Source organism: Desulfovibrio sp. JY, assembly GCA_021730285.1.
Classification (GTDB): Bacteria; Desulfobacterota; Desulfovibrionia; order Desulfovibrionales; family Desulfovibrionaceae; genus Solidesulfovibrio.
Genome location: CP082962.1, coordinates 3755700 through 3869411 on the forward strand (window position 1 = coordinate 3755700; position 113712 = coordinate 3869411).

The 113712-nt window shown below is 62.9% G+C and carries 112 protein-coding genes, 2 tRNA genes and 1 pseudogene (2 of these 115 running past the window's edge); 61 read left to right on the forward strand and 54 right to left on the reverse strand.

Annotated features, from left to right (window positions below):
* The 4 genes from K9F62_16775 to K9F62_16790 all read right to left on the reverse strand — a co-directional run.
* Positions 1 to 139 carry the 5' portion of an HprK-related kinase B gene (locus tag K9F62_16775; protein ID UJX40337.1) on the reverse strand. The gene continues 968 nt to the left of window position 1, outside the view, so 139 of the gene's 1107 nt are visible here — the first part of the coding sequence; its start codon is at positions 137 to 139; its stop codon lies beyond the left edge, outside the window.
* A 28-nt stretch (positions 140 to 167) separates the two neighbouring features.
* A complete protein-coding gene (gene phoU, locus K9F62_16780; protein UJX40338.1) occupies positions 168 to 833 on the reverse strand; it encodes a phosphate signaling complex protein PhoU in 666 nt (221 codons plus the stop codon).
* A gap of 91 nt (positions 834 to 924) precedes the next feature.
* Positions 925 to 1686 carry a phosphate ABC transporter ATP-binding protein PstB gene (gene pstB, locus K9F62_16785; GenBank protein UJX40339.1) on the reverse strand — a complete coding sequence of 254 codons (762 nt, stop codon included), beginning with the start codon at positions 1684 to 1686 and terminating at the stop codon, positions 925 to 927.
* A gap of 215 nt (positions 1687 to 1901) precedes the next feature.
* A complete protein-coding gene (locus K9F62_16790) occupies positions 1902 to 2120 on the reverse strand; it encodes a hypothetical protein (protein UJX40340.1) in 219 nt (72 codons plus the stop codon).
* A gap of 175 nt (positions 2121 to 2295) precedes the next feature.
* Between K9F62_16790 and K9F62_16795 the strand changes: the two genes are divergently transcribed.
* Together K9F62_16795 and K9F62_16800 are read left to right on the forward strand one after the other, a co-directional pair.
* Positions 2296 to 4764, forward strand: a complete 2469-nt coding sequence (locus K9F62_16795) for a glycosyltransferase (protein ID UJX40341.1) — start codon at positions 2296 to 2298, stop codon at positions 4762 to 4764.
* Between the two features lie 269 nt (positions 4765 to 5033).
* Positions 5034 to 5711, forward strand: a complete 678-nt coding sequence (locus K9F62_16800; protein ID UJX40342.1) for a class I SAM-dependent methyltransferase — start codon at positions 5034 to 5036, stop codon at positions 5709 to 5711.
* A gap of 148 nt (positions 5712 to 5859) precedes the next feature.
* Here K9F62_16800 and K9F62_16805 read toward each other — a convergent pair whose 3' ends face one another.
* On the reverse strand, positions 5860 to 7089 hold the full coding sequence (locus K9F62_16805) for a radical SAM protein (GenBank protein UJX40343.1): 1230 nt from the start codon (positions 7087 to 7089) through the stop codon (positions 5860 to 5862).
* Between the two features lie 193 nt (positions 7090 to 7282).
* Between K9F62_16805 and K9F62_16810 the strand changes: the two genes are divergently transcribed.
* The 3 genes from K9F62_16810 to K9F62_16820 are packed head-to-tail and all read left to right on the forward strand — an operon-like array spanning position 7283 to position 9294.
* Positions 7283 to 8086, forward strand: coding sequence for a ParA family protein (locus K9F62_16810; protein UJX40344.1), 804 nt, complete (start codon positions 7283 to 7285; stop codon positions 8084 to 8086).
* The gene (locus tag K9F62_16815; GenBank protein ID UJX40345.1) at positions 8083 to 9003 is read left to right on the forward strand and encodes a hypothetical protein; all 921 of its coding nucleotides are present in this window, start codon (positions 8083 to 8085) and stop codon (positions 9001 to 9003) included. Before K9F62_16810 ends, K9F62_16815 begins: the two co-directional genes overlap by 4 nt.
* 24 nt (positions 9004 to 9027) lie before the next feature.
* Positions 9028 to 9294 carry an amphi-Trp domain-containing protein gene (locus tag K9F62_16820; GenBank protein ID UJX40346.1) on the forward strand — a complete coding sequence of 89 codons (267 nt, stop codon included), beginning with the start codon at positions 9028 to 9030 and terminating at the stop codon, positions 9292 to 9294.
* Between the two features lie 88 nt (positions 9295 to 9382).
* Here K9F62_16820 and K9F62_16825 read toward each other — a convergent pair whose 3' ends face one another.
* The 10 genes from K9F62_16825 to K9F62_16870 form a co-directional block, all read right to left on the reverse strand.
* A complete protein-coding gene (locus K9F62_16825; protein ID UJX40347.1) occupies positions 9383 to 10087 on the reverse strand; it encodes an amino acid racemase in 705 nt (234 codons plus the stop codon).
* 169 nt (positions 10088 to 10256) lie between these two features.
* The gene (rpoD, locus tag K9F62_16830; GenBank protein UJX40348.1) at positions 10257 to 12023 is read right to left on the reverse strand and encodes an RNA polymerase sigma factor RpoD; all 1767 of its coding nucleotides are present in this window, start codon (positions 12021 to 12023) and stop codon (positions 10257 to 10259) included.
* Positions 12016 to 13740: a DNA primase gene (dnaG, locus tag K9F62_16835; GenBank protein ID UJX40349.1), complete on the reverse strand. Its 1725-nt coding sequence runs from the start codon at positions 13738 to 13740 to the stop codon at positions 12016 to 12018. Before dnaG ends, rpoD begins: the two co-directional genes overlap by 8 nt.
* 244 nt (positions 13741 to 13984) lie before the next feature.
* Positions 13985 to 16330, reverse strand: coding sequence for a Smr/MutS family protein (locus K9F62_16840; protein ID UJX40350.1), 2346 nt, complete (start codon positions 16328 to 16330; stop codon positions 13985 to 13987).
* Positions 16331 to 16350: 20 nt separating this feature from the next.
* Entirely contained in the window at positions 16351 to 16797 is a 447-nt protein-coding gene (locus K9F62_16845; GenBank protein UJX40351.1) for a GatB/YqeY domain-containing protein, read from the reverse strand.
* Positions 16797 to 16997 carry a 30S ribosomal protein S21 gene (rpsU, locus tag K9F62_16850; protein UJX40352.1) on the reverse strand — a complete coding sequence of 67 codons (201 nt, stop codon included), beginning with the start codon at positions 16995 to 16997 and terminating at the stop codon, positions 16797 to 16799. The genes K9F62_16845 and rpsU overlap by 1 nt, the downstream gene beginning before the upstream one ends.
* Before the next feature lie 150 nt (positions 16998 to 17147).
* Positions 17148 to 17333: a hypothetical protein gene (locus K9F62_16855; protein ID UJX40353.1), complete on the reverse strand. Its 186-nt coding sequence runs from the start codon at positions 17331 to 17333 to the stop codon at positions 17148 to 17150.
* Positions 17334 to 17354: 21 nt separating this feature from the next.
* On the reverse strand, positions 17355 to 17657 hold the full coding sequence (locus K9F62_16860) for an HU family DNA-binding protein (GenBank protein UJX40354.1): 303 nt from the start codon (positions 17655 to 17657) through the stop codon (positions 17355 to 17357).
* A gap of 187 nt (positions 17658 to 17844) precedes the next feature.
* A complete protein-coding gene (rsmA, locus tag K9F62_16865) occupies positions 17845 to 18696 on the reverse strand; it encodes a 16S rRNA (adenine(1518)-N(6)/adenine(1519)-N(6))-dimethyltransferase RsmA (GenBank protein ID UJX40355.1) in 852 nt (283 codons plus the stop codon).
* Positions 18693 to 20357: a glycosyltransferase family 4 protein gene (locus tag K9F62_16870; GenBank protein ID UJX40356.1), complete on the reverse strand. Its 1665-nt coding sequence runs from the start codon at positions 20355 to 20357 to the stop codon at positions 18693 to 18695. The genes rsmA and K9F62_16870 overlap by 4 nt, the downstream gene beginning before the upstream one ends.
* Before the next feature lie 128 nt (positions 20358 to 20485).
* On the opposite strand from K9F62_16870, the gene K9F62_16875 reads away from it, so the two are divergent.
* Entirely contained in the window at positions 20486 to 21988 is a 1503-nt protein-coding gene (locus K9F62_16875; protein UJX40357.1) for a GGDEF domain-containing protein, read from the forward strand.
* 92 nt (positions 21989 to 22080) lie between these two features.
* Here the strand turns inward: K9F62_16875 and K9F62_16880 are convergent, their stop codons facing one another.
* The 3 genes from K9F62_16880 to K9F62_16890 all read right to left on the reverse strand — a co-directional run bounded on the left by K9F62_16880 (position 22081) and on the right by K9F62_16890 (position 26357).
* A complete protein-coding gene (locus K9F62_16880) occupies positions 22081 to 24168 on the reverse strand; it encodes a S8 family serine peptidase (protein ID UJX40358.1) in 2088 nt (695 codons plus the stop codon).
* 94 nt (positions 24169 to 24262) lie between these two features.
* Positions 24263 to 24406, reverse strand: a complete 144-nt coding sequence (locus tag K9F62_16885) for a DUF4113 domain-containing protein (GenBank protein UJX40359.1) — start codon at positions 24404 to 24406, stop codon at positions 24263 to 24265.
* A gap of 190 nt (positions 24407 to 24596) precedes the next feature.
* Positions 24597 to 26357 carry a hypothetical protein gene (locus K9F62_16890; protein UJX40360.1) on the reverse strand — a complete coding sequence of 587 codons (1761 nt, stop codon included), beginning with the start codon at positions 26355 to 26357 and terminating at the stop codon, positions 24597 to 24599.
* 1198 nt (positions 26358 to 27555) lie between these two features.
* On the opposite strand from K9F62_16890, the gene K9F62_16895 reads away from it, so the two are divergent.
* The 36 genes and pseudogenes from K9F62_16895 (at position 27556) to K9F62_17070 (ending at position 61242) form a co-directional block, all read left to right on the forward strand.
* Positions 27556 to 29205 (forward strand): DNA primase, encoded by a 1650-nt coding sequence (locus tag K9F62_16895; protein UJX40361.1) that lies wholly within the window; start codon positions 27556 to 27558, stop codon positions 29203 to 29205.
* A gap of 256 nt (positions 29206 to 29461) precedes the next feature.
* Positions 29462 to 31132: a zinc-binding protein gene (locus K9F62_16900; protein UJX43234.1), complete on the forward strand. Its 1671-nt coding sequence runs from the start codon at positions 29462 to 29464 to the stop codon at positions 31130 to 31132.
* A 124-nt stretch (positions 31133 to 31256) separates the two neighbouring features.
* Positions 31257 to 32579 (forward strand): DNA modification methylase, encoded by a 1323-nt coding sequence (locus K9F62_16905; protein UJX40362.1) that lies wholly within the window; start codon positions 31257 to 31259, stop codon positions 32577 to 32579.
* Positions 32576 to 33298, forward strand: coding sequence for a hypothetical protein (locus K9F62_16910; protein UJX40363.1), 723 nt, complete (start codon positions 32576 to 32578; stop codon positions 33296 to 33298). Before K9F62_16905 ends, K9F62_16910 begins: the two co-directional genes overlap by 4 nt.
* A 25-nt stretch (positions 33299 to 33323) precedes the next feature.
* Entirely contained in the window at positions 33324 to 33890 is a 567-nt protein-coding gene (locus K9F62_16915; GenBank protein ID UJX40364.1) for a hypothetical protein, read from the forward strand.
* On the forward strand, positions 33880 to 34971 hold the full coding sequence (locus K9F62_16920; protein UJX40365.1) for a phage Gp37/Gp68 family protein: 1092 nt from the start codon (positions 33880 to 33882) through the stop codon (positions 34969 to 34971). Before K9F62_16915 ends, K9F62_16920 begins: the two co-directional genes overlap by 11 nt.
* A complete protein-coding gene (locus K9F62_16925; GenBank protein UJX40366.1) occupies positions 34968 to 35141 on the forward strand; it encodes a hypothetical protein in 174 nt (57 codons plus the stop codon). The genes K9F62_16920 and K9F62_16925 overlap by 4 nt, the downstream gene beginning before the upstream one ends.
* A gap of 11 nt (positions 35142 to 35152) precedes the next feature.
* Positions 35153 to 35848, forward strand: coding sequence for a hypothetical protein (locus K9F62_16930; protein UJX40367.1), 696 nt, complete (start codon positions 35153 to 35155; stop codon positions 35846 to 35848).
* A 2-nt stretch (positions 35849 to 35850) separates the two neighbouring features.
* Complete coding sequence (locus K9F62_16935) at positions 35851 to 36300, forward strand: ASCH domain-containing protein (GenBank protein UJX40368.1); 450 nt, start codon at positions 35851 to 35853, stop codon at positions 36298 to 36300.
* 627 nt (positions 36301 to 36927) lie between these two features.
* The gene (locus K9F62_16940) at positions 36928 to 37500 is read left to right on the forward strand and encodes a hypothetical protein (GenBank protein ID UJX40369.1); all 573 of its coding nucleotides are present in this window, start codon (positions 36928 to 36930) and stop codon (positions 37498 to 37500) included.
* The gene (locus K9F62_16945; GenBank protein ID UJX40370.1) at positions 37497 to 38603 is read left to right on the forward strand and encodes a phosphoadenosine phosphosulfate reductase family protein; all 1107 of its coding nucleotides are present in this window, start codon (positions 37497 to 37499) and stop codon (positions 38601 to 38603) included. The genes K9F62_16940 and K9F62_16945 overlap by 4 nt, the downstream gene beginning before the upstream one ends.
* Positions 38600 to 39079 carry a hypothetical protein gene (locus tag K9F62_16950; protein ID UJX40371.1) on the forward strand — a complete coding sequence of 160 codons (480 nt, stop codon included), beginning with the start codon at positions 38600 to 38602 and terminating at the stop codon, positions 39077 to 39079. Before K9F62_16945 ends, K9F62_16950 begins: the two co-directional genes overlap by 4 nt.
* Positions 39076 to 40869, forward strand: a pseudogene (locus tag K9F62_16955) (phage terminase large subunit family protein). Before K9F62_16950 ends, K9F62_16955 begins: the two are co-directional and overlap by 4 nt.
* A gap of 112 nt (positions 40870 to 40981) precedes the next feature.
* Positions 40982 to 41191 carry a helix-turn-helix domain-containing protein gene (locus K9F62_16960; GenBank protein ID UJX40372.1) on the forward strand — a complete coding sequence of 70 codons (210 nt, stop codon included), beginning with the start codon at positions 40982 to 40984 and terminating at the stop codon, positions 41189 to 41191.
* A 196-nt stretch (positions 41192 to 41387) separates the two neighbouring features.
* On the forward strand, positions 41388 to 41621 hold the full coding sequence (locus K9F62_16965) for a DUF6148 family protein (GenBank protein ID UJX40373.1): 234 nt from the start codon (positions 41388 to 41390) through the stop codon (positions 41619 to 41621).
* Positions 41621 to 43228: a phage portal protein gene (locus tag K9F62_16970; GenBank protein UJX40374.1), complete on the forward strand. Its 1608-nt coding sequence runs from the start codon at positions 41621 to 41623 to the stop codon at positions 43226 to 43228. The genes K9F62_16965 and K9F62_16970 overlap by 1 nt, the downstream gene beginning before the upstream one ends.
* A complete protein-coding gene (gene sppA / locus K9F62_16975; protein ID UJX40375.1) occupies positions 43225 to 44508 on the forward strand; it encodes a signal peptide peptidase SppA in 1284 nt (427 codons plus the stop codon). The genes K9F62_16970 and sppA overlap by 4 nt, the downstream gene beginning before the upstream one ends.
* Positions 44509 to 44886: a hypothetical protein gene (locus tag K9F62_16980; protein UJX40376.1), complete on the forward strand. Its 378-nt coding sequence runs from the start codon at positions 44509 to 44511 to the stop codon at positions 44884 to 44886. It begins immediately after the preceding gene.
* A 28-nt stretch (positions 44887 to 44914) separates the two neighbouring features.
* On the forward strand, positions 44915 to 45871 hold the full coding sequence (locus K9F62_16985; protein UJX40377.1) for a hypothetical protein: 957 nt from the start codon (positions 44915 to 44917) through the stop codon (positions 45869 to 45871).
* An 18-nt stretch (positions 45872 to 45889) separates the two neighbouring features.
* Entirely contained in the window at positions 45890 to 46189 is a 300-nt protein-coding gene (locus K9F62_16990; protein UJX40378.1) for a hypothetical protein, read from the forward strand.
* Between the two features lie 220 nt (positions 46190 to 46409).
* On the forward strand, positions 46410 to 46733 hold the full coding sequence (locus K9F62_16995; GenBank protein UJX43235.1) for a putative holin: 324 nt from the start codon (positions 46410 to 46412) through the stop codon (positions 46731 to 46733).
* Complete coding sequence (locus tag K9F62_17000; GenBank protein ID UJX40379.1) at positions 46733 to 47467, forward strand: transglycosylase SLT domain-containing protein; 735 nt, start codon at positions 46733 to 46735, stop codon at positions 47465 to 47467. The genes K9F62_16995 and K9F62_17000 overlap by 1 nt, the downstream gene beginning before the upstream one ends.
* Entirely contained in the window at positions 47460 to 47831 is a 372-nt protein-coding gene (locus K9F62_17005; protein UJX40380.1) for a hypothetical protein, read from the forward strand. The genes K9F62_17000 and K9F62_17005 overlap by 8 nt, the downstream gene beginning before the upstream one ends.
* On the forward strand, positions 47779 to 48060 hold the full coding sequence (locus K9F62_17010) for a hypothetical protein (GenBank protein ID UJX40381.1): 282 nt from the start codon (positions 47779 to 47781) through the stop codon (positions 48058 to 48060). The genes K9F62_17005 and K9F62_17010 overlap by 53 nt, the downstream gene beginning before the upstream one ends.
* On the forward strand, positions 48060 to 48206 hold the full coding sequence (locus K9F62_17015; protein ID UJX40382.1) for a hypothetical protein: 147 nt from the start codon (positions 48060 to 48062) through the stop codon (positions 48204 to 48206). Before K9F62_17010 ends, K9F62_17015 begins: the two co-directional genes overlap by 1 nt.
* 3 nt (positions 48207 to 48209) lie before the next feature.
* Positions 48210 to 48434, forward strand: coding sequence for a TraR/DksA C4-type zinc finger protein (locus tag K9F62_17020; protein ID UJX40383.1), 225 nt, complete (start codon positions 48210 to 48212; stop codon positions 48432 to 48434).
* Entirely contained in the window at positions 48428 to 49048 is a 621-nt protein-coding gene (locus K9F62_17025) for a hypothetical protein (protein UJX40384.1), read from the forward strand. The genes K9F62_17020 and K9F62_17025 overlap by 7 nt, the downstream gene beginning before the upstream one ends.
* Positions 49048 to 49365: an HK97 gp10 family phage protein gene (locus K9F62_17030; protein ID UJX40385.1), complete on the forward strand. Its 318-nt coding sequence runs from the start codon at positions 49048 to 49050 to the stop codon at positions 49363 to 49365. The genes K9F62_17025 and K9F62_17030 overlap by 1 nt, the downstream gene beginning before the upstream one ends.
* Positions 49362 to 49790 carry a hypothetical protein gene (locus K9F62_17035; protein UJX40386.1) on the forward strand — a complete coding sequence of 143 codons (429 nt, stop codon included), beginning with the start codon at positions 49362 to 49364 and terminating at the stop codon, positions 49788 to 49790. The genes K9F62_17030 and K9F62_17035 overlap by 4 nt, the downstream gene beginning before the upstream one ends.
* A gap of 9 nt (positions 49791 to 49799) precedes the next feature.
* Positions 49800 to 50492: a hypothetical protein gene (locus tag K9F62_17040; protein ID UJX40387.1), complete on the forward strand. Its 693-nt coding sequence runs from the start codon at positions 49800 to 49802 to the stop codon at positions 50490 to 50492.
* A 98-nt stretch (positions 50493 to 50590) separates the two neighbouring features.
* Positions 50591 to 51001, forward strand: coding sequence for a hypothetical protein (locus K9F62_17045; GenBank protein ID UJX40388.1), 411 nt, complete (start codon positions 50591 to 50593; stop codon positions 50999 to 51001).
* 56 nt (positions 51002 to 51057) lie between these two features.
* Positions 51058 to 51387, forward strand: a complete 330-nt coding sequence (locus K9F62_17050) for a DUF1799 domain-containing protein (protein UJX40389.1) — start codon at positions 51058 to 51060, stop codon at positions 51385 to 51387.
* Between the two features lie 3 nt (positions 51388 to 51390).
* Positions 51391 to 57450 carry a phage tail tape measure protein gene (locus K9F62_17055; protein UJX40390.1) on the forward strand — a complete coding sequence of 2020 codons (6060 nt, stop codon included), beginning with the start codon at positions 51391 to 51393 and terminating at the stop codon, positions 57448 to 57450.
* Positions 57447 to 58340, forward strand: a complete 894-nt coding sequence (locus tag K9F62_17060; protein UJX40391.1) for a hypothetical protein — start codon at positions 57447 to 57449, stop codon at positions 58338 to 58340. Before K9F62_17055 ends, K9F62_17060 begins: the two co-directional genes overlap by 4 nt.
* A gap of 8 nt (positions 58341 to 58348) precedes the next feature.
* Positions 58349 to 60649 (forward strand): carbohydrate binding domain-containing protein, encoded by a 2301-nt coding sequence (locus K9F62_17065; GenBank protein ID UJX40392.1) that lies wholly within the window; start codon positions 58349 to 58351, stop codon positions 60647 to 60649.
* Entirely contained in the window at positions 60649 to 61242 is a 594-nt protein-coding gene (locus tag K9F62_17070) for a hypothetical protein (protein UJX40393.1), read from the forward strand. The genes K9F62_17065 and K9F62_17070 overlap by 1 nt, the downstream gene beginning before the upstream one ends.
* 49 nt (positions 61243 to 61291) lie before the next feature.
* Here K9F62_17070 and K9F62_17075 read toward each other — a convergent pair whose 3' ends face one another.
* The 8 genes from K9F62_17075 to K9F62_17110 form a co-directional block, all read right to left on the reverse strand.
* The gene (locus tag K9F62_17075; protein UJX40394.1) at positions 61292 to 62575 is read right to left on the reverse strand and encodes a Y-family DNA polymerase; all 1284 of its coding nucleotides are present in this window, start codon (positions 62573 to 62575) and stop codon (positions 61292 to 61294) included.
* Between the two features lie 7 nt (positions 62576 to 62582).
* Positions 62583 to 63011 (reverse strand): translesion error-prone DNA polymerase V autoproteolytic subunit, encoded by a 429-nt coding sequence (gene umuD / locus K9F62_17080; GenBank protein UJX40395.1) that lies wholly within the window; start codon positions 63009 to 63011, stop codon positions 62583 to 62585.
* Positions 63012 to 63279: 268 nt separating this feature from the next.
* On the reverse strand, positions 63280 to 63591 hold the full coding sequence (locus K9F62_17085; protein ID UJX40396.1) for an HNH endonuclease: 312 nt from the start codon (positions 63589 to 63591) through the stop codon (positions 63280 to 63282).
* A gap of 153 nt (positions 63592 to 63744) precedes the next feature.
* On the reverse strand, positions 63745 to 64272 hold the full coding sequence (locus K9F62_17090; protein UJX40397.1) for a protein-export chaperone SecB: 528 nt from the start codon (positions 64270 to 64272) through the stop codon (positions 63745 to 63747).
* A gap of 11 nt (positions 64273 to 64283) precedes the next feature.
* Positions 64284 to 64706 carry a helix-turn-helix transcriptional regulator gene (locus K9F62_17095; GenBank protein UJX40398.1) on the reverse strand — a complete coding sequence of 141 codons (423 nt, stop codon included), beginning with the start codon at positions 64704 to 64706 and terminating at the stop codon, positions 64284 to 64286.
* The gene (locus tag K9F62_17100) at positions 64706 to 65089 is read right to left on the reverse strand and encodes a type II toxin-antitoxin system RelE/ParE family toxin (protein UJX40399.1); all 384 of its coding nucleotides are present in this window, start codon (positions 65087 to 65089) and stop codon (positions 64706 to 64708) included. Before K9F62_17100 ends, K9F62_17095 begins: the two co-directional genes overlap by 1 nt.
* A 402-nt stretch (positions 65090 to 65491) precedes the next feature.
* Positions 65492 to 66151, reverse strand: coding sequence for a hypothetical protein (locus tag K9F62_17105; GenBank protein ID UJX40400.1), 660 nt, complete (start codon positions 66149 to 66151; stop codon positions 65492 to 65494).
* Between the two features lie 12 nt (positions 66152 to 66163).
* Positions 66164 to 66655 carry a helix-turn-helix domain-containing protein gene (locus K9F62_17110; GenBank protein UJX40401.1) on the reverse strand — a complete coding sequence of 164 codons (492 nt, stop codon included), beginning with the start codon at positions 66653 to 66655 and terminating at the stop codon, positions 66164 to 66166.
* A 121-nt stretch (positions 66656 to 66776) separates the two neighbouring features.
* On the opposite strand from K9F62_17110, the gene K9F62_17115 reads away from it, so the two are divergent.
* From K9F62_17115 to K9F62_17130, 4 genes are all read left to right on the forward strand, one after another.
* Positions 66777 to 67049: a helix-turn-helix domain-containing protein gene (locus K9F62_17115; protein UJX40402.1), complete on the forward strand. Its 273-nt coding sequence runs from the start codon at positions 66777 to 66779 to the stop codon at positions 67047 to 67049.
* A gap of 68 nt (positions 67050 to 67117) precedes the next feature.
* Complete coding sequence (locus K9F62_17120; GenBank protein ID UJX40403.1) at positions 67118 to 67570, forward strand: transcriptional regulator; 453 nt, start codon at positions 67118 to 67120, stop codon at positions 67568 to 67570.
* Between the two features lie 71 nt (positions 67571 to 67641).
* Positions 67642 to 67896 carry a hypothetical protein gene (locus tag K9F62_17125; protein UJX40404.1) on the forward strand — a complete coding sequence of 85 codons (255 nt, stop codon included), beginning with the start codon at positions 67642 to 67644 and terminating at the stop codon, positions 67894 to 67896.
* Positions 67893 to 68282: a helix-turn-helix domain-containing protein gene (locus K9F62_17130; GenBank protein UJX40405.1), complete on the forward strand. Its 390-nt coding sequence runs from the start codon at positions 67893 to 67895 to the stop codon at positions 68280 to 68282. Before K9F62_17125 ends, K9F62_17130 begins: the two co-directional genes overlap by 4 nt.
* On the opposite strand, the gene K9F62_17135 is transcribed toward K9F62_17130, so the two are convergent.
* The 12 genes from K9F62_17135 to K9F62_17190 all read right to left on the reverse strand — a co-directional run bounded on the left by K9F62_17135 (position 68279) and on the right by K9F62_17190 (position 79150).
* Positions 68279 to 69175 carry a site-specific integrase gene (locus tag K9F62_17135; protein UJX40406.1) on the reverse strand — a complete coding sequence of 299 codons (897 nt, stop codon included), beginning with the start codon at positions 69173 to 69175 and terminating at the stop codon, positions 68279 to 68281. The two genes, K9F62_17130 and K9F62_17135, sit on opposite strands and share 4 nt — an antisense overlap.
* Before the next feature lie 365 nt (positions 69176 to 69540).
* A tRNA-Arg gene (locus K9F62_17140) sits at positions 69541 to 69617 on the reverse strand.
* Between the two features lie 305 nt (positions 69618 to 69922).
* Entirely contained in the window at positions 69923 to 70843 is a 921-nt protein-coding gene (locus tag K9F62_17145) for a manganese-dependent inorganic pyrophosphatase (protein UJX40407.1), read from the reverse strand.
* Positions 70844 to 71090: 247 nt separating this feature from the next.
* Positions 71091 to 71840 (reverse strand): PTS sugar transporter subunit IIC, encoded by a 750-nt coding sequence (locus K9F62_17150; protein UJX40408.1) that lies wholly within the window; start codon positions 71838 to 71840, stop codon positions 71091 to 71093.
* Between the two features lie 171 nt (positions 71841 to 72011).
* Positions 72012 to 72473 (reverse strand): PTS sugar transporter subunit IIB, encoded by a 462-nt coding sequence (locus tag K9F62_17155; protein ID UJX40409.1) that lies wholly within the window; start codon positions 72471 to 72473, stop codon positions 72012 to 72014.
* 4 nt (positions 72474 to 72477) lie between these two features.
* Positions 72478 to 72915 (reverse strand): PTS sugar transporter subunit IIA, encoded by a 438-nt coding sequence (locus tag K9F62_17160; GenBank protein UJX40410.1) that lies wholly within the window; start codon positions 72913 to 72915, stop codon positions 72478 to 72480.
* 219 nt (positions 72916 to 73134) lie between these two features.
* Complete coding sequence (rapZ, locus tag K9F62_17165) at positions 73135 to 74022, reverse strand: RNase adapter RapZ (GenBank protein UJX40411.1); 888 nt, start codon at positions 74020 to 74022, stop codon at positions 73135 to 73137.
* 88 nt (positions 74023 to 74110) lie between these two features.
* Positions 74111 to 74563 (reverse strand): PTS sugar transporter subunit IIA, encoded by a 453-nt coding sequence (locus K9F62_17170; GenBank protein UJX40412.1) that lies wholly within the window; start codon positions 74561 to 74563, stop codon positions 74111 to 74113.
* Complete coding sequence (raiA, locus tag K9F62_17175; GenBank protein UJX40413.1) at positions 74564 to 75112, reverse strand: ribosome-associated translation inhibitor RaiA; 549 nt, start codon at positions 75110 to 75112, stop codon at positions 74564 to 74566. It abuts the gene before it with no gap.
* Positions 75113 to 75161: 49 nt separating this feature from the next.
* The gene (rpoN, locus tag K9F62_17180) at positions 75162 to 76598 is read right to left on the reverse strand and encodes an RNA polymerase factor sigma-54 (GenBank protein ID UJX40414.1); all 1437 of its coding nucleotides are present in this window, start codon (positions 76596 to 76598) and stop codon (positions 75162 to 75164) included.
* A gap of 117 nt (positions 76599 to 76715) precedes the next feature.
* The gene (locus K9F62_17185) at positions 76716 to 77258 is read right to left on the reverse strand and encodes an HAD-IIIA family hydrolase (GenBank protein ID UJX40415.1); all 543 of its coding nucleotides are present in this window, start codon (positions 77256 to 77258) and stop codon (positions 76716 to 76718) included.
* Positions 77259 to 77515: 257 nt separating this feature from the next.
* Positions 77516 to 79150, reverse strand: coding sequence for a CTP synthase (locus K9F62_17190; GenBank protein UJX40416.1), 1635 nt, complete (start codon positions 79148 to 79150; stop codon positions 77516 to 77518).
* Positions 79151 to 79331: 181 nt separating this feature from the next.
* On the opposite strand from K9F62_17190, the gene K9F62_17195 reads away from it, so the two are divergent.
* From K9F62_17195 to K9F62_17230, 8 genes are all read left to right on the forward strand, one after another.
* A complete protein-coding gene (locus tag K9F62_17195) occupies positions 79332 to 80147 on the forward strand; it encodes a phosphoribosylformylglycinamidine synthase subunit PurQ (GenBank protein UJX40417.1) in 816 nt (271 codons plus the stop codon).
* Positions 80148 to 80204: 57 nt separating this feature from the next.
* Entirely contained in the window at positions 80205 to 80564 is a 360-nt protein-coding gene (locus tag K9F62_17200; protein ID UJX40418.1) for a cupin domain-containing protein, read from the forward strand.
* A gap of 60 nt (positions 80565 to 80624) precedes the next feature.
* Positions 80625 to 81170 (forward strand): tRNA adenosine(34) deaminase TadA, encoded by a 546-nt coding sequence (gene tadA / locus K9F62_17205; GenBank protein ID UJX40419.1) that lies wholly within the window; start codon positions 80625 to 80627, stop codon positions 81168 to 81170.
* Positions 81171 to 81236: 66 nt separating this feature from the next.
* Positions 81237 to 81330, forward strand: a tRNA-Ser gene (locus tag K9F62_17210).
* A gap of 301 nt (positions 81331 to 81631) precedes the next feature.
* Positions 81632 to 82468: a tRNA glutamyl-Q(34) synthetase GluQRS gene (gene gluQRS, locus K9F62_17215; protein UJX40420.1), complete on the forward strand. Its 837-nt coding sequence runs from the start codon at positions 81632 to 81634 to the stop codon at positions 82466 to 82468.
* 348 nt (positions 82469 to 82816) lie between these two features.
* Positions 82817 to 83902, forward strand: a complete 1086-nt coding sequence (locus K9F62_17220; GenBank protein ID UJX40421.1) for a nitronate monooxygenase — start codon at positions 82817 to 82819, stop codon at positions 83900 to 83902.
* Positions 83903 to 84183: 281 nt separating this feature from the next.
* Positions 84184 to 84693, forward strand: a complete 510-nt coding sequence (locus K9F62_17225; protein ID UJX40422.1) for a hypothetical protein — start codon at positions 84184 to 84186, stop codon at positions 84691 to 84693.
* 117 nt (positions 84694 to 84810) lie between these two features.
* Entirely contained in the window at positions 84811 to 85305 is a 495-nt protein-coding gene (locus K9F62_17230) for a hypothetical protein (protein UJX40423.1), read from the forward strand.
* Positions 85306 to 85522: 217 nt separating this feature from the next.
* Here the strand turns inward: K9F62_17230 and thiD are convergent, their stop codons facing one another.
* The 9 genes from thiD to K9F62_17275 all read right to left on the reverse strand — a co-directional run bounded on the left by thiD (position 85523) and on the right by K9F62_17275 (position 96625).
* Positions 85523 to 86347, reverse strand: a complete 825-nt coding sequence (thiD, locus tag K9F62_17235) for a bifunctional hydroxymethylpyrimidine kinase/phosphomethylpyrimidine kinase (GenBank protein ID UJX40424.1) — start codon at positions 86345 to 86347, stop codon at positions 85523 to 85525.
* A gap of 1 nt (position 86348) precedes the next feature.
* Positions 86349 to 87323: a flippase-like domain-containing protein gene (locus tag K9F62_17240; protein ID UJX40425.1), complete on the reverse strand. Its 975-nt coding sequence runs from the start codon at positions 87321 to 87323 to the stop codon at positions 86349 to 86351.
* A 48-nt stretch (positions 87324 to 87371) separates the two neighbouring features.
* Positions 87372 to 89564 (reverse strand): ATP-dependent RecD-like DNA helicase, encoded by a 2193-nt coding sequence (locus K9F62_17245; protein ID UJX40426.1) that lies wholly within the window; start codon positions 89562 to 89564, stop codon positions 87372 to 87374.
* A gap of 14 nt (positions 89565 to 89578) precedes the next feature.
* The gene (gene recR, locus K9F62_17250) at positions 89579 to 90193 is read right to left on the reverse strand and encodes a recombination mediator RecR (protein ID UJX40427.1); all 615 of its coding nucleotides are present in this window, start codon (positions 90191 to 90193) and stop codon (positions 89579 to 89581) included.
* A 412-nt stretch (positions 90194 to 90605) separates the two neighbouring features.
* Entirely contained in the window at positions 90606 to 90917 is a 312-nt protein-coding gene (locus K9F62_17255; GenBank protein ID UJX40428.1) for a YbaB/EbfC family nucleoid-associated protein, read from the reverse strand.
* A gap of 25 nt (positions 90918 to 90942) precedes the next feature.
* Positions 90943 to 92715, reverse strand: a complete 1773-nt coding sequence (gene dnaX / locus K9F62_17260; GenBank protein UJX40429.1) for a DNA polymerase III subunit gamma/tau — start codon at positions 92713 to 92715, stop codon at positions 90943 to 90945.
* Positions 92716 to 92763: 48 nt separating this feature from the next.
* Entirely contained in the window at positions 92764 to 93687 is a 924-nt protein-coding gene (locus K9F62_17265) for a branched-chain amino acid transaminase (protein ID UJX40430.1), read from the reverse strand.
* Positions 93688 to 93823: 136 nt separating this feature from the next.
* On the reverse strand, positions 93824 to 95602 hold the full coding sequence (locus K9F62_17270; protein ID UJX40431.1) for a HAMP domain-containing protein: 1779 nt from the start codon (positions 95600 to 95602) through the stop codon (positions 93824 to 93826).
* 249 nt (positions 95603 to 95851) lie between these two features.
* Positions 95852 to 96625 carry a tetratricopeptide repeat protein gene (locus K9F62_17275; protein ID UJX40432.1) on the reverse strand — a complete coding sequence of 258 codons (774 nt, stop codon included), beginning with the start codon at positions 96623 to 96625 and terminating at the stop codon, positions 95852 to 95854.
* A 179-nt stretch (positions 96626 to 96804) separates the two neighbouring features.
* On the opposite strand from K9F62_17275, the gene K9F62_17280 reads away from it, so the two are divergent.
* Both K9F62_17280 and K9F62_17285 read left to right on the forward strand, forming a co-directional pair.
* Positions 96805 to 98091, forward strand: coding sequence for a DUF3391 domain-containing protein (locus K9F62_17280; GenBank protein UJX40433.1), 1287 nt, complete (start codon positions 96805 to 96807; stop codon positions 98089 to 98091).
* 30 nt (positions 98092 to 98121) lie between these two features.
* Positions 98122 to 102009, forward strand: a complete 3888-nt coding sequence (locus tag K9F62_17285; GenBank protein ID UJX40434.1) for a class I adenylate cyclase — start codon at positions 98122 to 98124, stop codon at positions 102007 to 102009.
* A 65-nt stretch (positions 102010 to 102074) separates the two neighbouring features.
* Here K9F62_17285 and K9F62_17290 read toward each other — a convergent pair whose 3' ends face one another.
* The 7 genes from K9F62_17290 to rsfS all read right to left on the reverse strand — a co-directional run bounded on the left by K9F62_17290 (position 102075) and on the right by rsfS (position 108374).
* Entirely contained in the window at positions 102075 to 102545 is a 471-nt protein-coding gene (locus K9F62_17290; protein ID UJX40435.1) for a hypothetical protein, read from the reverse strand.
* Positions 102542 to 102793 carry a hypothetical protein gene (locus K9F62_17295; GenBank protein UJX40436.1) on the reverse strand — a complete coding sequence of 84 codons (252 nt, stop codon included), beginning with the start codon at positions 102791 to 102793 and terminating at the stop codon, positions 102542 to 102544. The genes K9F62_17290 and K9F62_17295 overlap by 4 nt, the downstream gene beginning before the upstream one ends.
* A gap of 572 nt (positions 102794 to 103365) precedes the next feature.
* Entirely contained in the window at positions 103366 to 105018 is a 1653-nt protein-coding gene (pgm, locus tag K9F62_17300) for a phosphoglucomutase (alpha-D-glucose-1,6-bisphosphate-dependent) (protein ID UJX40437.1), read from the reverse strand.
* Positions 105019 to 105437: 419 nt separating this feature from the next.
* The gene (locus K9F62_17305; protein ID UJX40438.1) at positions 105438 to 106151 is read right to left on the reverse strand and encodes a site-2 protease family protein; all 714 of its coding nucleotides are present in this window, start codon (positions 106149 to 106151) and stop codon (positions 105438 to 105440) included.
* Positions 106152 to 106201: 50 nt separating this feature from the next.
* Positions 106202 to 106447: a hypothetical protein gene (locus K9F62_17310; protein UJX40439.1), complete on the reverse strand. Its 246-nt coding sequence runs from the start codon at positions 106445 to 106447 to the stop codon at positions 106202 to 106204.
* The gene (gene gpmI, locus K9F62_17315; GenBank protein UJX40440.1) at positions 106444 to 107979 is read right to left on the reverse strand and encodes a 2,3-bisphosphoglycerate-independent phosphoglycerate mutase; all 1536 of its coding nucleotides are present in this window, start codon (positions 107977 to 107979) and stop codon (positions 106444 to 106446) included. Before gpmI ends, K9F62_17310 begins: the two co-directional genes overlap by 4 nt.
* A complete protein-coding gene (rsfS, locus tag K9F62_17320; GenBank protein ID UJX40441.1) occupies positions 107979 to 108374 on the reverse strand; it encodes a ribosome silencing factor in 396 nt (131 codons plus the stop codon). The genes gpmI and rsfS overlap by 1 nt, the downstream gene beginning before the upstream one ends.
* 219 nt (positions 108375 to 108593) lie before the next feature.
* Here rsfS and K9F62_17325 point away from each other — a divergent pair, with 219 nt between their 5' ends.
* The 5 genes from K9F62_17325 to K9F62_17345 all read left to right on the forward strand — a co-directional run.
* Positions 108594 to 109895: a phenylacetate--CoA ligase gene (locus K9F62_17325; protein ID UJX40442.1), complete on the forward strand. Its 1302-nt coding sequence runs from the start codon at positions 108594 to 108596 to the stop codon at positions 109893 to 109895.
* 36 nt (positions 109896 to 109931) lie between these two features.
* On the forward strand, positions 109932 to 110363 hold the full coding sequence (locus K9F62_17330; GenBank protein ID UJX43236.1) for an ACT domain-containing protein: 432 nt from the start codon (positions 109932 to 109934) through the stop codon (positions 110361 to 110363).
* A gap of 123 nt (positions 110364 to 110486) precedes the next feature.
* Positions 110487 to 111764, forward strand: coding sequence for a hypothetical protein (locus K9F62_17335; protein UJX43237.1), 1278 nt, complete (start codon positions 110487 to 110489; stop codon positions 111762 to 111764).
* Positions 111765 to 111834: 70 nt separating this feature from the next.
* On the forward strand, positions 111835 to 113265 hold the full coding sequence (locus K9F62_17340; protein UJX40443.1) for an RtcB family protein: 1431 nt from the start codon (positions 111835 to 111837) through the stop codon (positions 113263 to 113265).
* Between the two features lie 7 nt (positions 113266 to 113272).
* A protein-coding gene (locus K9F62_17345; GenBank protein ID UJX40444.1) for a response regulator crosses the window boundary here: on the forward strand, positions 113273 to 113712 show its 5' portion. Its footprint extends 1441 nt past the window's final position; the window shows 440 of its 1881 coding nt (coding positions 1–440); the start codon lies at positions 113273 to 113275; its stop codon lies off the right edge, out of view.

The following is a 113712-nucleotide window of genomic DNA, read 5'->3' on the forward strand; positions in this document are numbered from 1 at the left end:
GGGCGTCCATGAGCTCGCCGGAATTCGAGCGCACCGCGACACGCGTGTCGGCAAGACGCAAACCGAGCGCGAGGGTCGGCATCATGTCCCGCTGATAGGCCGCGACAATGCCGCGGCAGGTGACTCCACTGGCCCCCATGCGTTCTCCAAAGGCCCGCGATCGAGCGTTAGCGGGGCTGGCACTGCTGGCTCAGCGTGGCCCCCTTGAGAATGAAAACGACCGTCTCCGCGAGGTTGGCGGCATAGCCGCACATCCGCTCGAAGCAACGGGCGGCCAGGATGGCGCGCACCGAAGCCTCGGGCGCGGCGTGGCACTCGGAAAGCGCTTCGGTGATGGTGCGCATGGCCGTGATGACCAGTTCCCGGCCTTTCTCCTCAATATGGCAGACTTCCAGGGCGTCGTCGATATTGTCATCGACAAAGGCCTTGGTCGCCAGCCGAAACATGTGGGCGGCATGGTTAGCCAGCGCCTCCAGGGCCGTGTCGCAGTCCCCGGGAAGGCCGGCGCCCGTCAGCGCTCCTTCGGCCACCACCACGGCCTCGTCGGCCAGCCGCTCCAGATTGATGACCGCCCGGGCGTAGCCGACAATGCGGCGCAGGTCCAGGGCCACCGGCTGCTCCAGGGCCAGCATGTGCAGGCAGGCCTCGTCGATGTCGCAGGTCGCCTGGTTGATTTCCCGGTCGCCGTCGATGACCTGGCGGGCCACGCCCGTGTCGTGGCGCAACGCGGCATCCATGGCCCCCCGTCGCGACGCCTCGACCAGTTCGAACAGCGCGATGACGCGTCCCTTGAGGGCATCCAATTCGGCGTGAAAATGTGCTCTGGTTTCCATGGTGTCTCCCGCGCCCGGTTTCGGGCTCGTCGTTGCGTCTTTTTTGGTGTTGCGATCGAAACACATCTACGCACATTTGGCGAACATGACACTAGCCAAAGCGGCCGGTCACGTAATCCTCGGTCTGCTGGCTGGCGGGCCTTGTGAAGACGTCCTCGGTGGGACCGGTCTCCACCAGCCGCCCCATGAAGAAAAAGGCGGTCTGGTCCGAGACGCGGGCCGCCTGCTGCATGCTATGGGTGACGATGACGATGGTATAACTGCGCTTGAGGACGGCAATAAGCTCCTCGATCTTCTGCGTGGCGATGGGGTCGAGGGCCGAGGCCGGTTCGTCCATGAGCACCACTTCCGGCTCCAGGGCCACGGTGCGGGCGATGCACAGTCGCTGCTGCTGGCCGCCGGAAAGGCCCAGGGCCGAATCGTGCAGCCGGTCCTTCACCTCGTCGAAAAGCCCGGCCGCGATCAGGCTCTTTTCCACCCGGCTGGAGATGTAGTCCTTGTCGCGCACGCCCCCCACCCGCAGGCCGTAGGCCACGTTTTCAAAGACGCTTTTCGGGAAGGGGTTGGGTTTTTGAAAGACCATGCCCACCTTGCGCCGCAGCTCCACCACATCGAGCTGGGGCGTGTTGATCTTGACCCCGTCGAGGAGCACGTCGCCCGTGGTGCGCGCCCCCGGAATCAGGTCGTTCATGCGGTTGAGACAGCGCAGGAACGTGGACTTGCCGCACCCGGACGGGCCGATCAGCGCCGTGACCCGGTTTCCCGGGATTTCGAGGTTGATGCCATCCAGGGCCTTGAATTTTCCGTAGTAGAAATCGAGGTTGACGGCGGCCATCTTGAGGTCGTGTTTCATATCGCCTTCTTTGCCTGACGCAAGCGGCGGCAATTCTGCCGTCTTGCTGGCCGTTGCTGTGGCAAACCCCCATGACGATCGCGCCATGAAGACGTGGCGAACCCGTGACAAATCACGTTCGACCAGATGTAACCACTTTGAAAGCCTGCAAATCCCGAAAATGACGCCACCGCGGCGCGGTGGAAACTCTGGCGCGTTGCCGAGATGTCCGGCGCTTATCGGTCCCGGCGTCTGACGATGCAGTCCAGAAACGCCGCAATGAGGGCTTCACGATCCGGCGCGCTGCCGGCCCGGCGGCAAAACTCGCGAGCCAGCCGCCGCTCGCCCAGGGCGCGCAGCACGTCCCTGCCCTGGCGCAAGAGTCCGGCTTGACCGGGGTCCTCCGGCTGTCCGGCCGAAGGCACAGACGGTTTGGCAACCATGCCCCGTAACATGCTTGGCCGCCGCAGCGGAAACAAGCGACGTTTGCGTGACAATACCGCCAGTTGCGTCAACAAAAGTGTGGCCAAACGCAATCCGACCGCAACAGGGGCGGGGATAGAAGGCCCACAAGCCGTCCGACGCCAGGCCCATCCTTGCACCGCCTAGCCCTTCGCCGAAGGAGAGACCATGAAAATCGATATGCACGTGCACTCCAAGTATTCCACCAGGCCCTCCCAATGGGTGCTGCAAAAGCTCAACTGCCCCGAGAGCTTCACCGAGCCGATGCGCATCTACGAGGAAGCCAAGCGCAAGGGCATGGGGCTGGTCACCATCTCCGACCACAACCGTATTGAAGGGGCGCTTTCCATCGCTCATCTGCCGGACACCTTCATCAGCGAAGAGGTGACCTCGTATTTCCCCGAGGATCGGTGCAAGGTTCACGTGCTGGTCTACGACATCAACGAAGCCATCCACCGCGAGTTGCAGCGGATCCGGGAAAACATCTACGATCTGGTCGATTACCTGCGCCAGGAAAAACTCCACCACGCCGTGGCCCACCCGCTTTTCGGGGTCAACGACCGGATCACGGTGCCCAATTTCGAGAAAATGCTGCTGCTGTTTCGTAATTTCGAAATCAACGGCGCGCGCGACGCCTGGCAAAACGATTGCCTGCGCGAGATCATTCCCTCCCTCGGTGAAGAGACCATCTGGCGGCTGGCGGAAAGATACAAGATCGATCCCGGCTACGAACAGCCCTGGCGCAAGAACCTCATCGGCGGCTCCGACGACCACAGCGCGCTGTATATCGCCTGCACCCACACCCAGGTGGAAGGGGCGGGCAATCTCCAGGAGTTTCTCTCCGGCATGGAAAACGGCGCCTCCCGGGCGCTCGGCGTCTCTTCCACCCCGCGCACCATGGCCCGCACCCTCTACAGCATCGCCTACCAATTCTACAAACACCGCTTCAGCATCGACCGCTTCCTGGACAAGGACGTGACGCTCAAGGTCATCGACCGCTTCCTGGAGCCGGAACACCAGGGCAGCGCCGGGCTGGCCTTCAAGCTGCGCACGCGCCTCGTCCGCACGCTGACCCGCCGCCGCCCGCGCGCCAACACGCCGCTTAAGGACCTCATCCGCGCCGAAACCGAATCGCTTATCCGCGCCGACCCCATGCTCATGGAATTCGCCCAGGCGGGCGTCTTAAACGGCGAAAATCTGGAAACCGGCTGGTTCTCCTTCGTCAACCGGGCCACCAACCGGGTGGCCTCGCATTTCGCCCGCACCCTGCTCGACCATGTCAGCGGGGCCAACGTGTTCGACATCTTCGGCACCCTGGGTTCGGCCGGAGCCCTTTACACCATGCTCGCCCCCTACTTCGTGGCCTATTCCATCTTCACCAAGGAGCGCCAATTCAGCAGCGAGGCGCGCAAGGCCCTGACCGGTCAAAACGGCCATGGGCACGACATCAAAGTGGCCCACTTCACCGACACCTTCCATGAAATAAACGGCGTTTCCGGTACATTGCGCCAGCAGGCGGAACTGGCCATCCGCACCGGCAAGGGGCTTTCCATCGTCACCTGCGACCACGGCCAGCGGGTGTTCGAGCCGGGGGTACAAAACTTCAAGCCCATCGGCGTCTATCAGTTCGAGGAATATCCGGACCAGAAGCTCTTTTATCCGCCGCTTCTGGAAATGCTCCACTACGTCTACGCCGGGGGGTTCACCCGCATCCATTCGGCCACGCCCGGCCCCATCGGCCTGGCCGCGCTGTGCATCGCCAAGACGTTGCGCCTGCCCATCTACGGCACCTACCACACGGCCCTGCCCCAGTACGCCCAGATCCTGACCGGCGACGAGGCCATGGAAGACCTGACCTGGAAGTTCATCATCTGGTATTACAACCAGATGGACCTGGTTTACATCCCCTCCCGCGACACCGGCCGCGAGCTTGAGGAAAAGGGGCTCGATCCGGCCAAGCTGCGGCTGTTCCCGCGCGGGGTCGACGTCTCCCGCTTCCATCCCGGCAAGCGCTCCCGGGAGGTGGCCGCGAAATACAACATGGGCGACGGGGTGCGCCTGCTCTACGCCGGCCGGGTTTCCCGGGAAAAGGACCTGCATCTGCTGGCCCAGGCGTTTACGGAACTGTGCGTCAAGCACCCGGACGCCACCCTGACCGTGGTCGGCGACGGCCCCTACCTCGACGACCTGCGCGAAGCCCTTGCCGGCACGCCGACCACGTTTACCGGCTACCGCGAGGGCGAAGAGCTTTCCGCCCTGTTCGCCACCTGCGACCTGTTCGTCTTCCCGAGCGCCACCGACACCTTCGGCAATGTGGTGCTGGAGGCGCAAGCCTCGGGCCTGCCGATCATCGTCACCAACCAGGGCGGCCCTATGGAAAACATTCTGCCCGGCGAAACCGGGGTGGTGGTGCCGGCCGGGGATGTCGCGGCGCTCCTGGCCGCCATCGAGGGCATGCTGGCCGACCAGGAACTCATGCGGGCCATGGGCCGGGCCGGCCGGAGCTATGCCGAGGAGCGCACCATCGAAAAGGCCTTCGAAGCCTATTGGGACATGTACACGGACAGCACGCCGACCATCATGGAAGAACCCGCCGTCAAACCCGAAAAGCCCCAGCGCATGGTTTTCGCGGCCTAGCTTCTTCCCAGACACGCCTCACGCATCGCGCGCCAAGTCGTCTGCCAGCGACTTTGGCGCGCTTTTTTTGCCGTCCCCCACCGCCCCGCCAGGCAGAACGAACAACAGGGGACGCTGCCTTGCCCTTCGACCACGAGACGTCGTTGACCCTGTGGCAGGGCACGCTTATCTTCGCGACATCAGCCGGCTTTTCCAACAACAGCCAGGAACCGGAAACGACAACCGGCCGGCCCGCCAGGGCCGATAGGCCCCCAAGGAGCACTGCGGACATGACGCGACAAGGCGCCTACAAAAATCCCATCGCCAAGTACATCCACGAATACATGTTCTGGAAAAAGGAGCTGGCGGAAAAAGGATTTTTGCCGAACGCGCATTACGAAGCGCTTTTCACCACGCTTTTCGGCCTGGAAAAGGCTTTCTACGACGGCAAGCGCCTGCTCGATATCGGCTGCGGCCCCTGCGGGTCTCTGGAATGGGCGGATAACGCCGCCCAACGCGTCGGGCTCGATCCCCTGGCCGAGGCTTACGGATTTCTCGAACGAGCGCCGCAAGAAATGGAATACACGCCGGATTTCGTGGAGCACATCGCCTTTCCCGACGCCTCGTTCGACGTGGTGACCTCGATCAATTCCCTGGACCATGTGGACGATCTGGCCCAAGCCACAGCCGAGATGGCGCGCGTCGTGCGCCCGGGCGGCCACATTTTGATCGCCTGCGAGATCAGCCCCGCGCCCAAGCCCTGCGAACCGACCCTGGTCGGCTGGGACTTGGCCGCGCACTTTTCGGGCAAATGGCGCGTCCTCGACGCCTCACGCTTCCCCTTCAGCGAAAACGTGTCCACCTCCATCCTCCACAAACAGCCCCTCGACCCCTCCGCCCCCATCCCCCCACACGGCGTCCTGCGTTTGATATTGCAAAAGGGAGAGGAAGAGAAAACCTTGAAATAGAGTGCCGGGGTGAAACCTTTCTGAAGAAAGGTTCTCCCCCCGGGCCCCCCTTTCCAAAGACTTTTCATAAAAATGGGTTGTGCCCTGCGCCGGCCCTGCCCCGTTATATACTTTAGGAAGGGGAGAGCGCGAGAGGGGAGAACCCTTTTTAAAGGGTTTCCCCTCTCGCATGCTCTTTCCTCTTCTTCCACTCTCTTCTCCCATCAAACTGACCGCAAGCGGCGAAGTAGCGCAGGTCCTTGAGCCAGAGCAGGAGCTGGCGGTGGTCGGCCGTAAGGAGTCGCAGCCAGCCGGAGGGCATGGTCGTCAGGTCGCCGAGCGGTCCGAGCAGTTCGCTCGGGTCGCGGAAGCATTCCCAATCGCAGGCTTGGCAATGGGGCTTACCGTCGAGAGTTGCCTCGGAAAGCTTCCAGAACGGCCCCATGTTCTCCCCGGCCCGGTAGCCGCAGGGGAAACAGTCGCCATGCCGGTCCACGTAGAAAAAGCTCACCCCGCCGAGGCAGGGACGGGGCGGTTCGGATGGTTGGGCGTATTGCCGGACCAGGGCGTGGACCGCGCAAAGTGGCGTGAAAATCCGCAAGTCGCTCCGGTGGCGCGGCACAGTGTCGCGCAGCGCCCGGAAAAGCTCGTACTTTTCGGTGTTGGAAAAGGTCACCCGCGCATCGGAGGCCGTGGCCGCATACACGGCCTGAGCTCCCTTTTCCCGATCCGTATCGCTCATGGGGTAGCAGCAATTGGCCATGGTGAAGCCAAGGGCGGCGGCTTTTTCGAAAAATCGGCCGATCTGGGTGCAGGCGGCGCGGTAGAGCGCCTCGCCTTCGCCGCTTAAGGGTTGCGGGCCGCCCATGAAGCGGTTGAGCGCCACATTGGCCGTGGGAAACAGGCCATGGGCGTGGAAGATGGGGAGCGCCTTGGCAACCCCTTCCACCATGCCGGCATGGCCCCGGTTGGCTTCGTGGGTGGCGGGATCGGCGGAGTCAAGGCTGATCCAGAAATTGCGCACCGGGGTTCCGGCAAGATTCTCGGCCAAGCGCGTGACCCGGTCGATGAACCCGGGCGCGTCGGGACTGCCGAACTGGTAGCCGTTGGTGCCGGTGCGCAGATAGGTGATGCCGGCCCGGCCGGCGTAGTCGAGCAGGTCAAAAAGCGTCGATCCGGTCAGAAAGGGTTCGCCGCCGGTAAAAGACAAGGCGGCCACGTCCAGGGCGGCGCAACGGTCGATGATGCGCTTGGCCGTATCCGGGTCCATGTCGCCGCGTTCGCCGCCGGCCGTCACGCGCATGCCGCATTGGGCGCAGCGTGCGTTGCACCGGTTCGTGATCTGCATGACGACCTGTCGCGGCCTTCCCCGCCATCGCAAAACGCGCAGTATGGGCATGATGCTCCTTTTGTCGACCGGTCGGGCACGGCTAGCGTACTGCAACAACCGGCGGCATGGCTTCATACCCGGTGGTCCGGTCCGCCCGCTTTACGGAAGGGTTACGATCCGACGACAGGGGATCGCCAGGAAAACGCGTTACATTCCCGACCGCTGTCTTCAAATCGTAACACAACATGGGCATGTTTGATGGATGGACGCACTGGAACCCGGCGCGTTGCGCATCGCCTGCTGCAACCATAAGGGCGGCGTGGGCAAGACGACCTGCGCCGTGAATCTGGCGGCCGGGCTTTGTCGCGCGGGTTGGCGCGTTGTTGTGGTGGACGCCGATCCCCAGGCCCACCTGACCGCATCCCTTGGGCTGGGCGATCCCGGGGACGGAGGGCTGGCCGCCGTGCTCGAGAGCGACGTCCCGGTCTCCCGGTGCCTGATCGAAGCCGAGGGCCTGCGCGTGCTGCCGGCCGCCGCCCGGCTGGCTACTGTAGAGTCCGAACTTTCCAGGCGCGAAGCGCCGGATAGCCTTCTGGCCGCGGCCATGGCGGACCTGTCCGACAGCGACGTCGTCCTTTTCGACTGCCCGCCCCACCTGGGGCCGCTCACCCGGCAGGTACTCGGCGCGGCCACGCGGGTGATCGTGCCCATGACGCCCGATTACCTGTCCATGCAAAGCCTGGCCTGGCTCATGGGCACCCTGTCCGAACTGGCGTCGGCCGAAACATCCGGCCCGTCGGTGCTCGGCATCGTGCTCAACCGATTTACGGCGCGCAAACGCCTGCACCGCGAGGTCAGGCGCGCCGTGGCCGGACATTTTCCGGATATACCCTTCGAGACGCCCATTCGTGAAAACGTGTCCCTGGCCGAAGCGCCAAGCCACGGCCAGGATATCTTCCGCTACGCGCCAACCAGCGCCGGCGCCCGGGATTTTGCCGCCGTCTGTCGGGAACTCGCCCGACGCACGGGCGAACCGGCCAGGACGGCGAAACGAGGTGCAAAATGACCGCCCGCTCAAGACTCGGCCGCGACCCTTTAAGCGGCGTATCCCAACCCGAGACCAAAAAAACGGCCAAGAAAGCGACGAAAACCGCGACGAAAAAGGCCGCGCCTAAGAAATCCACCACGCCCAGGCCGACCAAGGCCGGGGCCGCAGTTCAACAGACCGTACCGGCAGCCGAGCCTATCCAGCCCATCCCGCAAAGCGCGCCGGTGGTCGAACCCAAGGCCCAGACCGATGCGCTGATGCCGGAAACCGTTGCCAGCCCCGCACCGGCAGCCGAGCCCATCCAGCCTATCCCGCAGAGTACGCCGGTGGTCGAACCACTGGCCGCCGCCACGGCCGGGGATGTGCCGGAAGCGCCCACGCCGGAACCGCTCGTCGAGACGGTGCCGACACGCGAGGCGGTCCAGCCGATTCCCCAAAGTACGCCGGTCATCGAACCGGCTCCCAAAGCCGTTTCGCCCGAATCATTATGCCCTTCGGCTCCGGCCGAGGCGCCGCATCCACACCCGGCCGAAGTCTTTTTGCGCGGGGTGCTCGAAGGATTGGCCCCGGCCGGCGCTCTCTTGACCGATGTGGAAGCGGACCCGGACACCTCCGCCCTGCCGGTCGAAAAACTTTTCTATTTCAGCCATGTTCTCCAACTGCTCGTCAATCCCCTGGAGCAGCCGGCTGCGGCCGGACGCAAACCGGGCGACAAGCGCGGCCCGGTCCCGGCCGTGTCCGTGCGGCTGCGCACCATCGGGCAAAACCGCCACAGCCTGCGCATCTACGACAACGGCCTGTTTTTCGGGCGCGCTCTTCCGGATCTTTCCCTGGAAATGGAAGCCTTGCGCCCGCTTCTGCTGTTCGTGATCAAACGCGACGGTTCGATTCTGCTCAAACGGGGCAAAAGCGTCGAATTCGAGATTATCGGCTAGCAACGCAAGCCAAAGGAGCGCGTCATGGAAAAAGAAAAAAACAAAATCAAGATCGAAGGGGTGATGCAGCTTTCCGAGGTCATCGCCAACCTGGAAAAGCTGGTCGCGGACATGCAGTGCGGCAAGGTCACCCTGGCCGCCGGGGATGAAAGCCTGACGCTTTCTCCCTCAGTGCTGGTCAATGTGGAGATGAAGGCTTCCCAGAAAAAGGACAAGGAGAAGTTCTCCCTGGAGATTTCCTGGAAGAAGCACAAGGAAATCGAGGGATTCGCGGACACCGTCGACGAATAGGCCTTTGGCGGGAACGAGGGGACACGAAAGACGGCCGGGGAGCGACCTCCGGCCGTCTTTCGTGTCCCGGACACCGGTACGCGGTGGCTCAGGCCTGGCGTCCCTCCCCGTCCAGGGCCCAATTGACGGCGTAGAGACTGTGTACGAGGCTGCTGCTTAAAAGCGGCAGGGACGATGCGGACAACAGCACGGGAAGCTCGGTGCAGCCGAGGATGACGCATTGGGCCCCGCGCCGGCCAAGCTCTCCGATGATGCGGTTGTGCTCGGCCCGATCCTCGTCGGTAAATTGATTACGGCACATCCGCTCGAAAATGGCAGTGTCGATATAGGCGCGATCCTTCTCGTCGGGCACGATGAGGCGCGCCCCGGACTTCGCCTCGATGCGTTCCCGGTAGAACCCCTCCTCCATGATCGGCCGCGTGCCGAGCAAGGCCGCGACGGAATAGCCGCCGGCCGTGATCGCGGCGGCCAGGGCGTCCCCGATATGCAAAAACGGCTCGGGAACGCGGGCGGCGACGGCATCGTGAACCTTGTGGATGAGGTTCGAGCACAGCATGATGCCGTCAACCCCGGCGCGATGCAGGCTCTCCGCCGCCCGGCCCAGGATGTCCCCGGCGGCGTCCCAGTCGCCGGCCTGCATCACCGCCGCCAGCTCGGCGAAATCGATGCTGGCCAAAACGAGCTTGGCCGAATGCAGCCCACCCAGGCGGCGGGCCGTCTCCTCGTTGATGAAGCGGTAATAGTCGACTGTGGACAGCCAGCTCGTGCCGCCAATGAGCCCGATGGTCTTCATGTACTTCCCCTTCTTGCTTCTCGAAAATGCCCGATTATTTTTCTCCAGCGCCCCGTTCGTGTCAATATTTCCCTCACCCAGCCTTCAAGGCAGGTTTTTCCCCCGCCTATCGCACAAAAAAAGGGCAGGCTCCGAGGAACCTGCCCGACAGTGCGTAACGAATGAAGCCTTAGCCTTCGTAGTAGGACCGCAGATGCTGGCTGCGCACCGGGTGGCGCAGTTTGCGCAGGGCCTTGGCCTCGATTTGGCGGATGCGCTCGCGGGTGACGTTGAAAAGCTTGCCCACTTCCTCGAGGGTGTGGTCGGACTTCTCGCCGAGCCCGAAGCGTTTTCTGAGCACCTGCTCCTCACGCGGGGTCAGGTCGGAAAGCACCTTGCCAATCTGCTCGCCAAGCTTGGTGTTGACCACTTCCTCGGCCGGAGCCAGGGCCTTTTTGTCCTCGATGAAATCGCCCAGGCTCGAATCCTCTTCGTCGCCGATGGGCGTCTCCAGGGAAATCGGCTCCTTGGCGATCTTGAGCACCTTCTTGACCTTATCCAACGGATAGTCCATGCGCTCGGCGATCTCCTCCGGGGTCGGATCGCGGCCCAGCTCCTGGACAAGGTAGCGCGAGGTGCGAATAAGCTTGTTTATGGTCTCGATCATGTGCACCGGGATGCGGATGGTGCGGGCCTGATCGGCGATGGCCCGGGTAATCGCCTGCCGAATCCACCAGGTGGCGTAGGTCGAGAACTTGTAGCCGCGCTGGTACTCGAACTTGTCCACGGCCTTCATAAGGCCGATGTTGCCTTCCTGGATAAGGTCGAGGAATTGCAGGCCGCGGTTGGTGTACTTCTTGGCGATGGACACGACCAGGCGCAGGTTGGCCCGGATCAGCTCCTGCTTGGCCCGCTGGGCCGCGGTGTTGCCTCGCTTGATGCGCCACAGCACTTCTTCCAGGTCGTGGACATGGTGGCAGCACTTATCCTGCAACCGATCGAGAATCTCCATCTTGGCCGTGAGCATTTCCTTGAAGGAAAAAAGCTCTTCGACCGTGAGCCCGAGCGATTCGGCCGCGACCACCGGGTTGACCTCCCGGGCGTCGAGCTGGGCGAAAAGCTCCTGGATTTCCGATTGGGACTTGCCGACCGACAGGATGTAGGCCGACAGGTCGCGCTGGCAGTTGTGCATCTGCCGCACATAGTCCCCGACGATCTCGATGATGCGGTCGATAAGCGTCTTTTCGAGCTTGATGTCGCGCAGCCGCACCACGATCTCTTCCTTGAAGACCATGATCTCCTTCTGGATGCCGGCCACGCGGCGATCCAGACAGGCGCATTGATCGAGCTTGCTGTAGATCTTGCGCTTCTTGCGAAAGGACGCCTTGACCTCGTCGAGCAGGAAGATGACCCGTTGGCGCTGGTTCATCTCGTCCTCGGACGGATCGTCCTCCTCGATGGTCTTGACCACGTCTTTCAGCTTGATGCGGCCGATTTTGAGGTCCTCGCCCACCTGGATAAGCTCTTCCACGGCCACCGGCACTTCGACCAGGGCGTAGAGCACGTCCATCTCGCCGTTTTCGATCTTTTTGGCGATGACCACCTCGCCCTCGCGGTCGAGCAGCGGCACGGCCCCCATCTCGCGCAAATACATGCGCACGGGGTCGGTGCTGCGCGAGGAATAATCGAGGGTGTCCTCGCTTTCGGTCAGCTCCAGATCGGCGTCAGGCGCATCATCCGGCTCGGCGCTGGACGCCTCGACCTTATGCCCGTCCTTGTCAGTGTCCACGAGGTTGATGTCGAGCTGATCGAAGATGGCGATGACCTCTTCGAGCTGCTCGGGATTGATGACCTCGGACGGCAGAGCCTTGTTGACTTCTTCAAAGGTGAGAAAGCCTTTCTGTTTGCCTTTGACGATAAGGCTCTTGATCTGCTGGATTTCCTTGAGATTACTCATCTCCCCTCCCGGAAAGGGCCTGTAGTTCCCCTAAAAGCCGCAAGACTTCCGCGTGCGCGCCCTGTTCCTGCGCCCGACGCAGGTCGTCCATCATGGCGCGCCGCCGGTCGCCTTCCCTGCACTCGTGGAGAAAAACGCAAATATCCTGGTAAAATGACGCAGCCTCCTCGTCAGTCATAGCCGGCTCCAACTGCGCATTGGTCCAAAACGCCGTCTGGGCCGTGTCCAGACGCGTGGCCAACTCGTCGGGGCCGCCCCCGAGCAATCTGGCGAAAAAATCCCGGGCCGCGTCCGTGGACAGCGCCTCGGCCATGCCCTGGCCCGACAGCGTCTCCAGATAATCGGGACGGCGCACGGCAAACGACAGCATCTGGGCGTCGCGCGGGGACATCTCCAACGCCTGCCGCCGCTTGACCGCCATTAGGCCAGGCTGACGCCTGGGCCGGGAGACGGCCTCGCCCAGGAACCGGCGCAACTCGATTTCGGCCAGCCCCAGCCCCGCGGACACCCGGGGGATGAAAACCGCCCGCAGCGCCTCGTCGCCAAGGCCCGTTAAAAATTCAACCGCCCAGGCGGCCATATCCTTGGGCGCGTAGGTGTCGCGCACCACGCGCAAGCAAAACGTCAACCCGTCCTCGGCCCGGGCCAGCCACTCCTCGAATCCGTCACGGCCCCTGGCGTGGAGCAGACTGTCCACGTCCTCGCCGTCGGGCAGCGGCACCACCCGGCAGGCACCGCCAAGGGTCAAAAACATCTGGGCCGCGCGAAGCGCCGCCTTGCGCCCCGGCGGGTCGCCATCGAAAACAAGGTCCACTTGCGAGGCGAACCCGGAGAGCCGCTTGGTCTGCTCCGGGGTCAGCGCCGTGCCGAGCACCCCGCAGGCCTCGCCGTAGCCGAACTGGTGCAGGGTGATGACGTCCAGGTAACCCTCGGTCAAAAGCGCCCGCCGCGACTTGGCCATATGCGGCCGGGCTTCGAACAATCCGTAAAGATGCTGTCCCTTGGTGTAGATCGGCGTTTCGGCGCTGTTTAAATATTTGGGATCGCCATCCCCCATGATGCGCCCGCCAAAAGCGATCACCCGCCCGCCGCCGTCGCGGATGGGAAACATGAGCCTGTCGCGAAACCGGTCCCAGACGCGACCGTTTTTGCCCATGCTCAAAAGCCCGGCCAGCACGCCCGCATCCTCGGAAAAGCCACGCCGGCGCAGCACGTCGCAAAGGCCCTGCCACCCCGCCGGGCTCACGCCCAGGGCGAAGCGCTCGATCATCTCCGGACTCACCTGCCGTTTGTCCAGGTATTCCCGGGCGGGTGCGCCCTCGGGGCGCGAAAGCGTATGCCGGAAGTAGCGATCGGCCAGCTCGTGCATGGCCAGGCAGGTGTCGCGTTCCTGCTTGCGCTTGGCCGCGCGCGGGTCGTTTTTGACCCGGCCGATGTCCACGCCCACTTCCGCCGCCAGCCGCTCCAGTCCCTCGCGGAACTCCAGGCCGTTTATGCGGCAGTAAAAATCAATGACGTCGCCCGAGGCCTGGCAGCCGAAACAATGGAAAAAGCCCTTGTCCGGGTGCACGTTAAACGAGCCCTTGGTCTCCTGGTGGAACGGACACGCCCCGACCAGCCGGCCGCCCACCGGGCGCAACGTCACATAGCGTCCGACAACCTCGGCAATGTTGGCCCTGGCCTTGACTGCGGCCACCACGCTTGCGTCGTGTTTCACGGGCGAGACGCGTGCGGGGGAAACCCCTTTTTTAAAAAAAAGGGGTTTCCCCCGCGCCCCCTTCCCGAAAAAACTTTTACCGGGAGTACAAGGGGGGACGAAAGTTTGCTCATTGAGACCTTCGTGTGCGACGCCTTTCATACCGCAGGAGACACTCGCCCCCGGGAAAAAGTTTTTGAAAGGGGTCCAGGGGGAAACTTTTTTCAAAAAGTTTCCCCCTGGCCGCCGGAGGCTCTCTCCCTGCCTATTTCAAAATCACCATGGTCATGCCGTCGCCGCCGCGGTCCTCGGGGGCCAGGGCGAACGACGCGACCTGGGGATGTTCCGTAAGTAACCTGTGCACTTCGCGACGCAGGGCTCCGGTGCCCTTGCCGTGGATGATCTCGAGCTCACCGTGTCCCCGCAAAAGCGCCGCGTCGAGAAACGTGGCCAGTTCGCTTTCGGCCGCGTCGGCGCGCATACCGCGAAGATCGAGCACGAGTCCCAGCCCGGAAGCCGCCGTCGTGCCGCGCGGAGCGCTGGCGACCGTCACGCCGCCCGGTTTGGCGGCCGGGGCAGCGGCAAGGGCCATATCCGCAACCGGCACCCACAGGCTCACGCCGCCCACATCGACCTTGGCCGCCTGGCGACGCATATCCTTTTCCCGAACCACGGCCGTCTTGTCCCAACTGATAATGCGCACGAAATCTCCGGGCGCAAGGGCGGCCAGATCGAGAGCCTTGGCCGGGGCCTCTTCGGGCTCCTGCCGGCCGGTTATGGCATTACCTTGTTCAATAAGTCTTTTTCTCGCATCGGCAAGGGCCTTCTGCGCTTCCTTGCGTCCGATGCGGCCGGCCTCGTGGCGGCGGGCAATCTCGCGGGAGAGGTCGCGAATCTCCTCGACCAGGGTCTCCTGGGCTTTCTTCAAGTTCTCCTTGAGCTTTGCCACCCGCCCTTCTTCCTCGCGCCGATTGGCCGCGATGGCCTCGAGTTCCCGCTCACGCCGCAGGGCCAGGTCGTTGAGCCGATCGAACACCTGCCCGGCGTCGCTGCCATCCAATAAAAGATACCGGCTGGCCCGCTCCAGGATTTCCTCGGGCAGCCCGTGCTCCCGGGCCACGTCCAGGGCGATGGACGCGCCGACCTGATCGTAGGCCAGGCGGTAGACAGGCTTCTTGGTGGCCGGGTCGAAAAGCATGCAGGCGGCGCGCACGCCGGGCCGGGACAGGCCGTAGGCCTTGAGCGCCGGAAAGTGCGTGGCCGCGGCCAGATAGGCCCCCTTGTCGAGCAGACCGTCGACCACGGACTGGGCCAGGGCCGCGCCTTGGGAGGGGTCCGTGCCCGCGCCGAATTCGTCAAGGAGCACAAGGGTGTCCGCGTCGATATCCGGCCAGACGCGGGAGAGGTGGCGTATCTGGGCCGTGAAGGTGGAAAGATGGTCTTCCAGGCTCTGCTCGTCGCCGAGAAAAACGAACACCTTGTGGAAATACGGCAGCCGGCTGCCCTCCCCGGCCGAAATGGGCAGCGCGGAAAGGGCCATGACGGCCAGCACGCCCAGGGTCTTGAGGCACACGGTCTTGCCGCCGGCGTTGGCCCCGGTGACGATAAGTCCCCGCTGGTCCTCGCCCAGAACCAAATCCTGGGGCATGACCCGCGTCCTGGCCCCGTCCCCATCGGCCAGGACCAGCAACGGATGGCGGGCGGCCAGCAGATGCACGGGGCGGCCCTGCCCCACTTCGGGCAGCGTTCCGCCGAGGCGGTCGGCCAGGGCGGCCTTGGCCCACAGGACGTCGCAGGCCACGAGCAGGCGGTAGGCGGCGGCCACCTCGCGCCGCTCGTCCCGGGCCAGGCCGGTCAGAAAGGCCATGACGCGGGCTTCGGCCTCGCGCTCCTCGTTTTTGAGCTCCTGGAGGCGGTTGTTGGTCTCGACCAGAAAAAACGGCTCGATATAAACGGTTTCGCCGGTCTGGGAATAGTCGTGGATGATGCCCTGGACGCGGCCCTTGAAGTTGGCCTTGAGCGGCAGGACATAGCGGTCCGAGGAGATGGTGACGTAATCGTCCTGCAAAAAAGGCACCATCTCCTTTTCGCCCACGAACTCCTTGACCCGGGTCATGATGGTCTGATGGATGGCGCGAATTTCCTGGCGTACGGAAAAAAGCTCGGGCGAGGATTCGTCGCGCAGGCTTCCATCCGGGGCCAGACAGCGGGCCAGGGCGGCCTGGGTCTTTTGCGCCCAGGGCGTGCCGGCCACGACATCGCGCAACAGCGAACTCCCGGGTTCGCCCTTGCCGAGGGCCTCGCGCAGGGCGGCCACCTGGCCCAGCACATGGCCAAGGGCGACCAGGGCGTCGAGCTCCAGGGCGCGGCGTTCGCTTTCGAGGATGGGGAAAATCGCCTCGATGTCGGGAAAGGGCGTGAAGGTGAATGCGGCGTCGCGACGCAACTCCACGGCCTCGGCCAGCTTGCGCTGTTCGTCGGCCAGGACCTTGGGATCGCCAATGGGGGAAATTTCCCGGCAGGCAGCCGCCGCCGGTTCGGAAACGGCCAAAGCGGCCAGCCGTTCCAAAACCTTAGGAAACTCCAGCAACGAAAGAGTTCTGGATTCCATAAGAAAAAAAGGAAGCGTTGTCAGGAAGCCAGGCGCGCCTTGACGGCCCCGCTGACCCGTTTACCGTCGACCCGCCCCTTGTGAGCGGCGAGCACCGCCTGCACCACCCGGCCCATGTCCTTCATGCCGTGGGCATCCAGTTCGGCCACGGCGGCGGCAACGGCGTCGCCAAGCTCGGCGTCGGTCAAAGGAGCGGGCAGGTAGGCGACAAGCACCTCCAACTCCCGCTCCTCTTTTTCGACCAGGTCAGCCCTATTCGCCTTGGCGAACTGTTCGATGGACTCACGGCGCTGCTTGGCCTGCTTGGCCAGGACATCGAGAAGCTCGTCGTCGGTAAGAGGGCGCAAAAGCTCCACCTGCCGCAGCTTGGCGGCAGCCTTGAGCATGCGCAGCACACTGACGACGAGCTCGTTCCTGGCCCGCATGGCGGCCAGATAGTCGGATTCGATTCGGGCTGTAAGATTCATTACATCATGTTGATTTTGCGCATTTTCTTGAGCAGGCGCTTACGAGCGGCAGCCTTTTTCTTCTTGCGCATGACACTGGGTTTCTCAAAGTGCTGGCGCTTTTTCAGCTCCGAGAGAATCCCGGATTTCTCGACCTGCTTCTTGAAGCGGCGAAGAGCCACATCGAAGTTGTCGGATTCGTCAAGATACACTCCGGGCACGGACCTCACCCCCTCTTTGGGAAATCCCTTACGGCAAACACAGATAGTTAACCCGGAAGCCCCTCGCCGTCAAGGGTTTCCTTCCGGAATCGAAAAAGTCCGCCCTGCCGAAGCCGGGCGGACTGGCGAAAGCCGGGCGTGTGCGTGGATCTAGTGTTGCGGCCCGTGGGCAGCGGCCTTTTTGGTGTCAAGGATGGCCTTGATCACACAATAGCCCATGCCGGAGGCAATGATGAAAAGCACCAGATACAACACGCTGAAAAAAACGAAGTGATCGGGCTGCCACCAGGGCAGGTCCTGCGGCAGGGGGCTGTGAATGGTTTCGCCGTGCAGCATGAAAATTCTCCAGGGAGGGTTTTATTGGATGGCGTCCTTGAGCAGTTTCCCGGGCCGAAACTTGACAACCTTCGACGCCGGAATGTTGATCTCGGCGCCGGTGCGCGGGTTGCGTCCGGTGCGGGCCTTGCGCTCGTCCACCATAAAGGTGCCGAAACCGGTCAGGGTGATTTTCCCCTCGCCGACCAGCGTGGCCTCCACGGCCTCGATAAAAGCGTTCAGGGCGCGTTCTGCATTCGCCTTGGTCAGGCCGGTCTTCTCGGCAATTTTTCCTACCAGGTCAGCCTTGGTCATCTGTCCTCTCCTCCTCGGTTGATACGCCATCTGCCAGCAGGCGGCGTCGTGCTCCCGTTTTCACCCGTCGCCATGTGACGATAACAATGGAAAACCGGCCACCCTCTCGCTCGCCTCCCCGTGACGAGGAAGGCCGGTCCGGCTCCGTCGCACATAGCCGAAACCTCGCCCGCATGCGGGACGAGTGGGCAAAAGAAAATCGATTTGCGGCCCAAAGTCAAGAGGCCAAGCGCAGTTTCAGCATTTCGGCCAGTCCGGCGAGCTGTTTCGGGGCCAGCGTTTCCGGCCGGTCCGTCAAGCGGATGCCCTGCCCGGCCAGCCAATCGTCCAGCGCCGCATCGCGCCAGGGCTTCAAAATTCCTCCCAACTGCTTGCGACGCTTGGAGAAAAGGAACTTGAGCAGTTTTGACAGCGCCTGGGGCTCGCCCGGTCGGTCCGCAAGCGGCAACGGTATCATGGCCACCACGGCCGAATCGACCTTGGGGCGGGGCCGAAACACCGTGGGCGGCACCTTGAAACAGTACGTGGCCCGCACATGGCTGGCGATCCAGGCGGTCAGCGCGCCGTACGCCCGGCCGCCCGGCGCGGCGCAAAGCCGCAGCGCCACCTCGTGCTGCACCATGAACACCGCCCGGGCGAACCGGGTCGCCCCGGCGCACAGGTCCCACAGCAGCGGCGAGGCGATGTTGTAGGGCAGGTTGCCGAGAATCCGCACGTCCCCGGAAAGCAGGTCGAGCCGGCTCCAGTCCTGGCGCAGCGCGTCGGTTATGGCCACGGCGAGCGAAGGATAGGTCCGGGCGAGATGCGCGGCCAGGTCCCGGTCCTTTTCCAGGGCCAGGAAGGACCTTGGCCCGGCGGCGGCGACCAGCCCGGTCAGCGCCCCCCGGCCGGGGCCGATCTCGATGACGGTGTCCCCGGCGGCAATGCCGCAGGCGGCCACGATCTTGGCCGCCGTGTTGGGGTCATTTAAAAAATTCTGGCCCAGGCTCCGCTTGGCCCGGGCGAAGGACTCCCCTGCCCCGTCCGCCATGGGCGTTTCGGTCGCGGATGAAAAGGACTTGTGACTCATACCGTCTCCTGGCGTTCCAAAAGATCCTGTTTGAGCGCCCAGACGACATGGTAGCGGGCGGCGGCCGCGTCGAGCTCCGGTTCGGCCGCGGCCAGCCGGGCGGCCAGGGTCAGCCCCGGGCAGCCGGCGCGCGACAGGAAAAGCAGCGTGCGAATGGCGGCAAGGGAGATGTCCCCGGCCATGCCCGCATAGAGGACCGGGAAATCCTGCCCCCGGTAGACGGCCCGGCCGGCCCGGCTCCAGGTGAGCCGCACGGCGTCGGACAGGACCCCGGTGGGATAGCCGGCGAACACCTCGCCATAGGCCAGGGTCTGCGGATGGCGCAAGGCCCGCAGCGCCTCGCGGTCGGGGACAGGCGACGCGGCCAGGCGTTCCCACAGGGCCAGGTGGCGCTCGATCACCGTTTCCAAGGAAAATTCCCGGCACACCCGTTCACGCCCGGCCTCGCCCATTTCCCGGCGCAGGGCCACGTCGGCCGTCAGCCTGCCCAGGACGCCGGCCAGGCTGGGCACATCCACGGCCAGTCCCTGGGCCAGATACAGATGGGTGTGGTTGTCGTAGCAAAGCGGGGCCAGAACGTCGCGCTGCCGCGTGTCCGGCAGGCCCATGGTCGGAACCAGATACCCGGTGCGGCCGGAGCGCACGATGTCGCGATAACCGTCGTACTCCGAGGCGAGTACGGGGAGGCCGGCGGCCATGGCCTCCAAAAGGGTGAGGCCGAAGGTCTCCTGGGGATTGTCGGCCAGGGAGACGAAGATGTCGGCCAGGGCGAAAATCTCGCGTTTTTGCGGCTCGGTCGGCCGCTTGATCAGGACAAAGGGCAAGTTGATGTTGGCGGCCAGATTCTCCAGCACCTGCAAAAAAGGCCCGGCATCATCGTCGGTCCAGCCCGCCGCCACCAGGCACAGCGCCCCGGGGTCGGCCCCTTGGGCCAAAAGCCGCTGCACGGCCCGAAAAAGGGGCAGCAGATCCATCTTGGAGCTGTGGGACAGCCGCCCAAAGACGAGCATGACCACCGCGCCGGCGGCAATCCCGTGGCCTGCCCGGGCCTCGAGACGGTCGGCGTCCGCGAGGGGTTGCCAGTCGCCGGGGTCCACGCCAAGCGGGATGCGCGCCACCTCCGGCCCGGGATGGGTTTCCGGCGACAGGCCGTAGCCTTGGCGCAGGCTGCCGAAGATGCGCTTCACCACATCCCGGCCGGCCTTGGATGTGGCCACGATGGCGTCGCGGCGGGTGGCGCCGGGCCACAGATGGGCCAGAAACTCCCGGCCATAGGCGGCATAACTTAAGGAATGGGTGGTGCCGGTGATGGGAAAGATGTTTTGGGCCGTGGCGTTTCGCAGGGCGGCCAGACGCGGCTGGGAGGTGATGCAGTCCGAGAGGTGGAATACGGTGTACGGGGTCGCGGCAATGGCGGTCGGCAGGTCGCGACGCGTCAAAACCTTGAATTTGCCGCGCGCGAACGCCTCCGGGTAGCGCACCGCGAGCAGCCGCTCGTGCAGGTCGCGTTCCCGGGGCGAGGGCATGAAAAAATGGTAACCGTCGAAAGGATCGACCCGCAGCAAGGCATCCAGAAAACCGGCATTGGCCACCTTGCGGCCCATGACGGCGCCGGATTCCACGAAAGGATCGAGGGTTGCGAAAAGGCGTGGCGCGGACATGGGGGGACGGAGCCACACCCGGGCCGTCTTGTCAATCGACGGGGGCAAGACATCTTTGGCCTTCATATTGCAAGAGGCAAGACGGGAATCCGCACTCCAGGCGGTCCCAGGACCAAAGGAGGCCGGTTATGACGCGCGGCATGCGCCCGGAACAGGTGTGGGGCATTGGCCTCACGGATGCCTTCGAGTCGGCAATTTCTGCCGCCCTCGGCAGTGGTTACACACTGCGCAACTGGCAGGTGGGCCGCTATCCGGCCGAGCGCGATCTCGGTCGGGCCGCCCCCCTGGTCATCTTCGTGGTCAAGGAAGCCTGGGACGCCCTGCCCGCCGCCGCCCGCCGCCGTTTGGAGGACTGGGAAGTGCCCCAGCGGGTGCTGGTGCTCTCCGCCACCCAATCCGTTTCCGATTTCGACGAACTGCTGGAGGACGGCTTTTTATCCGCCATCTCCGAGCCACTGACCGACAAGAAAATCCGCGACGTCATCTTCCGGGCCAAGGAAGTCAAAAGCCTCTACGACGACATTTTCCGCATGACCCGCGAGATCATGCTGGAACGCGAACTGCTTGCCCGCAAGACCGACCTGGTGCTCTTTTTGAACCGCATCCTCACCCGCGCCTCGGAGTCCCTCGACCCCACGGTCATCCTGGACAACGCCCGCGAGGACCTGGAGCTGCTGTTGCCCCTGCGCGGGCTTTTGGGAATCCTGTGGCAACCGGGAAGCTCCGGGGGCATGGACGCCGAACTGTTTTTGCAACCGGACATGGACCACGCGACCGAACGCCACTGGACCGAGGAACTGCTGCGCCACGGGGCCAAGCTCTCCGGCAAGTCCATGCAGAGTTACCGGACCACGTTCCTGGAAGGCGGCTCGGGTCGGGAGCCGCTGGCCATTCCGCAAGCCCCGGAGGAAATCATCCGGCTGCCGCTTCGGGCCGGGGGCGAAACCTTTGGCGCGCTGATTCTCTACCGCGACCAGGGCAAGGCCCTTGGCAAGGACCAGGTCCAGGCGCTTTACGCCTCCATCAACCACCTGGCCCTGGCCCTGCGCAATGCCGCGCTTTTCAGCCAGGTCAAAATCCGGGCCGATCATGACGGGCTCACCCGCATCCACAACCGTCGGGCTTTTGACGAACGCCTCGTGGAGGAATTGCGGCGGCACCAGCGCTACCACCACACCTTGAGCTTGCTCATGCTCGACATCGACCATTTCAAGACCATCAACGACCGATTCGGGCATCTTGTGGGCGACCATGTGCTGCGCGAGGTGGGACGCCTTCTCTCGGATACGCTGCGCAGTACGGATTTTACCGCCCGCTACGGCGGTGAGGAATTCACGGTCATCCTGCCCCAGACCGCCGAGGAACCCTCGCGCGTGCTGGCCGAACGGCTGCGCGGGGTCATCGAGGAAGCCCATTTCAACCACGATGGACAGGATTTCTCCATCACCGTCTCCATCGGCGTAGCCACGATGGTTCCCGGATCGCTGACCAAGCGCAAGGAACTGCTGGAAAAGGCGGACAAGGCCCTGTACCAGGCCAAGAAACTCGGCCGCAACCAGGTCTGCACGGCGCTCGGGCCGGTCTCCCTGACAACGGAGGCGGTCGCCGCCTCGGCCGCCAAGGCCGGTTAAACGACCACATGCGAGGGGAACTCCTTTCAAAGGGTTCCCCTCACGCGCCCGGCCATTCCGCAACATTTTGCTTTTCCGCGAAGATTCGTTTCTCAGCTGAGGGCAATCAGCGGTCCGTTCGTCCCACTCTTCTCCGTACCAAGCAGCGCATCCGTGGTCACGACCCGGTCGGCAAAGGACAAGGCCTCGACATTGGTGATGGTCTTGATTCCGGCCTGGCTCGACACCGTGAGCACGCCAGCGTCCGTTCCGAGCGTATAATCCGCATAAATGTCGGGGAAGCCGACCACATCGAAGCCCGGGCCGCCATCAAGACTGTCGTCGCCCCGGCTGGTCATGAGCACGTCGTCGCCCCGGCCGCCATACAGACTGTTGTCGGCGTCATTGTCCACGAGCAGGTCGTTGCCGTCGCCGGTGGCGAGATTCTCGATGGTGGTCAGCGGCGCGAGGACAACGGCCGCTCCGTCGACAAGGCTGATGGTCCCCGGCGCCAGGGTGACGGCGGACCCGGTCGTTACGGGCGAGGCGTTTATGGTGTCCGTGCCCGTCAGGTCGACAAGCAGCGTGCGCGAGGGGCCCTCGGCGGCGTAGGTTCCGTACTCGTTGGTATAGACGTAGCGCGTGTCGTCGGTCGCGGCCGCGCCGTAGAGGTTGAGGGTCCAGCCTCCAAGGCCCACGGTCGCGCCGTCGGCCTTGGTGTCGTAGACGGTCAGCGCCCAGTCGCCCTGGGAGGATTCGCCCAGAAAGGCGGTGGAGGTCATGGCGAAATTGGCCGGGTACGCCCCGGCCATGCCCGGCGCGTCGAAGAGGACGCTTTGGGTGCCCGCCGGCGAGGTCAGGACGACGGTCAGGCCGGAGACATCCTCGGTGGCCAGGTCGAGCACGACTTCGGCCCGCTCCACGGCAACTCCGGCCGCCATGGCGATGTCGGAGGAAACGGAACCGGTGCCGTCGTCAGGGAGCGTGACGCCGACCCCGGCCTCGCCGGTTGTCACGAGAAGATTATCGGTCGTGTTTTGCCTGTCCCAGGTCTCGGCCAGACGCACGGCGGCAGTGGCGTCCACCAGGCCGTATCCCACGTCGCGGCTGGCATGCATGCCGCCGCCGTTCCAGGTGCTCGCGCCGTTTATGGTCCATTCGGCGGCGGCGTCCGTGTTGCGCGCGGTCAGGGCCAGGATTTCCTGGACGTCGCGGTAGCCAAGGGCGGGGTTGGCTTCGAGCATGAGGGCCACGACGCCGGAAACCAGGGGGGCGGCGGCCGAGGTGCCGCCGAAATCATAGGCGTAGTCCCCTTCCGGCGAGGTCGCCGTATTGTAGCCGAGCGTCCCCACCCGGTCGGTGGTCACGATGTCGCCGTAGGAATGCGACACGAGCTCCTGGATCACCTCGTCCTCGTCGCCTTCGTCCTCGGCGGGAATGACAACGGTTTCCCAGGTGTAGTAAAAGGAATTGGACGGCGCGGCCACCAGATTGGACGCGCTCGGGGTGCTGTAGCTGCTCACCTTGCCGGTATTGTCCACAGCCGCCACGGAAATGCTGTACGGGGAGTTGGTGAGATTGTCGGTGTTGGCGTCGAAGCCTTCTTCCCGGTCGTTGCCGGCGGCGAAGACGACAACGGCCCCGAGTCCGCCACGCCCCTCGGATGCGGCCTGGGACAATGCCGCCCCCATGGCCTGCCCCTCGGGGGCATTGAAATTGTCGAATTCCCCGCTAAATCCCCAGCTGTTGCTCATCACATCGTAGACGCCGGCAGTACGTTGCAGGGCATCGGCAAAAGCGGCCTTGAGAGTGGAATTTTCCACCTGCTCCGACAAGTCGAGGTAGACCGAGGCCACGGTGGCGTCATAGGCAACACCGACACCGCCGATGGCGTTGCCGGCCACGGCGGCAATCTCGCCGGCCACGGCCATGCCGTGGTTGTCCTCGGTCAATACGGGCTGCCCATCCACCCCGGCCGCCATGGCGGAAAAACTCAAGGAGACGTCGAGATTGGCGCTTATATCGGGATGGTCGTATTCCACCCCCGTATCGAAGACGCCGACAGTGACGCCTTGGCCCGTGTAGTCTTGCCAGACCGGTGCGACATTGAGGTCAATGCCGGGCGTCGCGCCGTTTTGGCCGGTATTGAGCAGATACCATTGCTGGTCGAACAGGGGATCGTCGATGGTCGTCGCGGCCATGGGCGTCTCCGTACGTTTCTTGTGCCGTGCATTGGCTCTTCCGGGCCTATTCCCAGGCGAACGCCGCCATGGACAACACGCCCAGAGAATACTCTTATAAAAAAATAGCCGAACAATCGCGCAAAGGCAATGCGCCCATCCGCCGCTTCCCTGTCAGCCAGTCCTGCTTGATGCCACAGGCGGCGAACTTGTGCGTGTCCCGGCCGAAACGGTCATTGATCGCATCAAACGTGCTCACGAGCCGCTCTCCCCTGTCCCCGGCTTCCGGCACGCAAGTTGCTGGCGTTTCAGGCGCTCCAGGCCGAACAGCATGACGACGCCAGCCTTCTTATAGCAATAACATTTACGGGAAATGCCCGGATCGCGGCGGTGTGCGTCGTGGCCACGGGCAAGGCTGCATTGAATATAATCGAGTATCACTCTTCCGTTTACGGCTTCAAATTATCGGGAACCTCTTTCGGTGTTAAGACGATTTCCAAACGACGATATGCCTTTCCCGACTTATCTTGTTCCAGCACAAGTCCAGCCTTCCCGGTTAGCTTAAATTGCAATTCACAGTAAGTGTGCCCTTCTGGAGAGTACACTTCATTGATCTTCACGTGTTCCATCCCGTCCCAGACACCGCCTATTCCCGCAGAATAGGTATATAACGGTTGCCACTCGTCCTTCGGCGAAAAACGGTAGTTGGCGGCAATTCGAGCCTGACCGTCGTTGAAGACGCGACGGAAGGATATGACATCCATATTTTGAAATGGTTTTGTCGTGGATATTGCAAGGGTCACCGTCGCCTTGGCGTCTTTGTCCGTAAAGGCACGGGCCGGCGCGATCATGTCCGGACTATCGTGCTGCGCAGGAGAATCGCCGACGCCATCGAGAACAAGCTGAACGTCCTTAAAAAATTTTCCGTCGGAAGACGTCGAAACCATCTTTCCTTTCGGATCCCGCAACTGGAGGCCCAAGGCTCCGTCCGGCGATCGCACCACGGAAATCGACCATGTGTTCCCACAGTTCCGGTCAAAAAGAGGGGGGACGATCTTCGCCGGCCCTCCATTGGGAGGAAAACGCACAGACGCGGCGATTTCCTTGGCGATGATGTCGTCTCCTGCGGAGTTCGTATGGCCGTCGGCCTTCAGGAAAAAAGCTTCGGTGTCTTTCCCGGACAATCGGCGAAAGGTTGTAGCAAAATCGATGTAGGGAATCCCTTCGGCTTTTGTGAATGGGTAAAATTCACAACTATGGCAATTCAAATTATCCCAAATCTGAGAATTTGTGGGAATGGCGACAAAAAGGAACTTTGCCCCATCTTTTGCGCAAAGTTCGCGCAACATCAATAGAGCATTTTCATAAGTCGTCCATAAGCGCTGTAAAAATCTATTGTTCTTTTCGTTTAAAACTGCAAAGTTTTCGCTCTGCAGACAGGCGTTCTCTTCTGGCGTCGCTTTCAACAATAACGCGTTGATTTCATCCTTCTTGATAGTTTGCTTGATATGGAGGGGAATATTTGTCTTGGAAGGATTGTCTTTTTGTTTATTAAAGTACTTATAATAAAGAAGATATTTTATTTTTGCGGCAAAATTTCCAAGTGCGGTCTTCGAAAACAACGTGGAGAGTGTCGTCGCATAGTTGTTATTTCGGTTCTCCGCGGCCATCGCCTGCCGTCCAATTACATCTCTAAAGAAATCCGTATCGATATCATTATAACAGTATTGAACGATAACAAGATCAGGCCTAAGCTTACTTCCTTTATTTTTATAATAATCATATTGATCTAAAATATTAGAAAAAAGCATTCCAGCATTAATTACCTCAAAATGAATCTTCGGGTATTTTTTGGAAAGATACTGATATAATTTTTCTGAATAGGTGTCATGATCGTCTACTCCCCACCCCATGGTGTAGGAATCTCCAAGACACAAAATACGGAAAACATCTTTCCCTTTTGGAATGCTGATTTCTCGAAGAGAGCGGAGACCCTGTGAGTTAGTAGTAAATCTGTAGGGATAATTTTCCGGCTGATGGTTGATTACAGAAATATTCGGTTCAAAATCTCCAGCGAGATTTTCGTAATACCGACCATACACGATGCAGGACGGAACAAAATTAAAATATCTTAACACGATCTCCGCAACGAGCAACAACCCGGCGGTAGCCACCGTGATAATGACAACTTCACGCAAAAGCTTCTTCATGGCATCCTCAGTTTCACTTACAATAATCAGATATCCCAAAACAAAAATGGCCTGCGCATCCTGCGTGGCCGTTGTTTCTTACGGAAATACACACCCAGTTTCAACATAAAGGTGGCCCTGTAACTGAATATGGGCAATTACCCGCTAATGAGCAAAATAACTGGAATTTTCGTGCTGATTATCCGAGCGGAACTGGCCTGGGAGGTAGTTGGGGAAACAATCGCCAGCCAGGAACGCATCGTCCGCATTTTGTCGCCGGAACAACTCCCGGCACGCGACGGCCAATTCACCCATGGGAATACCGGCGGTCTTGGCCTCTGCCGACCGGACGAGGATGCAGCCGTCGTTGTTGGACAGCACAACCACGGGCCGATTGCCAGGGACGGAACAAACACCTTTTCGCCACGAGGCGTAAATGGAGTTGCAGTCTACCAGGGCCAAAGGCCGGTCAGGTCCGGTGAATGACTGAACGAAATCAAGGCCCAGTAGCGGCATCCCGGCCAAGACCCTCGAGGCGTAGCCACTACACAGGGCCAAGCCGCGCGTAAATCAGTACAAAATCGCGCGCCGCCTTACAAAATCCGGGCAACGATGTTAGCAATCCGTTAGCCGAAAACGAAGAAGGGGTTACGGTTTTTAACCGCAACCCCTTGAACTCGTTTGGTGGGCAATGGGCGATTCGAACGCCCGGCCTTTGGCTCCGGAGGCCCGGGGTCGGTCCCCGTGATAGCCACGGATGCCCCCAATGCCCACATTTTCCAACCGCACTTCCTTGTTGGCTGCCTGGGTAGGGCACTGTTTCGGCCCACAGCTATTTATCCCCCGATTTATCCGCCTGAGGCATTCACCGCCTGGAATGCATACGGCGACGCGCCTTCAGGCCGTGCCGCGTCCAGATACGTTTCGCGTCCAGGACGTTCGTCCGCGCGGCACGGCCTGAAGGCGCTACCGATCCCGCCGAGCGTCAGCGAGGCGGCTCTTTCCGCCCCCCTCCCCCTCTCTCATCTCTCTAAAACTGTCCAGCGAGGTCCTGGCGGCCTGGCCCCGGTCACGGGTCCTTCCTGGGGCCTTTATACACCGCGCACGTTGGGGTGCGGGGTGTCGCGGAATTTTGCGGAAAAAATCTGGCGGAAAAACGGAAAAACCGTCGCCGGCAGCTCGGCTTGCCGGGGGCTAGACCTGTGGGGACTGCCTGACCATGCCTGATCGAAAAGACCCGACACCGGAAGAGATCGCCGCCGCCGCCGAGCAGGTGGCCGAGCGCGTGAAAGAGGAAGGCGTCACTAACGAAGCCGCCGCGCCAGTCATCGATTACGAGTTCGTCAAGCGTTGCCTCTTCGCCAGCTCTAAAGGCGACGGCATTCTCTACGCTGCCGTGCACAAAGGAAAATTTCTTTGCGCTGCTTCAACTCAAAACAAGCAGGTGCAATGGTTCGAGTGGACGGGCTCATATTGGAAAGACGTGGTGATCTATCGGGCCGAAGCGGCTGTTGAGGCCGTAATCTCCAAATACGAAGAGGCGCGCGTCGAAACCGACGTCAAGGCTGGGAAGGCCAAGGAAGTCGGTGATGCGGACGAGCAAAAACGCCTGGAGCGCATCTCCAAGCGACTACGCAAAAACATCGATAGCCTCCGCGACGGGGCCGGGGTTTCGGGCGCGCTCCGGTTCGCGCTGTCCAACGACGATCCCCTCCTGGTGAGCATGAAGGAGTTTGATGCCGACCCGTATCTTTTCGGCGTCGCCAACGGCGTGATCGATCTGCGCACCGGGGAGTTCCGCCAAGCACGCCCGAGTGACCGAATCAAGCGAACCTGCAATGTCACCTGGGAAGGGATCGATGCCGCCTGTCCGCGCTGGGAGGCTTTCGTCAAGGAGATCGTCGGCGAGGACGCGGATGTAGCCGCATTTTTACAGCGGGTATTTGGCTACGCTATCACAGGCCAGAGTTCCGAACCGCTTTTCGTGGTGCTTAACGGCGAGGGGCGTAACGGCAAGACCGTCATGGTCGAAACCCTGGGCAGGGTCTGCGGCGACTACATGGCGCCGATCCCGGCCGAGCTGCTCCTCGACCAGGGGCAGGCCAGAGACGCGGACAAGCCGACGCCTACTATTATGTCGCTTAACGGCCTGCGCGTGGCCTACGCAACCGAGTCCGAGGAAAACAGGCGTTTTTCGATCGCCCGGGTCAAATGGCTCTCCGGTGATGACCGGCTTACCGGCCGCTACATGTGGGAAAACAATCCCACCAGCTTTTATCCGACACACACCTTGTTTTTGTTGACCAACCATCGACCTCATGCCGGGGCCCATGAGTACGCCTTTTGGGACCGGCTGCGTCTAGTCGATTTCCCTTTCAGGTACGTCGACAATCCAAAAGCCGAAAACGAGCGCCAACGTGACAAGACGCTTGGAGACCACTTCGAGCGCCATGAGCTGCCCGGGATACTGGCGTGGCTGGTCAAGGGATGCCTTGCCTGGCAGCGAGATGGCATCTCGCCGCCGTCGTCCGTGCTGGCCGCAACCGAGGAATATCAGCGCGAGGAGGACCACCTCCAGGATTTCGTGGAGGAGTGTCTCATCACCACCGAGGGCGCGCGGGTTACGGCCACCGAAATCTACGACCTCTACACCCGCTGGTACATGAAAAACAGGGGCAAGTACGTCCCGACCATGAACACCTTCGGCAAGCACCTCGGCAAGAAGATCCACAAGGAACGGCGCGGCGGCACGGTCTACTACTACGACGTGCAGCTCAATCCCGTCGCCGAAGACGCATATCCTGACAAAAGGGCTGAAAAAGAAGCCGGTTACGGAAACAACTTATGGGGAAAGTCCCGCAAGTCGTGACCAGGACATAGGACATCGCCAGGATATCCGCGTCTGGATTGTCCTGGTGGCGGAAAGGGGCGCGTTGACTGGATGGAGGGGTGCGCCAGGACATCAGGACCCCGGCATGTAATGCCATCTAAACGTTCAAACCTCGGCTCGGAGCATACCATCATGTCCTATCCTATCATCCTACTTCTTAAAAAAGAAAAGAAAGATGGGAGGTTACGGCCAGGATATTGCCAGGACATTGCCATGCAGACAGGACATTGCCGCCATGGCCGCTGATCTGCTTGGTTTGTTCGAGGCGCATGGGCTCACGCCGAAGAGGAAAACAGGCGGCGAGTGGGCAGCGCCCTGCCCGGCCTGCGGCGGCGAGGACCGCTGCATGATCAAGCCGGCGGATCATGAGGGGCGCGGCGGCTACTGGTGCCGTCAGTGCGGGGCCTACGGCGATGCCATCCAGTTCCTCCGGGACTATGAAGGCATGCCCTACCAAGAGGCTTGCCGCCATCTGGGAGTCGAGGCGGCCCGGGCCACGGCGTCCTCTTTGCCGCGCCCGCCGAGACAGGCCGCCGCCCAGGACTCGTTCGAGGCCGCGCCGTCCGTGCCTCCTGCCGAGCTGTGGACCCAAAAGGCCAGCGCCTTTGCCGCCTGGGCCCACCAGCATCTCCTCGCCAATCCCACAGCGCTTGCCTGGCTGGCCGCGCGCGGGCTGCCTCTCGAGGCTGTCCAGCGTGACCGCCTGGGCTGGAACCCGGGCGAGAAGGGACGTTCGTGCCTCATCCGCCCCCGCGCCAGCTGGGGCCTGCCGCCGGTCGAGGGAAAGCCGGACAAGAGCGGCAAGCCCCAGCTGAAAAAGACCTTCTGGATCCCCCGCGGCTTGGTCATCCCGCGTTTTGCCGGCGACGCTCCGGACAGCCCCGTCGCGCGGCTGCGCATTCGCCGGCCCGAGGCCGACCGCCGCGAGTTCCGCGCGGAGACGAAATACTACGTCATCCCCGGATCGAACATGGACGCCATGATCCTCGGCTGCGAGGCGCGCGCCTTCGTGGTGGTCGAGTCCGAGCTGGACGCGCTCATGCTCCACTATCAAGCCGGCGACCTGGCCGGCGCGGTGTCGGTGATGACGGCCAGCGTCAGGAAGATCGAAGCCGGAGTGCTCGAAACCCTGCGCGACGCCCTGGCCATCCTGGTGGCCCTGGACGCCGAGGGCAAGGACGGGGCCGGGGCCAAGGGGTGCGCACGGTGGATGGCCAGCTTCGCCCGCGCCAAACGCTGGCCGGTCCCGGTTGGCAAGGATCCCGGCGAGGCCTTCGAGAAGGGCGCGAACCTGCGCGCCTGGATCCTTGCCGGGCTGCCGGCGGTGTTGCGTCCAGGACTTTTGCCGCCTGGACAGCCGCGAGGCGTGGGGGCGGGAGAAGAAGAGGCGGCGCGGGGCGGCGCGGTCGAGAATGCGCGGGAGGATGTCGAAAATGTGCCGGCGGCGACAGAAGATGCGCGTGTGGCCGTCGAGGATGCGCGGCAACCGCAGGATACTGCGTCCGCCGTTCGCTGGCTCGATCCGGACCACGTGACCGCGTTCGACATGGTGCCGTTGCGTGAGCTGCTCGAAGCCATGGCGCGACATCGGGTGGAGCCGGTACTCGTGCCCGGCCGCGATAGTAACGTCGAGCGGTTGTTGGCGCTGCGGGACCAGGGCGATCTTTCACCGGAATCACAGGAGCACGTCGCGCGTCTTTTCTTTGATTGCTGCCTCGAGGCGGTGCTGTGGTTCGCGGACTACCGGGGAATGCGCTCGGTCAAAAGCCTGCGGGATGTGTTCGGCCGGTCCGAAGGCAATGGGCAGGTCGCGGCCATTGTGCGGCGCGCGGATCCCGAGACGACGAATCTGTCGTTTGCCGGCTGGGCCCGGCTGGACTTCTGGCGCTGTCCGGAAGCGGCGTGAAAGTGGAGGGCTGCCTGCCGGAGTTGCAGCTCCGACCGGCGGCCGGATGACAGGAGCATCCGACCAGGGAACCCCAGCCCTCCAGCCATGCATGGCCCGGAGGCAGTAGCACGGGGATGATCGGATGGAAACGCTCAAACTCGAACAATGGCCGCTGGCGCGGCTGCGGCCCTACGAGCGGGGCCTGCGCAAATACGGCAAGGACGTGGTGGAACGGATGATGTCGGCGATTCGGGAGTACGGATTTCGGGTGCCTGTGCTGGCGCGCTTCGACGGCCGCCTGCGCCTGGACGCGGCCGCGCGCCTGGGGCTGGCCACGGTGCCCGTGATCCCGGCCGACGAACTCACCGAGGCGCAAGTGCGCGCCTTCCGCCTGCTCGTCAACCGCTCAGCCACCTGGGCGGCCTGGGACGAGGAGATGGTGGCCGTGGAGCTGGAGGAGCTGCGGGAGCTGGATGTGGATCTCGCGCTCACCGGCTTCGACGTCGCCGAGCTGGACGCCCTGCTCGACCTGCTGCCGCTCCCCGGCCGCACGGATCCAGACGACGTGCCGCCTGTGCCCGAGACGCCGCAGACACGGCCGGGCGATATCTGGTTGCTTGGCCGGCATAGGTTGCTTTGCGGCGACGCCACCAGCTCGGCCGATCTGGCCGCACTGCTCGGCGATGAGCGCCCGGAGCTGGCCGTCACCGATCCACCTTACAACGTGGCCGTCGAGGGCAAGGCCGGAAAGATCCTCAACGACAACATGGCCGGAACAGCCTTCAGGGAGTTCCTGGGCCGAGCCTTTGCCGCGCTCCACGCGGTGCTGGCTGACGGCGCGGCCGTGTACATTGCCCACTCGGAGACCGAGGGCTTTGCCTTCCGCGACGCGTTCCAGGCCGCCGGCTTCAAGCTGGCCGGGTGCCTGATCTGGCGCAAAAACGTCCACGTGCTCGGCCGCTCTGACTATCACTGGCAGCACGAGCCCATCCTTTATGGCTGGAAGCCGACCGACCGGCACGCCTGGTTCGGCGGCCGCCGCCAGACCACCCTCCTCGAGGCGCTGCCGGGCGCGGTGCTCCTGGATGACGGCCGCGTGCAGATCCCGGCCGGCGACGACGTCTACCTTATCTCCGGCCATGATCTGGCCGTGGAAGTCGCCCCGGGCTCCATCGTCAGCGTGGACAAGCCGACACGCAGCGACGCGCACCCCACCATGAAACCCGTGGCGCTCCTCGAGCGTTTCATCCGCAACTCGTCCCGCCCTGGCGGCCTGGTCATCGATCCGTTCGGCGGCTCGGGCTCCACGCTCATGGCCTGCGAGGGCTTGGGCCGGTCCTGTCGCACCCTCGAACTGGATCCGCGCTTTTGCGACGTGATCGTGCGGCGCTGGCAGGAGCACAACGGCCGCGTGGCCACCCGTCCGGATGGACGGCCGTTCCCGGCCAGGGGGGACGCGGCATGAGCGAGGACCTGACGCCCTATCTCGCACGTAGCGCCGCCACCGATCTGCCCGCCCTGCTGCGGGCCAAGGAAGGGGCCAAGAGACGCATGAACGATACGCCGACAAAGGAAAATATCGAGGCCTTCAAGAAGGTGCGCGACGAGGTGGACAAGGCCACGACCGGAGGCGGCGAAGGTCGCATCTTCCCCAAGCGGCCGGCCGCCCTGGCCTATCTGCAGGGGCGCGGCTTTTCGATCCAGAAAACCAAGTTTTACGCCGACTGCAAGGCCGGGCTCGTGCCGACCAATGCCGCCGGCCAGTTCGAGGAGGCGGTGCTGCTGGCCTACGCCTCAAACCTCCCCACCGTGGCCAAGGAAAAGGACAGCGAACTCTCGGGAGAAGCCCGTCGGCGGCTGACGGCCGACGCGGACTACAAGTGCGAGCAAGCCAAGCTGACCCAAAAACGACGCGAGATGCTCGAGGGCAAGCTGGTCGAGCGGGTGCAGGTCGAGCGGGATCTGGCGGCCCGGGCCCAGTTCTTCAAGCGCCAGATCGAAAACGCCGGGCCGCTCTTTGGCGCGCGCATCATCGAGGCGGTCGGCGGCGACGAGACGAAGCTGCCGGAGTTCCTGCTGTTCTGGGAGCAGGCCACGGCGGACTGGATGGATGCCTGGTCGGCGGACAGGGAGTTTGTGCTCGGGACGGATGCGCCCGATGACGCGGCCTCTGGTCAGGCCTGAACCTGTAAAACGCGAGGAGCATGGCATGAGCGGAAATCCCTGGAACCAGACGTTTAGCGGACTCGCATTCGACTTGTTGGACCCGTTGTCGAACATGGTCAGCATCAAGGACATCGCGCACGCGCTGTCGAACCAGTGCCGTTTCAACGGTCATTGCAAACGGTTTTACTCGGTGGCCGAGCACTGCGTCTATGTGTCCCGCGTCGTGCCGAAGCCCATGCGGTATCTGGCCCTGCTCCACGACGCGGCCGAGACCTACACCAATGACATCACGCGGCCGCTCAAGTCGATCCTCCCGGATTTTCGGGATGTCGAGTCCAGGATCCGGCAGGTCGTCGCCCACCGCTTGAATCTCCCCAGGGAGATCCCCGAGGAGATCCACATCGCCGACCAGCGATTGTTGGTCACCGAGTCGGAATACCTCATGTCCCCGTCGCCGCGTCCCTGGCTGGCCGGCGTTGCGCCCTACGATCTGCGCGAGATCGGCCTGCGCCACCCTAACCAGTTCGGCCTGCTGCCGCGCGACGCGCATCGTCTGTTTCTTGAGCGGTTCGCCGAGTTGTCGATTTTGGAGGATGGTCATGAGCGGTAAGTCTAAAATAGAATGGTGCGATTCCACCTGGAATCCCGTTCTCGGGTGCTCGCCGGTCTCGGCCGGGTGCGCGAACTGCTACGCCGCCCGGTGGGCCTGGCGGCTCTATCAGATGGGCCTGCAACGGTACGACATCCTGGCCAAACCGGACGGCACATGGACTGGCAGCGTCCATTTCGTCGAGGGGGAGTTGAACCGGCCTTTGACCTGGCGCAAGCCCAAGCGGATTTTCGTGTGCAGCATGGGCGATCTGTTCCATTCGCGCGTGCAGCCCTTCCTCTGGGATGAAGTGTTCTCGCGCATAGTGCTGACGCCGCGCCACACCTATTGCATCCTGACTAAACGCCCCGAGCGGATGCGCGACGTTCTTACCGCGCCCGGCATGGCTGAACGTGTCCTTCGCAGGGCCACCAGCTTCCCTTTGCCGTTTCACCCCACAGGCAAGCCGGCCTGGCCGCAATGGCCCCCGGCGAACGTTTTTGTCGGCACCTCCATCGAGGACCAGCCGACGGCCGACGCGCGCCTGCCGTTTGTCACCGAGTTGGCGTCCCTGGGTTGGCGGACCATGATCAGTGCCGAGCCTATGCTGGGGCCGGTGGATCTGACGCCGTGGGATAGGTGCGACCAGTGCGGAAAGCTGCGCAACAGCTTCGATCCCTACAATGGGGTTGGGAAGCCGTGGGGGTCGGATCAATGTCACGAGCATTTTAATCCCCATGGCGGCTGCGACGGGAGTTACAGGGAGCATGTGCTCTCCTGGGTCATCTGCGGAGGCGAGTCCGGCCACCATGCCCGCCCCATGCATCCCGATTGGGCGCGCGGGTTGCGTGACCAATGCGCGGCGGCCGGCGTGCCGTTTTTCTTCAAGCAGTGGGGAGAGTGGGGGCCACTCGAAGGCTCGGGAGCGGGCAGCCCGACTCCGGTGGCCTTTTGGAGCGAAACGGATGTTTCCCGCCCCATCGGTTGGGTCGAGGGGCTCACGACGGAAAAGACACAGCACATGGTTCGCGTCGGCAAACGCACCGCCGGCAGGATGCTGGATGGCGTGGAGCACAATGCTTTCCCGGAGACACGGTCATGAAGGAACAAGCCCTTCTCCGCAAGGAGCGCCACTACTGCAAAACCACGCCCAATTGTTGCAGTGGGTGTTTGTTCTTCCAAATCCTCAACGACAGCGGCCATTACCTGTGCGCCAAGGACGGCGCCCCGGTGCGCAAGTTCTCTTGGTGCCGCGCGTACAAGCCCGCATAAGGAGGTTGAGCATGCCCATCCCCAAAGCGACCATGACCCTGCTGGCCGAAGTCCTGGACGAACGCGCCAAGCAGATTTCCAAGGGCTACACGCCCGAGCATGACGACGCGCACCAGCATGGCGAGCTGGCGATGGGTGCCGCCGCCGTGGCCTTGGCGGCGGCCGAGCGGCAGGCGGATGAACTCCACCAGTTCCTCCCGAAAGGGTTCCCCGGATCAGGGGATGTTCCCTGGCCATGGGGGGGCGAATATGTGGATCTGGTTTCCCACCGCCCTGTGCGCCGGGGGCTCATCGTCGCCATCACAATGCTCCTGGACGAAGTCGAACGCCTGGACCGACTGCGCGACGCAGGTGAGATCGAATACTGCGGCGGCTGCGGCGCGCTCGTGTGGAAGGACGAGGCCGTGGTGGACGTCGAGGGCGTGGTGCTGTGCCCCGAGTGCGCCGCCGGGAGCGAGGTCGCCTACGCCAACGAGCCCGATCCGGTGGCCCGGTTCCTGCGTGAGCGGTGCGATCGCAATCCCGAGGCCAGTGAGACCGTGGCGGACCTGTACGCGGCTTATGAGGACTGGGCTTCTCTCGATCCCACGTTTCGCATGACGTGCGTGGTTTTCAGCCGGAACCTCCAAGCACTGCCCTGGATCATGAAAGTGCAGGCCTTCGGCGCCGCGCACTTCAAGGGTGTGCATCTGCGGCGGGAGAGATAACCATGGATATCCCGCGCATCGCCATCGCCGTGCAACAGCCTTGGGCCTGGCTGCTGGTCAACGGATTCAAGGACGTGGAGAACAGGACGTGGCCGCTGCCCTCGGCCTACGTCGGCCGGCGGATCCTGATCCAGGCCAGTGCCCGGCCTACCTTCAACTTGTCCATGGCCAGGGACATCCTCGAGGAGATCCACGCCCGTTACGGCCTGCCGGGAGGACTGCGTTTCCCGGACGAGGGCCGGCAGTCCGGCGGCATCGTGGGCGTGGTCCGTTTTGTCGGCTGCGACCAGGGGCACCGCACCTCGCCCTGGGCGGAATCCGGCCAGTGGCACTGGCGCGTCGCCGATGCCGCCCCCCTGCCCTTCATGCCATGCAAGGGGCGGCTGGGGTTCTTTCGGGTGGACTATGCCGCGCCCGAGACGCGGCCCAACCTGCTGGGGGTGGCGTCGTGAGCAGGGAAACGCGCACTACGATGGATTGCTTGCGGATAATTCAGGAGAGACCTGAGTGGCGTTATCGAATTGGCAAGGTAATTAAGACTTTTGGCGACTATTTTCCGGGGGAGACGGTATTGTATCGCAACAGTCCGGGTGGGACGTGTATTGTTGAGACGCCCATGCCGGAGGATCATTATGCCGATGGACATTGCGGATCATTGCGAACTTGGGGAACCATCGTAGGAGTCCCCCATTTTATGGTTTCCCCTTTGGACAAGAAGGGGCCTCATCCATGTGTTGGATGCAGACAGCACAATCGTGAAGGATTTTCTTGTTGGGTCCTGGATTATTGCGGGGTGACGCCTAAATTCTTTAGCGACCAATTCAGCGATTTCTGTAGAGATAGAAGCAAGGTAGACTTATGAGCTACCGCGATCTTTCCATCCCAAAGCGGAGGGCTTTCCTTGGCAATCAGCTTCGTGTGGTGATGAGGCTTGTCAAGGATGAAACCATCCTGTGCGCCGAGTGTGGAAAATCAATCCGCATTTTCTACGCCTACCGTTGTCGCTGGTGTGGATTTTACTTTTGCCCTGTGTGTGCGGACACCCACTTTGGGCCAGACATTTCCGAATGGAGGCTGCCATGAAACGCCGCCCCACTCCTGGTCAGCTGTCCCTGTTCGACACGACGGGCGGCATGTCCGCTTCGGTGCGAAAGAAGCCGCCGCCCGCACCACTCTTGGCTCCAAAGACCATGATCCACGATAAGCCGAAGCGACAGTCTCCGCAGATTATACAACCAGACTACATGCGTGACGGTATGCTCTACCTCCCGGAGGGTGTTGCGCAACCGCCCTGCATGGCGAACTGGTATTGCGTGGTATCGGACGATGGGAAGCGTGACGCTTTGACCGTCCTCTACCGCATTTACAACAAGAATGAGGCCAAGGAACTCGAAGACATATCCGGAGTTCTTGAAATCCCGATCCTCGGGAGATGCTGGGAAGACCATGGAAACTGGCTGCAGGACGTCTACAGCCCGGCCATTGACGCGTTGGAAGCCTACGCCGCCGAAACGCTGGGCACCTCTATTTTGGGTGTCAAACTGCGGCACTATCTTGTGGTGGCTCATAGCCAGGAACAACGGTTCGAACAGCGCGACGTGCCGCATCTGGGGACCGTGCGGCCGCAGGTGAAAAGCGAGGTGGCGGCATGATGCTTGATGCCAATGGCCACGAAGCCGCACCTCTGACAGCTTACGAGCGACGTTGGGCCGAGTCCGTGGATTCCGGCAAGGTCTTGGCCGCCTACCAGGAATTGCAGCGCCGGCAGGCTTTGCCCTTGGCCGACAAGGTAGCCATGAGCCTTGACCGCATCAGGGACTGGTACGAGGCCTGGAACGGGCAGGTGTCTGTTTCGTTTTCGGGAGGAAAGGATTCTAGCGTTTTGTTGTGGCTGGTACGCCTGATTTATCCAGACGTACCAGCAGTTTTCTGTCACACTGGCCTAGAATACCCGGAGATATTGCGCATTGTGAAGGAGACTCCTGACCACGTCATCCTGCACCCGCGCATTCCGTTCCATCAGGTCATCCGGGACTATGGCTGGCCCATCGCATCCAAGAAGGTCGCCAGGGGCGTGAATATCCTGCGCAACCCAACCGAGAGGAATAAAAACATTTGGAGGCTCTACGACCAGGGTATCAACCGCTACGGGAAAGAGGTCCACGGATTCAAGGTTCCGAACCAGTGGCGTTTCCTGGTCCAAGCCCCTTTTTCGGTTTCCGATCACTGCTGCCAGGTCATGAAGAAAGGCCCGGCCGCAGTCTATGACAGAGAGACGGGACGCAAGCCGTTCATCGGCACGCTGGCCGCTGACTCCAAAGCCAGACAGCGGACCTACCTGCAGACCGGTTGCAACGCGTACGACCAGCAACATCCGCGCTCGGCCCCGCTCTCATTTTGGACTGAGCAAGACATTCTCCAATGCATCCTCGAAAACAACATTCCGATTCCATCCGTCTATGGCCAGATCGTTGAGGTGGACGGTCGGCTTGTGACCACGGGCGTGCGTCGTACCGGCTGCGTGTTCTGCTGCTTCGGCTTGCACATGGATCATTTGGACGGACCGGAGAATCGTTTCCAGCGGTTAGCCCGGACTCACCCGAACCTTCACCGCTACTGCATGGACAAGCTCGGCCTGCGCAAGGTTCTTTCTTACTGCAGGGATGCGGCCCCGCCGCGGTTGGCGCAGCTGTTTGTTTGGGAACCGAGGAAGATACTACGGCAGGGAAGCTTACTAGAGGTTCTCCCGGCATGACCTATCCTTTATTGTCACGAGTCAAGCAGTCGGACTGGTTTTTTGACGAGTACACGTCGCCAAATATTCCACGCGATGTTGCGTGGTCAAGATTTTATCTTGCTGCCCGACATCCTGTTTGGAAAATAAGTAAACTTCGTTTTTTGGGACTTTCTTATACTGACGTTTATCATTGGATATACTTGACTATCATAGACGCAAACAAAAGAGGTTTGGCGCATCAAGTTGACGCGTCAGAAATGTGGCCTAAATTCGAACAAGCCCGCGAGATGGAACGAGAGAAAATACGAACACAGGAAGCAGAACAGCGACGGAAGTTTAAGGAGCAGGAGGAACAATCAAAAGCGCTTTGGCGAGCCGCGCTGGATGTGGACGCAGTGAGGAGAAACTACCCGCACTTGTTTGAGCCTTCCAGTGTGCCCACGCCGAAACGAAAAGTCGTCGTGCGTGTGGAGCAATTGAGGTTGTTTGCATGACCGTCCCCGAGTCCGTTCGTTTTCGCTTCACCGACGGCGAGCGCCGCATCTTCCGCAAGCGGGTGCGACCGCAACCGTCCGTCTGGGCGGCGCAGAACATCGTGGTACAGGACGGGCCGTTCGCGGGCTCGCGCCTGCGCATGGACGTCACGCCCTACCTCCCCGGCATCATTGATACGCTGTACCAACCCGGCGTCGAGGAGGTCGGCGTCTGTGCTTCGCCGCAAATCGGTAAGTCCGAGCTGCTTTTTTCCAGCCTTTTCTTTTCCATGGAGTTCTTCCCTGGCCCGAAGCTGATGGCCATGCCGGACGAGGACACGCTGACCCGGGCCGTGGAAAAAAAGTTGCTGCCACGCATCAAAGGGTCCGCCGCGCTCCGCAAGCTCTTTTACCGTTACGCCAAGGGTACCTTCGAACTGACCGACGGATCGCCGGTCTACCTGGCCTCCTCCCAGTCTCCGGCCCAGCGCGCGTCCGTGACGGTCATGCACATGTTCCTCGACGAGATCGACCTCTATCGCCAGCTGGCCGGCCAGGGCGCGCCGATCACGGAGTTCGAGGAGCGCACAATCTCCTATGGAATTAAGCGCAAAATATTAAAAATATCCAAAACAATGGGCGATGAGACAAGCGCCATCTGGATTTTTATTACCATTATTTGTGACGAGCTGCGTCGCTGGCATGTCCCCTGCCCGGCCTGCGGCACCGTCCAGGTCATGCACGAGGACCACGTGGTCGTCCTGGAGCACTGCAAGGATCCTCGGGAGATCAAGCGCCGCAAGTTGGGACGCTACAAATGCCCGCACTGCGGATACCTCTGGACCGACCACGCCCGGAACCAGGCCGTGGCGCGCGGGGAATGGGTCGCCGACGAGCCGGTGCTTCGGCCCCGAGCCGTGGGCTTCCATCTGCCGGCGTTGGTGTCGCCGTTCGTCAGCCTTTCCGAGTTCGCCGCGGACAAGCTGACCGCCGAAAACTCCGATGACGATCGGGTCAAACGCGACTACGCCAACGGCCGTTGCGCCAAGCCGTTCAAGGCGATCGCCCTGGAAACACCCCAGGAATCCATCCTGTCGCGCCGGGCCATGTGGTTGCCGGCCAAGACCGTGCCGGTCGAGGCCGTGGCGCTCACCTGCGGCATCGATGTCCAGATGGACGACTTCTGGTTTTCGGTGCTGGCCTGGGGCCGGGAAATGCAAAGTTGGCTCGTGGACTATGGCCAGCTGCGCACCTGGGAGGACGTCATGGGGCTCGTGCACGGAACGCGCTATCCTGTCCTTGGCCGCGACGGTTCGACGCTCGGGATCTGGCGCGCCGGCATCGACTCGGGCGGCAACAAAACCAAGCACGAGATCCTGACCCGCACCGAGGAGGTCTATTCCTGGTGCCGGGCGCGCGGCGACGGCCGGCTGTTCCCGATCAAGGGACGCAGCCGGGACTACCACGTCAACGTCAGCTGGACGACCATCGACAAGCTGCCCCACTCCGGCCGGCCCATCCCTGGCGGGCTGCAGCTCTACCTGCTCGACGTCAATAGCCTCAAGCGCCTGCTGTATAAGCGGCTGCGCCAGGACGCCAAGCAGCCCATGCTGCTCCATGGCCAGACCGGGGAGGATTACGCCCGGCATCTGGCCGCCGAGCGCCTGGTCAAGGACAGGACCGGCAACTACGTTTGGGAAGAGTTAAGCGATACCAACCACTTGTTGGACTCAACCATGATCGCCCATGCCTGCGCGGACGATTCCTGGACGCCGAGCCTGCAGTACATGCTGGATCAGGAACGGAAAGATGCGGAGGCCCCGGCCGCGCGAGTCTCCGATAGCGATGCCGCCCCGGCCGTGGTCATGGCCCAGCGCCGCAACAATACCATTCTCGCCAACCGATAAGCGTGAGAGCCCCCACATGAGCAAAACGAATCTTCCCTACGATCGCGCCGCCGACGGCAAGCTCCTCACTGTGCTGCAGGTATCGGAGCGGCTGAAATGTCACAAGAGTTACGTCTACAAGCTGATCGGCAAGCATGAACTCCGGCATATCCGCTTGGGCGACATCAAGGGGTTGCGGATCACGGAACGCAGTCTGCTGCGCTACCTCAAGCGTCGGGGAGAATAGCCTCTCCGAACTTTTTTTCGAGGATGCAAAATCGAAGGGCAATTTTGCATCCTCGAAAAAACCCGAAAAGCCGCTCCGGGACTGTGTTGGCGAGTTCTTCGCCGACAGCCGAACCCCCTGAAAAAACCGTCTCCATGTTACCCATGTTATCCATGTTACCCTAATCGACCCAGGGGGGTGTGCTACGCCCCTCGCCATGGCCATATTCACCCGAGCGGAAAAAGCGGAACAGCTGGCAGCCTGGAAGGCGGCGCTTCTGGCCGTGGCCGAGGGGCAGGAATTCACGATCGGCACACGTCGCTTGCGCCGGGCGGACTTGCCCGCCATCCAGCAGCATCTGGACTGGCTGGACAAACAAGCCACGGTCGAGGATCAGGCCGCCGGCACGGGCAGCCCCATGTTCGGCCACCTTATCCCGGGGCGATACTGATGGCCGCGAACTGGTTGGACCGCGCCATCGGCTGGATCGCTCCGGAGCGAGGGCTACGCCGGGTGCGGGCTCGGGCCGCGATGGCCGCCATGGCCGGTCTGGCCGGCATGGTCCAGCCCATGCGGCGCACGGCCGGAAGCCGCGAAGGCACCCTGGCAAATTTTCTTCCTTCCAGGCTCAATGCCTTCGCCCTCGAGCGGGATGCGGACATGATCCGCGATCGGGCCGAATCCCTGGTGGCCAGCGATGGCCACGCCACCTCCTGCGTCGACTCCCTGGCCCTTAACGTGGCCGGTTCCGGTCTGCACCCTCAGTCCGCCCCCGATGCCCAGGCCCTGGGCCTGACCGACGAGGAGGCCGATGCCTTTGCCGACAGCGCGGAAAAGGCCTGGGACCGCTGGTGCCGCGAGGCCGACGCCGCCGACACCGACCACTTCGACGATCTCCAGTACCAGGCCGTCCGGAGCATGTTCGTCACGGGCGAGTTTCTGCACTTGCCCGTGTGGCTCGAGGAGCCTGGCCGCAAGTTCGGCCTGGCCATCCAGGCCTTGCACCCGGCCAGGCTGCGCACCCCCTCCGACCTGCTCATGAATCCGCTCATCAAGCAGGGCGTGGAGATGGGAGTCAACGGCCGCCCCATCGCCTACTGGCTGGCCGAGCCGCCGGACAACCGCCCCCTGGCCGGGCTGTCCAGCTCCTGTTTTCGTCGTGTCCCGCGCAAAGCCGGTCACCGCTGGACCTGCTTCCACCGTCGTCACGGCAAGGGACCCGAGCAGATCCGGGGTGAAACGATTCTCGCGCCGGCCATGAAGCTTTTTTCCGACCTGGCGGCTTATGTCGACGCGGAACTTGTCGGTGCGGTCGTCGCCGCGTCGTTCACCGTCTTTATGGAGGCCGCAGGCGACCAGCTGTCCGGCGGCGTGACCTTGGACGGGACCCGCAAGACCGGCCCGGCCAGCCCCTATCCCAAAGAGATCGCCCCGGGGACCATCGTTGCCGGCCAGCCCGGACACAAGCCGCATCTCCTCGCCAACCCCCGGCCGCCCCAGACCTTCGAGCAGTTTTACACCCGGGTCCTTCGGGCCGTGGCCGCGTCCACGGGCCAACCCTACGAGTCCGTGGCCAAGGACTTCTCGAAAACGAATTACAGCTCGGCCCGGGCCGCGCTCCTCGAGGTCTGGAAGCTCTACACGCTGTACCAGGACTGGTTCGTGCGCGGCTACCTGCAGCAGGTCTGGGAGATGGTCATGGAGGAGGCCTGGCTGCGCGGCTACCTGATCATCCCGGAAGGGAAGCCCGACCTGTACGAAGCCTGGGACGCCTGGCTCGCCGCCTCCTGGACCCGGCCGCCGCGCGGCCAGATCGATCCGGTCAAGGAGCGCACGGCCGAGCAGCTCGGCCTCAACAACCTGTCCGATTCCCTGACGGACATCCTTTACGCCCGCGGCTCGGATCCCGAGACCATGGCCCGCAAGATCGCCCGTGAACGTCGCATCTATGCCCGCTACGGCTTGGAGGCCACCCCGACTCCGGTCTCTGTCCAGGCCGCAGTCTCGGACAAGCCCGAGGACGCCCCCCAGGAGACCGCAACCGAGGAGGCCGCGTGACCGTCCTGACCGAACAGTTATGGGCCATGGAGCCCAAACGGCTTTCCGCCTTGTTCCGCGACATGCAGGCCAAAGGGTTCCCCGATGCCGCGGCCAGGGCCGCGATGCTTGCCGCCACGTCCAGCCGGGACGATCCGCTTTATGAGCGTTCCGGACCGCTGGCCGTCATCCCCCTGGCCGGACCGCTGGCCAAGGAGGGCAGCTGGTGGTGGGGGATCACCTCCACCCGCGACGTCGGCCAGGCCCTGTTGCAGGCGGCCACGGATCCGTCCGTGCGCGGGATCCTCCTCGACATCGATTCGCCCGGAGGCACGGTCGACGGCATCGAGGAACTGGCCGGCATCGTCCAGATGGTGGCCGCGCAAAAGCCCGTCTACGCCTACGCCGCCGACCTCATGTGCTCGGCCGCCTATTGGATCGGATCCCAGGCTCAGGAGATCGGCACCCAGGCCACGGCCATGGTCGGATCCATCGGCGTGATCATGACCCACCAGGACTGGTCGGCCTGGGACGCCAAGATGGGTGTGGATATCACCTACCTCACGGCCGGCAAATACAAGGCCATGGGGAACGCCGATGAGCCCCTTTCCGACGAGGCCAGGGCTTACCTGCAGGAGGGGCTCGATGAAGTTTACGGGCTTTTCCTTGATGCGGTGGCGCAGGGACGCGGCGTGGACCGTGAGACGGCTCTGGCCATGGCGGATGGCAAGGTTTTTCTCGGCCGGCAGGCCCTTGAGCTTGGGCTGGTGGACCGGCTCGAAAGCCGGGCCGATTTCATCAACCGTTGCATCACGGAGGTGCACATGGATCTGGCGAAACTGAAAGCGGAGCACCCGGGCGTGGCGGCGGAGCTGCGTGCCGAGGTGGAACAGGAAATGTCGGCCCAGCAGGCGACCGCGCTGCAGGCGGCCGTCAACGGCGAGCGCGACCGGTGCGTCGGCGTTGTTTCCGCCCTGGTCGGCGAGGAGCAGGGATCCAAGATCGCCGGCCTGCTCGCCACGGGCGTGACCCCGGAACAGGCCAAGGCCATGGCCGGCTTCATGCCCAAGGCCGACAACCAGGGGTCTTCCCATGCCATGCTCGACGCCATCGCGGGCGTGACCCAGGGCCCCATGAACCCGGCCGCCGACGCCACGGCCGCGGCTCCGGACTTCGACGCCCTGGTCGAGGCCGAGGTCAAGGGCGGCCTGTCCCGGGGCAAGGCCGTGGCCAAGGTGATCAAGGAACATCCCGAAGCCCACGCCGCCTGGCTGTCCAAGCGCAGCAAAGAGGGGAAATAAATGAGCTACGTCAACCAGTCCCGCCGCACCTTTCAGGCCGGCGCGGCCATCGACGCCTACCTGCTGGTGGGCCTGACCGACGGCAAGCTGGCCGCCAACGCCGCCGACGGCAGCCCCATCGGGGTGCTCGAGTATCCCGCCCTGGAAGCGGACCAGTTCGTGAGCGTGCGTCTGCTCAACACCGACGGCACCATCGAGGTCCTGGCCACCGGCGCGGTGGCCGTTGGCGGCGAAGTCCAGGCCGATGCCGACGGCACGGTCAAGGCGGATGCGGGCGCCGGCGCGCGCACCATCATCGGCCGGTCCCTGACCGCCGTGGCCGACGGGGGCGTCATCGAGGTGATCCCCTACGGCTACGGCAACACCTACACCGCGTAACGCCGGCTAGCCCACAAGGAGACTTGCGATGCCTTTTACCAACGTCATTTCCCGTCCCGACCTGGGGGCGCTCGCTTTCGAGTTCAGCTTGGGCGCGGCCTCCCAGGGCTTCATCGCCGACCTTGTGCTGCCGCCCTTCTACACGCCGCTCATCACGGCGCAGTATCCGGTGATTCTGGCCGAAGCGCTGCTCGAGGTGGCGGATACCGCTCGGGCCCCGCGCTCGGCATACGCTCGCGGCGACTGGCAGTGGGATTTCCTGACTTACCTGTGCTCGGAAAATGGCTGGGAAGAGCCGATCGACGACGTCGAGGCCAAGCAGTTCAAAAACTTCTTCGACGCCGAGACCCTGGCTTCCTACCGCGCCATGGCCATGATCCTTCGCACCCGAGAACGGCGCGTCGCCTCCAAGGTATTCAGCACGGCCACGTTCGAGGCCCATGCGGTGGGCCATGCCTGGAACAGCTATGCCGACGCCGATCCCCGGGCCGATGTGATCAAGGGCTTCGAGGCCATGCGGCTGGCTACCGGGTTGGAACCCAACGCGCTCATCCTGGACAAGTCCGTACTGCGCCACGTGTCCATGTGCGCCAGTGTCATCGAACGCGTCAAATACTCCGACCCCAATGCCATCCGCGGCGACCTGACCATCCCGCAGCTCGAGGCATATTTCGGCGTGCACGTCATTCCGGCCGGCGCGGTCAACAACACTGCCGCCAAGGGCAAACCCAAGGTGATCGATCCCATCTGGTCTCCGACCATGGCCATGCTGGGCGTGGTGTCCTCGGGCGGCCAGGATCTGCGCGAGCCCGCCCTGGGCCGCACCTTCATCTGGGAGGAGGATTCGCCGGAAACGGTGACGGTCGAGGTCTACCGCGAGGAGCAAACCCGCAGCGACATCGTCCGGGCCCGGCAGAACACCGACGAGCGCGTGCAGTTTACCGGCGCGGGCTATCTGCTGACCGGGGTCATCCCGAACGCCTAATCGAAAGGAGCTTGCGCAGTGACGTTCACGCCGCTCGAGACAGCCGGCATCACGGGGTTCATGTCCGTCATGGTCGCGCTCATCGTCCATGCGCTCACCAAGCGCAATTACGTCAGCCATGGCCAGTGCGAGGAGCGGCGGACCCATGTCTGCTCCACGCTCCAGGCTGTCCAGGCCGGCCATGCCGAGCTGCGGCAGGACCTCAAGGAGCGCACCAACACTCTGTTTCGGATGGTCCGTGGGCTGATCGTCCACGACAAGGACATGTCGCCGGACGTCAAGGCGGACATCCTCAACGAAACCCCGGGAGGAAAATAATATGCCCACCAGCAACCCCACGCCGCCCGAAACCGGGCAGCCCGTTGTCACCCCGGCCGCGTCGGAAAGCGCCGCAGGGATTTCGGAACGTCTGGACGCCCTTGCCGGCAAGTTCGAGGCGTTCCTCGAAGCGCAGGTTTCGCCCACCTTGGGGCCGGTCGACGGCTCGGGAAGCGGCGATGCCGCCTCGCCTTCCCTGCTCTCCCGCCTGACACCGCGCATGCTGGCCTGTCTGGTGCTGGCCTGCCTGCTGGTCGCGGGCGTGGCCGTGCTCTCCCCGGCCCAGCTGCCCGTGGCTGCCTACAAGCTGGCCCTGGTCGCCATCGCCGGATACCTCGGCTACTGGATCGACCGCTGGTGCTTCCCCTACGCCCGTCCGGACAGCTTTCTGACCAGCGCCGACTGGCGCGCGGACAACAAGCCCGCCGCCGACCGGGCCAACAGCCCCGTGGTCGCCGGCTGCGAACAGATCTACGCCGCGGCCATGCTGCGCCGGGCCCTGGTGATGTTGGGCTGCATGCTGGCCATGGGGCTGGGGCTGTAATGGACGCTTCGCGGGGCATCGGCGGATTCTTCCTTGCCGTCTGCTTGGCCGTCTTTGCCGCCTGGCTGGTGGCCGGCTGCGACAAAGCTGAAGCGCCCACGGTCGCCCCGGCGGCCTCGCATCCGGCTCCGGCGGCGCCGGCCGCCTCTCCCGCCGTCACCACGACGCCGGCCAACCTGCGCGGCATCCCGCAAAACGCCCTGCGCTACCGCTCCGAACTGATCCGCAACGCCCGGTCCGCCTGGGGCCTGGATGCGCCCGTGGCCACCTTCGCCGGTCAGGTGCACCAGGAATCCGGCTGGCGACCGCAGGTCAAAAGCCCGGTGGGCGCGCAAGGCATGGCCCAGTTCATGCCGGCCACGTCCGCCTGGATCGCCAAGCTCTATCCCGAGCTGGCGGCCAACGAGCCCTTCAATCCGTCCTGGGCCCTGCGGGCACTGGTGACCTACGACCGCTACCTCTGGGACCGCGTCCATGCGGCCACGCCCTGCGACCGCATGGCCATGACCCTTTCGGCCTACAACGGCGGCCTCGGCTGGGTGCGCCGCGACGCGCGTCTGGCCTCCGGACAGGGTCTCGCCCAGGACCGCTGGTGGGACAACATCGAGACCGTCAACGCCGGCCGCAGCGCGGGCAACTGGCGCGAGAACCGGGGCTATCCGCGCCGCATCCTGCGCCTGCTTTCACCGCGCTACGTCGCGGCCGGCTTCGGGGGAGGTCTTTGCCATGATTAACGGCGTGTTGCTCAAGGCCGGCGGCCTGATCGTGGCCGTGCTCCTGGTCGCCCTGGCCTGGCAGTCGGTGGGGGTGGCCCGGCTGCAGACCAAGCTGGCCTTCATGTCTAAGGAGCTGGGCGCGGCCAATGCCAGCATCGCCCAGCTCCGGGCGTCGGAACAGACGCTCAAGGACGCCCGCGACGGCCTGACCCGGCAGGTCGAAGACTGCCAACAGGCCAATGCGCGTGATGAGGCCCGGACCGTCGAGCGGACGGTCATCATCCACAACGCCAAGCCCGTCCCGGCGCAAAAGGGAAAGGTGGTGGACGATGCGACTTCTCGCCGTGCCGCTGTGCATCTCAATAGCTGCCCTGTTGAGTAGCGGCTGCGCCGTAACGCCGGTCACGCCAGTCGTGGTGCAGCACCAGTTCACCCGCTGCCCCCGCCCGGCCATGCACGAGCTGCCGGAACTGGATCCCGGCCAGCATGTCTGCTCGCCGGAAAACCTGGAGCGGCTGCTCACGCGCAGCGACCGGCTGTGCTGGATGATCGAACAGCAGGACGCGGCCCTTGATTGCTACGAGCGGCAGGTCGCCGGCGGGAAACAGTGATGCGCAATTTCCTCCAGCATCACTTGAACGATGGGCATCTCTACTGTCGCCTGTGCGACCTGGGCGTTTCCGCGACCCGGGCCAAACGCTGGAGCCGCGCCATTGCCCGCTGGGTGCGGCCATTGCTGTACCGCAAGAGGAGCTGACCGATGCCTGATTTTGCCGACCATGCCCAGGACGCCGAGACCCTGCACCGGCAAGCCGCCCTTTCCCTGGCCGGAGGCAATGCGGTCGCCGGCGAACAGATCCGGGATAACGGGGTGATCGTCTGCCGTGACTGCGGCGAGCCCATTCCCGGCGCGCGGCTGCGCATCCTGCCCACGGCCTGCCGATGCGTGGCCTGCCAGGAAGCCGCGGAGGCGGACCAGTGCTGACCGACGCGCCCGGGGCCTTCCTGGCCGCCTTTTCTTCCGAGGCCACTTACACGGCCAGCAACGCCGGGGCCTCGCTTTTGGGCATCGTCGAGGACTGCGCGCCCTGGGACGGCATCAACGCCTCCCTGCGCACATCCTACAACGACGGCCAGGTGCGCCTCGGCATGGCCTGGGTGCGGCCGACTGACCTGCCCGTCGTGCCAGCCTTCGGCCACACCCTCGAGCAGGACGGCCGGACCTGGACCGTGTCGGACAGCTGGCCCGAGGGTGACATGCTCGTGCTCGGGCTGTTTAGCGGCGTGTTCGTGGTGGACGTGGAGGTCAAAAAGGACCTCGAGGTGTCGGACGGGGCCATGGGATTCAAAAAGGTGCCCACCACGATCTGGTCGGGCAAGGCGGCGGTGCACGGCCTGTCCGGCCACGAGCGGCTGCTGTCCGGCCGGGAAGTCGGCGTGGGCTACCGCAACGGCTTCATGCCAACCTGTCCGGATCTGGCTCCTGGCTGCCTGATCGTCACGCCCCACGCCAAGCTCCACGTGACCAGCGCCTACACCGACCATGCTCGCGGCTGGACCGTGTTCGAGGCCGAAGCGCGCCAGGAGGATCAGAACTGATGGGCATTTTCTCCGACCAGTTCGAGCGCGTCATGTCCCGCGTCCAGGGAGCCGTGGACGCGGAGATGCGCGAGGAGGTGCTGCCCGAGGCCAAGCGGCTGTGCCCTGTGAAAACGGGCGCGCTGCGCGATTCCCTGGAGGTCGGCGTGGAGCGCGACGGGTCCCGGATCGATGCCTACCTGGAGACCGACATACCTTACGCCCCCTACCCGGAATTCGGTTCCCACGGCCGGCCGGGAAAAGCCTACATGCGTGGCGGCGCGGCTGTGTTCGACCTGCAGGGAATCGCCGACCGCATGAAAGGCGGTGACTCGTGAGCCGCCTGACCACGCGCGGATCCGTGCGGCCCAAGCTGCGCCGGGCCCTGGACGCCTGGTTTGCGGCCCATGCGGACCACTCCTTTTTCACGGGCGTGTCCGGGCGGCTGGCCTATGTGCGGGGCTCGAAATCCTGGCCGCGCCCATACGCCGTGCTGACCATCCTGCCGGCTGTTCCCCGGGACACCCTCACCGAACGCATCGACGAGGTGCCGCTGCAGATCATGGTGTTCGCGGACAGTTCCCTGGAGGCCGAGGAGCTGGCGTCCCTGGCCTCGGACCTGTTCGAGGGCCGGGTCATCTCCGGCGACGGGCTCAAGGATTTCGAGTTTTCGCGGGGTGAGGACGTGCCCACCCTGCCGGACGAGGACGGGGTTTGGGGCGCTGGCATCCAGCTGACCGGCCTCGTTGAAACCTCCCAATAAGGAGACATCATGGACAGGGCGAACTTTCAGCTTGCCGTGGATGCGGCGCTGGTCCTCAATTACGGTCTGGTCAACCAGGCCATCGTCAAGGGGCTCAACAAGATCGGCCTGCCGGAGCTGACCCGTGACACGGTCACGGCCCAGGAATTCCGCCGGGATTTCGACATCGAGTTCACCACCACGGGCAAGTTTGGCCGCATCACCTACAGCGGCAACATGCTCATTGGCGATACCCTCGGCCAGGATACGCTCAAGCAGTATTTGAAGGACAACGCCAAGATCAACAGCGCCCGGCTGTACATCGACTATGACAACTTCCTGGCTCCGGACCTGGCCAACGACAAGGAATCGGTCTGGCAGGTGTCCAAGCATTCCCCGGGCGAGACCGACAAGAACGGCATCTTTTCGTTGTCCGGGGAAATGACCTGCGGCGGCATGTTCGCCATGTTCGTCAAGCACCAGACCGCCTCTACCATCGCCTTTGTGGCCGCCGGCAACACCATCACCGACACCGGCAACGGCTTCGTGACCGCCGGGTTCGCGGCGGGCCAGACGCTCATCGTGGAAGGATCCACCAGCAACAACGGGCAATTCCTGATCACGGCCGTGGAAGCCGGCACCCTGACCCTGGACAGCGCCGTCAAGGCGGTCGTGGACGAGGAAGCCGGCGACGAGGTCACGCTCCACGGCGGCACGCTGTAGGCCGGACAATCTTTGGGCGGCGAGGGGCGTGCACGCCCCGGCGGGGTTCCCCGGCCCGCCGCGCCGCCCAATCACCACGGGGCCCGAAGGGGATGATCATGGCGAGACTTTCCGACGAGCTGCAGGACTGGTTCCCGCTGCCGGACGATCCGGACAAGAGCGAGATCCTGGTCAAGCATATCAAGAACGGCGAGCAGAACGACATCGAGGACCAGATCCAGCTGTACGAAACCATGCTGCGCCCCGACGCCGACGGCAACCTGCAGCGCGAGATCAAGCTCAATCCGGCCCGGGGCGACAAGCGCTATGTCTATCTGTGCGCCGCCGTGCGGGACTGGAAGAACTTTTTCGACCTCGACGGCAAGCCCATGGCCTGCACGGACGAAAACAAGATCCGCATGGCCCGGGATGACAAGCAGCTTGGCCAGTTCGTGGGCGAGTGCCGGGTGATCCTGGCCAAGCGGTTCGAGGAGCAGCGGGAGGCGGCAAGAAAAAACGCTACGACCTAGGCTTGTGGCTGTCCGGGGTTGACCGCAAGCCCTGCGAGGAGTGCCGGCGCACCTTCATGGTGACGCGCTGGGACACTCCGGAGGAGCGGGAAAAGAAAAAGCACGGGCCGCCCTGCGACACCTGCCGGCCGAAGGAGCATCCGTTCAATGCCGACTGTTTCAGGATTTACCGGCGCTGCACCAACCAGCTCATCGTGGCGGGCATGGGCAACGCCATCGACATCAACCTGCTGGCCGTGGAGATGGTGATGCGGCTCGAGCGGATACCGGAGCGGGACCAGCTCGAACTGATGGATCAGGTGCAGGAGTTGGCCCGGGTGGTGCTCGGCGAACGGGCCCGGGAAGCCGAGCGGAAACGCGAAAAGAACGGCAAGGGAAGGCGGTAACACATGAGGATTCGGGCCGGCACCCTGGCGGTGGACATCACCGCCGACGGCAGAAGCCTTGAGAGCACGCTCAAGCGGTCGGACAGCCTGACCGAAGCCTTTGCCACCAATATCGATCGTCGGATGAAGCGTGCCAGCGGCAGCCTCAAAAGCCTGGGGCAAGCCGCTGGCATGACCGACAAGGAGATCGCCAGCCTCGAGGACCGGATGCGCAAGGGCATGGCGGCCGATGCCGCATCCCGGTCCCTGGAGCAGCTGCGCCGCACCGCCGGCCTGACCACCCAGGAATATAAGCGCATGGCTGTCCAGTTGGGTGTGACCACTAAGGCCAGCGACAAGGCTGGCCTTAGTCTCTCCACATTGGCAAAACGGGCCGGCGCGGCTGCCGCCGCCTATCTGTCCATCCGGGAATCCCTCCGTGTCACAGGCGACGCCTTTTCCCAGTTCGCCAATTATCAGGCCGATCTGACGGACATGGGCAAAGTCACTACGGAGAGCCTTGACGCCATCGACGCCAAAATGAAGGCCATGCCCAGGGCGCTGGGCGACTCGGACGCCCTGGTCAAGGGCTACTACCAGACCATTTCCGCTGGTGTGACCGATTCCGCCGAGGCCATGGACATGCTGACCACGGCCGCCGAAGCGTCCAAGGCGGCCCATGTGGCCCAGGACCAGACCATCAAGGCCTTGACCAAGACCATGGCCGGCTTCGACGGTGAAATCAAATCCGCCACAGAGGCTTCGGACCTTCTCTTTTCCATTGAAAAGTTGGGGCAAACCTCCTTCGCCGAACTGGTTCCGGTTATCGGCGACGTGGCCGAGAGCACCCACCTGGTCGGCGTCACGTCCCAGGAGATGGCGGCCGGGCTATCGCTCATCACCCAGACCTCTGGATCCACGGCCGAGGCGGCCACCAAGTGGCGCGCCATCATGATCGGGCTCTACAAGCCGACCGAGAACATGGGTAAGGTTCTCAAGGCGCTCGGATACGAGTCTGGCGTGGCCATGGTCAAGGAAAAGGGGTTTGCCGGGGCGTTGCAAACGCTCCAAGCCACGGCCGACAAGTCTCACTTCTCCCTCGGCAAGCTGTTTGAATCCTCCGAGGCGCTCACCGGCATCGCCGGCTTGGGTGCCCAGGATTGGGAACGCTATGCCCAATCGCTTGGGCAAGTCCAAAGCGCTGCGGGCGGGACCAACAAGGCCTTCCAGGATTATTTGCAAACGGCCAAGTCCGTCAAAGATACCTACGATTCCACCCTGCGGCAGATGTCCATCGAGTTCGGCCAAGAACTGGCCCCCATGATGACGGCCAGCATGGAGACGTTTTCCCGCACCATCCAGGAAAACAAGGATCCGATCATCACCACCCTGGGCGGCATCGAAACGTCCGTGGGGGCAATCACCTCCGCCGTCATGGCCGCGACCCGTGAATACCAGACCTTCGCCAATACCATTGCCGCCGGCATCGCCGTGATCAAAGGTGAAATGTCCTTCGGCGATTGGGCGCTCTCCGGCCCGGAAGAACTGGCCAAGAAGCTCAAGGAGGCCGGTGATGCGGCCAAGGCCGCCGCGAAACAGCAATCCCTGGAGGCCAAGACCCAACAGATCATGGCCGGCGACAACACCGGCACCATCCCCGAACTGTCCAAGATGTTCCCTGGCGACTTCGAAGCCAAGGCCCAGAAGGCAAAGAAGGCCGTGGACGGCATCAAGGTGTCCCTGGACGGGGCCAAGAAGTCCTCGGACAGCGCGGCCAACGCCGCCGCCCGCTACGGCGAACGCTCCGACGCCTATTTCGATCAGGTGCAGGCCACCATCGCCTCCCTGACGGACAGCCTGTCCGGCGGCATGGAGAGCGAGACGCTCAAGGTCGACAAGACCTTCGAGCGCGTGTTCGCGGATATCCGCAAGTCGCTCATCGGCGCCAAGGGCGATACCGAGGGATTTTCCAAGGCCTGGGTCGCGGCTGAACAGGCCTGGCCCATCCTGCGCATGGCCGCACAGCTCAAGGACTTCGAGAAGGAGCTGGACAAGTCCGCCAAGTATGCCCGGGACATGGGCACCTATCTGTCCGATCCGGACCAGCTCATGGCCGCCGACTGGCTGGAAGGCTACAAGCAGTACCTGGAGGATCTGCGCGAGGCCCGGGCCGAAACCGACCAGGAGGACGCCGCGGCCGTGGCCAAGGCGCAAGCGCGCTGGGATGCCTACCAGGAGCACGTGCTCCAGTCCCAGCGGGAGCGCCTGGGTGAAGGCGGCAAGCTGTCCGGCGCCTACTGGCAGGACGAAGCCGCCGCCCTGCAAAAGCATCTGGACGCGGTCAAGGAGGTGGCCAGCGACGAGACGGCGGCCAAGATCTACGAGGCCGAGCGGTGGGACGAATTCCTTAAAGAAAGACTTGAAGAAGAGGTCAAGTACGCCGGCAGCTTCGGCGAGACCATGGCCGCGAAATGGTCCCTGGCCTTCGGCGGGTATGAGAGCGAGACCACCCGCGCGAAAAAGCGCTGGGACACCATGGCCGACGGCATCATCCAGGGCACCAACGACGTGGTGGACGGCATCTCGGGCGGCATGGGCGACATCGTCCGATCGGCCGGAGAAGGCGCGGACGCCATCGCCAACATCGGCGAGAACCTGAAATCGCGGCTCCTGGATATCGTGGCCAGCCTCATCGAGCAGGCCACGAAGATGCTGCTCAATGATTTCATCGGCATGCTTTCGTCCGGGGTGTCCGACGGCAGCGGCTCCTTCCTCTCGTCCCTGCTCGGCAAATCGTCCTCGTCCTCCGGCGGCAGCGACGTCCTCGGCCAGGGGACTTCCGCGCTCAAGACGCTGGGGGACTATCTCGGCCAGTCCGCCGGCGAGGCGGTGGGCGACACCCTGACCACGGCGGCGTCCTCCGGCTCGACGTTGTTCCTGGGCGGCAGCAATGCCATGGCGGACATTTTTTCCGATGGCATCGACATGTCCGCCCTGGGCGCGGCGGCCACCACCTACAACACCGTGGGCGCGGAGGCCATGGCCTCGACCTACAGCGTGGCCGAAACCGCCGGCATGGCCGCCACGTCGATCTCCTCCATCCTGACCACGGCCCTCCCTATTGTCGGGGCCATCGGCGGCGCGATCGGTCTGTTTTCCGGCTTGTTCGGCGAGAAAAAGGAAGAGGTCCGCAAAACCGCTTCCGGCTACAACGTCGGCTATTCCGGCGGCTCGACCACGGTCAGCGGCGTGGACTTTTATTCCGACGGCAGCGTGGTGGGCACGGGCGTGGCCGACCCGGACGTCACGCGCGAGATCTCGGAATCGTTCAGGGACGCGGCCGAGGCCATCGACGACGCGGCCGAAAACCTGGGTTTCGCCGTCGACAACCTGATCGAGAATTTCACCATGCCCTCGATGAACATCACCGAGGACCAGCTCGGGACGTACATCGAGAACGGCACGAATCTCCTCGCATTCCAGGCCTTGGAGCAGGCGGGGCTGCGCGGCGCGTTCGATGCCCTGGCCGACGATGGCCAGACCTATATCGACCAGATCCAGGAATTCTCCGCCGCATTTTCGACTGTGGCCGGCAGTCTGTCCGCCTACGGGTACGAGATGACCGACGTGGCCCAGATCACCGGGGATCAGGTCGACGCCTTGCGCCAGCAGACCATCGAAACGGCGGCCGGCACATCCCAGGCCATCCTGACCATGGCCTCGTCCATGGGCGCGACCTCGGACCAGTTGGCGATCCTGGCCGAGAACGCTTCCGACGGCTCGCAGGCCCTGGCCGTGACCGACGAACAGCTGCAGAACCTGCTGGCCGCGAAATACTCCGAGGACCTGCTCAATGCCGTGGGCGGCGAGGACGCCTTCGCGTCCATCATGACCAACCTGACCAGCAACATCTTCAGCACGGTCGACGCCTACGTCGAAAACCTCGGGTATTACACCGATAAGGCCACCGATTCTATCGGCAAGCTGGGCGACGCTTCGGTCACCATCGACAATTTCTGGACGAAGTTCGACGCGGCCATCAAGAACGGCTTGAGCGTGGACGAGTTTGAGGCCTGGGGTAAAGCCAGCCAGTGGGTGGCCAACCTCAACAGCGTCAACGACGCCATTGCCGCCTGGAATGATAGCATGACGCAGTTCGCCCAGTCCCTGGACGTGCGCATGCTCAAGGCCAAGGGGCTGGACTACGAGGCCGAAATCACCCAGCTGGCCACGGACGCGGAATGGGAGCTGGCCGATGCCCGGGCCGCCGGTTACGACGCGGCGCTCATCGCCCGGCTCAAGGAAGTCCAGGACGCCGAGATGGCCGCCAAGATCGCGGCGCACTTGCGCGACTACGCCGACAAGCTACGCGACGCCAACAAGCGCTACGCCACGGCCGTGGGCGATTCCGGCGCCCTGGTGCAAATCGCCATCGAGGAAAACGCCCTGGAGCTGCAGGACCTGGCCAAGGAATTCAACTGGTCCGTGGGCAGCGCCGAGGAGGGGCTGTTTCAGGCGCTCCAGAAAGCCCAGTGGGCCGAGATCATCAACATGATCGAGGAGACGGCAGATACCCTGGCCAAGGCCACCGAGGCCATGGAATGGGACCTCCGGCAGCGTCAGGCCGTCATCGCCGGCTACGACGAGGAGGCCGAGGCGCTCGGCATGGTCAAGGGGTTTCTGGACGAGTTGGACCAAGCCTACGCGGACGGCCTGGACGCGGATCTGATCGCCGAGCTGATGCAAACCCAGATGGACGAGCTGGCCAAATATTGGTCCGACACCATCGACGAGATGCAGGATGATCTCCAGGATCTCTACACCAGCCAGTCCGAGCTGCTTGATTCTCTGACGGGCAACACGCAATCGGCCATCCAGGAACTGTATGCCCTTTTTGCGCGATATCAGGCCGGGGAAACCGACCTGGCCGACGACATCATCGATTCCCTAAGTTCCATCGCCGACGCCATCGATTCGATGGTCGACGACATTTATGACACGATCTACGAGATCCGCACCGGCAGCGAATACACCACGGACGACGCCGAAACCGTGGCCGCCAACGCCAAGGCCTATTTCGACGAGCAGGCCGCCCTGGCCGCCTCGGGCGACACCACGGCCATGGCCAACATCACCAGCTATGGCACGGATTACCTGGACGCCCTGCGCAGCTCAACGGCTGACGAGTCCGTGTACAATTCCGGCGTGGATTATGTGACCTCCACCCTTTCCTCCCTGGCCTCGGGCGCGGCGTCCACGTCCGGATCGCTGACCGACATCGCCACCACCGTCACGGACGATCAGATCGCCGAGGCCGAGGCGGCGCTCAAGCGGGCCGAGGTGGCCCAGCTCGAAACCACGTATCAGACGCTTTGGGCCCAGGCCGTGGCTGCGTTCCAGGGCTCGAAATATGGCGAGCTGGTGGCGCAGATGGCCACCACGGGCGTGGGCTGGTCCGGCGGTGTCGCCAACCTGCTCTCGTCGGATTATTGGGACGGCGGATCGAACAGCATGCGCGCCGCCGATGCGATCCTGGTCGGCGAGGGCGGCATGACGGCGGCTGATTATGTCGGCTGGTTCTTGAGCAATTACGGCGTGGGAACCGGGTATGTTGATTGGGACGCCGCGCTCTCCCAATGGGTCAGCTCCTCGCAGTCCACATGGCCGTCCACGGCGGCACTGCCCTCCGGAGTCATGTCGCTCTATGCCCAGGCCACGACCGCTTATGACGACTGGCAGTCCCTGAAATCCGAATACGGCTTTGCAACTGGTGGCATGATCGAGGGCGGCATACCGGGACAGGATTCGGTGTTCGTGCTCGGCAAGCCCGGCGAGGCGGTGCTGACGGAATACGAGACAGACTTGCTGCTCTATCTGGCCAGACAACTTGGCGGCATCTCGGCCGGCGCCAGCGACCGGGACGATCTGGCCAGCGAGGTCGTGGCGCTGCGGCAGGAAGTGGTTTCCTTGCATCACGATCTCGCCGCGACCCAGGCGAAGCTCGCGGACAAAACGACGGAAATCGCCTCCATGCTGATCCGATGCGGCGGCAAGGACGGCACCCTCATGGTGAGCGCGCAATGAAAATTGTGATCCCCAGGGACATCACCCTGATCTCCACCAACGTGGCCGAGAACGACGCCCAGGAATGGGACGCCGACACCACCTATGCCGCCGGCACGACGGTCATGGTGACGGCTGATCATCGGGTTTATCTGTCGTTGCGCGAGACGACGGGCGAAAACCCGGCGGATCACCAGGTTGGATCGGATCCGGCCTGGAGCGATAAGGGCGCGACCAACGCCTACAAGATGCTCGACGAGTACATCAACACGACGACCTCGGCCGAGGAACTGCTCGACGTGACCATTTCCGTGGCCCGGTGCGACGCCGTGGGCCTGTTCGGCTGCCGTGGTAAGACGTTGACCATCGACGTCATCTCCGGCGGTACGATCATCTACACCAGGACCTGGACCCTGCTCAAAAAGGTCTACACCTACACCGAATACTTTTTTTCCGACCCGGTTTTCGTGCGGGACGTGTTTACGGCTATCCCGATCCGCGGCGCATCCACCATGCGGATCCGCATCGACGCGGGCGCCGGCGGCACGGCCAAATGCGGCATCGTGGTGACAGGCATGTCGGCCTATCTGGGCGAAACACAGTGGGACGTCACCCCGAGCCGCGTCTCCTACTCGAAAATAATCACCGACGATTACGGCAATACGTCCCTGAGCAAGGGCCGGCTGGCTAAGTACCTGAAATTCAAGGCGCGCATCAATACCAAGGAGATCGATTACATCCAGAAGCGCCTGGACGATATCGACGGCATCGCCTGCATCTTCGTGGCCTACAGCGAGACCGGGTACCAGCCGGAGGCATTGCTGGTTTACGGCTACGCAAAAGAGGTGGAGCCGAACCTGCCCAACAGTGAACTGTCCACCGTGCAATTCGAGGTCGAGGGCCTCGTTTAGGGGGAGCCATGTCCATACCGTCCCTGACGCCGCTGTCCACTCCGCCTGGGCGGACGGCCGACGATTTCGATGATGCCATGCCGCAGACATTGACCGAAGTCGACAACATGGTCGACCAGCTCAACGAGATCGTCGACGCGATCAATCCCATCCTTCCGGCGCTCGATGAAGTCCCGACGCAATCCGCGACGGCCTCCCAAGCGGCAGACACCGCTACCGACGCTGCGGCTGTGTCCATTGCCAAGGCGGCCGAAGCGGCGGCTTCATCCGCCTTGGCCGGCACGGCAAAGACCGACGCGGAAGCGGCGAGGGATGAGGCCTCCTCCTTGCGCGATGAGGTCGCGGCACTGGCCTCGAATGCAAGTGCAGGTGGTATTTCGGCTGCCATAGGCACGGCGGCCGGAGACCTCGTCTACTACCCCGAGGCAGGAGTCCCGCAACGTTTGGGCGTGGGGTCCGAGGGGCAGGTTTTACGGGTGGTCGGGGGCCTGCCGTTTTGGGAGGATGCTCCGGTCTCAGTCAGTTTAGAGCCGACGCACATCACCAACGCCGGATTTGGCGTGTGGAGCAACGGCACTCTGGAGAGCGCCTATTCGAGCGTTGATTTGCTCGGCGGAACGGGAAATTTTGAAACTGATGAAGATGTTGCTTCGTGGATCACTGGAAACAGTGCGGCGATAACGCGCGACACGGAAAATGCTAAATTTGGGAGCTCCTGCCTGAAAATAACGAACAATGGAGCTACAAACGGATATAAATCAATATCAATCAATACGGTTTCAGGTCATGTTTATCAAGTTGTTGCCTATGCTAAAAGAGGTACATGCAACATTGCGTATGTTTGGGTCGGAACATCTGTTGCCAACTACGATATATTTCAGATGTCAACGGCATCGACCGGATACGAAAGGCTTGAATGTACCTTTGAGGCTACGTCGTCAACCACATACATAACATGTGAAAACTATAGTACATCCGCAGGAACAGCTTATTATGATTCAATATCTGTATACGACATGGGGCCAAACCTCGTAACCAACGGAACATTCAACAGCGATACGACGGGATGGACGGCTGGAAACGGTGCCGTTCTTGCGAGCGTTTCTGGCGGAGTTAGTGGAAATTGTTTAAGGATTACAAATAGTGGGGCAACAAACGGTTATGCTACCCAGGTGTTTAGTGGGTTAACCGTTGGGAAGTTATACAAATTCTCTGGTTCAGCAAAGAAAGGGACAGCAAACGCGATATTCTATTTAAGTTCTCTCGGTGCAGGAATTGGATATGATGAAATATCTGGATCAAGCCTGTATGATGCGTCTGGTTCGTTTTCTCGATTTACATGCCTGTTTGAGGCTAAATCAGAGAATTTGTATGTTGCATGTATAAACGCTGCTGCGTCTGGTGGAGTTGGGTATTACGACTCCATCACCCTCACCGAAGTCACTGTTGGATGCGTCGACTACAATACCAAAGCTCTCGATCTCTGGAACAAAGACCCCACCACCAAATGCTGGCGCGAGACCAACAACGTCAAGAGTGGCGCTCTCTACGCCCTGCGCGTCTACGGAGGCAAGGTGTACTGGAGTGATGGCCAGCGTGTTGCGACGCCCGAGTTTTGCCGCCGCTACGCTGGGGCCGGCCCTGTGGTCATCGGCGTATGGGTCCATTCCTCGGTCGCCAATAAGGCCAGGATAGGGATCATCGACAGCGCGGGCGAGAGCTGGTCGGAGTACCACCCGGGTGATGGACTGTACCACTATCTCCAGGTCACACGCACACCAGCCGCTGGCATAACGTCGTTCCAGGCGGTTGCGGACAGCGGAACGGATGCAGAGGCGGTCTTTAGCCAGCCCCAATTGCAGCGGGGGAACCTACTGGATGAGGGGAGCTTTGTGGGTAGGACAAGAGAAATAATTCGATTCCCGTCCATACAATCCACTAAATACACATGGGCAGGAAAAACTGCTCAAGCATTTACGGCACATTCTATCGCTGTTGATTCTAATTGCAGACTCCCTCGAGGAATAAAGTCAGTTATCATCACTTTCGTTGCTGACGATAATGGCTCTGCCACTGCAACCCTATCTAATCGCGTTGCCATTGTAAACTCAACTGGCCCTAGCGGGGAAGCGGTTAACGGAATAAATAATGCAGACTATGGTGTTATAGTAAATGCTGGGTCTTCCGCATACAATTTTGCTAACGGGGCAATACCTGTCAATGCTGATGGACAAATATTCGTTGGATTTAGCTCGTCTGGCACTAACACTATGTATTTTTCGCTGAAATATGGAGGGGTAGAAATCTAATGGTAACACTTCGAGACATCAGCGCTGGCGTTGCCTCTATCAATATTAACCTCGACGGCACCACCTACGTCTGGACGGTCGGTGCGTTGGATGGCGTCGCCGACGTCCAGGCCTACCTGGAAGCCCATGCCGACGACTACCGATCCGACATCCGCGCGGCCCTGGCCATGGGGCGACAGCTGGAGATCGTGACGCCGCCGACGCTGACCGAGGCCATTTCCGCCAAACTCGCCGCCGTCCAAGCCGAAAAATGTCGCGTGCGCGATGGCTGCTTCCTGGTGGACGGCGTGCTGTTCGACAGCGACCAGGCGGCGCGGACGTCGTATCTCGAACTGGAAAACGAGTTGTCGGCCGACGCGGCTTACACCACGCCCTGGAAGGCTTCCGCTGGCTTTTGGGTGACCATGGACGCCACGCTCTACGCCAGCGTCAAGGCGTCCGGGCGCACTCATGTCGCGGCCTGCTTCGCCTGGCAGGCGGCCAGGGACGCCGAACTCGCGGCCATCCAGGCAGCCGTGGTTGCCGGAACAATGACCGACGCTGACGCCATCACGGCCGTCGACGCCATCTCGGCTAGCTACGAAGCGGTGTAGCCCGAGAACGCCAAGCGCGTGCAAGCCCTGGTGGCGGGGTTTTGAAGACTCAAATCGCCTTCACCTCCAGAATATCCCGCCAGTTCGTCGTGTAATGCGGCGAGCGCAGGGCCTGCTTCATGCGCCAGTCCTGCTCGATGCCGCAGGCGGCGAACTTGAGCGCGTCCCGGCCAAAACGGTCGTTGATCGCATCGAGCACGCGCATGAGCCGCTCTCCCCTGCCCCCGGCTTCCGGCTCGGGTTCCAGCAACGAAAGCTGCCGGTTTTTCAGGCGCTCCAGGCCGGACAGCATGATGCCGGCCTTCTTGTAGCGGTAGCCTTTGCGGAAAATGCGTTCCAACACCCGGATCGCGGCCCGGATGATCGCGGCGGTGTGCGCCGTGGCCACGGGCAAGGCGGCATAGGCGGAGTTCGCATACTGGGGCTCACCTTCGATAAAGGTATTCGTCTGCACCCAGACCGTGACGCCATTCGCCTGCAGGCGCGCGGCGCGCATGCGTTCGGCCGCCCGGGTGACGTAGGTGGCCACGGCCTCGCGCATGTCCTCGATGGCCAGGACGGGCCGGCTGAACGATCGTGAGGCGGCCACCGACTTCTTGGCCGGCGCGACGGTCTCCAGGTCGAGACACGGGATCCCCCGCAGCTCGAGCTGGGTGTGCAGCCCACCGATGGTCATCCGCTTCTTGACCAGGTCCCGTGGCAGATCCCGAAACTGCCGGGCATTGCGCACGCCAAGGCGCTCCAGCATGGCGGTGTAGCGCCGACCGATGCCCCAGACATCCTCCACCGGCACCCTCTCCAGCACGGCATCCGGATCCGCGCACGCCTCGAAATCCAGCACGCCCTCGAGGGCGGCGTCCTTCTTGGCCAGCTTGTTGGCCACCTTGGCCAGGGTTTTGGTCGGCCCGAGCCCGATGGAGACCGGGATGCCTGTCCAGCGCCCGACCGTCGCCCGGATCTGCCGGCTGTAGGCCATGACATCGTATGGCATGCCGGTCAGCTCCAGGAACGCCTCGTCGATGGAATAGATCTCCAGGTTCGGGGTGAACCGGGCCAGGGTTTTCATGACCCGGGCCGACATGTCGCCGTAGAGCGTGTAGTTCGAGGAGAACACGGCCGCGTTGTGCCGGCGGAACAGCTCCCGGCACTCGAAGGCCGGCTTGCCCATGGGGATGCCGGCGGCCTTGGCCTCGGCCGAGCGGGCGATGACGCAGCCGTCGTTGTTGGACAGCACGACCACGGGACGGTTGGCCAGGGACGGCACAAACACCTTTTCGCACGAGGCGTAAAAGGAGTTGCAGTCCACCAGGGCCAGGATCTGGCGGGGCGGCATGGCGGCGTCAGGTCCGGTGGATGACGAAGGTGACCACGCCCCAGATCTCGAAGGAGGACTCCGGCCGGATCTCGATGGGCTTGTAGGCGTCGTTTTCCGGGGCCAGGAACAAACGCCCGTCCATGTGCTTCAGGCGCTTGACCGTCAGCTCCCCGTCCACGGCCGCGATGACGATGCGCCCTGGCCGGGCTTCCTCGGCCCGATCCACCACCAGGATGTCGCCGGATTGGATGCCGGCGTCGCGCATGGATTCCCCGCTGGCGCGGACGTAGAACGTGGCCGCTGGATGGGTGATGCACAGGTCGTTGAGGTCCAGGGCCTGGTCGAGATAATCCTCGGCCGGGCTGGGAAAACCGGCAGACACCGGCGTCAGGTAGAACGGCAGGGGCAGCGGGGTCCTGGCCTCGAGAGGAATGGGCGGGAGTTGCGGGCGCATGGCCCCGTCATAGGGAAAAACGATGGGCGTTGTCCAGAAATATAAACAAAAGTTGTACTATATAAACAAAAAGCTCGTCTATCTGCCCGTTCCTTTCATCTCAGTAATAAACCCAGTCGAGATAATCCTCTATCAAACTTCAGGTACAGGGGTAATGCCAGTTGAGTGCGGGGCTCAAGGGGCAACATGCGGATGTTGTACAATATAAACAAACACCTCAATTCCGGACGAGCCACAAAGCGCGGCTCGTCCGGAATTAGCGCTACCGCTACACAGCCGTAAACGAACAGCTCCACTGGGGCCAATTATCACTTTTGCCGCGATTATTTTCCCAGTAGAGGGGCTGAAGGTTACTCAGATCGTCAGAGCCGCCCTGAGCTACGGGTTTGATGTGGTCGATTTCCCAGCCACGGCTGCTACCCGTGTTTCCATAATCGGAGTACCGCATCCAGGCTCCACAGGTATCTTTCCGGTACTCGGCCGGGGAATTACCCTGGACAATCTTGCCCTTACTCCAAACTTGTTGTTTGGTGCCTTCGTCGAAGGCCCCACCCCTGACATTACTACTGTGTTTTCTCATGCTGACACCCAATTCGAGTTTTGGAGTGGGTGACTTGACACGAACAGGTGGGCATGCGATGGCTTGATTCCCCAATCTAGCCGCGAACTCAACTGTTCGCATCAAGGGCCGCCACCCACTCCGTTGGGCCTGGCGGCCTTTGACTCATATATACTAAGTATCGTCGGAAGTGGGCGATACTTTTTTTCGTTTTTTCTGTTTGATTTTTATATTATCCTTGGATTCTTTTATTTGAGCATTCTCCTCTTTGACTATTGGCTGAGGTGGAATATGGATTGTCGGCAAATAAACTGGAGCATATGGCCCTCGTGAAGTAACAGTACATAAATACTCCCTAGCAGCACCGTAAAGCATGGAGGGGGCAAAATTTGTTTTAAGGGACTCCCATTTATCCTTAGGATAAGCTGCTGCTATCTCAAAAATGCCAACAACTTCAAGATAAAAGTCCCAAGCCTTTTCTTTCTCTGGATAGGGAGAAGATATTTGCAATGTTACTTGAAACTTTAACAGGTCCTCCGACACATCACCTACACCACCTCGGAGTGTGACAGTATCCATCTCATACGCTTCACCATTCTCCAATTTTTCTGGAGAGGTTTCAGGATTCGCTTTATAGCGAAATTCGGTATAAAAATGCGAAATAAGGCGGAGCGGTGGTGGGAATTTACTTTGCTGAGTCATAAGATTATACCCTAAGCCACTAATGCCTTATTGTTGTTTTTTTCATAATGAACGTTAGATACTGTGCCCTCAGGATGTATAGCTTTCCAGGTCGAAGGCTTACGTTGTTTTGATGTGTAGGTCCATTTTCCAATGCTGTCTATGGGAACAATCCGTGTCTCTGGTTTATAACCTAGTGCATGGAGGATCTTGATGAGGGTTTTCATGGTCAAATTAGCCTGTCCAGAAAGGACTTTCGTAACAAAAGGCTTACTAGTCCCAAGCCGTCTCGACAGTTCTGCTTTGCTTACATTGGTCTGTTTCATAATTAAATAAATTTGATCCGAGATATTATCAATATAATCATAATACGACCAGTCTTCAGAACTAATTTGAGAAACAAACTCAACAAAACACCCGCTATATTCAACATTATTTATGAGGCAAGATTTCATTACACCAACTCCTTCACGCAAAGCTCGACGAGCCTTTGTGCTCTTTTTACCTCCGACTTTGGCCAACGGTCACGTTTTTTTCTAAAGCAATTAACAACCACAAAAATAGTTTTGTCTTTATCGAGATATATACCAGGCAGACGGAGTTGTTTTCCTGCTTTGATAGCATAATAGCCTTCGTCGCCGTAATGTTTAAATTTTCCTTCGTTCCGAGGAAATTCGCCTAAAGTCAAGAAGTGTTTAATGAACCGAATAGCCAAAGTGCGTTCCTGCTCTTTTATACCAGGGCAACGCAGCAGAGGACCCTTGATTTCGTCCGGCGCCTTTTCAAACCAGTAGAGGACCGCCCGCCCCTGCGCTTCTAGTATGGTCATAACCGGCATGGTTAACCTTTAGGTAAACTCGAAGAAGTTTTCTGTCAAGTCAACATTCAAGCAATGCCTTGATATTTATTTAACATTCCGTTTTTTTTAACAAAATAAGCTTGCTCAAAGAGGGAAAAGGAGCGTTGAGACGAGTTATCTTTATAGCCGGCATTCCCTCCTGGCATCCGGCATTTTTGCTCTTTGCAACAACCTAACCATCTAAGTATTATGATGAATTCTTCGACACAACGCTCATCGTTCGCATTTTAGCACCTAGTTGCTCAAAACAAACCCATTAGGTTCTATACGCTCGTCGACGCCGCGATCCTTGATGCGGCGGGCATTGAACGCGCGGTTGCGGGGTTGGCCATGGGCATCGAGCGTCCCATCAGAACCCATGTCGCTCTCCTCTAGTCCGTGTCAGGAAGTGGAAGTTGCGGGCGATCCTTCCTGTGTCCGAATGCTGGGATCGGTGCCGGTAATCAGCCATTCGACAAAATGATCTTGGGAGATAGGGAACTCATCAACTTTCACAAGGTGTTGTTTCTGATCATCTGGAACGAGCTTGGCGACCTCGAGATACCCAGCAAAACGTTTTGTTTGGACGCGAAGGATATACTCCTTTTTCTTCACCTCTTCTCCATGTGAGACATAATTCTGTCCAAACAAAGCGATATATCGCTTTATTTCAGCATCATCTGGGCGTGTTGGCCACTTCTGAAGATTGACGGCAGCAGGAATAGCCGGGCTTGATTTTTGTATTTGAAAGGCAACTTTGACATGTTGGAGAGCTGTCTTCGATGTCTCATAAGCTTCTCGTGTATCGTAAACAGTATACCCCTCCCGAAATTCAAATCTACTTCCCTGTGTCCATGCTTGTTCAGGAATTTTATTTACTTTCTGTGTTGTAAATCGAATATCAATTGCTTCACGAAACTGTGAGGCAATTGGGAAAGCCCATCCTTCAGCATAGCCATCAGCAAAAGTTGCTAGTAACGTCTCCAGTCGATTGGTCTTATTTTGAGCAATAAGCTTCTGAAATATTTTAAAGGGATGGCTTAGCGTCAAAGATGCGTTCATTGTATCGGTCCGTTAGATGTCTTTCCCGAAGTCAGCCCCGGGCTCATGGAGGTTATGATATCCAGGATCGGCCGGAGGCTCGGCGGTCTTGTAGATGCTTTTAGTGCGGAGAGTCTTCCCCATCACGATGGCATCAAGGCCATCAGCTATTCGCTCTTTCGGGGTACCCAGCTCGGTTTGAAGCCGCTTGTAGGTGAGCATCTCCCGCTGAGCAGGGGATAGGTTTGGCGAAGTTTCTTCAGCAGGTACGGCTATCTGTTCAGAGGATGCTTCGTTCTGAAAGATGTTGCCTTCACCCGTCAAAAGCCAAGTCCCATTGAGATGAAAAACGTTGACCCAGTTCGCTAATGTACTCCGGGAAGGTTCCCTCTTTCCCGTCAAATAGCCGCTGAGCGTTTGTTTAGTAACTCCGCCATGCTGCGCAAATTCCACGTCCTTAACTCTAAGGACTTGAATTAACTCGCGTAGCCGTGTCGCGAACTTTTGATTGTCGTCGGAATTCATTTTTTAAGTAAAAATCGTTGACGTAAGTTCACGAAATTCATTAAAGCCAAAACCACGGGACACGTTTTCGCCAACTAGGACCTAGCCCGTCCTGCCAGCGGCCCCAAAAAGAGGTTTCGCTATGCAATTCTGTGAACCTGTTCACACAATTACCCCCACCCGTCAAGATAGGTGCCGCGCCTGGCTCGTGGAGCGGCGCATTGTTTTCAAGGAACTGGCCGCGGACGCCGGTATGTCCAAAACCACGCTGTCCAACATCATCGCCGGACGCCGGGCCACACCCGACCATATCCGAAAACTGATCGCACTCGGCGTGCCGGCCGAGCTGTTGCCCGAGCCGCGCAAGCCCGGAAAGCCAGGCCCCAAGCCCAAAACCGACCACCCGGCCCTGTAGGGCGGCCAGTATCCCTGGCTAGCCCGTTTTCGCGGCCCATGCCACGCAAAATCGACAGGAGAATCAGCATGCCACGCCACGAGTACCCGTCCCTCACCCCGATCCTGCACGCGCTCGTCAAACGCGCGCCGTCAGGCATCGGCGCGCAAACCATCGCCAACATGCTGGGCTGGCATTACCCGACCATGATGTCCGAGCTGTCCGGCCAGCCCGGCCACAAGTGCGGCGTGGACCGGCTGTTGCCGGTGATGGACATCACGGACTCGGACGAGCCCCTGCACTTCCTGGCCCGGGAGATGGGCGGCGTGTTCGTGCGCCTGCCCAGCATCGATGACGGTGACGACCCGGTGCAGCAGCAGTGCTTGGTTGCGGTCCGCGAATTCGGCGAGCTGATCGCGGCCTGCGCCGACGCCCTGGCCGACAACACCATCAAGCCGGACGAGCGCATCCGCATCCGGCGCGAAGGCTACGAAGCCGTGGCCGCCATCATGGCCCTGCTCAAGCTGGTGGAGGCGGACTGATGGACGACCCGCGCACAGACAAAATTTCCGAGCCCGTCCGGGGCGTCCCGTGCCCAGGCCAAGGAGACCGCATGAGCACCGATGTCGTTGCCTACAAGGCCGCCAAGCTGCGTCACGATCTGGCCCAGGCCTGCCTGGAAGCGGACAACTACGCGATATCGCTGCGCGAAAAGCTCGACGCCGTATCGCCAAGCGTGGTGATCAAGTTGGGACCGACCATGGGCACGACCGAAGCCATGATGCGCGAGTGCCTGCGCCTGGTCGGCAGCCTGGAGGTGGCGCAACACGCTCTGCAGCGCCTTGAAGAGATGGGAGCACAGCCGTGATTACCATCGAATCCGTGCAAAATGGCGTGTTGCTCGACGCCGGAGGCCGGCGCATGGTGTATGAGCTGTGTCCCGGGCGGCGCACACAGGCCGTGCATGACCTGCTGGTCGCCGTGGCAACGGAACTGGCCGCCGGCATCGAGGTTCGTATTGAGGTCCTGGACCCGCGCGGCCAGGATGCGCCGATCACCATCCGCCCGCAGAAACGATCCCTCAACGCTGAGGATATCGAAGCCGAATACGGCATCCCGGCCCGGACCCTCGAGGACTGGCGCGCGTCGGGCAAGGGCCCGCCCTACGTCAAGCCGGGCAAGCGCGTGATCTACCTGCGCGAGGATTTCGAGGACTTTTTACGCGCGCACATCGTGACATCGGGCAGGGGCTAGTCGTCATGGTCGGGATCGAACAGCGCGTCCTCGATGATCTGCAGTTTCGACCGTCCGCCGCCCGGGATGAGGTGGGCATAGCGCAACGTCATTTCGATTCGCTTGTGGCGCATCATCTCCATGAGTTCATGCAGCGTGACCTGCCCGGACTGGGCCAGCCAGCTGGCGAAGGTGTGGCGCAGGGTGTGGAACCGGACGCGCCGGCGTTTGTCCGTGACCCCGTCGTTCAGGCCAAGCTCTCGAACAACGCGGTCAAATGTGCTGCTGATGCCCCACGTGATCTGCCCGCCATTTTCGTCCTGGAACAGGTACTCATGGGGTTGCCGCCGATAACCGGCCAGGATCCGCATGATGTCCGCCGGGGCCGGCACGGACTGGGGCTCGCCGCCCTTGGCCCGGATATGGATGATGCGACCGGCGCAGTCCAGGTCCTGGCCGGTTATGCCGAAAATTTCCGTGGCTCGCAGTCCGGTCTTGAGCGAAAGCAGGGCCATGTCATGCACTTGCTGGGAGCGCCGGGCAAGCGCGACGAGCAGGTCGCGCGCCTCACGCCTGGTCAGGTAACGCGTAGCCTGGTTGTCCGCTCGCGGGAGCTTGAACGGACCATGCCGTTTCACGGCGAAAGGATTCTCCCCCTTCCACAGCTCCAGCTCGATGGCGTGGTTGACGGCTCGTCGCAGCAGCCCGAAACAATGGCGCACAGTTTGCGCCGCCATCTTGCGTCGCAGGGACGCTTTGACGTCCCAGAGCATTTGCAGTGTGACGGCATCAATTGGGACAGCGTCGAACCTCGAGGCGAGATGCAGGTCATAGCGGGCGCGTTCCGGGCCCACGCGCTTGCCTTCCCCTTCGGCCCAGCTGAGATAGCGCGCGACCATGCTGCCGACGGTCATACAAGCCGCCGGAGCATCCTCGTGGCTTGCCTTTACGGAGTCGTCTGCCTTGCCCGTGAGCAACCGAGCGCGGGCATCAACACCGTCGGTGGGCCGGACGCCGTCGGAATGCCAACCGACGGTGTGCCAGCGGACCTTTCCCGCGCTGTCCCGGTACCACACGACATAGCACCGATCCGCTCCGTAGGAGCACTTTCTGGTGGGGCTCTCCCGGTAGAAGACGCCTGTGTATCGCGTTTTGATGTACTTCCCGGCCATGATGAGGGGATAACCCCGGGGAAGGTTTCGAGGAAGGAATTTATCCGTCGTTTATCCGTGGAACGAAAAAGGGGCTACGATGAAAACCGTAACCCCTTGTAATCGTTTGGTGGGCAATGGGCGATTCGAACGCCCGGCCTTTGGCTCCGGAGGCCAACGCTCTATCCAGCTGAGCTAATTGCCCGAAGAAGCGGTAAACTATCCGTGAGCCCCGGGCTTGTCAATATCGAACCGGCCCATTTGGAGAAATTCATTCAGCTGGGGAGCAGGCCGTCCGGCAGAACGACAATGCGGCCAGGGCCGGCAAGCGCCAGCTTCCAAAACGGGGGGAGCGGAAACCCCGCGCGCCGGCGCCCCCTCTCTGAAGCACCCGCAGCAGCGGCAATCTCCCCTCCCCCACCCCGGCCCTATGCCCGCTTGGCCGGCCTTGCGCAACAAAAAAAGGGAGCAGCCCGAAAGCCGCTCCCCAGTGATTCGAGGAAACCGGAACTAGGCGAAGGCCTTCTGCAGGGGCGGCACGACCTGCTTTTTGCGGGACAGCACGCCATCAAGCCACACGGAATCACCCTTGACTTCGACGCCAAAGGCCTTTTTCACGTAGCTCGGATCGTCGGAGACGATCAGCATCTCGGAACCTTCCTTCATGATGTCGGTCAGAAGCAGGAACACGCTGTGACGGCCCTCGGCCTTGACCTTCTTGCACTCGGCGAGCAGATCCGCCTTGACCGGCTCGAGGATGGACAGGTCAACCACTTCCAGCTGGCCGATGCCGATCTTCTTGCCGCCCATGTCGAAGTCCTTGTAGTCGCGGAAGACCAGGTCGCGGGCCGGGGTGCCACCCACGGCCGACTTGACCTTGAACATCTCGACGCCGAGCGACATGTAGTCGGACACGCCAGCGATCTTGGCCAGGGCCTCGACGGCGGCCTTGTCCTCGGGGGTGCAGGTCGGGGACTTGAACATGACGGTGTCGGACAAAATGGCGCACATCATGATGCCGGCCATGGGCTTGGAAATCTCCACCTTGGCGCAGTCGTACATCATCTTGACCACGGTGCAGGAGCAGCCCACGGGCTTGACCAGGATCTCCAGGGGATTGGGGGTGGTCACGTCGCCGAGCTTGTGGTGGTCGTAGATGCCGATGATCTCGCCCTTGTCCAGATTTTCCAGGCTCTGGGCCAGGTCGGAGTGGTCGACCAGGATGATCTGCTTGTCGGTGGCGTCGGTGACGATCTCCGGAGCGGCCACACCGAACTTTTCGAGCACGAAAGCGCTTTCGGGGTTAAGCTTGCCCTGTGCGGCCGGCTTGGCGTCCAGCCCCTTGGCCTTGTTCATCAGGTCCGCCACGGAAATGGCGGCGGCGATGGAATCGGTGTCCGGATTTTTGTGACCAACGACATACAAAGCCATAGTAGTGTCCTCCTGGTGTTTTTTCCAATAACCCTAACGGGTTTGCTGCCGAAACTTACAACTTGTGAAGAATATCCCAAAATGAGCAAGTTGCCAAGTCAAATTCCCCGGGCCGCCAGCCTTTTTTCGGCTCCCCGCCAGGCCATCCGGTTCCTTACAATCAGGGATATCTAGTCTTTTCGACAAAAAAGCAGGGAAGTCCCCTTTCGCGCAATATTCGAAAAGGAGGGATTTCGCGTCCGCCGCCTCAGGCCAACAGGCACCAGGCCACGGCCAAAATCATGCCGGCGGCCAGCAGCATGTAGGCCGGCCGATAGCGCAGGGACAACACTCCACCCAGGCTGCCCAGTATCCAAAGCTGGCTCCAGGTCGCTCCGGAAGAGGCAAGATACGGCCAGACCATGGGCAGCAGCACGGCATACAACGCGATCAGCCCGGCCAGAACCACGCTAAAGGCCAGGCCGTTTAAGGCTGCCATGTCCAGCAGGGCCCGGCGCACCAGCCTGCCGGGCGCGAAATGGGACTTGGACCGCTCCCGGGCCGCCGTATAGCGCGACAGGACGATGTTTTCCATCATCCGCTGGGCCCCTTCCAGTGTGGCGAAAAGTCGTCCCAGGATGGCCGTGGTCGCGGCCACGAAAAGCGCTTCGGCCGGTGTCGTCAACTGGTAGACGTGCATGAGCGACAGGCCGGCCAGGGTCGCCGCGGCGGCATTGGGGGGGATGTGGGTGCCGGCGGGAATGCCGTCGAGCCAAAAGAGTTCGTAAAAAAGGCTCAGCTTCAGGGTCGCGTCCAGGTCACCATAGCAGGCGGCCCAGAAAAACCCGATGACAAGCGGCCTTTCGATCAGCGCGGCGTTGAAAAAGAAGCGGAAGGACGAAAAAAGAACAAAAAAAAAGCGACGCCAAGAACGTGGAGCAAAATATCGGCCTGATGGGTCATGCGCGTCGTCTCGCCTGGGCGATTTCCGTGGGCGGGTTCCTGTCCAAAGGCCCAAACTGCGGCCGTCGCGGCTCGTCGCCGCCTGCCTTAGCCGGCCGACACGCCCCGCTTGCGGGTCGTGCCTCCACTTGCATCCGCAAGACCAAGCCCGAAGCTTGTCGCGGAGTCAACGTGCCTGCGTCGCCGTTTCCTCGAAAATACGACCCGTTTTTCCAAGGCCGCAGCCTTACACGGAACGCAACTGCTGCGGATCGCTCGGCACGCAACGGTAGTCGAGCCGCACCCCCTTGTCCCGGAAAAAGTCCAGACAGGACTCGTCATCCTTGGACAGGGCCACATGGGGGCAGACCTGCTTTTTCCCCGGCGCGTAATGCATATTGCCGAGATTGAGGTTGCCGAAACCGAAACCACGCTCGTAAGCGGTTCGGGCGTCGCGGCAACTGGCGAACAAGATCAAGGCGTCCTCGGCGTCGAGGGGATTCCTGGATAAGAACCCCAGCAAGTCGCCGACCGGGAGAAATTCGATGCGCACCCCGGACGGTATGGCCAGGGACATGATCTCCTGGCGCAAAAAATCCATGGCCAGGTCGTCGTTGACCACCAGGATCGTACGGGCGTGCGTGAAAGGCAGCCAGCTTTCGATGATCTGGCCGTGCACGAGCCTGTTGTCCACCCGCACGAACGCCATGGCCCTAACCTTCGGCGACCCGCTTGCGCAGTACCTCGCCCGCCACGACGATTCCCTGGCAGCCGGCCTGCTTGCCTTCGGCGGCCAGCGTCTCCAGGTCCTTGGTCCGCGCGCCGAGGATCTTGATGAGCATGGGCAAATTGACGCCCGTGAGCACCTCGAGCCGACCCGAGCCCAGAAGCGACAGGCTGAGGTTGGTCGGCGTGCCGCCGAACATATCGGTCAGGATAAGCACGCCGCCGCCCTGGTCGGTTTCCTTGATGGCGGTCTTCAGCGACGCCAGGATGTGGTCCACCTCGGTGGCCATGTCCACGCTCACGCAACGGCAATGTTCCTGGTCACCCAGGATGCATTCCGCCGCCTTCAAAAGCCACGTGCCGTAATCGGTGTGGGTGACGATCACCACGCCAACCGGCGTCTCCGAGCGGGTTTGCCCATTCATGTTCGCGCATCCGGGGGCGTTATCAGGCCCAAACCTGGCGTCAAAACGGCGCGGCGGAGTAATCCAGCCCTGTGCCGCGACGCGTCCTGCTGCCGCAGTGACCCACCAACAAGACGGGAGCATGCCCCCGTTCGGCCGACACGATAGCCGCAACAGCGGCCTGCCGCATCGGCTTCTTCCGGTTTGCCGGCGCGTGCGGCCTTGCCGCCGCACGCCGGATCATCCGCGTTCGATATGCCGATGCTCAAGAGAAAGATTGTATCCAGCCTTGGACAAGGTGTCAAAGACAGACTCGGCCACGGCCACGGAACGATGCCGCCCCCCGGTGCAGCCGAAGGCGATGGTCAGGCGGTAACGCCCTTCCCTGGCGTACAGCGGCAGGAGGTAGAGCAGGAAAGCGGTCAGCCGGGAGAGAAATTCCCGGCCCGGATCCTCGGCCAGGACATAGTCGCGCACGGGCGCGTCCTTCCCGGTCTTTTCCCGCAACGCCTTGTCGAAATAGGGATTGGGCAAAAAACGCAGGTCGAAGACCATGTCCGCCTCGGACGGCGGCCCGTACTTGAAGCCGAAGCTCATGACGTGGACCTTGAGCGTGCCGGTGGAGACCCGGATGGAGGCCCATTTTTCCTGGAGCTTGCGGCGCAGGTCGTGGATGGAAAAATCGGTGGTGTCGAGCACCATGTCGGCCGCGTCCCGAAGCGGGGTCATGCGGGTGCGTTCCTCGAGCACGGCCTGCTCCAGGCCCCGCGATTCGCTTTCCAGGGGATGCGGCCGGCGCGTGGTGGCGTAGCGGCGGATGATTTCCTGGGTGTCGGCCTCGAGGAAAATGATCTGCAAGGCTGCCGCCGCGCCTTTGACCTGGGCCAGCGTCGCCCCCCAGTCAGTGTCCATGTCGGCCTGGCGCACGTCCATGCCGAGCGCCAGCCCCTTGTAGCGCTGGCCGCCCTTCACTTCGAAAAGGCCGATGAGTTTGGGCACGAGACTGACGGGCAACCCGTCCACACAAAAAAAGCCCAGGTCCTCGAAGACCCGCAAGGCGGTGGACTTGCCGGACCCTGAGAGCCCGGTCAGGATGACGATGGTCAGTTCCGCAGGCGTGTCTTCCATGGCGCATGGCCCCCCGGCCCCGATATGACACACTCCCCGCGCGCCGGCGCGACGGCCGGTGCGCGGGGAGGTGACGTTTCGTGTTGCTTCAGGCGGCGGCCGTGAGCACCTGCCACAGGGCGGCGTCGTTTTCGGCGCTCATGAAGGCGTGCCGGAAGGATTCGTCGGACAGCAGGCGGGAGATGTGGGCCAGGATGCGCAGGTGCAGGCCCGCCACGTGCTCCGGGGCAAGGACGAGAAAGAAGATGCGGCAGGGCTTGAAATCCAGCGCATCGAAGTTGACGCCCTTGAGGCTGCGGCCGACGACAATGACGATCTGCTCGAGGTTCTCCATCTTGCCATGGGGAATGGCGACGCCGTCGCCGATCCCCGTGGTGCCGAGGTTCTCCCGGTCAAGCAGCACCTGGCGCGCCCGGACATCGTCGAAATCGGGCCATCTGGCCTTCATCGGGGCGATCAGTTCGGCCAGCACGTCGGGTTTGGACTCGGACACAAGTTCCCCGATGACGAAATCGGGTTGGAGATAATCCTCAAGACGCATTTATGCTCCCGTTCCAGGATCAATGAGGCCGAAGTCGCCGTTGCGCAGACGGTAGATGACATTGGGCCGGTCGGTTTCGGAGTTGATGAACACCATGAACTCGTATTTGAGGCTTTCAAGCTGCATGGCCGCCTCTTCCACGGCCATGGGCTTGGGCTCGTAGTCGTCGGTCTGGACGATGGTGGGCGTCCGCGCCCCGGCGGCATCCTCGCTGATGCTGATGACCTGGGTATGGACGACCTCGGCCTTCTGGCGGCGGCGGTCCTTTTGCTTCTCGCGGAACTTCTTGGCCTGCGCCTCGACTTTGTCAAGGATCAAGTCGATGGTGGAGTACATGTCCTCGGAGGCTTCGTGGGCCGAGATGTGCATGTTGTCGGCCAGGAAGATGACGTCGGCCATCTGGCGGGTTTTTTCCACGGCCAAATTGACCTGCAACTCCGAGGCGTCGGTGGCGACGGTATATTTGGCGAGCTTCTCAAAACGCTTGCGGGCGTAGTCGCGCAAATGATCCGAGGGCTCGAAGTTCTTGAAATTAAAGGTAATGTTCATATAGTCCTCCGGGTGGCATGGTATTGAGCCGGGGTCCCGGCCCGAAGCATCAGAAAATTTCCTTGCGCTTGGACGAGGATTCGATGCCCATGGCCGTGCGATATTTGGCCACGGTACGGCGGGCGATGTTGATTTGCAGCTCTTCCTTGAGCATGTCGGCAATGGCCTCGTCGCTGATGGGTTTCTTGGCGTTCTCGCCGGCGATGATGCGCTTGATCATGGCCTTAACCGATTCCGACCCTACCGTCCCACCGTCGTCGAGGTCCAGGGAACTGTTGAAAAAAAACTTCAGTTCGTAAATGCCGTGAGGCGTGGCCACGTATTTGTTGGACGTGATGCGGCTGACCGTGGATTCGTGCATGCTGATGTCGTCGGCCACGTCTTTCAGGATCAACGGCCGCAGCCGCGTCACGCCGTGCTCGAAAAACTCCCGCTGGAACTTGAGTATGCTCTCCAGGACCTTGTAGAGCGTGCGCTGGCGCTGATAAAGGCTTTTCATCAGCCACATGGCCGAGCGCATCTTGTCTTGCAGGTAATCCTTATCCTTGTCCGCCTTCGGATTGAGCCCTTCCATGTAGGTCATGTTGACGTTGAGCCGGGGCATGCCCTCTTCGTTTAACAGTATGACGAAGTCCTCGCCGTACTTGTAGACAAAGGCGTCGGGGCTCACATAGATGGGGTCGCCCGAACCATAGCTGGCCCCGGGCATGGGATTGAGCGTCTGGATCAGCTCCAGGTATTCCTTGAGCTTCTCCATGGTGATGTGAAATTTTTTGGCCAGCGGCTTGTAGCGCTTTTTTTCCAGGTCCTCGAGGTGGTCGCGCACGAGCTCGATAAGGATGGTGTCCTCGTAGCCGAAGACCTCGATCTGGGTCAGCAGGCATTCGCTGGGGGTGCGGGCGGCCACGCCCACCGGATCGAAGCGCTGGAGACGGTGCAGCACCTCCTCCACCGCCTCGACGCTCGTGGTGGCCATCTGGGCCAGCTCCTCGAGGGAGGCGCAGAGATAGCCCGAGGAATTGAGGCTGCCGACGATGGTCTCGCCGATCTCGAGTTGCTTCGGCGTAAAATTGGACAGGCGCATCTGCCAGCCGATATGCCCTTCCAGGGAGGGCTTGGAGGCAAGCCTTGCGTCGAAGGCCATGCCCTCCTCGGGGATTTCGGATTCGCGGGACTGGGCTTGCCGGCCGGTGCTGGCGAAATCGCCGAGGTAGTCGTCCCACTCGGCGTTTTTCAGCAGCTCCTTTTCCATGGCCACTTCGCTGCTGTCGCCGCTTGGACCGAGGTTGTCCTCGGCCATCGTGGATTCGGGCTGCCGATCTTCGTCTATGGATTCCTCGAGAAGGGGATTTTCCAGAAGTTCCTGCTGCACGCTCTCCAGGAGCTCCAGCCGGGACAGCTGCAGGAGCTTGATGGCTTGCTGCAGTTGGGGAGTCATCACCAACTGCTGGGACAATTTGAGCTGCTGTCGCAGTTCCAGGGCCATGTCTACCGCCGTACGCGCTTTTTTATGGGTTTTCGTGTCGGCGGTGTCCGGCGCGTGTCCGGCCCCCGCCCAACAAAAAACATGCCACAATCAAAGGATCGTGGCAATCCGCCCGTCTTACCGTTCCCGCAGGAACCAGTCGTACGCGGCCGCAAGCCGTCCGGAAGCGTTCAGGATAAACCGGATGGCCTCGCGCACCGCGCCCTGCCCGCCGTTCCGGGTCGTCATCCAAAGGGCGAGGTCGGCAATTTCCGGTTGGGCGTCGGCCACGGCCATGGGCAGGCCGACAAGCCCCATGGGGCCGGCGTCCACCCAGTCGTCGCCGAGGTAGGCCGTTTGCCCCGGAGTGATGCCGGTACGCTCCCATATGGCGCGCAGAATCGGCACCTTGCGGTAATGGCCGGGATGGTATTCGGCGATGCCGAGCTCTTTTATGCGGGCGGCCACGGCCGGGCTGTCCAGGCCGCTTATGACCGCCACGGCGATGCCGGCGATCTGGGCCGCCTTGATGCCGAGCCCGTCCTGGGCATGAAACCGCTTGGCGATCTCCCCCCGGCCGTCGACGTAGAGCCCGCCGTCGGTCAGAACCCCGTCCACATCCAGCACGAGCAGGGCGATATCCCCGGCCCTGGACGCGGCAAGCGTGGCGTCGTGCGTCACATCGCGCCTCCTCTGTTTTTTTCCCTGGCGCCCGGGCCTGGCCAAGCCAATCCGCCCGTTTTGCTTTGTTTGCCGGTCGGTCCAGGCGGGCCGCACCGAAAAACGCAAGCCTCCCCGCGCGGCAAACAAGGCGTCCTTGGCGGTTACCATCCGCCAGGACCACAACCGGGATTCCCCTTTGAAAGTTTTTGAAGGGAGTCCAGAGGGAAACTTTTTGAAAAAAGTTTCCCTCTGGCCGCCGGAGGCGCACGCGCGGCTTACTTCCCCTGCTGGCGCTTGGCCGCCATCACGAACTCCCGAAAGAGCGGATGGGGCTTCATGGGGCTGCTTTTGAATTCCGGATGGAACTGGCAGCCGAGGAACCAGGGATGCTCGGGCAGCTCCACCATTTCCACAAGTTCCCCGTCCGGGGACAGGCCGCTTAAAACCATTCCGCTCTCTTCGAACGCGGCGGCGTAGGCCTTGTTGAACTCGTAGCGATGGCGATGGCGCTCGGAAATCTCGCCGGCGCCGTAGGCCTCGGCGGCGTTGGTGTCGGGCTTGACCACGCAGGGGTACGCGCCCAGGCGCATGGTGCCGCCCTTGTCGCAGGAAGGGTCGCGGCGTTCGATTTTTTTCGTGCGGAAGTCGTACCATTCCCGCATGAGGTAGATGACGGGATCGCTGGTGGTCAGGTCGAATTCCTCGGAATTGGCTCCGGCAAGCCCCAGCACGTGGCGGGCGTATTCGATGACCGCGCACTGCATGCCGAGACAAATGCCGAAAAAGGGGATGCCCTGGACACGCGCGTATTCGATGGCCGCGATCTTGCCCTCGACCCCGCGCGAGCCGAAGCCGCCCGGGACCAGGATGCCGTCGATGCCCTTAAAATGCCCGGCCGCGTTTTCCCGGGTGACGTCCTCGGAATTGACGTACACGAAACGAATCGACACGCCGGCGAGGCCGCCCGCGTGCACCAGCGCCTCGTGCAGGCTCTTGTATGCCTCCTTGAGGTCCACGTACTTGCCGACGATGGCGATGGACACCGTGCCGGCGGGGTTGTCCAGGCGGTGGACCATGGCGCGCCAGGCGCCCAGGTCGGCGTTTTTCGCGGGCAGGCGCAGCAGTATGGCGATCTTCTGGTCCACGCCTTCGTTGTAGAGATTGAGCGGCAGCTCGTAGATGTCCTTCACGTCCACGGCCGTAAACACGGCGTCGGCGTCCACGTCGCAAAAAAGCGCTATCTTTTCCTTGAGGTCCCGCGTCAGGTCCACTTCGCTGCGGCAGATGATGATGTCGGGCTGAATGCCTATGGAGCGCAGTTCCTTGACGCTGTGCTGGGTGGGCTTGGTCTTCACCTCGCCGGCCACGCGCAAATACGGCACGAGCGTCAGATGGATATAAAGGACGTTTTCCCGGCCGAGGTCCATGCGCAGCTGGCGGATGGCCTCCAGAAACGGCTGGCCCTCGATGTCGCCCACCGTGCCGCCGATCTCGATGATGGCCACGTCCTCGTCGCCGGCGACGCCGAGGATGGCCCGCTTGATCTCGTCGGTGATGTGCGGGATCACCTGCACCGTGCCGCCCAGATAGTCGCCCCGGCGCTCCTTCTGGATGACGCTGAAATAGACCCGGCCCGAGGTGTAGTTGTTGTTCTGGCTCATGGGCACGCCGAGAAAGCGCTCGTAATGCCCGAGGTCGAGGTCGGTTTCGGCCCCGTCGTCGGTGACGTACACCTCGCCGTGCTGGAAGGGGTTCATGGTGCCGGGATCGACGTTGATGTAGGGATCGAGCTTTTGGATGGTGACCTTAAGCCCCCGGGCCTGGAGCAGCGCCCCAATGGAGGCGGCGGCCAGCCCCTTGCCCAGGGAGGACAGCACCCCCCCCGTAACGAAAATAAATTTGGTCTTCATTGCTGATGCCGTCCTTGATGTGTGCTGTTTGAGCCGCGCCGGCGGACCCGGCGGCCCGCGCCGAAACATTCCGGCCCCCTCACGCGGGTCCGGTTGACGCGGTCGGGGCGGCCCCTTATGTTCAGCCGCGCAAAGTAAGCCTTTGGGCGCAATTTTTCAAGGAACCCCCTGGAGGACCCCTATGGCGCAGGTGCGCACCCTCGTGATCACCGGTTACGGCACCAACTGCGAAGTGGAATCGGCTCATGCCGCGCGCATGGCCGGTTCCGACGTCACGGACATCGTCTTCTTCTCCGACATCATCGCCGGCCGGACGCGGATCGACGCCTATAATTTTCTGATTTTTCCAGGCGGGTTTCTCGACGGCGACGATCTGGGCGCGGCCCAAGCCGCCGCAGTGCGTTGGAAACACGCCCAAACCGCGGCCGGCGAATCGCTGCTTGGACAATTGAAAACTTTTTTCGAAGCCGGCGGACTCATCCTCGGCATCTGCAACGGATTTCAGCTGCTGGTCAAGCTCGGGCTGCTGCCGGCCCTTGGCGGCGACTATTTCGCCCGGCAGGTGAGCCTGGCCAACAACGACTCGGCCCGGTTCGAGGACCGATGGGTGACGCTCGCCGCCAATCCGGCCAGCCCCTGCGTGTTCACCCGGGGCGTCGTGCGCCTGGATCTGCCCGTGCGCCACGGCGAAGGCAAGCTCGTGCCCATGTCCCCGGCCGTGCTCGACGACCTCGTGCGCACCGGGGCCGTGGCCCTGACCTACGCCGACCCGGCCTCGGGCGCGGCCACCATGGAATACCCGGCCAACCCCAACGGTTCGCCCCACGCCATCGCCGGCCTGACCGACCCCTCCGGGCGCATTCTGGGACTCATGCCCCATCCCGAGGCCTTCAACCACCCCACCAACCATCCGGGCTATACCCGGGGCGAACACCCCATGCTCGGCACCGTGCTGTTCGAAAACGCCGTGGCCCATCTGCGCGCTTCGGCCGAGTAAGCCGGCACGCGGTTACGCCCCAGCGCGCGTTTTGCGCCTCATTCGGGCGGAGGCACCATGGACAAAATCAATCTTGCGGAAAAGTTCGGACTTTTCGACGGCTACTGGGACCCGAAAATCATCGGGGAATGTAACGACGCCCACATCAAGCTGGCCAAGCTCAAAGGGACCTTCGACTGGCACCACCACGAAAATGAAGACGAACTGTTTTTCGTGGTGGCCGGCCGGTTGACCATCCATTTCCGAGACCGCTCCATCGACCTCGGCCCAGGGGAGCTCATCGTCATCCCCAAGGGGATGGACCACTGCCCCGAGGCGCGGCAGGAAGTCCGGGTCATGCTCATCGAGCCCAAAGGGACACTGAATACCGGCAATGTCGTGACGGAAAAGACCCGGGCCACGTTGGCGCGTATTTGAGCCCCTGCCGTTTTACCGGAGCGTGCGCCACCCGTGCGCCTCTGCCCAGAGAGGAATTCCATGGCCCTGCAACCGGCCCGTCGATTTGCCGCCGGCGTTGTCGACACGCCCCCTGCCCCGCCGGGCTGGGACAGCTTCGAGGCGGTGATGGCGCTTGCCCTGGAAAAAGCCCGGGAAGCGGCCGCCCAGGGCGAAGCGCCGGTCGGCGCGGTGGTGCTCTCGGCGGCGGGCGAACTGCTCGGCGCGGCCGGCAATGCGCCCATTACGCGCCACGACCCGACGGCCCACGCCGAGATCCTGGTCCTGCGCCAGGCCGCGGCCCACGTCGGCAATTACCGTCTGCCGGGCTCGATTATGGTCGTGACCCTGGAGCCGTGCGTCATGTGCCTGGGGGCCATGATCCACGCCCGGGTGGGCCTGCTCGTCTACGGGGCCTCCGACCCGCGCACCGGAGCCATCGCCTCGATGCTGCCCGGTCCGGACCTGCCTTTTTTCAACCACCGCTTCGATGTGGTGTCCGGGGTGCTTAAGGACAGCTGCGGCGGGCTGTTGCGGGACTTCTTCCGGGAGCGACGCAGCCAGTCGGCTGGCAAAGACAGCGAATAAACGCTTGCCAAGATCACCCAAGGGGTGTATTTTTCTAAATTCGTTGCACGTCTTTCCTTGACGAGCGGAGAGGTACCGAAGTGGTCGTAACGGGCCCGACTCGAAATCGGGTTGTCGGCTAATAACCGGCACGTGGGTTCGAATCCCACCCTCTCCGCCATTACAGCTTCTAATCAAGCCCCGCAGGTTCCAACACCCCTTCGGGGCTTGTTTTTTTGGGCTCATTTCTTCCAATGAGCTCTTTGCGTTTCATTGACAGCCGAGACACGTTTGGGGCAAAAACGGGGCAAAATCTGGCCTGACGCCGTTATTGAGTGAATTTTGCCCCACCTCATCGAAGTGAAGATTCCCCTAATTCTTTCAAGCAAACTGTTCGGATACTCTCGGTGTATTCCGGCGTCCTTGCCCCGCTCTCGAAACGTGTTCCTCCGTGGTCCCGCGTCTCGCCGGACGCATATAATATGACTGTCACCCGTTTCGCGCCGAGCCCCACCGGTTTTCTGCACCTGGGGCACGCCTTTTCGGCGCTCACCGCCTTTTGCGCGGCGCGGGAAGCCGGCGGACGTTTCTTGCTGCGCATCGAGGACATCGACCCCGTGCGCTGCAAGCCGGCCTACGCCCAGGCGATGCTCGACGATTTGCACTGGCTGGGGCTGACCTGGGAGGAGCCCGTGCGAGTCCAGTCCGCGCATATGGCGGATTACGCGGCGGCGCTTGACCTTCTTCGCGCAAGGGGCCTCATGTATCCCTGCTTTTGCACGCGCCGCGAAATCGGGGAACTCGCCGCACCCCAGGAAAACGACGACGTCGGCCCCATTTATCCGGGCACCTGCCGCAACCTGTCCGAATCCGACCGCGCGGCGCTTGCCCGAACGCGCCCCTGCGTCTGGCGGCTGGACATGGCCCGGGCCTGCGCCCAGGCGGGCGAACTGACCTGGAACGACGCGGCGCGGGGGGAAATACGGGCCGCCCCAGCCCGTTTTGGCGATGTCGTGCTGGCCCGCAAGGACGTTTTGACAAGCTACCATCTCAGTGTCACGGTCGACGACGCCTTGCAGGGTGTCACCCTTGTCACCCGAGGCGAGGACTTGTTCGCGGCCACGGATATCCATCGTCTGTTGCAGGCTCTGTTGGATCTGCCGACGCCCCGTTACCGCCATCATCCGCTTTTGCGCGATGCGACGGGCCGCCGCTATGCCAAGCGCGACAAGTCCCTGACGCTGCGCGCCCTGCGTGAAGCCGGAAAAACACCGGCTGCGGTGCGCGAGATGGCCGGCTTTCCCCGCTTTCCTCTTTGAAGGCGTACTGTCGCAACGCGCCGCTGAAACGCCTCGCCGGGCATAGAGGGAATCCTCGGGAGGGGAGTTTTCGGCGCAGGCAGGACAAACGCTGGTGTATTGCCAAAACCACGCTGTCCAAGTATGATAAAATTTGACGGGAAAGTACAATTCCAGTATTGAAAAAAAAGACGCACCTGGAAGCCCCGAGCACGAATGCGGAGCCCCTGACGCGCAAAGGTCCCTCCAAGCGTTCTACCAAGTTGTCTCTTTCCCCGCGCCTTGATCCCCCCACTGGGCACTCGCCTCCAGGCGGGACCCTCTTGGCTACGAGGAATTGCGTTCGCCATTTAACCGCGTGGAGTTTCTTTGTCGTTTCCTTCCTTAACCATCGGTGACTTGTTCCTCCCCATGGCTATCATCCAGGGGGGCATGGGCGTCGGGATTTCACTCTCCGGCCTGGCTTCCGCCGTGGCCGCTTCCGGCGGCCTCGGTGTTATTTCAGCGGCGGGCATCGGCATGAATGAGCCGGATTTCGCTTCCAATTATATCGAAGCCAACAACCGGGCCCTTACCCGAGAAATCCGGGCCGTCCGCGCCAAAACCACCGGAGCCCTCGGCATCAATATCATGGTGGCCATGGCCAACTTCGCCGAACTGGTCAAAACAGCCATCAGGGAAAATGTCGACGTCATTTTTTCCGGAGCCGGCCTGCCTCTCGATCTCCCCTCCCACCTGACCGAAGGCTCCAAGACCAAACTCGTGCCCATCGTTTCCTCGGCCCGGGCCGCCATCATCCTGTGCCGAAAATGGTTGTCGCGTTTTGGCCGCACCCCGGACGGGTTCGTGGTGGAAGGCCCCATGGCCGGTGGGCACCTGGGGTTCAAAGCCGAACAGATCGATGATCCAGCCTTTCTCCTGGAGAACCTCGTGTCCGAGGTCGTCACCGGACTTGCCCCCTACACCGCGCCGAACGGCCTGCCCATACCGGTCATCGCCGCCGGCGGTGTGTACACCGGCGCCGACATCCACCGCTTCATCAAACTTGGCGCGTCCGGCGTCCAGATGGGAACCCGCTTTGTAGCCACCGACGAATGTGACGCCGACGAGCGTTTCAAGCAAAGCTACATCGACGCCCGCGAAGAGGACTTGATGATCATCAAAAGCCCGGTTGGGATGCCCGGGCGGGCCATCCGCAACGACTTTCTGAAAAGTGCCGCGCACGGCGACAAAAAGCCCCCCTCCTGTCCGTATCGCTGCATCCTCTCCTGCGATCACCAAAAAGCCCCTTACTGCATCACCCTGGCCCTGGCCAACGCGCAAAAAGGCCGCCTCAAATACGGCTTCGCCTTCGCCGGCAAGAATGCTTGGCGCGTGGATCGCATCATGCCCGTGGCCGAGCTTTTCGATGAGCTGGCCACGCAGTATGCGCAGGCCGAAGCGGCGGCGATGTAAGATCACGGCCAAGAAGTAGAAAAAGGGCGGTGCGGGTTAGGCCGCCCCGCCCTTTTTGTATAGGCGCTCCATTTGAAGCGGTTCCGAGGCGCCAGACGGTGCCGTACCGCAGGGTCGGTGAGCGTTCCCCATTCGGCCCAAGGCCGCGATGTCCCTGCCGGTGTGGCACGACCGGATACGTTGGTTGCCTCGCACACCCTTGATAAATTCGCTCAATCAGGCGTATGGCTGCACATACGATTCTCCCGCTTGTCTCCCCAACCGCAAACAAGGGTGTTCGTATGGTGCGCTTTCCTCTTTTCCCTTTTCCCCGACGCGCCTTGAGCGCGGCAGCCGTTTTTTCCGCAGTTCTTCTCCTTATTGGCGCGCTCACGCCTCAAACCATCCTGGCGGATGATCTTGGCCGGCCCAGTGCCTATATTTCCATGCAGGTCGGCCAAGGCGGGTTCATACTGAGCGCCACCGGCGGCAGGGGAACAGTGACCTTCAAAGGACGCACCTATCCTTTCAAGGTCGGCGGCCTGGGCGTCGGCAGCCTGGGCGTGTCGAAGATCACCGCTATCGGAGAAGTCTACCGCCTCAAGCGTCTGGAAGACTTTCCGGGCGCGTTTTTTCAAGCCCGCGCCGGCCTCACCGTTGTCCAGGGCAAGGGCGTGCAATGGCTCGAAAATTCCAATGGCGTCATCTTGAAACTGCGCTCCACCAGTCAGGGCGTGTCACTCAATTTGGGCGCGGATGGCCTTAAAATCGAGATGGGCCCCATCAAGCCGCACGGCAAGCCCAAAGGGTAGCGCCGCTCACGGCAGGATGCCCGTCGCGCCCATACGCGGCTTCCCGCCTTCACGTCGGACAGGCTGCGGTCACCGGCCGTGACCTCACGATGCGGGCATGGCCAAGGAGGTGCGGTTATGTCGGGATATCACGCAAAACGCGTCCTTGGCCTGGCGCTTCTTGTCGCCGTCACGCTGTTGCCTGCCCGTGCCCAGGCCACTCCCGGGCAGACACGGTCCTATTCCAACAGCAAATACGGTTTCGCCATCACCTACCCCGCCGACCGTTTCATTCCCCAAGGCGAGTCCGACGCCGGCGACGGCCAGGTCTTTCGCGCCAGGGGCGGACAGGGCGAGATGCGCGTCTATGCCGGGTTCAATGTCTTAAACGAATCACTTCCCGCGGTTTTCGAAACCTGCCTGCGCGAACCGGGATTTCAGCCGACCTACAAGGTGCTGCGCAAGGACTGGTTTGTCGTTTCCGGCTTTGCCGGCAAGAACATCTTCTATCGCAAGACGATCCAGTCCGGGGATACGTTTTTTACCATCAGTTTCACCTATCCGCCCGGCGAAAAAGCCCTCTTCGATCCGCTCATCCCCAGGTTGCTGGCCGATTTTGCCATCGTGCACTAGTTCGGGGGAGTGGCATCTGCCGGACGGCACGGTGCTTCGCCTGCTGGAAGGAAACTACCTGTACCCGCGCTGCCGCAACAAGACGCTGCGGTTTTCCCGGGCCGGATTTTGGAATTGATTCGAAGAAAGGGTTCGGCGCGTCGCCAAAGACACAAGACGTCGCCGACGGGACGCCCGCACCCACCACCGCCTGGAAGCGGTCCGAAGGCCGGGATGGTCAGATGCCGCGAAGGCGCTGGTACGGAGCCAGATGATTGACCGGGCCGTCGCCGCCGCCAAGGTCCCAGGCCGTTTCAAGGGCAAGTTGCAGATAGTCCCGGGCGGCTTCCACGGCCTCGCCAAGGGGCTTGCCCAGGGCGAGGTGGGCGGCGATGGCCGCGGACAGGGTGCAACCCGTGCCGTGGGTATTGTGGGTCGTGACGTGGGGCCGGACGTATTCCCGGACCGTGCCCTGGCACGTGGCGAGCAGATCCGTCACCCGCGCCTCCCCATCCTTTCCGGCCGGGGAAAAATGGCCGCCCTTGATGAGCACCGCCTTGACGCCCTTTGTCAGCAGCCGGTTAGCTGCCTCCCGGACGTCCGCCGGGTTGTCGATAGGCATGCCGGCCAAGAGCGCGGCCTCGTGGCGGTTGGGGGTAAGCAGGTCGGCCAGGGGCAGGATGCGCGCCGCCAGCGCCGCGACCGCCTCGGGCAAGAGGAGCCGGGCTCCGGACTGGGCCACGCACACGGGGTCGACCACCAGGGGAAAATCCTTGCCGGAAAGCCCGTCGGCCACGGCCTCGATGATGGGCTCGGAAAAAAGCATGCCCGTCTTGGCCGCCCGGATGGGAAAATCAGCCATGACCACGCGCAACTGCTCGGCCACGAAACCGGGGGTGGGCGCTTCGATGGCCGTGACGCCGCGCGTATTCTGGGCGGTCAGGGCGGTTATGACCGAAAGGCCGTAAGCCCCCTGCATCATGATGGTCTTGAGGTCGGCCTGGATGCCGGCCCCGCCGCCGCTGTCCGAGCCGGCGATCGTCAGTACGCAGGGCGGCCGCATGTTATGCCGCCTCCTCCGCGTCTTCCAGGGAGTCCTCGCTCTCCCGGATTTTGCGCAGGGACAGACCGCTTTTGGCCAAAACCATCAGCCCGGTGACGGTGATGGGGATATACTGCACCATGTGCAGCACCAGCCCGGCCGCCAGGGCTTGCGAGCGGTCCATGCCGAAAAGGCCGAGCGAAAAAACCACCGCCGCCTCGAACACCCCGATCGCTCCGGGCGAGGACGGCATGGCCATGCCGAGCGAGGAGATGACAAAGACGGCCGCCGCATGGCCCCAGGAAAGGGGCAGCCCCGCCACCCACAAAAGGACCAGGAAGGTGGTGCTGGCGTAAAAAGCCCAGCACACGGCCGTATAAAGCCCAAGGACCAGCATGAAGGCCGGGGTGACGCCGTGCAGGACTTGCAGCTTGAGTTCGGCCAGAAACTCGGCCAGCCGGTTGGACGGCATCTTGTCGATGAGGCGTCCCACGAAATCGGGGAAAGTCCGCACCACCCACAAGGCGGCCCAGATGCCGCCGACGCCGACAGCCAGGGGCACGAAGGCCATCTTGAGCTTGAAATGGACGGCCACGACCAAGCCCATGGCCAGGATGGCGTTGAGGTCGAAAAAGCGTTCCCAGAAGACCATGGTGATGCTGCGCGACAGGGAAAAGTGGCATTCCCGGCGCAGGTAAAACGCCTTGGCCAACTCGCCGAGCTTGGCCGGCACGATGTTGTTGACCGCCATGGACATGAGAAAGGCCTTGAAGCACAGCCAGTTGCCAGCCTTGAACCCGGAAAGGAAGTTCAGGCGCAAGGCCATGACCCCGTAGCCGATAAAGGAAAAGATCGTGGTCCAAAGGAGGGCCATGTCGTCGTACTGGACGAGCGTGGCCCAAAGCTGTGCGAAATCAATGCCCCAGAAAGCGTAAACGAGGCATCCGCCGACAAGGATGAGCCGAATGACCAGGCTGGCGGCCTTTTTCACGAGCATCGCGGACCGCTCCCTGCCGTATCCGGCACGCGGCCGGTCTTGTTGGTATCATGCTGCATTGAAAAGCTCCCGAAGCCGGTAGTTGAGATGGGTGAAACGGGCATCGCCGCCGGCGTTTTTGAGCCCCAGATTGAGCGCCCGCCGGCTGCCAACGATGACGGCCAGGCGCCTGGCCCGCGTCAGGGCGGTGTAGATGAGGTTGCGGCGCAACATGACGTAATGCTGAGTGAGGATCGGTACGACCACGGCCGGGTATTCGCTGCCCTGGGACTTATGGATGCTGATGGCGTAGGCCGGGGCCAGCTCGTCCAGCTCGCTGCGGTCATAGGCGACACTGCGGCCGTCAAAGGACACCAGCAGTTCGCCCTCGGACGCGTCGACTTCCACGATGTGTCCCATATCGCCGTTGAAAACGTCCTTTTCGTAGTCGTTCTTGGTTTGCAGCACCCGGTCGTGCAGCCGGTAATGCGTCGTGCCGCGCACCAGTTCCGGCCCCTTGGGGTTCAGGCGCCCGCGCAGGGCCTCGTTGAGCGACTGTGTCCCGGCTTCGCCCTTGTGCATGGGCGAAAGCACCTGGACGTCGCGCATGGGGTCGAGCCCGTAGACGCAGGGGATGCGATCGCAGACAAGCGTCGCGATCATGTCCCGCACCATGGCCGGTTCGTCCATCTCCACCCAGAAAAAATCCGCCTCAGGGGCCGGCTTGGGCGCTGTCTGCGGAAACTGGCCCTGGTTGATGCGGTGGGCGTTGACAACGATCATGCTTTGCTGGGCCTGACGGAAAATATGGGTTAGCCGGGCGCTGCCCACGGCCTGGCTGGCCAGGATGTCCTCGAGCACGTTGCCGGCCCCGACCGACGGCAACTGGTCCGCGTCGCCGACCAGGATCAGCCGGGCCGTAAACGGCAGGGCGCGCAGCATATGGGCGCAAAGCCTGGCGTCGAGCATGCTGGCCTCGTCCACCAGCAGCACGTCGGTTTTGAGCTTGTTGTCCTCGCACAAGGCGAACGTGCCGTCCGGGGCCGACTGCAACAGCCGATGCAGGGTCGCGGCCGGCACGCCGGTGGCCTCGGAAAGCCGCTTGGCCGCCCGGCCCGTCGGCGCGGCAAGTTTGACTTTTAAGGACAACTTGTCAAGGGCGGCCACCACCATGCGGGTGATGGTGGTCTTGCCCGTGCCCGGGCCGCCGGTGATGACGAAGACCTTTTCGGCGCAGGCGTCCACGGCCGCCTGTCGTTGCTCCGGGGAAAGCTGGAGCCGCGCCTCGGATTCCAGGGCCGGCAGGATCTTTTCCACCTTGCCCCGCAGCTCCGCTCCGGGATGGGTGGCCAGCTCGTGAAGACGCCGGGCGATTTCCACTTCCAGGGCGTAATAATGGCGCAGATATACGGCGGCCTCGATGTTGCGGTCCGGCATGGGCTCGATTTTGATGCGCTTGAGCGCCTCCAGGGAGGCAAGCGCCTCGTCCAGGCGCTCCGGGGACACGTCGCCGACCATAGTCGCGGTTTTTTCGAAAAGCAGGTCGCGTGGGACGAACAGATGCCCCTGATCGCCCATGGAAAAAAGGACGTAGACCAGGGCGGCCTGGATGCGCTCGGGGCTGTCCGGGGCAAAGCCCAGGCGCAGGGCCATGTTGTCGGCGGTCTTGAAGGCGATGCCGCGAATCTCGTAGGCCAGCTCGTAGGGATTGGCCCGGATGCGCGTCTCGGCGTCATTGCCGTAGAGCTTGAAAATCTTGCCGGCGTGGGTTGTCGCGATCTCGTGGGTCTGGAGGAAAAGCATGAGCGACCGCACTTCGTGCTGGGCCTGCCAGGAAGCCACGATCTCCTTGAGCTTTTTTTTGCCCACGCCCTCCACGGTCAAAAGCTTCTCGGGTGCGGTGTCGAGGATTTCGAGCACCTTCTCGCCGAAGGCGTCGACCATGCGCGTGGCCAGTACCCCGCCGACGCCCTTGATCATGCCCGAGGCGAGGTAGCGCCGGATGCCGTTTACGGTGGCGGGCATCTCGCGGGCGGCCACGGTCACCAGGAACTGGCGGCCGTATTTGGGATGGGTGACCCAGGAGCCGGTCACGCGCAGCATCTCGCCGGGTGTCACCGGGCCGATGTTGCCGACGATGGAAAAAGGCCCCGGCTCGTCCTTGGCCTTGACCCGGGCGATAAGGTAATTCGTCTCTTCGCTGAAGAAGGTGACGGACTGCACTTCCGCCGAAAGTTCGCTGGTTGGCGCCGCGTCGGCCATGGCGGATGCTTGCCTCACAGATCCTGACGATACCGCAGGGATTGGGACAGGGTTTCCTTATCCACGTATTTGACCTCGGTCCCGAGCGGAATGCCCTGGGCCAGCCGTGTCAGGCGCACACCCGGAAATTCCCGGGCGAGCAGGTTCTTGATGTGCGAGGCCGTGGATTCGGCGGCCAGCGTCGCCCCGAGGGCCAGGATGCACTCCGTGATGTCGCCCTCCCGCAGCCTCGCGCGCAAGGCGTCCAGGCGCAGGTTACCGGGCGTCACGCCGTCGAGGGGATCGAGCAGGCCGCCGAGAACGAGGTAATAGCCGCCGAACTGGGCCGTTTCCTCGAGCAGCATGACGGAATCCCACTGGGCCACGATGCACAGCTGCTGCGGGTCGCGGGAGGGATCGGCGCACACCGGGCACACCGCTGTTTCGGACAGGCCGAAACAGCGCGAACACAGGCAAAGCCGTTCCCGCAGACGCAAGATGCCCTCGCCCAGGGTCTCGGCCCGGCCGCGCGGCCATTCGAGCAGGGTCATGGCCACCTTAAGCGCCGATTTGGGGCCAAGTCCGGGCAGGCGGGCGAGCTGTTCGACCAGCTCCACCAGCGGCGCGGGTAATGTCGTCTGTACGGCCATTTTTGCGTTTTATCCGATTTCCCGGGCGCGGCAGCGCACCTGGCTCCCGTCGAAGGATGGTCTTCCCGTCACGGTCGACGCCGCACGCGGAAGGTTTCGCCCAATTTCTTCATGCAGTCAGTGGCTGATTGGCCGGCAGAGGGCTGGGCGGCCGCGTGCGGGGCATATTTGAAGAATACGCCTTCGCGTCCGCCCAGCCCTCCGCCGACCCTGGTCATTTGCCTCATAGCCGAACATGATGGCGTGCCATGCCCCGATGACAACCACACTCGGATGCGACAACCAGTTGTCGTTATAGAGGAAAAATCTTCCTCCAGAGCAGGTCCCACCCTTTGAAAGTTTTTGAAGGGGGTCCAGGGGGAAACTTTTTTCAAAAAGTTTCCCCCTGGCCGCCGGAGGCGCCTTCCTCTCTCTAAAAAAGTCCCGGCATCTTGATGCCGCCGGTGAGTTGGCCCATTTCCTCTTCCATCATGGCCTTGGCCTTCTTGAGACCGTCGTTGACGGCGGCGAGCACCAGGTCCTGGAGCATCTCCACGTCATTCGGGTCCACGACGGTCTTGTCGATGGCGATGGACTTGAGCTCGTTGGCTCCGGAGACCACCGCCGTGACCATGCCGCCGCCGGCCGTTCCCTCGACGGTACGTTCTTGAAGTTCTTCTTGAAGTTTCGCCATTTTCTTTTGCATTATCTGGGCTTGGCGCACAAGCTCATTCATTCCCTTCATGGTGAACCTTCCTTGTGTCCCGCCATTAGCGGGGCTTGCGTTCGATGATCTCGGCGTCGAAATCGGAAACAGCCTGACGCACTTCGGGCCGGCTGTCGACATAGGCGGTGAGCGTATCGCCGGACATGCGGTCCTGATCGGGCTCGGCCGTATCCACGCGCACGGTGACGCCGGGGCCAAAATATTGGGCGGCCAGGGCGTCCAACTGGCGCAGCTTGTCCGGGTGCGCCAGTTGACTGCGGTGAAAGGCGTTGGTGCAGGCGATATGCACCATGCCCGGCTCGGGGTCCGGGGCAAACTCGCCGCGAGCCAGTTTGAGCCCGGAAATTCCGCCATTCTTGATGGCAAAACGCTTGAACCCGTCCCAGTTGCGGGGGCCGGAAGCGGCAGCGGGCGCGGCCGGAGCGGAGGCCGGACGTTCGGCCACGGCCGCATGGCTGGCGGCAGAGGGAGCCTGTCTGGCGGCATAGCCTGCCTGCCCCTGGGGCGGCGGCGAAGCGGGCGCCGGCGGGACGGCCGATGTGGGGGCGGCGGGCGACGGCGCGAAACGGGGCGTCGGTGTGCCCTGCGGCTGTCCTCCGTGGTGCGCTCCCTGCCCGGCCGGGGATCGAGGGGCCGAACCGCCGGAGGGAGCGCCCCCCGGGCCGGACCGGGGCGTACGCTCCGGGGGGACGGTGCAGGAAGCGAGATTTTGCAAGGGGAGCAGGTTCGGCAGGTAGGCCATATTGAGAAGCAGCAGCTCCAGGGACAGCGCCGGCTCCAGGCTGGTCAACACCCGGCGCTGGCCTTCCAGGGTCATCTGCCAACAGGCGTGGATGTGGGCCGCGTCGAACTTGCCGGCCCAATCGAGCCAAAGCCCGCTGTCCTCGGCCGGCAGGTCGACCACGGCGAGCCCCTTTTGCCCGGCCTGGCGCAAGAGGAACAGATTGCGCCACATGGCGGCCAGCTCCCGCAGGAAAAAACCGATGTCCAGGCCCTTGTCCAGCACCTGGCGCAACAGCGTCACCACGGCCGGCCCGTCCTGGGCGTGGATGGCCTCGATGAGGCCGAAAAAGATGTCCTGACCAGCCAGCCCCAGCACGCCCCGGGCGTCGACTTCGGTCAATTCCGCCCCGCCAAGGGCCAGCACCTGACCCAGAAGCGACATGGAATCGCGCACACTGCCCGCGCCGCGCCGGGCGATGAGGCTTACGGCCTGGGGTTCGTAATGGATGGCCTCACGGTCGAGCACGCCGGCAAGATGGGCCTCGAGCTCGGGCTGGGCCAGGCGTTTGAAAAGAAAATGCTGGCAACGGCTGATGATGGTGGCCGGAAATTTGTGGGCCTCGGTGGTGGCCAGGATGAAGGTGACGCGGGCGGGCGGCTCCTCCAGGGTTTTCAACAGCGCGTTGAAGGCCGCCGTGGACAGCATGTGGGCTTCGTCGATGATGAAGACCTTGTAGCGGCTGTTGAGCGGCGCGTAGCCCACGTCCTCCTTGAGCTTACGGGCGTCCTCCACCTTGCCGTGGGTGGCGGCGTCGATCTCGATGACGTCCGGGGAAACGCCGGCCGTGATCTGGCGACACTGGGAGCAGACGTTGCAGGGCTCGGCCGTGGGCGCGGTCTCGCAGTTGAGCGCCTTGGCCAGCACACGGGCCAGCGTGGTCTTGCCCACGCCGCGCGTGCCGCTGAAAAGGTAGGCCGGCGCGATCTTGTCCTCGGCCGCAGCCCGGGACAGGATGCGCTTGACGGCATCCTGGCCGGCGACGTCGGCAAAGCGCTGGGGCCTGTATTTGGCGGTGAGGCTGGTTGTGCTCATGAAGCGTATCCGGGCGGCCCCGCTTTTGGGGACCGCCCGGGTGTAGTACTACAAGCCGTACTTGTACAGCCAGTCGGTATGGGCCGGATTTTCGCCCTTGACGACCTGAAAGAAGGCTTTCTGAAGCGCCTTGACCACCGGGCCGGCATGACCTTCGCCGATGACGCGGCGGTCGACGGCCCGGATCGGGGTCAACTCGGCGGCCGTGCCCGTAAAAAAGACCTCGTCGGCCACATAGACCTCGTCGCGGGTAAAAAACTGCTCCACCACTTCATAGCCGAGTTCGCCGGCCACGGTGAGGATGCTGTCACGGGTGATGCCGGCCAGGACCGTGGTCAGGGGCGGCGTCTTGATGACGCCGTTTTTCACGATGAAGATATTCTCGCCCGAGCCCTCGGCCACGTAGCCGGCGGCGTCGAGCATCATGGCCTCGTCGAATCCGTCGGCCAGGGCTTCCATCTTGGCCAGCACCGAGTTGACGTAGTTGCCGGCGGCCTTGGCCTTGGCCATCATGGAGTTGACGTGGTAGCGGGTGTAGCTCGAGGTGCGGATGCTGATGCCCTTTTCCAGGGCCTCGGCGCCGAGGTAGGCCCCCCACGGCCACACGGCGATGGACAGCCGGATGGGGTTATCGGCGGGGTTGACGCCCATGGAGCCGGAGCCGACGAAGACCAGCGGCCGGATGTAGCCGGCGGTCATCTTGTTGGCCTTGAGCGTTTCCACGCAGGCGGCGGCGACCTGCTCCTGGGTGAAGGGTATGGTCAGCCCCAGAATCTTGGCGGATCCGAACAGCCGGGCCGTATGTTCCTTGAGGCGGAATACCGCCGAGGAACCGTCGACGCACTCGTAAGCCCGAATACCCTCGAACACGGCATAACCATAGTGCAGGGCATGGGTCAGGACATGCACATTGGCCTGATCCCAGGGCGTAAGCGTGCCATCCATCCAGATAAAATCAGTACGTAGCCCCATCTTCCTTCCCCCGTTGCGTATGGCCGTCGCCGGAACCATTCCGGCAGCGGCGTTTTGTGTCGCGTTTGCGTGACGTTGAAACGTAAACGTGGCATTGTAGGGGTTTTGCCCGGGAGGGTCAAGGAGGTCGGCCGTTTCAGACCGGCAAAGCCGCCTGGCCGGAACCGCGCAACTCGTCGATGAGGCTCTGCAAAATCCGGGTTTGTTCGCCAAGCCCGGTCACGGTCATCGTCGCGCGCTCCATGGCCTGGGCCGTTTCCCCGGACACCCGGTTGACGTCGGCAATAGAGTTCTCAATAGCGTCGGTGGCGGCGGACTGTTCCTGGGAAGCGGCGGCAATGGAGCGGACCTGGTCGGCGGCGGTTTCCACAAGGGAGACGATGGCGTCGAGGGCCTGTCCGGATTCTCCCGCCAGGGCGGTGGCCGATTCGATGAGGGTCACGGCCTCGCCCACGCCGTCGGCGCTTTTGCGGGTGCCGGCCTGGACATCGCGGATGGCCTGCCCCACCTCGGACGTGGCGGACATGGTCTTTTCGGCCAGCTTGCGCACCTCGTCGGCCACCACCGCAAAGCCCCGTCCGGCCTCGCCGGCCCGGGCCGCCTCGATGGCGGCGTTTAAGGCCAACAGGTTGGTCTGGTCGGCGATATCGGAAATGACGCCGAGAATGCGGCCGATGCCCTCGGCCCGATCGCCCAGTTCGGCCATGTCCCTGGCCAGGGTCAGAGCCTTGTCCCTGGTGGCGGTGATGCCGTCCACGGCCTTGCGCACCACTTCGGAACCGGCCAGAGCCCGCTCCCGGGCCTCGGACGCGGTCTGGGACGCGGTGGCGGCGTTTTGGGCCACGTCGAGCACGGTGGCGCTCATCTGGCCCATGGAGGCGACGGTTTCCGAGAGCCGCCCGGCCTGCTCGTCCGCGCCCTGGGTGGCCTGCGCCGTATGCTCGGCCAGTTCGCCTGCCGCGTCGGTGAGAACTTCGACAACATCGGCCAGTCGCCGGGCGGCATCGAGCATGCCCTCTTCCCGGGCCTTTTCGGCGGCCAGACGGTGCGCGTCGGCCTCGGCCGTGGCGTCGCAGGCCTTTTTGGCCTCGGCGGCGGCTTCCTCGCCCCGCCTTCTGGCCGCTTCCAGGCTCTCCCGCAGCGAGGCCAGCATCCGGCGCAAGGCGTCGGCCAGCTCGCCGATTTCGTCGCGGCCAACAACCGTCAGACGCGCGTCCAAATCGCCGTCGGCCACCGAACGGGCGAAAGCCACGCCCTTGCGCAACGGCCGCACGATGGAAAGGGTGACAAGGGTGCCGAGGGCAATGGAAAGCAACAGACAGGCCACGCCGGCCACGATCAGGACGAGGCCGCGCCGGCCGGCCTCCTTTTGTACGGACAAGGCCATGGCGTCGGCCCGGGCCCGGCTGCGTTCCAACAGAAAATTGAGCGCTGCCATGGCCTTGCGCAAGGAGATCATGGAGGTGCCGATGGACATGGTCAGGGCGTTGCTGCGCTTGTTGCGGGAGACCAGGTCCACCACCTTGGCGCTGGAGGCGCGCCAGTCGGCCAGGGCGGCGTTGAAGGCCTTCCACTGGGCGGCTTCCTCGTCGCCGCGAAGCAGCCCCTCCACCATGGCCCGGCCCTGATCGGCCAAGTCCAAGCCTTTTTGCAGGTTCTCGCGCTGTCGGTCGAATTCCTTGGAGTTGGCCAGTTCAGGAATGAGGATGGTGCGCTCGGCCGACTGGGCGGCGAGGATACCCTCCTTGACGAAGCCGAGCCCCTCGACGCAGGGCAGGGCCTGTCCGGCCACCTCCGAAACACCGGCCCCGGTCTGGCGCAGGCCCTGGTAGCCAAGCACCGCGATGCCCACGGTGATCAGCGCGGTGACGATCACGGAAACGAAAAGCCTCACTCCGACCCTGAACCGACCCATGGTCGTCCCTCCCTGGAACTGCTTGATTGGGAAACGGACGCTGCTTGCGCGCCAGATGCATGCCGCTTGTAAAAGTATTTCTGCTTATGCCATTTTTGTCAATTCAGGCAGCGCACTGAAAACAGGCGGGTAAAGCGGGAATACGACCCGCGCAGGCTGTGGAGCAACATGGACAATCAAGACAGCCGCTGGGCGCTCAAAAAAGAAAACAACGCCGACAGCCCCCAGCCACCCGGGGCCCACAACCGCTTATTCGAGCGGTGGTTCCGGCGGCATCTCGCCGCGCTGTCTGGAATCGAGATAGGCCATGAACGCCTTGCCCTCGGGAAATTCCGGATTGAGGCGCAGGGCATGGGTCAGCATCACCCGGGAGCTTTTCAGTCGCCCCTTCTCGTACAGGGTCCGGGCCATGTTGTAGAGCAGATGCTCATCGGTGCGACACAGGCGGTACGCACGGGTGTAATAGCGCATGGCCTCGTCGTACATGCCGAGCTTGCGCATCTGGATGCCGAAGTCGTTGAACAGATGCTTGTGCTCCGGGGTGAACGCAGCCTCGATGCACATGATCTTTTGAAACACAATGTCCGCATTGTGTTTTTCCTGGCGCTCAAGATAGGTGAGGCCCAGACCGAACGTGGCCTTGACGTGCTCCTCGTCCAGACGCAGCACGTTTTTATATTCGAATTCCGCCGTAAAGAGTTCCTGGCGCGCCCGATGCCGGTCCGCCGTGGCCACGGTCTCCTCCAGGCGGCGCATGACCGGCACGAGTTTGTTGATGTAGATGGACGGCTCGGGCAGATAGTCGGCCAGGAGGCTTTCCCTGGTGATAAAGCGCCTGGCGCCTGCGGGCATGAAGTTGCGGCTCAAGCGCTGGATGAGGATGCGGCCGTCGTCCTGCTCCACGGCGTAGATGAAGATTCGCTGGCTCAGGTGGCCAAGCCGTCTTTTGCCCTGAAATTCCTGGGCGTCGGTGGAAAATACGCCCTTGACGGGTTTGCGGCGGGGAGGAGCGGAATTTTCCATAGGCAAGAGGGTTGGGTCTGCCTACAATAGCCTTGGCCGACTTTTTCGGCAAGCACGTCCGGCGAGTTGACAGGTTTTTTTCCGGGCGCATATATCTCGAATTGCCGCGCGCTCGGCTGTCGGACGGCACGATGGCGCCCTGGCCGCGACCGGAACCGCACGCTCAGGAAAAACGCCCCATGCATATCGACGAATACCCCATCTTGGTGGAACAACTCTGCCCCGGACTTTTCATCCGCATCGACGAACCGGGACTCGCTCATCCGTTTCCGCCCAAGGGGTTCAAGCTCAAAAACGAAGCCGACGTGGCCAAGGTGATCGCCCTCGGCTTGGCCCATGTCCTTTGCCTGCCGGACAAATCCGACCGTCTGCCCATCTCGCTGGAAGAGATCGACGGCATGTCCGGCAAACCCCAGAAAGGCCCCTGGACCGCCGCCCGCACCCCGGTTTCGGCCGAACTCTCGAGCCTCAAGCGCGAAACCATCGAGCGAAACAAGGAGCGGCTGGAACGCTTCGCCAACTGTGAACGGCGCTACGCAAAGGCCATGGACAAGGTGGTCGAGGCCATAAAGCGCGTCTCCTCCCCCAGCGCCGAAGTGCTGGAAGCGGCCGGCGAGGTGGTCGGCCCCATGGCCGATGTGTTCCTGTCCGACCTCGATGTCCTCATCAACGTCATGACCGCCAAAATGCGGGAGGAGGCCAAGCACTACCACGCGTTAAACGTGGCCGTGCTGTCCATGATGCTGGCCAAGGAGATGGGTGTCGACAAAAAAGACATCGAGGAAATCGGCATGGGCGCGCTTTTTCACGATGTCGGCAAGGGCCGTGTGCCCATTCAGCGCTTCACCAAGGGCAACATGCTGACCATGAACAAGGTGCTCAAGGAATACTACATGGAGCATCCCAGGATCGGCTCAAAAATGCTGGCCGCCGTACCCGCCTTTCCTCCGGCGTCCCAGGCCCTGGTCCTGCAACACCACGAATTCGTCGACGGCTCGGGTTTTCCCGCCCATCTCACCGGTTCCGCCATCTCCCTCGGCGCCCGCATCGCCAGTGTGGCCGATGCCTACGACCGTTTCTGCAACGGCAGGGACGGCGAAGAAGGGCTGACACCCCATGAGGCCATGAAGGCCCTGTACAAGCATCGCGCTTTCTACGATCCCAAGGCCGTCACCTTTTTTATCCGCAAGCTCGGCGTCTACCCGCCCGGCACCCTGGTCACACTATCCAACGGCATGCAGGGCATGGTCGTTTCCGCCAACATGCGCGACTCCATGCGGCCGAGCATCAAGATTTACCATCCCGACATCCCCAAACGCGAGGCGCTGATCATCGATCTCGGCATCGAGACGGAACTGACCGTGACCAAGGCCGTGAAGCCTGCGGATCTTGCCCCGGACGTGCTCCACTACCTCAATCCCGGCAGGCAGGTTTCCTACTATGTGGACGCCGCACCCCGCACGTAAGGCGCCTGCCGCCGCGGCCAGAGGCACGCCGTGACCCGGCCGGGCTCCCCGGCCCAGGCCATCATGCGGACCCTGCGCACCGGTCTGTCCCAGCCGCCGGGGTCCGACCTGTCCCCCCTGGTTCCCCTGGCCAGACAGGCGCTGGCCTTTATCGACCGGGGAGCCTTCAACGATCCGGCCACGGCCGGCGAAGCGTCCGAACTGGCCTTTTTGCTGGCCGCCCTGCTCGCCGCCGGCGATGAGCACTTCGCCAGGCAGGCCTTCGGGCTCCTTTTCCGCCTCGGCGTCGAAGGCGAAGTCCTGGCCGTCATCCATCTGGAAAAACTGCCCGAGGACCAGGCCGTCTCCATCCTCGGTTCCCTCGGCGTCGAGGAAAAACTCCTTTTTGCCAATGCCTTTTACCGCCGCCCCCGGCCCTCGCGCCCCAAAACGGACCAGTATTGCCTCGAGATCATCGCCGACGTGGTCGAACGCGTGCCGGACGAACTGCTCATTCTGCTCGACCTCCTGGCCAACCGCCACGAATATCCGGCCCTGCCCGTGCGCAACGCCCTGGTGCGGGGCCGCCTCGGCATGTGGCTGCACCGGCTGTTGGACATGGACCTCTCCGCCGAGCAGACCCGGTACATGGCCCGTGTCGTCGGCCGCCTGCGCGAACCCACGCTGATCGAAAAGCTGGCCGTGCGCCTTGGCGAAATGGACGAGGTTTCCGCCGAAACGGTTTGCTTCGCCCTGGCCGAGACCCCCGGCGTCGACCCGGCCGTGGCGGCTGCGCCCCTGCGGGCCCTGCTGACCACGCCGGAACCTTCGCTTACGGCCGCCGCCCTGACCGCCCTGGCCCATTGCGACCCCGCCCAGGCCGCCGCCGCCGCCGCCGACTGCATCGCCAACGAGCCGGGCCGCACGGTCGAACTGGCCGCCTTTCTGGCCACCCTGCCCCTGACCGCCTTCGGCCAGTCCCTGCGGGCGCTTCCGGCCCAGGCGCGCCAGGGGACGCTGACGGCGGTCTATGCCATCCTGGCCGCCGCCGTCCCCCGGACCATGGAGATCGCCGCCCGGGCCGCGCTCAAATCGGGAATCGCCTCCCCCGACCTGGGGCAAGTGCTCTTAAACGATCTGGCCGCCCGGGCCAGGGCCGCCGCACGTCCTTTCCCGCCCCCCCCTCCCGTGCCCGGCCCGGCCGTGGCCCGGCAGGAGCAAAAGGGGCTTTGGGGACGCGTCAAAACCATGGTGGGCGGTCCGGCCGGGGAGGATGCGGACGGCAAGACCGAGGCGCTTCGCCGTACACTGGCGGCCGGCGGGGAAATCAACAACTTCCAGGCCTCCTGGGTGCGCCTGGACGGCGTGCAGGTAACCGGAGCCACTTTTTCCAAGGCCCTGTTTCGCGCGGCAAACCTGCGGCAGGCCTCATTTGCCAAGACGACCTTCACCAATTGCCAGTTCACGGACGTCGGCTTCGAGGAGGCCTCGTTTTCCCTGGTGGCGTTTCGCAGCTGCCGCTTCGCCGATTGCCGGTTTCCCAAAAGCATGCTCGAAAACGTGCGCTTCGACGCGTGCGAACTCCGCCTGTGCTCCTTTGCCTCGATCACGGGCCGCAACCTGGCCTTCGATGCGGTCGAAGCCTGGGAATGCGACTTTTACGGCGCCGCCGTCAGCGACCTGAAACTGACCCGCTGCCGGTTTCGGGGCGTCAGTCTGGTGCGGGCGGTGTTGCACGAATTTTCAGCCCGGGGCGCGCTTTTTTCCGATTGCCTGTTCGAGATGGCCTCCTTTCCCCGGGCCAACCTGCGCGGCGTGCGCACCAAGGGCTGCTATTTCGCCGGATCGCGCTTTACCGGCGCCACGGACGAACCGGACATCCTGGGGGCCATGGCCAAGGACGAAGCCGGCGCCCTGGCCGAAACCGAGATGGACATCCCCCTGCCTTCGGCGCTTGCCGCGGGCCCGGGCCTACGCCTTGTGGCCGCCTGTTGCGACGCGGCCTTTTTCTCCCGGGACGTGGCCCGGCGGCGGCGGGCATTTCTGGCCAACAACAAACGCAGGCTGTCCTGGGCCAGAAGGCGTCTTGGCGAAGCGGGCGCGGCCTTTGTGGACATGATGCCCGTTCTTATCGAAGCGCCCTTCGTGCGCGACGCCTCGGGCACGCGGCAAGCGCCGGCGGCGCGCATCGCCGGATACTCCCCCGACCTGCCGGCCGTGCGCCATGCCGCGCGGCATGGCGGCCGGACGATCGCGGACTGCGTCAGCCGTCCCCTGGCCCCCATCGGCGTGGAGGCGGTCTACACCATCGGCAGCGTGGGCACCGTGGCCCAGGGCGCGCAGTCGGATCTCGACGTCTGGGTCTGCCTGAATGAAAAGGCGGCCTCGCGCCCGGACTACGCGGCCTTTCAGGAAAAGCTCGAAACCATCAGCCAACAGGCCATGGCCGAGCAGGGGCTCGAAATCCATTTTTTCTGCATGACCGTTGCCGACGTGCGCGACAACGTGTTCGGCTATTCCGAGGACGAAGGGTACGGCTCGGCCCAGGGCTGCCTGCTCAAGGAGGAGTTCTACCGCACGGCCTTGGTCGTGGCCGGCCGCAAACCGGCCTGGTGGTGCATGGCGCCGCGCATCACCCCGGAAGCCTACGCCAAGGCGCTGGCCGGCCTTGTCCGGTCCGAACCGGAAATCGCGGCCGACACCCTGGATTTCGGTTGTGTGCAGTCCATCGCCGGAGACGAATATTTCGGGGCCTCACTGTGGATGATCGTCAAATCCTTAACGAGCCCGTTCAAATCCATCATCAAGTTCGGACTGCTGGAAAAATACGCCGCCGCCCCGAGCACGCCGGAACTGCTTTGCGACACGCTCAAGCAGTCCATCTTCAGCAACCTGAGCGGACTTTGGCATTGCGATCCGTACGCCCTGCTGTTCCGCGAAGTCAGCCGGCATTACGAGGCCGGCGGCCAGAGCGGGGCAGCGGAGCTGCTGCGCCAGGCGTTCATGCAAAAAACCGGCTTCGATCCTTGCGAGGAATACGTCGGCCGCGACGGCGACACCCTTCTTGACCATTATTTTCCCTATGCCCCGACGGGCGGCGGCGCTTGCCCGCCGCCGCCCAAACGGGAGGCCAAGACCGGACAGGCGAGCTTCGCCGCGGCCATGGCCCTCGGCGACGCCATCACCCGGTATTTTCTGCGCGCGTATGAACGGCTCAAGGAGCGAAGCCGGGAATTGGCCAGCGGCGGGGGGCTGACCGAGCGCGACCAGACCATGTTGTCGCGTCGCATTGCCGCCAGCTTCGGCCGCAAGGTCGGCAAGATCATGCGTCTGCCGTTCGTGCGCCCGGGGCATGACCTGTTCGATTCACTGGAATTCGGCTACGAGGAAATCGCGCCCAAGGAAAAGGGTTTTGTGCTGCGCGCCGAACCACGGGGAGGAGACGGCGAACGCGGGGCGCGAACGCGGGAAACCGTGCGCCAGGACGCCTCGCTGCCGCGCCTTTGCGCCTGGATCGTGGCCAACGAGCTCTACCGACCGGGCATGGCGCTTGGCGCATCGCCCCTGCCGGCGCCGCTCACCCTGCCCGATGCCACCGGGCTGCTCGCGGCCATCCACGACACATTCCCGGCCAAGGAGACCTTTGCCCCGCCGCTGTCCTGGGGGCTGGCTCCGGAACGCATCACCGCCGCCCTGATCGCGGTCAACCTGCTCGCCCCGCGCGAGGAACGCCGCACCGTGACCGCGGACGTGCTTTACGCCACAAGCTGGGGAGAACTTTTCCACCTGGAGCGCATCACGGGACTCGAGGCGCTCGACGATTCCCCGGCCTTTTTCCTGAGCGAGGCCGTGGAGACGGGACTGGCCCCCGAGCTGCGCCTCGCCATCCACGCCCCGGCCAAATCCCAGTGCCCGGCCGGCCGGCAGGCCAGACGCTAAACGCGCCTCGCCTGCCGTTACTGCGAAAACGGCCTCGAAAGGATGGAGCTCTTACGAGCGCAACACTAGACGCGGTTTTCCCGAACCGCTTCGACGGCCATTCCCGGTGGGACCCGGTAGAGCGCGTTGCCGTCGAAGTTGTGCTGGGCCCGGAACCAGAGCCAATAGAACGAGGGTTTGACGATGTGGCGGTTGCCGTGCCAGTCGAGCAGCATATGGCCCGACATGCCGATGGCCAGCCCCACACCCCAGGGCGCGGCCGCGCCCGTGCCGATGAGAAGCCACAGGAGAATCAGCCACTCGAAGCCGTGCATCACGAGATAGAGCTTCGTCAGCCGGCCCTCTTCGCAGCTTTTGAAAAAGTCCTCCACCCCGCCCCAGCCGCGATTGTGGATCACGTAGTCCGCTACGTGGTCAAGATCCATGAGAACGCTGGAGAAACCGGCCATGAACCCGGCCGCCACACTTCCCCCGGCGGCGGCGTAACCGGCCACGGCCAGCGGGATGGCGCTGAGGCAATGCTGATACAACTTCACTTGGGCAAGTCCTTTGCGGCCACGCGTCCGGCTTCGGTCAGCCGGCCGCTGTAGGCCGAGATGTCGTATTGATAATACCCCTTGTCGAAGAGAGCCCGGAAAAGCCGCCAGGCCTTTCCCGGCGCAAAGCCGAGCCGCGTCGCCACTTCGCCGGGCATGACGCGATCCGGGAAGGCCGCTTCCGGCTGGGCGGCCAATGCGGCCAGAAGCCGGACGGCCTCGGGTCCCAAGGGGTTTTTCTCTTCCATGCGCTTCGCCGGGCCTTCAAATATCGGGCTCCCTGCGATGTTGCAAGTCCTCCCCTCGGAGAAGAAAGACGGATTTCGCCTCACAGGAATCCGTCCTTTTCGGTTTATTCGGCCGGCTGGGGGGGGAGTGAGTGGGTGGTTTGTTGGGGGGGGTACGTTGGCAAGCTGGTCGGTTCGCTGGTTGGCCGGGGCGGGGGCAGGACGGCCGCGCGCGGCGCATATTTGAAGAATACGCCTTCGCGTCCGCCCTGCCCCCGCCCCGGCCCTGGTCACACTTCCGTGTCCGGGAGAAATGCCCGCCCGCTACGCGGATGTCGGGATGATAACCGCCTCGTACGGAAGCAACAGCACGCTATCCTCATTCCAACAGTCAAAACCGCCGACTCTGGCTGTGTGCTCAAAAAATATTCAATCTTTCCAAAATGTTGGATCTAAATAATTGAAAGAACCTTTTCTCCTCGGATAAAAAGCCCCCACACCCCTTGGAAAGTTTTTGAAGGGGGGTCCAGGGGGGAAACTTTTTTCAAAAAGTTTCCCCCCTGGCCGCCGGAGGCATTCCCCCTCCCTCTCCCCTATACTCCTGCTGCCTTGAAAGCGGCGTCGACGATCTCCCTGGCCTCGGCCTGGAGGGCCTGCAGGTGTTCACGGCCGTTGAAGCTTTCGGCATAGATTTTATAGATGTCCTCGGTGCCAGAGGGGCGCGCCGCGAACCAGCCGTTTTCGGTCACCACCTTGAGCCCGCCGATGGACGCGCCGTTGCCCGGGGCATTGGTCAGCTTGGCCACGATGGCCTCGCCGGCAAGCGTGGTGACGGTGACCATATCCGGGGAGAGCTTGGCCAGGGCGGCTTTTTGGGGTTTGCTGGCCGGGGCGTCGAGGCGTTCGTAGATGGGTGCGCCGAAGCGTTCGGTCAGCGCCGTGTAATGCTCGGCCGGGTCCTTGCCGGTCTTGGCCGTGATCTCGGCCGCGAGCAGATCCATGATGATGCCGTCCTTGTCCGTGGTCCAGACCGTGCCGTCCTTACGCAGATAGGACGCGCCGGCGCTTTCCTCGCCACCGAAGCCGAAGGAGCCGTCGATGAGCCCGGGGACGAACCATTTGAATCCGACGGGCACCTCGCACAATTTACGGCCAAGCCCGGCCGCCACCCGGTCGATCATGGCGCTCGAGACCACGGTCTTGCCGACCGCCGCGTCGGCGCGCCAGTTCGGGCGTGTGGTGAAGAGGTAGTTGATGGCCACGGCCAGGTAGTTGTTGGGATTTAAAAGCCCGGCCGAGCGGGTGACGATGCCGTGGCGGTCATAGTCCGGGTCGTTGCCGAAGGCGATGTCGTAGGACTGGCGGTGTTCGATGAGGCGGGCCATGGCATAGGGCGAGGAGCAGTCCATGCGGATCTTGCCGTCCTTGTCCACGGTCATGAACGAAAACGTCGGGTCGACCACATCGCTTATGAGCGACAGGTTAAGGCGGAAGCGTTCGACCATGGGTTCCCAGAACCCCACGCCCGAGCCGCCCAGCGGATCGACGCCAATGTGGATGCCGGAGTCGCGGATGGCGGCCATGTCGACCATGTTTTCCAGGTCGGCCACGTAGGGCATGACGTAGTCGTATTCCTCGGTGGTCGCGGCCCGAAGCGCGGCGGCGTAGGGCATGCGGCGCACACCGGCGAGTTTCTTCTCCAGGTAGGCGTTGGCCATGTCCTGGACGGTCCTGGTGATGTCGGTATCGGCCGGGCCACCGGAGGGGGGATTGTACTTGAAGCCGCCGTCGTCCGGGGGATTGTGGGACGGCGTAATGACGATGCCGTCGGCGTGGACCCCTTTGTGATCGCGGTTGAAGGTCAGGATGGCGTGGGAGATGACCGGGGTCGGGGTGTAGCCGCGTCCGGCCTGGATGCGGGTGGTAACGCCGTTTGCGGCCAGGACTTCAAGGGCGGTGATGAAGGCCGGCTCGGACAGGGCGTGGGTGTCCATGCCGAGAAAAAGCGGCCCGGTGATGCCCTTGCCGGCCCGATAGTCACAGATGGCCTGGGTGGTGGCCAGGATATGATGCTCGTTGAACGACCCGTCCAGGGACGAACCCCGGTGGCCGGAGGTGCCGAAGGACACCCGCTGCAAGGGATCGGCCGGGTCGGGAATGACGGCATAATAGGACGCAACGAGCCTTGGCACGTTGACGAGAAGCGACCTGGGAGCCGGCTTGCCGGCCAGCGGGCTTACGGGCATGGGAAGACCTCCTTGGTATGGACCCTCAGCATAGTGACCCAAAGGGAATCGGTCGTCCACATCCGGCGACGATTCGAGGGAAAATCGGGGCGGCGCAATGCGTGTCGCCCGGCAAACGGGACACTTGCCGGGTTTGGCCAGCCGGTCACGCTTGGCGAAGACGTACCCGCAGGCGAGGCAGTGCGCCGGATGGACGATGAGAGGCGAGCCTCCCCGACGAAGCGACCGGCGCACATGGTCCAGAGCGGCCAGCACGGCCTTTTCACCGGCCCGGACCTCCGCGGAAAGTTCCAGAGCCGTTGCCGGCTCATTCAAGAAGGACAACGCCTCCAGAAGTGCCCGGGCAAGGGTCTTTTCACGCGCGGCCGGAATGGGAGCGGCTTTGGGGCGCATAGCCGGAGCCATTTCCCGATCGGGACTCAGGCCAGATATTTTACGATGTCGTTCGCCGTGGCGTAAACCATGAGCGCAATAAGGACCAGCCAGCCGCAGACCGCCGAGGGTAGGTAGAAGCGGGCGAAGCGGGAAGCGCAGCGCTCGAGGCTATCGAATACGATCTTGCCGCCGTCGAGGGGCGGCAGGGGGAGCAGGTTGAAAACGGCCAGGCTCATGGAGAGATAGCCGCCGAATAAAAACAGCCGGACCGTCTCGCCCCGTACATACCGCCCGCCTTCGGCCACGATGCCGACAAGGCTGCTGAGTTCCCCGGCGTGGCGAAACAGTTCCGGAATGGACGACAGGATCAGCCCCGCGCTTTTGGCCGTCCAGACGAACGGCTGCCACAGCGCGGCAAGGCCGTGCGCGCCGGGAGTCAGAAAGCAGGCCACGCCATAACAGCCGCAGGCGGCAAGCACATTGGCCAATGGACCGGCCAGGGAGAAAAGCAGACGCGCCGCCAGGGGGCGGGCAAGGTAATCGCGGGAATCGATCAGGTCGAGCAGCACATAGCCGCCAAGGGGCACGGCGGACAGGCAATAGCGGGTGCCGCCAAACGACCGGCTCCACAACACCGGCCCGAAGCCCAGGGAAAACCGAGCGACCGGCAGGCCAAGGGCCTTGGCGGCCAGAAAGTGGCCCAGTTCGTGGATGAAGACGAGTATCGCCAACAGCGCGATGACAGCGACGTAGGGCATGGCAAGCCTCCGTTACGACGGTGCGCCCGAAAAAGCCTAGCGGCGACCCGTCAGATGAAATCCGGGTCCACGGCCGCCTTGCCGCCGGCCAGCATCACCTTGACGAAGCGCACCGAACGATCGTCCACCGGCACGATGGGGAACCGGTTCCGGCAGGCGTCGCAGGCGATCATGGCGGGCTTGACCGGAGCCACCACCGGCACCTCGCGGTGGCAGAAGGGACACGGATAGAGAAACACCAGTTCCACCCCGACGGGCTTGGCCGGGGTGAGGGGCTTTCGCGACTCGTTGCTCATGAACCCTGCTCCGCAAAAAGACAGTTTCCGCTCATGGCCGCCGGCACGGGCAGTCCGGCCAGGGTCAGCAGCGTGGGGGCGATGTCGCCGAGCCTGCCCGGAGAGAGCCGGCCACCCTTTTTCGCCGGATCGACAAGGATGAGGCGCACCGGATTGAGGGTGTGGGCGGTCATGGGGCCGCCGTCCGGGGCGATCATCTCCTCGGCGTTGCCGTGGTCGGCGGTGACGAACATGCGCCAGCCGGCGTCGGCGACAGCCGCAGCGATGCGGGCCACGCAGGCGTCGACTGTGCGCACGGCCGTCTTGGCCGCCTCGAGAATCCCGGTGTGGCCGACCATGTCGCAGTTGGCCAGATTGACGATGGAGAGGCTATGCCCCTTGTCCATGGAGGCCAGAAATGCATCGGTGACGGCCATGGCGCTCATCTCGGGCTTGAGGTCGTAGGTGGCCACGTCGCGCGGCGACGGAACGAGGATGCGCTCCTCGCCCGGAAAAGGCTCTTCGCGGCCGCAGTTCATGAAATAGGTGACGTGGGCGTATTTCTCTGTCTCGGCCAGGCGCAGCTGGGTGAGCCCTTCCCGGGAATAGACCTCGCCCAAAACGTCGGTGAGGCTTTCCGGGGCAAAGGCCACGGGCAGCTTAAACGCGCTGTCGTATTCAGTCATGGTGGCGAAACCCGAAAGCTTCGGCCGCATATTGCGGGCAAAGCCGTCAAAATCGTCGCGGGTCAGCGCCGCCGTGATCTCCCTGGCCCGGTCGGCCCGGAAGTTGAAAAAGAACACGGCGTCACCGTCGCGGATCACCCCGTCCCCGCCGGTAAGCACCCGGGGCTTGACGAATTCATCGGTCTGGCCAGCGTCGTAAGCGGCTTTGACCGCCGCAATGGGATCGGCAAAGGATTCGCCCACGCCTTCGGTCAGGCCGGCATAGGCCTCGGCCACCCGGTCGAAACGCTTGTCGCGGTCCATGGCGTAAAAACGCCCGGTGAGGCTGGCGATGCGGCCGGCCCCGGTTTCGCGCAAAAAAGCTTCGAGCCCGGCCACGTAGCCCGCGCCGCTTTGGGGCGGCGTGTCGCGGCCGTCGAGAAAGGCGTGCACGAGAATATCGCGCTGGCCAAGGGCAATAAAAGTCTCAACCAAGGCTTTAAGGTGCCGGATGTGGCTGTGCACCCCGCCGTCCGAGACGAGGCCCATGAGATGGACGCGCCCGCCGGCGGCCAGGGAGGCCCTGGCCAGGTCGGCCAGGACGGGGTTGGCGGCAAGCCCCCCCTGCTCCACGGCCATGTCGATGCGGGTCATGTCCTGGTAGACCACCCGGCCCGCGCCGATATTCATGTGGCCGACCTCGGAGTTGCCCATGAACCCGTCCGGCAGCCCCACGGCCCGGCCCGAACAGGCCAGGGTGGTGGACGGATATGTATCGAGCAACCGGTCGAGGGTCGGCATGCCGGCTTCGGTCACGGCATTGCCGGGGCCGGCCGAGGCCAGCCCCCAGCCGTCGAGAATGAGCAGAAGCGTGGGAGTCGGTTTCATTACGGCTTGGTTTCGTCGGCGGCCGGAGCGGACAGGGCGATACGCTGGCCCTCCGACCACAGTCCTTCGATGTTGTAGAAGGGGCGCAGGTCTTCCTGGAAGATGTGCACCATGACATCGTTCAAATCGAGCAGCACCCATTGGCCATGGCGGTAGCCCTCCATACCGAGGTAGGAAAAGCCGTGCGTGCCGCACTGTTCCAGCACATGGTCGGCGAGGGCCTTGGCCTGGCGGGCGCTGACGGCCGAGGCCACGACCATGGCCTCGCACACGGGGTTGATGGACGCGACGTCGAGGGCCAGGATGTTCCTGGCCTTTTTCTCGGCCAGCCAGCCGGCGACCATAACGGCCTTCTGCACGGCGTCGAGGTTCTTGTCGGATGTGATTTCAGGCATTTTATCTCCGGAGCGTACGTGTCTCCCGCGACCAGGCCATACCGGCGATAGCGGGAAACCACGGTGGTTTATCCGATTTGCGCCGCACCCGCAAATGGCACGGCCGACGAGTTCCCTTTTTCGCGGCCCTCTCTTGACGCCCCGGGCGGCTTTCGGGCAGGTAATCCCATTGGGCGCGCCAAGCCATCCCTTCCTTGGCCGTCATCTGGAGGAAGCCGCATGATTTTCGACATGGATATCGAAACCCTGCCCCGCGACGAGCTTGAGGCCATCCAGCTGCGACGCCTCAGGATCCAATGCGAGCGGGTCTACGCCAACGTGGCCTTTTACCGAAAGGCCTTCGACGAAGCTGGGATCACCCCGGCCGACATCAAGAGCCTGGCCGACGTGCGCTACCTGCCGTTTACCGAAAAGCAGGACCTGCGCAACCATTATCCCTTCGGGCTGTTCGCCGTGCCCAAGGACAACGTGGTGCGCATCCACGCTTCCTCCGGCACCACCGGCAAGGCCACCGTGACCGGCTACACCCAGCGCGACGTGACCAACTGGGCCACCATGATGGCCCGGTCCCTGACGGCGGCCGGGGCCACCCGCCGCGACATCATTCACGTGGCCTACGGCTACGGCCTTTTCACCGGCGGCCTTGGCGCCCACTACGGCGCCGAGCGCCTCGGCGCGACCACGGTGCCGGTTTCCGGCGGCGGCACCCGGCGGCAGGCCATGCTGCTGCGGGATTTCGGGGCCACGGTCATCTGCTGCACCCCCTCCTACAGCCTGGTGCTCTACGAAACAGCCCTCGAGGCCGGCATCGATATCAAGGATCTGCCGCTGCGCATCGGCGTGTTCGGAGCCGAGCCCTGGACCAACGAGATGCGCCGCGAAATCGAGACGAAGATGGGCATCAAGGCCATCGACATCTACGGCCTGTCCGAGGTCATGGGGCCGGGGGTCGGCATCGAGTGCACCGAAGCCCAACAGGGGGCGCACTTGCAGGAAGACCATTTCCTGTGCGAGGTCATCGACCCGGTGACGCTCGAGCCTCTGCCCCCGGGACAGCCCGGCGAGCTGGTCATCACCACCCTGACCAAGGAAGCCCAGCCGCTGATCCGCTACCGCACCCGCGACATCACCTCCCTCAACTACACGCCCTGCAAGTGCGGCCGCACCACCGCCCGCATGATCCGCGTCCAGGGCCGAAGCGACGATATGCTGATCATCCGCGGGGTCAACGTGTTCCCGTCCCAGATCGAAAGCATCCTGCTCGAGACCGAAGGCCTCTCCCCCTACTACCAGCTCGTGGTCGAGCGTGAGGGCAACCTTGACACACTGACCGTTCAGGTGGAAGTGGATGAGAAGCTTTTTTCCGACGAAATCCGGAAACTCCAGCGCCTGGAAGCGAAGATCCAGAAGAACATCAAGGAGTTCCTGGGGGTCACCACTGTGGTCAAGCTTGTCGAACCACGGAGCATCCAGCGCTCGGAAGGCAAGGCCAAACGCGTTGTGGACCTGCGCCACGCCTAACGGTTTTCAACCCGCCATCCGGAGGGATACGCCATGATAAAAGCCGAACAGATTTCCATTTTCCTGGAAAACCGCGCCGGACGCCTGGAGGAAGTGACCCGTGTCCTGGCCGAGGCCGGCATCAACATCCGGGCCCTGTCCCTGGCCGACACCTCGGATTTCGGCATCCTGCGCCTGATCGTCAGCGACCACGAGAAAGCCAAGGTCGCCCTTAAGGAACACGGATTCACCGTGGGCAGAAACGCCGTGGTGGCCGTGGAAGTCCCGGATTCCCCCGGCGGCCTGCATTCCATGCTGCAAATGCTCTGCAACGGCGGCATCAATGTGGAATACATGTACGCCTTCGTGCACCAGTGCGAGCATTCGGCGGTCATCATCGTCCGCTTCGACCGCACCGATCAGGCCATTGAACTCTTGCAGAAAAACAACATCAACATCATCCCCGGGGATAAACTCTACAAGATCTGACGATCACGTCCCGGTCCCGCCGGGACGGCATTGCCGCGGGGACGAAACGGCTGCGAATCCTTCCTTCCGCTTCGCCCCCGCATTGCACCGGGCCTGCCCGCCCACGCGTTCCATATGCCCAAAATGACGTTTTGCCATCGGCTGTCGCGCCGGCTTGTCGGCGTGGCTTGTTTCGCCGCCGTGTTCTACCTGGCCCTCGTGGCCCTGGACGCCGGCCTTTATCGCCTTGTACCGCGAACCCACCTTTTTTCGCCCAAGCACAGGGAACTGCTCTATTCCTACGGCGTGTTCAACCCGGACACCAACCCGCGCTATCGGCCGTGGCTCCACGGCTACGTCAACCAGCCCGGGCTGCCGCCACGTCCCGGCACCGCCGATGACGCCTACCGGGCCTACGGCATGTACCTGCCCGATCCGCCGTCCCTGACCGTATCCGGCACCGACGCCCTGGGCTGGTGGAACAGCCGCATGCCCCGCGACGCCAGCGTCCTTTTTATCGGCGATTCGTTCTGCTACGGCGCAGGCTCGGGCTCGGCGGCCTCCATCCCGGCCCTGTACGAAAAAGCTACCGGAAAGCCCGTCTACGCGGCCTGCAAGAACGGCTACGGGCTCCCCCAATACCGCGACATCCTGCGCCGGCTGACCGAGCAGGCCCCCGTGGGCTCGCCCGAGCATTTCGGCGGGGACACGGTCTTCGTGCTCCTTTACATCGGCAACGACGTGTCGGCGGACCTGTTCGTCTACCTTTCCCGGGTGGCCGAGGACAACCTCGGGCTGTCGCGGCATTTGAAGCTCCTCACCCTGCGCCGGCTGGTGCGCTTCCTGCGCGATGCCAGCCGGGGTTCGGGACAGGCGCTCGCCGCCGGTCCCAAGCCGACCGTCGACACCCACGGCTATTATCCCGTGCCCCTGTCCGTGCCCACCCAACGCGGGCTGCCGTTCGCCTTCCACCCCTTCTACCGCACCTTTGCCGACACCGCCTGGTTCGGCCCGCGCGAGGAGAAGCAGGTGGCCGACGTCCTGGCGCAGCTGCGGCAACTGGCGCGGCAGGAGCACCTGAAACTGTACGTGGTCCTGATTCCCACCGCCTTGCAGGCGCTCTATCCGGACATCGACTTCAAGGCCGTGCCGGCGCGCAGCGAGTTCGCGGCCAAGGCCGGCGACGAGACGCGAAACCTCAATGCCCTGCACGGCCTTGTCGGCTTGCTGCTCGACCAGGCCGGCCTCCCGACCCTGGATATGCTGCGTCCCTTCATGAGCGCCCCGGACGTCGGGCTCTACTACTGGCCCACGGATTCCCATCTCACACCCGTCGGCAACGCGGCCGTGGTCAGGGCCATGTGCACCGCCTTTCCCCCGGATGCGTCCACTGCCAAAGCGCCCAAGGCCCCAATGCCTTGACAAAGTTCCCGCTCCGTGCCCTAACATTTCCCTATAGGGAAGTATGGAGTCACGGGGACGGGAACGACGCATGAAAGGCCGTAATCTGACGCGCCGGGAGGCGCTGGTCTGGGAGCTTGCGCCCTCGGGCGCCATGCGCGTGCCCTGCCTGCTCTTCGGCTCGCCCCCGCTCATCGACGCGGTGGAGGAAGAGGTGCTGACCCAACTGCGCAACGTGGCCAGCCTACCCGGAGTGGCCGCGCCCGTTGCCGCCATGCCCGATACCCATCCGGGTTACGGCTTTCCCATCGGCTGCGTGGCCGCCTTCGATCCTGAGGCCGGGGGCGTGGTCAGCGCCGGCGGCGTGGGCTTCGACATCGCCTGCGGCGTGCGCACCCTGCTGACCGACCTCGACACGGCGGACGTGGCTCCGGTACGGGAAGCCCTGGCCGACGCGCTTTTCGCACGGATCCCGGCCGGCCTGGGCAGCACGGGCGGGCTTCGCCTGTCGGATCGCGACATGGACCGGATGCTCGCGGGCGGCGCGGCCTGGGCCGTGACCGAAGGCTACGGCGAGGCCGGGGATATCGCGCGTTGCGAGGAAGGCGGCCGCATGGACGGGGCCGATCCCGAAGCCGTTTCACCGCGCGCCCGGGAGCGCCAGCGCGATGCGCTCGGCACGCTGGGCTGCGGCAATCACTATCTCGAAGTGCAGCGGGTGGAGGAAATCTGCGACGCGCGTGCGGCGACCGCCTATGGGCTGCGCCCGGACCAGATCGTGGTTTCGATCCATTGCGGCTCCCGGGGCCTGGGACACCAAGTGGCCACGGACCATATGGCCATCATGCGCCAAGCCGCGCCGCGCCACGGCATTGCCCTGCCCGATCCGGACCTGGCCTGCGCCCCCATCGCATCGCCCGAAGGTGCACGCTATCTCGGGGCCATGCGCGCGGCCATCAACTGCGCCCTGGCCGGCCGGCAGGTCATCACCCATCTCGTGCGCGAGGTCTTTGCCGCGCTTTTTCCCGGCTGCCGCCTGCGCCTGCTCTACGACGTCTCCCACAACACCTGCAAGGTCGAACGCCATCCCACGCCACATGGCGTCCGGAAACTTTACGTCCACCGCAAAGGCGCGACCCGGGCCTTGGGACCGAGCCACCCCGACCTGCCCCAACCCTTCCGGGGCGTGGGACAGCCGGTGCTGGTCGGGGGCAGCATGGGCACCGCCTCCTACATTTTGTCCGGGACAGACGCCTCGCCGCCCGCCGCCTTGACCTCGGCCTGCCACGGCGCGGGCCGGACACTCGGACGCAAGCAGGCGGTCAAGCGCTTTCCCGGCCGTAGCGTCCTTGCCGACCTGACGGCAAAAGGCATCAGCCTTCGCGCCCACGACCTGCGCGGACTTGGCGAGGAAGCGCCCCAAGCCTACAAGGACATCGAGGAAGTGGTCCAGGCGGCCCATGGCCTGGGTCTCGCCGTCAAAACCGCCAGGATCCGCCCCCTGGCCTGCATCAAGGGATGAGTCACCCATGCCCGAACAACTGATTCGCGACACCGACATTCTGGGCCGCCTGACCGGTGACGCCCTGCTCCTCTTGGATGAAAGCGGCATCATTCTCCACGCCACCGACGCCGCCAGCGCGCTCTTCGGCACGCCATCCAACCAGTTGACGGGCCTTCCCTTCGGCATTCCCCTCGGCGCGTCGCCGGGCGGCACCGAGGTCACCATTGCGACAACGTCCCGTACGGCGCTCATGCGCCAGGAAAGCCTGGGCGAGGTGGGGCTGCCGCTCACCCGCGTATGGCTTCGCGACGTCACCGAACTGCGGGAGGCCAGGACGGCGCTGGCCGCCGCCCATGAGGCCGCCCTGGCCGGTGAACGCGCCAAAAGCAATTTCCTGGCCAACATCACCCATGAAATCCGCACGCCCATGATCGGCATCCTGGGCATGACCGAGCTGACCCTGGC

Coding starts and splice junctions, on each gene's coding strand:
- phoU (UJX40338.1), bottom strand. CDS start 833: ATGGAAACCAGAGCACATTTTCACGCCGAATTGGATGCCCTCAAGGGA.
- pstB (UJX40339.1), bottom strand. CDS start 1,686: ATGAAACACGACCTCAAGATGGCCGCCGTCAACCTCGATTTCTACTAC.
- K9F62_16790 (UJX40340.1), bottom strand. CDS start 2,120: ATGTTACGGGGCATGGTTGCCAAACCGTCTGTGCCTTCGGCCGGACAG.
- K9F62_16795 (UJX40341.1), top strand. CDS start 2,296: ATGAAAATCGATATGCACGTGCACTCCAAGTATTCCACCAGGCCCTCC.
- K9F62_16800 (UJX40342.1), top strand. CDS start 5,034: ATGACGCGACAAGGCGCCTACAAAAATCCCATCGCCAAGTACATCCAC.
- K9F62_16805 (UJX40343.1), bottom strand. CDS start 7,089: ATGCCCATACTGCGCGTTTTGCGATGGCGGGGAAGGCCGCGACAGGTC.
- K9F62_16810 (UJX40344.1), top strand. CDS start 7,283: ATGGACGCACTGGAACCCGGCGCGTTGCGCATCGCCTGCTGCAACCAT.
- K9F62_16815 (UJX40345.1), top strand. CDS start 8,083: ATGACCGCCCGCTCAAGACTCGGCCGCGACCCTTTAAGCGGCGTATCC.
- K9F62_16820 (UJX40346.1), top strand. CDS start 9,028: ATGGAAAAAGAAAAAAACAAAATCAAGATCGAAGGGGTGATGCAGCTT.
- K9F62_16825 (UJX40347.1), bottom strand. CDS start 10,087: ATGAAGACCATCGGGCTCATTGGCGGCACGAGCTGGCTGTCCACAGTC.
- rpoD (UJX40348.1), bottom strand. CDS start 12,023: ATGAGTAATCTCAAGGAAATCCAGCAGATCAAGAGCCTTATCGTCAAA.
- K9F62_16840 (UJX40350.1), bottom strand. CDS start 16,330: ATGGAATCCAGAACTCTTTCGTTGCTGGAGTTTCCTAAGGTTTTGGAA.
- K9F62_16845 (UJX40351.1), bottom strand. CDS start 16,797: ATGAATCTTACAGCCCGAATCGAATCCGACTATCTGGCCGCCATGCGG.
- K9F62_16855 (UJX40353.1), bottom strand. CDS start 17,333: ATGCTGCACGGCGAAACCATTCACAGCCCCCTGCCGCAGGACCTGCCC.
- K9F62_16860 (UJX40354.1), bottom strand. CDS start 17,657: ATGGCGTATCAACCGAGGAGGAGAGGACAGATGACCAAGGCTGACCTG.
- rsmA (UJX40355.1), bottom strand. CDS start 18,696: ATGAGTCACAAGTCCTTTTCATCCGCGACCGAAACGCCCATGGCGGAC.
- K9F62_16870 (UJX40356.1), bottom strand. CDS start 20,357: ATGTCCGCGCCACGCCTTTTCGCAACCCTCGATCCTTTCGTGGAATCC.
- K9F62_16875 (UJX40357.1), top strand. CDS start 20,486: ATGACGCGCGGCATGCGCCCGGAACAGGTGTGGGGCATTGGCCTCACG.
- K9F62_16880 (UJX40358.1), bottom strand. CDS start 24,168: ATGGCCGCGACGACCATCGACGATCCCCTGTTCGACCAGCAATGGTAT.
- K9F62_16890 (UJX40360.1), bottom strand. CDS start 26,357: ATGAAGAAGCTTTTGCGTGAAGTTGTCATTATCACGGTGGCTACCGCC.
- K9F62_16895 (UJX40361.1), top strand. CDS start 27,556: ATGCCTGATCGAAAAGACCCGACACCGGAAGAGATCGCCGCCGCCGCC.
- K9F62_16900 (UJX43234.1), top strand. CDS start 29,462: ATGGCCGCTGATCTGCTTGGTTTGTTCGAGGCGCATGGGCTCACGCCG.
- K9F62_16905 (UJX40362.1), top strand. CDS start 31,257: ATGGAAACGCTCAAACTCGAACAATGGCCGCTGGCGCGGCTGCGGCCC.
- K9F62_16910 (UJX40363.1), top strand. CDS start 32,576: ATGAGCGAGGACCTGACGCCCTATCTCGCACGTAGCGCCGCCACCGAT.
- K9F62_16915 (UJX40364.1), top strand. CDS start 33,324: ATGAGCGGAAATCCCTGGAACCAGACGTTTAGCGGACTCGCATTCGAC.
- K9F62_16920 (UJX40365.1), top strand. CDS start 33,880: ATGAGCGGTAAGTCTAAAATAGAATGGTGCGATTCCACCTGGAATCCC.
- K9F62_16925 (UJX40366.1), top strand. CDS start 34,968: ATGAAGGAACAAGCCCTTCTCCGCAAGGAGCGCCACTACTGCAAAACC.
- K9F62_16930 (UJX40367.1), top strand. CDS start 35,153: ATGCCCATCCCCAAAGCGACCATGACCCTGCTGGCCGAAGTCCTGGAC.
- K9F62_16935 (UJX40368.1), top strand. CDS start 35,851: ATGGATATCCCGCGCATCGCCATCGCCGTGCAACAGCCTTGGGCCTGG.
- K9F62_16940 (UJX40369.1), top strand. CDS start 36,928: ATGAAACGCCGCCCCACTCCTGGTCAGCTGTCCCTGTTCGACACGACG.
- K9F62_16945 (UJX40370.1), top strand. CDS start 37,497: ATGATGCTTGATGCCAATGGCCACGAAGCCGCACCTCTGACAGCTTAC.
- K9F62_16950 (UJX40371.1), top strand. CDS start 38,600: ATGACCTATCCTTTATTGTCACGAGTCAAGCAGTCGGACTGGTTTTTT.
- K9F62_16960 (UJX40372.1), top strand. CDS start 40,982: ATGAGCAAAACGAATCTTCCCTACGATCGCGCCGCCGACGGCAAGCTC.
- K9F62_16965 (UJX40373.1), top strand. CDS start 41,388: ATGGCCATATTCACCCGAGCGGAAAAAGCGGAACAGCTGGCAGCCTGG.
- K9F62_16970 (UJX40374.1), top strand. CDS start 41,621: ATGGCCGCGAACTGGTTGGACCGCGCCATCGGCTGGATCGCTCCGGAG.
- K9F62_16980 (UJX40376.1), top strand. CDS start 44,509: ATGAGCTACGTCAACCAGTCCCGCCGCACCTTTCAGGCCGGCGCGGCC.
- K9F62_16985 (UJX40377.1), top strand. CDS start 44,915: ATGCCTTTTACCAACGTCATTTCCCGTCCCGACCTGGGGGCGCTCGCT.
- K9F62_16995 (UJX43235.1), top strand. CDS start 46,410: ATGCTGGCCTGTCTGGTGCTGGCCTGCCTGCTGGTCGCGGGCGTGGCC.
- K9F62_17000 (UJX40379.1), top strand. CDS start 46,733: ATGGACGCTTCGCGGGGCATCGGCGGATTCTTCCTTGCCGTCTGCTTG.
- K9F62_17005 (UJX40380.1), top strand. CDS start 47,460: ATGATTAACGGCGTGTTGCTCAAGGCCGGCGGCCTGATCGTGGCCGTG.
- K9F62_17010 (UJX40381.1), top strand. CDS start 47,779: ATGCGACTTCTCGCCGTGCCGCTGTGCATCTCAATAGCTGCCCTGTTG.
- K9F62_17015 (UJX40382.1), top strand. CDS start 48,060: ATGCGCAATTTCCTCCAGCATCACTTGAACGATGGGCATCTCTACTGT.
- K9F62_17020 (UJX40383.1), top strand. CDS start 48,210: ATGCCTGATTTTGCCGACCATGCCCAGGACGCCGAGACCCTGCACCGG.
- K9F62_17030 (UJX40385.1), top strand. CDS start 49,048: ATGGGCATTTTCTCCGACCAGTTCGAGCGCGTCATGTCCCGCGTCCAG.
- K9F62_17040 (UJX40387.1), top strand. CDS start 49,800: ATGGACAGGGCGAACTTTCAGCTTGCCGTGGATGCGGCGCTGGTCCTC.
- K9F62_17045 (UJX40388.1), top strand. CDS start 50,591: ATGGCGAGACTTTCCGACGAGCTGCAGGACTGGTTCCCGCTGCCGGAC.
- K9F62_17050 (UJX40389.1), top strand. CDS start 51,058: ATGGTGACGCGCTGGGACACTCCGGAGGAGCGGGAAAAGAAAAAGCAC.
- K9F62_17055 (UJX40390.1), top strand. CDS start 51,391: ATGAGGATTCGGGCCGGCACCCTGGCGGTGGACATCACCGCCGACGGC.
- K9F62_17060 (UJX40391.1), top strand. CDS start 57,447: ATGAAAATTGTGATCCCCAGGGACATCACCCTGATCTCCACCAACGTG.
- K9F62_17065 (UJX40392.1), top strand. CDS start 58,349: ATGTCCATACCGTCCCTGACGCCGCTGTCCACTCCGCCTGGGCGGACG.
- K9F62_17070 (UJX40393.1), top strand. CDS start 60,649: ATGGTAACACTTCGAGACATCAGCGCTGGCGTTGCCTCTATCAATATT.
- K9F62_17075 (UJX40394.1), bottom strand. CDS start 62,575: ATGCCGCCCCGCCAGATCCTGGCCCTGGTGGACTGCAACTCCTTTTAC.
- umuD (UJX40395.1), bottom strand. CDS start 63,011: ATGCGCCCGCAACTCCCGCCCATTCCTCTCGAGGCCAGGACCCCGCTG.
- K9F62_17085 (UJX40396.1), bottom strand. CDS start 63,591: ATGAGAAAACACAGTAGTAATGTCAGGGGTGGGGCCTTCGACGAAGGC.
- K9F62_17090 (UJX40397.1), bottom strand. CDS start 64,272: ATGACTCAGCAAAGTAAATTCCCACCACCGCTCCGCCTTATTTCGCAT.
- K9F62_17095 (UJX40398.1), bottom strand. CDS start 64,706: ATGAAATCTTGCCTCATAAATAATGTTGAATATAGCGGGTGTTTTGTT.
- K9F62_17100 (UJX40399.1), bottom strand. CDS start 65,089: ATGCCGGTTATGACCATACTAGAAGCGCAGGGGCGGGCGGTCCTCTAC.
- K9F62_17105 (UJX40400.1), bottom strand. CDS start 66,151: ATGAACGCATCTTTGACGCTAAGCCATCCCTTTAAAATATTTCAGAAG.
- K9F62_17110 (UJX40401.1), bottom strand. CDS start 66,655: ATGAATTCCGACGACAATCAAAAGTTCGCGACACGGCTACGCGAGTTA.
- K9F62_17115 (UJX40402.1), top strand. CDS start 66,777: ATGCAATTCTGTGAACCTGTTCACACAATTACCCCCACCCGTCAAGAT.
- K9F62_17120 (UJX40403.1), top strand. CDS start 67,118: ATGCCACGCCACGAGTACCCGTCCCTCACCCCGATCCTGCACGCGCTC.
- K9F62_17125 (UJX40404.1), top strand. CDS start 67,642: ATGAGCACCGATGTCGTTGCCTACAAGGCCGCCAAGCTGCGTCACGAT.
- K9F62_17135 (UJX40406.1), bottom strand. CDS start 69,175: ATGACCGTCGGCAGCATGGTCGCGCGCTATCTCAGCTGGGCCGAAGGG.
- K9F62_17145 (UJX40407.1), bottom strand. CDS start 70,843: ATGGCTTTGTATGTCGTTGGTCACAAAAATCCGGACACCGATTCCATC.
- K9F62_17155 (UJX40409.1), bottom strand. CDS start 72,473: ATGGCGTTCGTGCGGGTGGACAACAGGCTCGTGCACGGCCAGATCATC.
- K9F62_17160 (UJX40410.1), bottom strand. CDS start 72,915: ATGAATGGGCAAACCCGCTCGGAGACGCCGGTTGGCGTGGTGATCGTC.
- rapZ (UJX40411.1), bottom strand. CDS start 74,022: ATGGAAGACACGCCTGCGGAACTGACCATCGTCATCCTGACCGGGCTC.
- K9F62_17170 (UJX40412.1), bottom strand. CDS start 74,563: ATGCGTCTTGAGGATTATCTCCAACCCGATTTCGTCATCGGGGAACTT.
- raiA (UJX40413.1), bottom strand. CDS start 75,112: ATGAACATTACCTTTAATTTCAAGAACTTCGAGCCCTCGGATCATTTG.
- rpoN (UJX40414.1), bottom strand. CDS start 76,598: ATGGCCCTGGAACTGCGACAGCAGCTCAAATTGTCCCAGCAGTTGGTG.
- K9F62_17190 (UJX40416.1), bottom strand. CDS start 79,150: ATGAAGACCAAATTTATTTTCGTTACGGGGGGGGTGCTGTCCTCCCTG.
- K9F62_17195 (UJX40417.1), top strand. CDS start 79,332: ATGGCGCAGGTGCGCACCCTCGTGATCACCGGTTACGGCACCAACTGC.
- K9F62_17200 (UJX40418.1), top strand. CDS start 80,205: ATGGACAAAATCAATCTTGCGGAAAAGTTCGGACTTTTCGACGGCTAC.
- tadA (UJX40419.1), top strand. CDS start 80,625: ATGGCCCTGCAACCGGCCCGTCGATTTGCCGCCGGCGTTGTCGACACG.
- gluQRS (UJX40420.1), top strand. CDS start 81,632: ATGACTGTCACCCGTTTCGCGCCGAGCCCCACCGGTTTTCTGCACCTG.
- K9F62_17225 (UJX40422.1), top strand. CDS start 84,184: ATGGTGCGCTTTCCTCTTTTCCCTTTTCCCCGACGCGCCTTGAGCGCG.
- K9F62_17230 (UJX40423.1), top strand. CDS start 84,811: ATGTCGGGATATCACGCAAAACGCGTCCTTGGCCTGGCGCTTCTTGTC.
- thiD (UJX40424.1), bottom strand. CDS start 86,347: ATGCGGCCGCCCTGCGTACTGACGATCGCCGGCTCGGACAGCGGCGGC.
- K9F62_17240 (UJX40425.1), bottom strand. CDS start 87,323: ATGCTCGTGAAAAAGGCCGCCAGCCTGGTCATTCGGCTCATCCTTGTC.
- K9F62_17245 (UJX40426.1), bottom strand. CDS start 89,564: ATGGCCGACGCGGCGCCAACCAGCGAACTTTCGGCGGAAGTGCAGTCC.
- recR (UJX40427.1), bottom strand. CDS start 90,193: ATGGCCGTACAGACGACATTACCCGCGCCGCTGGTGGAGCTGGTCGAA.
- K9F62_17255 (UJX40428.1), bottom strand. CDS start 90,917: ATGAAGGGAATGAATGAGCTTGTGCGCCAAGCCCAGATAATGCAAAAG.
- dnaX (UJX40429.1), bottom strand. CDS start 92,715: ATGAGCACAACCAGCCTCACCGCCAAATACAGGCCCCAGCGCTTTGCC.
- K9F62_17265 (UJX40430.1), bottom strand. CDS start 93,687: ATGGGGCTACGTACTGATTTTATCTGGATGGATGGCACGCTTACGCCC.
- K9F62_17270 (UJX40431.1), bottom strand. CDS start 95,602: ATGGGTCGGTTCAGGGTCGGAGTGAGGCTTTTCGTTTCCGTGATCGTC.
- K9F62_17275 (UJX40432.1), bottom strand. CDS start 96,625: ATGGAAAATTCCGCTCCTCCCCGCCGCAAACCCGTCAAGGGCGTATTT.
- K9F62_17280 (UJX40433.1), top strand. CDS start 96,805: ATGCATATCGACGAATACCCCATCTTGGTGGAACAACTCTGCCCCGGA.
- K9F62_17295 (UJX40436.1), bottom strand. CDS start 102,793: ATGGAAGAGAAAAACCCCTTGGGACCCGAGGCCGTCCGGCTTCTGGCC.
- pgm (UJX40437.1), bottom strand. CDS start 105,018: ATGCCCGTAAGCCCGCTGGCCGGCAAGCCGGCTCCCAGGTCGCTTCTC.
- K9F62_17305 (UJX40438.1), bottom strand. CDS start 106,151: ATGCCCTACGTCGCTGTCATCGCGCTGTTGGCGATACTCGTCTTCATC.
- K9F62_17310 (UJX40439.1), bottom strand. CDS start 106,447: ATGAGCAACGAGTCGCGAAAGCCCCTCACCCCGGCCAAGCCCGTCGGG.
- gpmI (UJX40440.1), bottom strand. CDS start 107,979: ATGAAACCGACTCCCACGCTTCTGCTCATTCTCGACGGCTGGGGGCTG.
- rsfS (UJX40441.1), bottom strand. CDS start 108,374: ATGCCTGAAATCACATCCGACAAGAACCTCGACGCCGTGCAGAAGGCC.
- K9F62_17325 (UJX40442.1), top strand. CDS start 108,594: ATGATTTTCGACATGGATATCGAAACCCTGCCCCGCGACGAGCTTGAG.
- K9F62_17335 (UJX43237.1), top strand. CDS start 110,487: ATGACGTTTTGCCATCGGCTGTCGCGCCGGCTTGTCGGCGTGGCTTGT.
- K9F62_17340 (UJX40443.1), top strand. CDS start 111,835: ATGAAAGGCCGTAATCTGACGCGCCGGGAGGCGCTGGTCTGGGAGCTT.